The 115,343-nt window shown below is 54.9% G+C and carries 106 protein-coding genes and 1 riboswitch (2 of these 107 only partly in view); of the genes, 76 read left to right on the forward strand and 30 right to left on the reverse strand.

Translation table 11 applies throughout. The annotated features are described in order from the left end of the window. From ACAF76_RS04795 to ACAF76_RS04825, 7 genes are all read left to right on the forward strand, one after another. Positions 1-567, forward strand: the 3' portion of a protein-coding gene (locus ACAF76_RS04795; protein ID WP_400162764.1) for an alpha/beta fold hydrolase. It extends 330 nt beyond the left edge of the window; only the last 567 of its 897 coding nucleotides appear in the window; the start codon falls outside the window, past its left edge; it ends in the stop codon at positions 565-567. 36 nt (positions 568-603) lie between these two features. After that, the gene (locus tag ACAF76_RS04800) at positions 604-2,262 is read left to right on the forward strand and encodes a peptide ABC transporter substrate-binding protein (protein ID WP_400162765.1); all 1,659 of its coding nucleotides are present in this window, start codon (positions 604-606) and stop codon (positions 2,260-2,262) included. An 80-nt stretch (positions 2,263-2,342) separates the two neighbouring features. After that, a complete protein-coding gene (locus ACAF76_RS04805; protein ID WP_400162767.1) occupies positions 2,343-3,278 on the forward strand; it encodes an ABC transporter permease in 936 nt (311 codons plus the stop codon). Beyond that, positions 3,275-4,285, forward strand: a complete 1,011-nt coding sequence (opp3C, locus tag ACAF76_RS04810) for an oligopeptide ABC transporter permease (RefSeq protein ID WP_400162768.1) — start codon at positions 3,275-3,277, stop codon at positions 4,283-4,285. The genes ACAF76_RS04805 and opp3C overlap by 4 nt, the downstream gene beginning before the upstream one ends. A gap of 16 nt (positions 4,286-4,301) precedes the next feature. Continuing rightward, the gene (locus ACAF76_RS04815; RefSeq protein ID WP_400162769.1) at positions 4,302-5,339 is read left to right on the forward strand and encodes an ABC transporter ATP-binding protein; all 1,038 of its coding nucleotides are present in this window, start codon (positions 4,302-4,304) and stop codon (positions 5,337-5,339) included. Further along, positions 5,314-6,282, forward strand: coding sequence for an ABC transporter ATP-binding protein (locus ACAF76_RS04820; protein WP_400162770.1), 969 nt, complete (start codon positions 5,314-5,316; stop codon positions 6,280-6,282). Before ACAF76_RS04815 ends, ACAF76_RS04820 begins: the two co-directional genes overlap by 26 nt. Before the next feature lie 125 nt (positions 6,283-6,407). Continuing rightward, positions 6,408-7,901, forward strand: a complete 1,494-nt coding sequence (locus ACAF76_RS04825; protein ID WP_400162771.1) for a DHA2 family efflux MFS transporter permease subunit — start codon at positions 6,408-6,410, stop codon at positions 7,899-7,901. A gap of 51 nt (positions 7,902-7,952) precedes the next feature. On the opposite strand, the gene ACAF76_RS04830 is transcribed toward ACAF76_RS04825, so the two are convergent. The 3 genes from ACAF76_RS04830 to ACAF76_RS04840 all read right to left on the reverse strand — a co-directional run bounded on the left by ACAF76_RS04830 (position 7,953) and on the right by ACAF76_RS04840 (position 11,538). Beyond that, entirely contained in the window at positions 7,953-8,183 is a 231-nt protein-coding gene (locus ACAF76_RS04830) for a DUF1128 domain-containing protein (RefSeq protein ID WP_400162772.1), read from the reverse strand. Between the two features lie 27 nt (positions 8,184-8,210). Next, positions 8,211-10,703: a DUF3656 domain-containing U32 family peptidase gene (locus ACAF76_RS04835; protein WP_400162773.1), complete on the reverse strand. Its 2,493-nt coding sequence runs from the start codon at positions 10,701-10,703 to the stop codon at positions 8,211-8,213. A gap of 241 nt (positions 10,704-10,944) precedes the next feature. Next, on the reverse strand, positions 10,945-11,538 hold the full coding sequence (locus ACAF76_RS04840; RefSeq protein ID WP_400162774.1) for a TetR/AcrR family transcriptional regulator: 594 nt from the start codon (positions 11,536-11,538) through the stop codon (positions 10,945-10,947). Positions 11,539-11,737: 199 nt separating this feature from the next. Here ACAF76_RS04840 and ACAF76_RS04845 point away from each other — a divergent pair, with 199 nt between their 5' ends. The 6 genes from ACAF76_RS04845 to ACAF76_RS04870 all read left to right on the forward strand — a co-directional run bounded on the left by ACAF76_RS04845 (position 11,738) and on the right by ACAF76_RS04870 (position 18,901). Then, on the forward strand, positions 11,738-12,208 hold the full coding sequence (locus ACAF76_RS04845) for an N-acetyltransferase (protein ID WP_400162775.1): 471 nt from the start codon (positions 11,738-11,740) through the stop codon (positions 12,206-12,208). A gap of 121 nt (positions 12,209-12,329) precedes the next feature. After that, the gene (locus ACAF76_RS04850; RefSeq protein ID WP_400162776.1) at positions 12,330-14,408 is read left to right on the forward strand and encodes a methyl-accepting chemotaxis protein; all 2,079 of its coding nucleotides are present in this window, start codon (positions 12,330-12,332) and stop codon (positions 14,406-14,408) included. A 123-nt stretch (positions 14,409-14,531) separates the two neighbouring features. Next, positions 14,532-15,263, forward strand: a complete 732-nt coding sequence (locus ACAF76_RS04855; protein ID WP_400162777.1) for a GTP pyrophosphokinase family protein — start codon at positions 14,532-14,534, stop codon at positions 15,261-15,263. Then, complete coding sequence (pepV, locus tag ACAF76_RS04860; RefSeq protein WP_400162778.1) at positions 15,247-16,686, forward strand: dipeptidase PepV; 1,440 nt, start codon at positions 15,247-15,249, stop codon at positions 16,684-16,686. Before ACAF76_RS04855 ends, pepV begins: the two co-directional genes overlap by 17 nt. Positions 16,687-16,937: 251 nt before the next feature. Further along, positions 16,938-18,392: a DEAD/DEAH box helicase gene (locus ACAF76_RS04865; RefSeq protein ID WP_400162779.1), complete on the forward strand. Its 1,455-nt coding sequence runs from the start codon at positions 16,938-16,940 to the stop codon at positions 18,390-18,392. 263 nt (positions 18,393-18,655) lie between these two features. After that, positions 18,656-18,901 (forward strand): hypothetical protein, encoded by a 246-nt coding sequence (locus ACAF76_RS04870; RefSeq protein WP_400162780.1) that lies wholly within the window; start codon positions 18,656-18,658, stop codon positions 18,899-18,901. A gap of 90 nt (positions 18,902-18,991) precedes the next feature. On the opposite strand, the gene ACAF76_RS04875 is transcribed toward ACAF76_RS04870, so the two are convergent. Continuing rightward, positions 18,992-20,410, reverse strand: coding sequence for an RsmF rRNA methyltransferase first C-terminal domain-containing protein (locus ACAF76_RS04875; RefSeq protein ID WP_400162781.1), 1,419 nt, complete (start codon positions 20,408-20,410; stop codon positions 18,992-18,994). Between the two features lie 85 nt (positions 20,411-20,495). Between ACAF76_RS04875 and ACAF76_RS04880 the strand changes: the two genes are divergently transcribed. The 4 genes from ACAF76_RS04880 (at position 20,496) to hppD (ending at position 25,123) form a co-directional block, all read left to right on the forward strand. After that, entirely contained in the window at positions 20,496-21,257 is a 762-nt protein-coding gene (locus ACAF76_RS04880; protein ID WP_400162782.1) for a hypothetical protein, read from the forward strand. Positions 21,258-21,275: 18 nt separating this feature from the next. Further along, positions 21,276-22,226, forward strand: a complete 951-nt coding sequence (locus ACAF76_RS04885) for a methyl-accepting chemotaxis protein (protein WP_400162783.1) — start codon at positions 21,276-21,278, stop codon at positions 22,224-22,226. Positions 22,227-22,389: 163 nt separating this feature from the next. Next, positions 22,390-23,802, forward strand: a complete 1,413-nt coding sequence (locus ACAF76_RS04890; RefSeq protein ID WP_400162784.1) for a hypothetical protein — start codon at positions 22,390-22,392, stop codon at positions 23,800-23,802. A 229-nt stretch (positions 23,803-24,031) separates the two neighbouring features. Next, entirely contained in the window at positions 24,032-25,123 is a 1,092-nt protein-coding gene (gene hppD / locus ACAF76_RS04895) for a 4-hydroxyphenylpyruvate dioxygenase (protein WP_400162785.1), read from the forward strand. Between the two features lie 118 nt (positions 25,124-25,241). On the opposite strand, the gene ACAF76_RS04900 is transcribed toward hppD, so the two are convergent. After that, positions 25,242-26,675 (reverse strand): sigma-54 interaction domain-containing protein, encoded by a 1,434-nt coding sequence (locus ACAF76_RS04900; protein ID WP_400162786.1) that lies wholly within the window; start codon positions 26,673-26,675, stop codon positions 25,242-25,244. 254 nt (positions 26,676-26,929) lie between these two features. Here ACAF76_RS04900 and ACAF76_RS04905 point away from each other — a divergent pair, with 254 nt between their 5' ends. The 5 genes from ACAF76_RS04905 (at position 26,930) to ACAF76_RS04925 (ending at position 30,639) form a co-directional block, all read left to right on the forward strand. Further along, the gene (locus ACAF76_RS04905; RefSeq protein WP_400162787.1) at positions 26,930-27,598 is read left to right on the forward strand and encodes a CoA transferase subunit A; all 669 of its coding nucleotides are present in this window, start codon (positions 26,930-26,932) and stop codon (positions 27,596-27,598) included. Next, entirely contained in the window at positions 27,595-28,254 is a 660-nt protein-coding gene (locus ACAF76_RS04910; RefSeq protein WP_400162788.1) for a CoA-transferase, read from the forward strand. The genes ACAF76_RS04905 and ACAF76_RS04910 overlap by 4 nt, the downstream gene beginning before the upstream one ends. A 44-nt stretch (positions 28,255-28,298) precedes the next feature. Then, a complete protein-coding gene (locus tag ACAF76_RS04915) occupies positions 28,299-29,117 on the forward strand; it encodes an ABC transporter substrate-binding protein (RefSeq protein WP_400162789.1) in 819 nt (272 codons plus the stop codon). Positions 29,118-29,213: 96 nt separating this feature from the next. Next, complete coding sequence (locus tag ACAF76_RS04920; RefSeq protein ID WP_400162790.1) at positions 29,214-29,876, forward strand: amino acid ABC transporter permease; 663 nt, start codon at positions 29,214-29,216, stop codon at positions 29,874-29,876. A 37-nt stretch (positions 29,877-29,913) separates the two neighbouring features. Further along, positions 29,914-30,639, forward strand: coding sequence for an amino acid ABC transporter ATP-binding protein (locus tag ACAF76_RS04925; RefSeq protein ID WP_400162867.1), 726 nt, complete (start codon positions 29,914-29,916; stop codon positions 30,637-30,639). Here ACAF76_RS04925 and ACAF76_RS04930 read toward each other — a convergent pair. Then, complete coding sequence (locus ACAF76_RS04930) at positions 30,631-30,753, reverse strand: hypothetical protein (protein ID WP_400162791.1); 123 nt, start codon at positions 30,751-30,753, stop codon at positions 30,631-30,633. The two genes, ACAF76_RS04925 and ACAF76_RS04930, sit on opposite strands and share 9 nt — an antisense overlap. A 67-nt stretch (positions 30,754-30,820) precedes the next feature. On the opposite strand from ACAF76_RS04930, the gene ACAF76_RS04935 reads away from it, so the two are divergent. The 6 genes from ACAF76_RS04935 (at position 30,821) to ACAF76_RS04960 (ending at position 37,989) form a co-directional block, all read left to right on the forward strand. Then, positions 30,821-32,548, forward strand: coding sequence for a LytS/YhcK type 5TM receptor domain-containing protein (locus tag ACAF76_RS04935; protein ID WP_400162792.1), 1,728 nt, complete (start codon positions 30,821-30,823; stop codon positions 32,546-32,548). Continuing rightward, positions 32,517-33,350, forward strand: a complete 834-nt coding sequence (locus ACAF76_RS04940) for a LytR/AlgR family response regulator transcription factor (RefSeq protein WP_400162793.1) — start codon at positions 32,517-32,519, stop codon at positions 33,348-33,350. The genes ACAF76_RS04935 and ACAF76_RS04940 overlap by 32 nt, the downstream gene beginning before the upstream one ends. Positions 33,351-33,503: 153 nt before the next feature. After that, entirely contained in the window at positions 33,504-35,594 is a 2,091-nt protein-coding gene (locus ACAF76_RS04945) for a carbon starvation CstA family protein (RefSeq protein WP_400162794.1), read from the forward strand. After that, on the forward strand, positions 35,591-35,803 hold the full coding sequence (locus ACAF76_RS04950; protein WP_400162795.1) for a CstA-like transporter-associated (seleno)protein: 213 nt from the start codon (positions 35,591-35,593) through the stop codon (positions 35,801-35,803). The genes ACAF76_RS04945 and ACAF76_RS04950 overlap by 4 nt, the downstream gene beginning before the upstream one ends. 203 nt (positions 35,804-36,006) lie before the next feature. Further along, a complete protein-coding gene (locus ACAF76_RS04955) occupies positions 36,007-36,816 on the forward strand; it encodes an inositol monophosphatase family protein (RefSeq protein ID WP_400162796.1) in 810 nt (269 codons plus the stop codon). Positions 36,817-36,897: 81 nt separating this feature from the next. Beyond that, complete coding sequence (locus ACAF76_RS04960) at positions 36,898-37,989, forward strand: glycoside hydrolase family 15 protein (RefSeq protein WP_400162797.1); 1,092 nt, start codon at positions 36,898-36,900, stop codon at positions 37,987-37,989. A gap of 5 nt (positions 37,990-37,994) precedes the next feature. Here ACAF76_RS04960 and ACAF76_RS04965 read toward each other — a convergent pair whose 3' ends face one another. Continuing rightward, positions 37,995-39,893, reverse strand: coding sequence for an FUSC family protein (locus ACAF76_RS04965; protein ID WP_400162798.1), 1,899 nt, complete (start codon positions 39,891-39,893; stop codon positions 37,995-37,997). 233 nt (positions 39,894-40,126) lie between these two features. Between ACAF76_RS04965 and ACAF76_RS04970 the strand changes: the two genes are divergently transcribed. The 3 genes from ACAF76_RS04970 to ACAF76_RS04980 all read left to right on the forward strand — a co-directional run bounded on the left by ACAF76_RS04970 (position 40,127) and on the right by ACAF76_RS04980 (position 42,834). After that, entirely contained in the window at positions 40,127-41,485 is a 1,359-nt protein-coding gene (locus ACAF76_RS04970) for a peptide MFS transporter (protein ID WP_400162868.1), read from the forward strand. 136 nt (positions 41,486-41,621) lie between these two features. After that, the gene (locus tag ACAF76_RS04975; RefSeq protein ID WP_400162799.1) at positions 41,622-42,083 is read left to right on the forward strand and encodes an SRPBCC family protein; all 462 of its coding nucleotides are present in this window, start codon (positions 41,622-41,624) and stop codon (positions 42,081-42,083) included. Positions 42,084-42,291: 208 nt separating this feature from the next. Next, positions 42,292-42,834, forward strand: a complete 543-nt coding sequence (locus ACAF76_RS04980; protein WP_400162800.1) for a nitroreductase — start codon at positions 42,292-42,294, stop codon at positions 42,832-42,834. 492 nt (positions 42,835-43,326) lie between these two features. On the opposite strand, the gene ACAF76_RS04985 is transcribed toward ACAF76_RS04980, so the two are convergent. From ACAF76_RS04985 to ACAF76_RS04995, 3 genes are read right to left on the reverse strand one after another with little or no spacing between them, the layout of a single operon-like run. Next, on the reverse strand, positions 43,327-44,064 hold the full coding sequence (locus tag ACAF76_RS04985; RefSeq protein ID WP_400162801.1) for an amino acid ABC transporter ATP-binding protein: 738 nt from the start codon (positions 44,062-44,064) through the stop codon (positions 43,327-43,329). A gap of 24 nt (positions 44,065-44,088) precedes the next feature. Continuing rightward, positions 44,089-44,784 (reverse strand): ABC transporter permease subunit, encoded by a 696-nt coding sequence (locus ACAF76_RS04990; protein WP_400162802.1) that lies wholly within the window; start codon positions 44,782-44,784, stop codon positions 44,089-44,091. After that, a complete protein-coding gene (locus tag ACAF76_RS04995) occupies positions 44,771-45,601 on the reverse strand; it encodes an amino acid ABC transporter substrate-binding protein (protein WP_400162803.1) in 831 nt (276 codons plus the stop codon). The genes ACAF76_RS04990 and ACAF76_RS04995 overlap by 14 nt, the downstream gene beginning before the upstream one ends. Positions 45,602-45,843: 242 nt before the next feature. Here ACAF76_RS04995 and ACAF76_RS05000 point away from each other — a divergent pair, with 242 nt between their 5' ends. The 3 genes from ACAF76_RS05000 to abc-f all read left to right on the forward strand — a co-directional run bounded on the left by ACAF76_RS05000 (position 45,844) and on the right by abc-f (position 49,529). After that, positions 45,844-46,242, forward strand: a complete 399-nt coding sequence (locus tag ACAF76_RS05000) for a hypothetical protein (protein WP_400162804.1) — start codon at positions 45,844-45,846, stop codon at positions 46,240-46,242. Between the two features lie 143 nt (positions 46,243-46,385). Then, positions 46,386-47,174 carry a stalk domain-containing protein gene (locus ACAF76_RS05005; protein WP_400162805.1) on the forward strand — a complete coding sequence of 263 codons (789 nt, stop codon included), beginning with the start codon at positions 46,386-46,388 and terminating at the stop codon, positions 47,172-47,174. Between the two features lie 417 nt (positions 47,175-47,591). Further along, a complete protein-coding gene (gene abc-f / locus ACAF76_RS05010) occupies positions 47,592-49,529 on the forward strand; it encodes a ribosomal protection-like ABC-F family protein (protein WP_400162806.1) in 1,938 nt (645 codons plus the stop codon). 81 nt (positions 49,530-49,610) lie between these two features. On the opposite strand, the gene ACAF76_RS05015 is transcribed toward abc-f, so the two are convergent. From ACAF76_RS05015 to ACAF76_RS05040, 6 genes are all read right to left on the reverse strand, one after another. Then, positions 49,611-50,360: an amino acid ABC transporter ATP-binding protein gene (locus ACAF76_RS05015; protein ID WP_400162869.1), complete on the reverse strand. Its 750-nt coding sequence runs from the start codon at positions 50,358-50,360 to the stop codon at positions 49,611-49,613. A 4-nt stretch (positions 50,361-50,364) separates the two neighbouring features. Next, positions 50,365-51,063 carry an amino acid ABC transporter permease gene (locus ACAF76_RS05020; protein WP_400162807.1) on the reverse strand — a complete coding sequence of 233 codons (699 nt, stop codon included), beginning with the start codon at positions 51,061-51,063 and terminating at the stop codon, positions 50,365-50,367. 73 nt (positions 51,064-51,136) lie between these two features. Then, positions 51,137-51,991: a substrate-binding periplasmic protein gene (locus ACAF76_RS05025; protein WP_400162808.1), complete on the reverse strand. Its 855-nt coding sequence runs from the start codon at positions 51,989-51,991 to the stop codon at positions 51,137-51,139. Between the two features lie 30 nt (positions 51,992-52,021). After that, the gene (gene hisD, locus ACAF76_RS05030; protein ID WP_400162809.1) at positions 52,022-53,302 is read right to left on the reverse strand and encodes a histidinol dehydrogenase; all 1,281 of its coding nucleotides are present in this window, start codon (positions 53,300-53,302) and stop codon (positions 52,022-52,024) included. 171 nt (positions 53,303-53,473) lie between these two features. Beyond that, the gene (locus ACAF76_RS05035; protein WP_400162810.1) at positions 53,474-54,925 is read right to left on the reverse strand and encodes a sigma-54 interaction domain-containing protein; all 1,452 of its coding nucleotides are present in this window, start codon (positions 54,923-54,925) and stop codon (positions 53,474-53,476) included. A 173-nt stretch (positions 54,926-55,098) separates the two neighbouring features. Next, positions 55,099-56,289, reverse strand: coding sequence for an MFS transporter (locus tag ACAF76_RS05040; protein ID WP_400162870.1), 1,191 nt, complete (start codon positions 56,287-56,289; stop codon positions 55,099-55,101). 153 nt (positions 56,290-56,442) lie between these two features. Between ACAF76_RS05040 and ACAF76_RS05045 the strand changes: the two genes are divergently transcribed. Continuing rightward, positions 56,443-56,838 (forward strand): hypothetical protein, encoded by a 396-nt coding sequence (locus tag ACAF76_RS05045; protein WP_400162811.1) that lies wholly within the window; start codon positions 56,443-56,445, stop codon positions 56,836-56,838. Next, positions 56,839-57,039 (forward strand): YqgQ family protein, encoded by a 201-nt coding sequence (locus ACAF76_RS05050; protein WP_400162812.1) that lies wholly within the window; start codon positions 56,839-56,841, stop codon positions 57,037-57,039. It abuts the gene before it with no gap. Positions 57,040-57,159: 120 nt separating this feature from the next. On the opposite strand, the gene ACAF76_RS05055 is transcribed toward ACAF76_RS05050, so the two are convergent. Further along, a complete protein-coding gene (locus ACAF76_RS05055; RefSeq protein WP_400162813.1) occupies positions 57,160-57,315 on the reverse strand; it encodes a hypothetical protein in 156 nt (51 codons plus the stop codon). A gap of 115 nt (positions 57,316-57,430) precedes the next feature. Between ACAF76_RS05055 and tkt the strand changes: the two genes are divergently transcribed. From tkt to ACAF76_RS05085, 6 genes are all read left to right on the forward strand, one after another. After that, positions 57,431-59,437, forward strand: coding sequence for a transketolase (tkt, locus tag ACAF76_RS05060; RefSeq protein WP_400162814.1), 2,007 nt, complete (start codon positions 57,431-57,433; stop codon positions 59,435-59,437). 164 nt (positions 59,438-59,601) lie between these two features. Next, positions 59,602-62,157 carry a PBP1A family penicillin-binding protein gene (locus ACAF76_RS05065; RefSeq protein WP_400162815.1) on the forward strand — a complete coding sequence of 852 codons (2,556 nt, stop codon included), beginning with the start codon at positions 59,602-59,604 and terminating at the stop codon, positions 62,155-62,157. A gap of 112 nt (positions 62,158-62,269) precedes the next feature. Then, complete coding sequence (locus ACAF76_RS05070; protein WP_400162816.1) at positions 62,270-62,620, forward strand: hypothetical protein; 351 nt, start codon at positions 62,270-62,272, stop codon at positions 62,618-62,620. Between the two features lie 67 nt (positions 62,621-62,687). Next, a complete protein-coding gene (def, locus tag ACAF76_RS05075) occupies positions 62,688-63,266 on the forward strand; it encodes a peptide deformylase (RefSeq protein ID WP_400162817.1) in 579 nt (192 codons plus the stop codon). A gap of 149 nt (positions 63,267-63,415) precedes the next feature. Continuing rightward, a complete protein-coding gene (locus ACAF76_RS05080; RefSeq protein WP_400162818.1) occupies positions 63,416-64,249 on the forward strand; it encodes a GAF domain-containing protein in 834 nt (277 codons plus the stop codon). Beyond that, complete coding sequence (locus tag ACAF76_RS05085) at positions 64,221-64,403, forward strand: hypothetical protein (protein ID WP_400162819.1); 183 nt, start codon at positions 64,221-64,223, stop codon at positions 64,401-64,403. Before ACAF76_RS05080 ends, ACAF76_RS05085 begins: the two co-directional genes overlap by 29 nt. Positions 64,404-64,533: 130 nt before the next feature. On the opposite strand, the gene ACAF76_RS05090 is transcribed toward ACAF76_RS05085, so the two are convergent. After that, positions 64,534-66,009 carry a L,D-transpeptidase family protein gene (locus ACAF76_RS05090; RefSeq protein WP_400162820.1) on the reverse strand — a complete coding sequence of 492 codons (1,476 nt, stop codon included), beginning with the start codon at positions 66,007-66,009 and terminating at the stop codon, positions 64,534-64,536. A 150-nt stretch (positions 66,010-66,159) separates the two neighbouring features. Between ACAF76_RS05090 and ACAF76_RS05095 the strand changes: the two genes are divergently transcribed. The 4 genes from ACAF76_RS05095 to ACAF76_RS05110 all read left to right on the forward strand — a co-directional run bounded on the left by ACAF76_RS05095 (position 66,160) and on the right by ACAF76_RS05110 (position 69,750). Then, positions 66,160-66,708 (forward strand): RNA polymerase sigma factor SigX, encoded by a 549-nt coding sequence (locus ACAF76_RS05095; protein ID WP_400162821.1) that lies wholly within the window; start codon positions 66,160-66,162, stop codon positions 66,706-66,708. After that, entirely contained in the window at positions 66,705-67,877 is a 1,173-nt protein-coding gene (locus ACAF76_RS05100) for an anti-sigma factor family protein (protein ID WP_400162822.1), read from the forward strand. Before ACAF76_RS05095 ends, ACAF76_RS05100 begins: the two co-directional genes overlap by 4 nt. Positions 67,878-67,952: 75 nt before the next feature. Then, positions 67,953-68,882 carry an ABC transporter ATP-binding protein gene (locus ACAF76_RS05105; protein WP_400162823.1) on the forward strand — a complete coding sequence of 310 codons (930 nt, stop codon included), beginning with the start codon at positions 67,953-67,955 and terminating at the stop codon, positions 68,880-68,882. 1 nt (position 68,883) lies between these two features. Beyond that, the gene (locus ACAF76_RS05110; RefSeq protein ID WP_400162824.1) at positions 68,884-69,750 is read left to right on the forward strand and encodes an ABC transporter permease; all 867 of its coding nucleotides are present in this window, start codon (positions 68,884-68,886) and stop codon (positions 69,748-69,750) included. 97 nt (positions 69,751-69,847) lie between these two features. Here the strand turns inward: ACAF76_RS05110 and ACAF76_RS05115 are convergent, their stop codons facing one another. From ACAF76_RS05115 to trmB, 5 genes are all read right to left on the reverse strand, one after another. Beyond that, the gene (locus tag ACAF76_RS05115; protein WP_400162825.1) at positions 69,848-70,018 is read right to left on the reverse strand and encodes a hypothetical protein; all 171 of its coding nucleotides are present in this window, start codon (positions 70,016-70,018) and stop codon (positions 69,848-69,850) included. Between the two features lie 12 nt (positions 70,019-70,030). Further along, on the reverse strand, positions 70,031-71,815 hold the full coding sequence (gene thiC / locus ACAF76_RS05120) for a phosphomethylpyrimidine synthase ThiC (RefSeq protein WP_400162826.1): 1,785 nt from the start codon (positions 71,813-71,815) through the stop codon (positions 70,031-70,033). Between the two features lie 158 nt (positions 71,816-71,973). Then, positions 71,974-72,084, reverse strand: a riboswitch (TPP riboswitch). An 80-nt stretch (positions 72,085-72,164) separates the two neighbouring features. Next, positions 72,165-72,347, reverse strand: a complete 183-nt coding sequence (locus ACAF76_RS05125; protein ID WP_400162827.1) for a hypothetical protein — start codon at positions 72,345-72,347, stop codon at positions 72,165-72,167. 40 nt (positions 72,348-72,387) lie between these two features. After that, positions 72,388-73,845, reverse strand: coding sequence for a diguanylate cyclase domain-containing protein (locus ACAF76_RS05130; RefSeq protein WP_421617594.1), 1,458 nt, complete (start codon positions 73,843-73,845; stop codon positions 72,388-72,390). Positions 73,846-73,944: 99 nt separating this feature from the next. Continuing rightward, entirely contained in the window at positions 73,945-74,589 is a 645-nt protein-coding gene (trmB, locus tag ACAF76_RS05135) for a tRNA (guanosine(46)-N7)-methyltransferase TrmB (protein ID WP_400162829.1), read from the reverse strand. Positions 74,590-74,991: 402 nt separating this feature from the next. On the opposite strand from trmB, the gene ACAF76_RS05140 reads away from it, so the two are divergent. Further along, the gene (locus tag ACAF76_RS05140; protein ID WP_400162830.1) at positions 74,992-75,495 is read left to right on the forward strand and encodes a C40 family peptidase; all 504 of its coding nucleotides are present in this window, start codon (positions 74,992-74,994) and stop codon (positions 75,493-75,495) included. A gap of 173 nt (positions 75,496-75,668) precedes the next feature. Here ACAF76_RS05140 and ilvD read toward each other — a convergent pair whose 3' ends face one another. After that, positions 75,669-77,345: a dihydroxy-acid dehydratase gene (gene ilvD, locus ACAF76_RS05145; RefSeq protein WP_400162831.1), complete on the reverse strand. Its 1,677-nt coding sequence runs from the start codon at positions 77,343-77,345 to the stop codon at positions 75,669-75,671. A gap of 208 nt (positions 77,346-77,553) precedes the next feature. Between ilvD and ACAF76_RS05150 the strand changes: the two genes are divergently transcribed. After that, the gene (locus tag ACAF76_RS05150; RefSeq protein WP_400162832.1) at positions 77,554-78,030 is read left to right on the forward strand and encodes a PaaI family thioesterase; all 477 of its coding nucleotides are present in this window, start codon (positions 77,554-77,556) and stop codon (positions 78,028-78,030) included. A gap of 69 nt (positions 78,031-78,099) precedes the next feature. Here the strand turns inward: ACAF76_RS05150 and ACAF76_RS05155 are convergent, their stop codons facing one another. After that, entirely contained in the window at positions 78,100-78,477 is a 378-nt protein-coding gene (locus ACAF76_RS05155) for a hypothetical protein (protein ID WP_400162833.1), read from the reverse strand. A gap of 108 nt (positions 78,478-78,585) precedes the next feature. Between ACAF76_RS05155 and ACAF76_RS05160 the strand changes: the two genes are divergently transcribed. Further along, the gene (locus tag ACAF76_RS05160) at positions 78,586-79,362 is read left to right on the forward strand and encodes an inositol monophosphatase family protein (protein WP_400162871.1); all 777 of its coding nucleotides are present in this window, start codon (positions 78,586-78,588) and stop codon (positions 79,360-79,362) included. 76 nt (positions 79,363-79,438) lie between these two features. On the opposite strand, the gene ACAF76_RS05165 is transcribed toward ACAF76_RS05160, so the two are convergent. Continuing rightward, positions 79,439-80,743 (reverse strand): hypothetical protein, encoded by a 1,305-nt coding sequence (locus tag ACAF76_RS05165; RefSeq protein ID WP_400162834.1) that lies wholly within the window; start codon positions 80,741-80,743, stop codon positions 79,439-79,441. Between the two features lie 170 nt (positions 80,744-80,913). Here ACAF76_RS05165 and ACAF76_RS05170 point away from each other — a divergent pair, with 170 nt between their 5' ends. From ACAF76_RS05170 to ACAF76_RS05255, 18 genes are all read left to right on the forward strand, one after another. Beyond that, positions 80,914-83,733, forward strand: a complete 2,820-nt coding sequence (locus ACAF76_RS05170; RefSeq protein WP_400162835.1) for a DNA translocase FtsK — start codon at positions 80,914-80,916, stop codon at positions 83,731-83,733. Between the two features lie 25 nt (positions 83,734-83,758). After that, a complete protein-coding gene (locus ACAF76_RS05175; RefSeq protein WP_400162836.1) occupies positions 83,759-84,160 on the forward strand; it encodes a hypothetical protein in 402 nt (133 codons plus the stop codon). 155 nt (positions 84,161-84,315) lie between these two features. Continuing rightward, entirely contained in the window at positions 84,316-85,305 is a 990-nt protein-coding gene (locus ACAF76_RS05180) for an LCP family protein (RefSeq protein WP_400162837.1), read from the forward strand. A gap of 188 nt (positions 85,306-85,493) precedes the next feature. Beyond that, complete coding sequence (locus ACAF76_RS05185; RefSeq protein ID WP_400162838.1) at positions 85,494-86,192, forward strand: YveK family protein; 699 nt, start codon at positions 85,494-85,496, stop codon at positions 86,190-86,192. Beyond that, positions 86,176-87,078 (forward strand): UTP--glucose-1-phosphate uridylyltransferase GalU, encoded by a 903-nt coding sequence (galU, locus tag ACAF76_RS05190; protein WP_400162839.1) that lies wholly within the window; start codon positions 86,176-86,178, stop codon positions 87,076-87,078. The genes ACAF76_RS05185 and galU overlap by 17 nt, the downstream gene beginning before the upstream one ends. Then, positions 87,057-87,692 carry a sugar transferase gene (locus ACAF76_RS05195; protein WP_400162840.1) on the forward strand — a complete coding sequence of 212 codons (636 nt, stop codon included), beginning with the start codon at positions 87,057-87,059 and terminating at the stop codon, positions 87,690-87,692. Before galU ends, ACAF76_RS05195 begins: the two co-directional genes overlap by 22 nt. Then, positions 87,686-89,008 (forward strand): oligosaccharide flippase family protein, encoded by a 1,323-nt coding sequence (locus ACAF76_RS05200; RefSeq protein WP_400162841.1) that lies wholly within the window; start codon positions 87,686-87,688, stop codon positions 89,006-89,008. Before ACAF76_RS05195 ends, ACAF76_RS05200 begins: the two co-directional genes overlap by 7 nt. Before the next feature lie 2 nt (positions 89,009-89,010). Continuing rightward, complete coding sequence (locus tag ACAF76_RS05205) at positions 89,011-90,324, forward strand: O-antigen ligase family protein (RefSeq protein ID WP_400162842.1); 1,314 nt, start codon at positions 89,011-89,013, stop codon at positions 90,322-90,324. Positions 90,325-90,329: 5 nt separating this feature from the next. Continuing rightward, positions 90,330-91,256: a glycosyltransferase family 2 protein gene (locus ACAF76_RS05210; RefSeq protein ID WP_400162843.1), complete on the forward strand. Its 927-nt coding sequence runs from the start codon at positions 90,330-90,332 to the stop codon at positions 91,254-91,256. Between the two features lie 34 nt (positions 91,257-91,290). Then, positions 91,291-92,253 carry a GDP-mannose 4,6-dehydratase gene (locus ACAF76_RS05215; RefSeq protein WP_400162844.1) on the forward strand — a complete coding sequence of 321 codons (963 nt, stop codon included), beginning with the start codon at positions 91,291-91,293 and terminating at the stop codon, positions 92,251-92,253. Positions 92,254-92,268: 15 nt separating this feature from the next. Then, positions 92,269-93,789: a hypothetical protein gene (locus ACAF76_RS05220; RefSeq protein ID WP_400162845.1), complete on the forward strand. Its 1,521-nt coding sequence runs from the start codon at positions 92,269-92,271 to the stop codon at positions 93,787-93,789. Further along, positions 93,786-94,988 carry a glycosyltransferase family 4 protein gene (locus ACAF76_RS05225; RefSeq protein WP_400162846.1) on the forward strand — a complete coding sequence of 401 codons (1,203 nt, stop codon included), beginning with the start codon at positions 93,786-93,788 and terminating at the stop codon, positions 94,986-94,988. The genes ACAF76_RS05220 and ACAF76_RS05225 overlap by 4 nt, the downstream gene beginning before the upstream one ends. Then, positions 94,976-96,052 carry an NAD-dependent epimerase/dehydratase family protein gene (locus ACAF76_RS05230; protein WP_400162847.1) on the forward strand — a complete coding sequence of 359 codons (1,077 nt, stop codon included), beginning with the start codon at positions 94,976-94,978 and terminating at the stop codon, positions 96,050-96,052. Before ACAF76_RS05225 ends, ACAF76_RS05230 begins: the two co-directional genes overlap by 13 nt. Beyond that, positions 96,034-96,855: a WecB/TagA/CpsF family glycosyltransferase gene (locus tag ACAF76_RS05235; RefSeq protein ID WP_400162848.1), complete on the forward strand. Its 822-nt coding sequence runs from the start codon at positions 96,034-96,036 to the stop codon at positions 96,853-96,855. The genes ACAF76_RS05230 and ACAF76_RS05235 overlap by 19 nt, the downstream gene beginning before the upstream one ends. Before the next feature lie 36 nt (positions 96,856-96,891). Beyond that, positions 96,892-98,070: an acyltransferase family protein gene (locus tag ACAF76_RS05240; protein WP_400162849.1), complete on the forward strand. Its 1,179-nt coding sequence runs from the start codon at positions 96,892-96,894 to the stop codon at positions 98,068-98,070. Between the two features lie 72 nt (positions 98,071-98,142). Continuing rightward, positions 98,143-99,279 carry a cation:proton antiporter gene (locus ACAF76_RS05245; protein WP_400162850.1) on the forward strand — a complete coding sequence of 379 codons (1,137 nt, stop codon included), beginning with the start codon at positions 98,143-98,145 and terminating at the stop codon, positions 99,277-99,279. Positions 99,280-99,375: 96 nt separating this feature from the next. Then, positions 99,376-100,014, forward strand: coding sequence for a pyridoxamine 5'-phosphate oxidase family protein (locus tag ACAF76_RS05250; protein ID WP_400162851.1), 639 nt, complete (start codon positions 99,376-99,378; stop codon positions 100,012-100,014). A 93-nt stretch (positions 100,015-100,107) separates the two neighbouring features. Further along, the gene (locus ACAF76_RS05255) at positions 100,108-100,938 is read left to right on the forward strand and encodes an aldo/keto reductase (protein ID WP_400162852.1); all 831 of its coding nucleotides are present in this window, start codon (positions 100,108-100,110) and stop codon (positions 100,936-100,938) included. 95 nt (positions 100,939-101,033) lie between these two features. Here the strand turns inward: ACAF76_RS05255 and ACAF76_RS05260 are convergent, their stop codons facing one another. After that, on the reverse strand, positions 101,034-101,765 hold the full coding sequence (locus ACAF76_RS05260; protein WP_400162853.1) for a YheC/YheD family protein: 732 nt from the start codon (positions 101,763-101,765) through the stop codon (positions 101,034-101,036). A 223-nt stretch (positions 101,766-101,988) separates the two neighbouring features. Between ACAF76_RS05260 and ACAF76_RS05265 the strand changes: the two genes are divergently transcribed. From ACAF76_RS05265 to ACAF76_RS05280, 4 genes are all read left to right on the forward strand, one after another. Further along, positions 101,989-102,732, forward strand: a complete 744-nt coding sequence (locus ACAF76_RS05265; RefSeq protein ID WP_400162854.1) for an IclR family transcriptional regulator — start codon at positions 101,989-101,991, stop codon at positions 102,730-102,732. Between the two features lie 178 nt (positions 102,733-102,910). Beyond that, a complete protein-coding gene (locus ACAF76_RS05270) occupies positions 102,911-103,543 on the forward strand; it encodes a TetR/AcrR family transcriptional regulator (protein WP_400162855.1) in 633 nt (210 codons plus the stop codon). 10 nt (positions 103,544-103,553) lie between these two features. Further along, positions 103,554-104,054, forward strand: coding sequence for a DUF4188 domain-containing protein (locus ACAF76_RS05275; protein WP_400162856.1), 501 nt, complete (start codon positions 103,554-103,556; stop codon positions 104,052-104,054). A 194-nt stretch (positions 104,055-104,248) separates the two neighbouring features. Continuing rightward, positions 104,249-105,160, forward strand: a complete 912-nt coding sequence (locus ACAF76_RS05280) for a DMT family transporter (protein WP_400162857.1) — start codon at positions 104,249-104,251, stop codon at positions 105,158-105,160. 531 nt (positions 105,161-105,691) lie between these two features. Here ACAF76_RS05280 and acnA read toward each other — a convergent pair. Then, positions 105,692-108,421 carry an aconitate hydratase AcnA gene (acnA, locus tag ACAF76_RS05285; protein ID WP_400162858.1) on the reverse strand — a complete coding sequence of 910 codons (2,730 nt, stop codon included), beginning with the start codon at positions 108,419-108,421 and terminating at the stop codon, positions 105,692-105,694. Positions 108,422-108,774: 353 nt separating this feature from the next. Here acnA and ACAF76_RS05290 point away from each other — a divergent pair, with 353 nt between their 5' ends. From ACAF76_RS05290 to ACAF76_RS05310, 5 genes are all read left to right on the forward strand, one after another. Beyond that, entirely contained in the window at positions 108,775-110,535 is a 1,761-nt protein-coding gene (locus tag ACAF76_RS05290; RefSeq protein WP_400162859.1) for an ABC transporter ATP-binding protein, read from the forward strand. A 4-nt stretch (positions 110,536-110,539) separates the two neighbouring features. Beyond that, a complete protein-coding gene (locus ACAF76_RS05295) occupies positions 110,540-111,220 on the forward strand; it encodes a response regulator transcription factor (protein WP_400162860.1) in 681 nt (226 codons plus the stop codon). Next, the gene (locus tag ACAF76_RS05300) at positions 111,211-112,260 is read left to right on the forward strand and encodes a sensor histidine kinase (RefSeq protein ID WP_400162861.1); all 1,050 of its coding nucleotides are present in this window, start codon (positions 111,211-111,213) and stop codon (positions 112,258-112,260) included. Before ACAF76_RS05295 ends, ACAF76_RS05300 begins: the two co-directional genes overlap by 10 nt. A gap of 128 nt (positions 112,261-112,388) precedes the next feature. Then, the gene (locus ACAF76_RS05305; RefSeq protein WP_400162144.1) at positions 112,389-112,685 is read left to right on the forward strand and encodes a helix-turn-helix domain-containing protein; all 297 of its coding nucleotides are present in this window, start codon (positions 112,389-112,391) and stop codon (positions 112,683-112,685) included. A 44-nt stretch (positions 112,686-112,729) separates the two neighbouring features. Further along, positions 112,730-113,548, forward strand: coding sequence for an IS3 family transposase (locus ACAF76_RS05310; protein ID WP_400162159.1), 819 nt, complete (start codon positions 112,730-112,732; stop codon positions 113,546-113,548). A gap of 82 nt (positions 113,549-113,630) precedes the next feature. Here ACAF76_RS05310 and ACAF76_RS05315 read toward each other — a convergent pair whose 3' ends face one another. Continuing rightward, complete coding sequence (locus ACAF76_RS05315; protein WP_421617597.1) at positions 113,631-114,656, reverse strand: ThiF family adenylyltransferase; 1,026 nt, start codon at positions 114,654-114,656, stop codon at positions 113,631-113,633. A 3-nt stretch (positions 114,657-114,659) separates the two neighbouring features. Continuing rightward, positions 114,660-115,343, reverse strand: the 3' portion of a protein-coding gene (locus ACAF76_RS05320) for a molybdenum cofactor biosynthesis protein (protein ID WP_421617598.1). The gene runs 24 nt beyond the window's last position; 684 of the gene's 708 nt are visible here — the last part of the coding sequence; the start codon falls outside the window, past its right edge — the gene reads right to left on this strand; the stop codon is at positions 114,660-114,662.

Below are 115,343 nucleotides of genomic sequence, written 5' to 3' on the forward strand. Positions count from 1 at the left end.
GCGATGGAGTACGCGAGACGATACCAGCAAAACCTGCGCGGACTTATCCTCGTCGTCACTTCTCCAAGCTACGCGTACATCGAAAAGGCCAAGGAGATCGTCAAGCAAAAGGGGACGAAAGAGCAGCAGGAAATGGCGCAAATCTTGTGGGATGGCGCCTTCGTCTCTGACGAGCAGCAGCTTCAGTACTACGATGTGATGGAATCGCTGTACTCCTACACCTACAAGGATACGCCCGAGTCGCGGGAAGCCAGGGAGCATGCCAAGCAGCGCGCAAATCGCTGCCACGAGGCGCTCAACGAAGGGTTTGCCGGATTCATGCGCCAGTTTGATGTGACAAGCGCACTGTCCTCTTTTACGATTCCTACGCTGATCATCGGGGGACGGCATGACTGGATTACGCCGATCGAGGCATCCATCTACATGCACGAGCAGATTCCGAACAGCACGCTGGTCATATTTGAAAACAGCAGTCATAAGGTGTTGAAAGATGAATACGAAAAATTCCTGACAACCGTGCAGGATTTCGTCTCACAGCAGTTGTCCGTCCGAACAGGACAGCAATAAATACAGACAAGAAAACGAACACAAGGGGGAATCGTCTTGCAGGGAAAGAAAAAACTCATGCTGTTGACTGCCGCTTGCGCCCTGATGCTTTCTGCATGCAACTTTACGGGCTCCAGCAGCACACCGGCTCCATCCGCAGGGGAAGGCACCGACGCCAATCCGCAAGCGGCTGCACCGTCGCCGCAAGTGCTCAATCTAGTCGAGAGCTCTGACATCGCTTCACTCGATGTTATGACCGCCCACGACACGTATTCCAACAACATTTTGAGCAACTCGATGGAAGGATTGTACGGCCTGGACAAGCAAGGGCAGCCCGTTTTGACCGGGGCCAGCGACCACAAGGTGAGCGAAGACGGACTCACCCATACCTTTACGATCCGGGACAGCGTCTGGAGCAACGGCGATCCGGTGAAAGCGAGCGACTACGAGTTCGCCTGGAAGCGCACGTTCCGCGAGACCGGCTACTACGGCTACATGTTCAGCAATGCGAAAATCCTGAATGCCGATGAAATCTCCAAGGGAGAAGCGTCTCCGGACGATCTCGGCGTCAAGGCAGAGGACGACAAGACGCTCGTCGTCACGCTTTCTGCACCAAGCCCGCTTTTGCCATCGTACCTGATGTTCACCCCTTTCTATCCGGTCAATGAAAAGGTCGTGACCGAACTGGGCGACAAGTACGGACTGGAATCCAACCAGGTCGTGTACAACGGTCCGTTCGTAGTCGAAGATTGGAAGCATGAGCAAGGCTGGAAGCTGAAGAAAAACGATCAGTACTGGGACAAAGACAACATCCAGATGGAAGAGATCAATTTCTTTGTCGTAAAAGAGGAATCGACCGCGGTAAACCTGTTTGACACGAACAAGGTAGACCGGATCAAGATTTCCTCGGCCTACGTCGACCAGTACAAAGACGATCCAAACTACAGCATCGAAAACAGGGGCGGTCTGGGCTTCCTGCGCTTCAATCACGGGCATCCGGCGCTCTCGAATGCAAATATCCGCAAGGCCATCGACATGTCCATCGACAAGCAAGGACTGGCAGACATCGTCATTAACAACGGCTCCTCGCCTACGTATTTCCTCGTGCCGAAATCGGCAAACCCATCTCCGGGCGGGAAGAACTTCCGTGAGATCAACGGCGATTTCACCGGAACAGTGGAAGATGCGAAGGCAGCCTTCCAGCAAGGCTTGACGGAAATCGGAGCAAGCAACGTCAGCCTGAATATTTTGGCGGCTGACACGACAGAGTCCAAATCGATTGCCGAATACTTGAAAAACCAGTTGGAAACCAATCTCGACGGACTGGAGATCAAGATTTCCGTACAACCGCTGCAGCGACGTCTGGAATTGGAAAAGGCGATTGATTACGACATTTCCATCTCTACCTACGTCCCGTTGAATTCCGACCCGATCTCCTATCTGGAAATGTTCGAGACAGGCGGCAACTTCAACCGTATGGGCTACTCCAATCCGCGATACGACGAGCTGGTAATCCAGGCGAAGGCAGAGCTCGACATGGAGAAACGCTACGACCTGATGCTGGAGGCGGAGAAAGTTCTGTTTGCAGACTCGGCAATCGCTCCACTCTACCAAAGCGCCGACTCGATCGTGCAAAAACCATACGTGAAAGACTTTGTTTCCTACCCGGCGACACCGCAGTACGGGTACAAATGGGTGAGAATCGAAGGCAAGTAAGCTCGCAAATAGCTTCTCTGTATGAGGATGTATGAAAGACTATGCATCCTCATTTCAATTCATCTGTCAGGAGTGGGGATATGGGACGATATATCATTACCCGATGCATCTATATGCTCGCCGCGCTGTTTGTCATTATCTCCTTGACGTTTTTGCTCATGCAGTTGCTGCCGGGGACGCCTTTTAGCGGTGTCGAGGAATTGACGGAACACCAGATCGAGCAGTTGAACGCAAAGTACGGATTGGACCAGCCTGTACCGATCCAGTACCTGAAGTATTTCGCCAACCTGCTGCAGGGAGATCTGGGAGAGTCTTTCAAGTATCAAGGCAGGGACGTCACGACGATCATCGCGGAGCGGATTGGACCTTCGGCACTGATCGGGGCACAAGGTCTGATTTTTGGCACGGTCGTCGGCCTGTTTCTCGGCATTGTCTCCGCTGTCAGGCACAACTCGATCTTTGATTACGGCGCTGTCTTTTTGGCGGTCCTGGGGATGTCGGTTCCCTCGTTTGTCTTTGCGGCCTTGCTGCAATACTACGTCGGCGTAAAGCTGGGCTGGCTGCCGCCTGCGCTGTGGGAGGGCTATGCGAACACGATTTTGCCGAGCATTTCCCTTTCTGTACTGGTCATGGCGACAGTTGCCCGCTACATCCGCACAGAGATGCTGGAAGTGCTGGGACAGGACTACGTGATGACGGCGGAGGCGAAGGGGCTGAAAGGAAGTACGGTCCTGTTCCGTCACGTCGTGCGCAACGCCTTGATCCCTGTCCTGACGATGCTCGCTCCGTTGGCTGTAGGAATTATTACGGGAACGCTGGTCATCGAGAAAATTTTTGCGGTACCTGGCATTGGCGAGCAGTTTACCAGCTCGATTTTGATCAATGACTACAGCGTGATCATGGGCATTACCATTTTTTACAGCGCGATTTTTATCGTGACGATCTTTATCGTCGACCTGTTGTACGGCATCGTGGACCCGCGCATCCGGTTGAGCAAAGGGGGAAATCGTGAATGAGCGTTTACAAACAGAAATTTCCCGATGAATGGTTTGAGCCTGCCCCGATCGTCAACCAGCCGAAGGACGAGCAGACAGAGACGAATCATCTCAGCTTCTGGAAGGACGCCTGGATCCGCCTGCGCAAAAACAAGGGAGCGCTCATCGGGCTTGCACTGATCGTCCTGATCATGGTCATGGCGCTTATCGGTCCGTACTTCAACGAGTACAAATACGACCAGCAAAACATTCAGTATTCCAACCTGCCCCCGAAGATCGCAGGACTGGAATGGCTCGGATTTAACGGAAAGGACTTTAACGGAGTGGATCAGTACGCGGCACGCGGTGTCGAGGAGCAATTCTGGTTCGGAACCGACCAGTTCGGACGGGACATCTGGACGAGAGTCTGGATCGGGACGCGAATCTCGCTCTACATCGCCCTGCTGGCTGCTACGCTCGACCTCGTGTTCGGCGTCATCTACGGCGGGATTTCCGGGTTTTACGGAGGAAGAGTGGACAACATCATGCAGCGCATCATCGAGGTGCTCGTCGGTATCCCCAACCTGATTCTGGTGATATTGTTTATTCTCGTGCTCGAACCGGGGATCATGTCGATTACGCTGGCGATGGTGATTACCGGATGGGTCGGGATGGCCCGGGTCGTCCGCGGACAAATTTTGCAGTTGAAAGGGCAGGAATTCATCCTCGCTTCCCGTACCCTTGGCGCCTCCAACCGCAAACTGTTTCTCGACCACTTGCTTCCCAACACGCTTGGAGCGATCGTGATTACGCTCATGTTTACGATTCCGACGGCGATTTTTTCCGAGGCGTTTTTGAGCTTTATCGGACTCGGTTTGCAACCGCCGCTGGCATCGCTTGGAATCCTGATCGACGACGGCTACAAATCGATGAAGCTGTTTGTGTACAAAATGATTTTCCCTGCTATCGTAATCAGTACGATCATGGTCAGCTTCAACCTGTTTGCCGATGGGCTGCGGGATGCCCTGGACCCGAAAATGCGGAAGTAAGAAAGGAGAGATATGCGTGGAAAAAGTGTTGTCAGTCAACGGGTTATCTGTATCTTTCCGGACTTATGCCGGAGAATTCAACGCCTTGCGCGGTGTCTCGTTTGACGTAGCCAAAGGCGAGACGCTGGCGATCGTAGGCGAGTCGGGATCAGGCAAATCCGTCACGGCAAAGGCGATTATGAAGCTGCTGCCCAAGCAGAACAGCAAAATCAACGCCGGTGAAATTATGTACAAAGGAAGAAATCTCGTGTCGCTGGGCACAAGAGAGATGCGGAAGCTGCGCGGTTCGGAGATTTCCATGGTCTTTCAGGACCCGATGACTTCGCTCAATCCGACGATGACGATTGAAAAGCAAATCAGCGAAGGCTTGCGCGAGCAACAGGGGATTTCCAAAAAAGAAGCGAGGGCTGTAGCACTGGAGATGCTCAAGCTGGTCGGAATCCCCAACCCCGAGGACAGGCTGAAGCATTACCCGCACCAGTTTTCGGGGGGGATGCGGCAGCGCGTCGTCATCGCCATGGCCTTGGCCAGCAAGCCCAATATCATCATTGCCGATGAGCCGACGACTGCACTCGATGTGACGATCCAGGCGCAGATTCTCGAATTGATGAAAGACTTGCAGCAGAAAATGAAGACTTCGATCATCCTGATTACGCATGACCTGGGCGTTGTGGCGAATATGGCTGACAGGGTCGCCGTGATGTACGCCGGCGAAATCATCGAGGTCGGAACGGTCGACGAAATTTTTTATCAGCCCAAGCATCCGTACACATGGGGCTTGCTTTCCTCCATGCCGAAGCTGCATGTGGACCGCAATGAAAAGCTGCACCCGATCGCCGGATCGCCGCCCGATGTGAGCCAACTGCAGGCAGGATGCGCATTTGCCGCCCGCTGTCCGTACGCCATGAAAATTTGCCATACCCATAATCCGGAAATGGCTCCGCTGTCGCAGACGCACGCGGCTTCCTGCTGGCTGTTGCATCAGCAGGCGCCAAAAGTTGTCCCGCCCGTGGGAGAGGGGGAAGCATATGTTGCAGAAACAACCACTCATTGAGATCACAGAGCTGACCAAACATTTTCCGGCCGGCAAGGGAAAATCGCTGAAAGCAGTAGACGGCGTCTCCCTGACGATCTACAAAGGCGAGACGTTGGGGGTCGTGGGGGAGTCGGGCTGCGGCAAATCGACTTTGGGGAGGACGCTGATCCGGCTGTACGAGCCTACTTCCGGGCGTATTGTGTACGACGGCAAAGACGTCCAGGAGATGAAAAGCAGCGAAGAGAAAAGGGCGTTCCAAAAGAGCATGCAAATGATTTTTCAGGACCCGTATTCTTCGCTCAATCCGCGTAAAACCGTGCTGGAGATTGTCTCCGAAGGGATACGGATTCACGAGCCCGCACAAACCGCCGAGCAGATCAGGCAAAACGTCTACCGCCTCCTGGAAATGGTTGGTCTGAGTCACAGGCATGCCACCCGTTATCCGCATGAATTCAGCGGCGGTCAGCGGCAGCGCATCGGCATCGCCCGCGCTTTGGCAGTCAATCCCGAGTTCATCATCGCGGATGAGCCGATCGCCGCTCTCGACGTGTCCATACAGGCGCAGATCGTCAATCTCCTGAAGGAATTGCAGGAGGACCGGGACTTGACGTATCTGTTTATCGCCCATGACCTGGCGATGGTCCGCTACATCAGCGACCGGATCGCGGTTATGTACCTCGGAAAAGTGGTCGAGCTTGCTTCCAGCGACCAGCTTTACGAAAGACCGCTCCATCCATATACGGAAGCGCTGCTGTCGGCAATCCCCGTGCCAGATCCGCGCATTGAGCGGACGCGGGAGCGCATTTTGCTGGAGGGAAGCATCCCCAGCCCGATGGACCCGCCGAGCGGATGCCGCTTTCGTACGCGCTGCCGGCACGCTACGGACATCTGCAGCCAGGTCGTTCCGGAGTGGAAAGAGATCGAAGCGGATCATTTTGTCGCCTGCCACCTGCACAACTGACTGGGTCGATCAGGAGAAGATGTAACAAGCAGGATGACAGCCAAAGCTCCTACGCATACTAGTACGAGATTGGATGATGGTACGACCATTCATTCTCGACGAAGATGTGAAGGAGGGGCAGCGGGGTGCAGAAGGAAGCTGCTACACAGGACAGGAAAAGAGGAGTTATTCTCGCCGTTCTTATTTCCGGGGCAATCGTAGCACTTTTTAATCAGACACTGTTAAACACGGCTTTGCCGAGATTAATGGAAGATTTTCATATCAGTACATCAACAGCGCAATGGGTGATCACCATCTACATGCTGGTAAACGGCGTGCTGATCCCGACGACAGCTTTCTTGCTGCAAAAATTTACGACGAGGCAGTTGTTTCTTGCGGCGATGAGTCTGTTTACATTGGGTACGCTTATCTGCGCCATCGCGCCTGTGTTTGGGCTGATGCTGGTGGGCAGGGCGGTACAGGCGTCGGGGGCAGGAATCCTCATGCCTTTGATGACAAATGTAATCTTTTTTCTGTATCCGAAAGAGGAGCGCGGCCAGGCGATGGGGTTGGTGGGGATCGCCATGGTGTTTGCCCCGGCGATCGGTCCGACGCTGTCTGGCTGGATCGTCGAACACTATTCCTGGCACGTGCTGTTTTACATGATCCTCCCGATCGCGCTAGTCGTATTGACCGTTTCGTTTTTCGTCTTGCAAAACGTGACCGAGACCCGCAATCCGAAGCTGGATGTCTGGGGCGTGATTTTTTCCACCATCGGTTTTGGCGGTCTGCTGTACGGTTTCAGCTCGGCCGGGGAGTACGGCTGGGGAAGCCGCATGGTACTCGTTCCGATCGTCGTCGGTCTGATCAGTCTGGCAGTCTTTGTCACCCGCCAGTTGCGAATTGACAATGCGCTGCTGGAGTTTCGCATCTTTACTACGCCTACGTACTCGCTTGCCGTGCTGATCAGCCTGATGGTCTTTATGTCGCTGTTTTCCGGGATGATCCTGTTGCCCGTCTACGTGCAAAACATCCTCGGCTTGAGTCCGATGCAGTCCGGTCTGCTGCTGTTGCCGGGAAGTATCGCCATGGGGATCATGTCGCCGATCACCGGCAGGCTGTTTGACAAATACGGCGCCCGCTGGCTGGCGATCATTGGCCTGGCGATCACGATTGTCACCACGTACTTTTTGACGAGGCTGACGTTGCATACGACGTTCTTGTACCTGGTGACGATCTATACGATTCGCAGCTTCGGGCTTTCCATGCTGATGATGCCGGTGATGACTGCCGGGCTGAACTCGTTGCCGCTGCACTTGAACTCGCACGGAACGGCGATGTCCAATACGATCAATGCCGTGGGAGGAGCGATCGGGACGGCGCTGTTCGTCTCCATCATGTCTTCGCGCAGTGCCGTCCATACGGAGCGGTTTATCCGCGAGCATCAGCTCAACCCTGCCGATCCGGCCCACCTGCAGCGGGCGACCATGGAAGGCATGACGATGGGGACCAACGATGCCTTTCTGGTAGCAGTCGTCTTCGCTGCCTGTGCGCTCATTCTCGCGTTCTTCCTCAAGGAAAGGGACGGTGAGAAGCTGGACCGGGTAAGCTATCAGCAAAAAGAGCCGCAACCAACCTGACAAAAAAAGAGTATGGGCGCCGATGTCATTGGCGTCCATACTCTTTTTTGATTACCCTTGCTTTCGCATTTGTCCCAGTTCTTCTACGATCGCTGTCATTTCGTTGATGCCAAACGACGTTTTCTTTTGCACCATATTGTACAGATAGAGCAGGTCCTCGTAGTGCTCCAGGTCAAAGTCTTCCGGGCGCATGACTGCCGTGTTTGCCATGTTCAGCTTCGCCTTGATTCCCTCGATGATGATGGCGAGGTTCTCCAAAGTAGGCTGGTTCAAATCCGCCATTTCGCTCTCTCCTCTCGCGCTCCCGCTTTATTTGGTCAACTGTCCGCGTGTCACACCCAATTGATTGGTCGCTTTCAGGGTGCGCCAGACATGAGTGCCGCTTACTTCCCCGCGCAGCGCTTGGCGGTACAAACGTACGACCTCCTGCACGCGCGCTGGTTCTTCTTCGAGAAATTCGATCCGGTAGCTGCCGACTTGCAGCCTGCGGAACTCTTCCAGATATTCTGCCCCGGATTGATCGATCGCATTGTACACAGTGTTGCGGCATCCGGTATCGACGCGTACGGGATGCGAAAAACCGACGCGGTCCTGCAGCGAGACACGGGAAGTCTCGCAAGGCGTCCCGCAGTTGGTGTGATCGGTTCCTTCACTGAGGAATGTACAGTACACACAGTGCTCGGTATGGAACATCGGCATGTGCTGATGGATCACCAGCTCCATTTTCGCTGCATCCGAGCGGCCCAACAGGTCGACCATTTGCTGGATGTTCAGGTCGTATGAAGGGGTGACGCGTTCCATTCCGCAATCGAGGAACAGACGGACAGCCTTGTGATTGGCGATATTCAGGGAGAAGTCGCCGATCAGGGGGATGTCGATCTCATCGCGGCGGGACATGTAGTAGTACAAAGCCCCGGTGTTGCGGACGAGGATCGCATCTGGCCTGGCTTTTGCGATCAACGCCAGTACGCCGTTTTCATCCGGCATGTGGATGCGCATGGTGGCAATTCCGATTTTTTTGCCGTACTGATGGGCCAGCTTGACCGCAGCCGGATACTGCTTGACGAACTCGAAGTCGGCGTACAGGAAGTCGATGTCGGTCTGTGCTGCCGCCTCCACTTGTTCGAGGGAACGGCAGAGGGCCGTGAGCAGCGGTTTTTCGACCGCCTGCTTGGCAGGGACATCGGCGTACACATCCACCCGTCGCTTTTGATAGACAGGGGGCTCGGCGCGCATGTGCAGCAGCTTCTCCGCCGCTTCCCGCCTCATCCGGTTCAGTTCGCTGACGGGCAGGATCAGATCGCCATCCAGCTCGAGCGTCAGATCATCGGCGCTCAAGGAAAAGATGGTGCCTCCGAGCCTGCCGAGCTGATCGTGCAGCAGACTGTGTGTCAGCGGCCGCTTCAAGGCTTTCTCCAACACGATGTCGGACTGGATGGTAACAGCGTGCTGTTCCAGCTTGTCCACCCAGGTCACTTTCAGCTTTTCTCCTGCTTTGCCGCTAGCGTGTACGGCCAGCGGGAAGGTGCGGTACGGCTTTTCCGTCTCGAATGTCTTGCGCAGCCGCTTGTCGAGCTCGGGGTCGCTCGTCTTCCAGACCCGGTCGCCGACATGGATACGCTTCAGGTTGACGTCGTTTCGGCCCATGACGATCTCGTACAAGCCGTTCGATACTTCGCCCTCCACCTTTTTATTGCGCGCCAGGATGTCGTAGATGCGTCCGCCTTCTTCTTTTTGCGTCGGATCGCCAGCGTCAAACACGATTCCGTCCCCGCGCTTGACCGGCGACTGAATTTCTACGAGCAGCCCGTTGGAAAGCTTTTTCTTGACCGTGCCGAGGTAGACGCCGCGGCTTTTCGGAAAACTGCCGTCGACCAGCTGCTTGTTGTTGGTCCCTTCCAGAAAGCCGTGCGTGAATCCGCGGGAGAAGCTCTGCTGCAGCTCGCGGATTTCCTCTTCTGTAGGCGCTGTATCGTGGCCCGCGAAGTAGCGGTCGATCGCAGCCCGGTATTTGCTCACCACGTTGGCGACGTATTCCGGCGATTTCAGCCGTCCTTCTATTTTAAAGGAAGTGACGCCCGCCTCGATCAGTTCAGGGACGAGGTCGATTGCAGCGAGATCCTTGGGCGAGAGCAGGTAGGCGATGTTGCCCATCTCTTTTTGCACGCCGTCAACGATCAAATCATACGGCAGGCGGCAGGCTTGCGCACATTCACCCCGGTTGGCAGAGCGTCCGCCCCACATTTCCGAAGTCAGGCATTGACCGGAATAGGAGACGCACAAGGCGCCGTGGACGAATACTTCCATCGGCAGCTTCGCTTTTTCTCCGATCTTCCGGATTTCCTTGAGCGAGTTTTCCCGTCCCAGCACGACCCGCTCGATGTCGAACGGCTTGGTAAATTCCACCGCTTCCGGCGAGGTGATCGTCATCTGGGTCGAGCCGTGGATCGGGAAGTCCGGCGATATTTCCCGAATCAGCTTGACCAGTCCCAGATCCTGGACGATCACGGCATCCACGCCGGCGTCAATACAGGCCTCGATCAGTTCCTGGGCGTCTCTCAGTTCGTCTTCAAATACGAGAATGTTAAAGGTCAAAAACCCTTTTACCCCATAGGTGTGCAAGTACGCCATAATCTCCGGCAATTCGGCCATCTGAAAATTCTCCGCGCGGGCACGGGCGTTAAACTTTTCCACGCCAAAAAAAATGGCGTTGGCACCGTTGGCGACAGCCGCTTTCAAACAGTCCCAATTGCCGGCCGGAGCCAACAACTCAATATCTTCACGCTTGATCCCATTTCGCATGTGTATGTCAAAACCTCCAGGCATGATAAACAAGCTACTCTCATCATAGGGAAATGTACTGGTGAGGGCAAGCGAAAGATCATGGGTGGGGCAAAGAGGTGCAGTGGGGAAATTCATACAGGAGTTCATTGCAGACAGTAGGGAAGGGGAGGGGGAATCGACGAAGGCATGCGAGCGGGTGGGCATGGAGCATTTTTGAACAGGAGCAGTCTCTCACCGCAACAGGGCTGGGCGCAGAGGATTAGTCCGCTTTCAGCCCGTCAAATACGATGGAGACCTTCTCCTCCATGATTTCTTCCAATGCCCATGCGCCTTCGCTGCGCACCCAGTCATACAGTGCGTTGTAGTAGATGTTTTCCAGCATGTTGGCTGCAACGAGCGGGTTGAACTTGCTTTTAAGCTGCTTTTTCTCCTGCGCGTCTTCAATCAGATCTGCAAACAACTGGCGCAGTTCGAAGTACATATTCTTCTCCGTCTCGAACACTTTGCGATGCTTCATCGAAGATTCCACCACGACCTTGATGAAATCGTAGTTGGTAATATTTACCTCGTTCATAATTTTGTAGATGCGCAGCACCTTGGCTTTGCAATCGTCATCGTAATCCCACTCGTCGCGGCGCTCTTCTACCTCCTGCAGGCGTTCGTAGCTCCAGTTGGCCAGAATCGCTTCCTTGGAGGTGAAGTGGAGAAAGATCGTGCCTCTGGCTACGTCTGCCTCCTCGGAGATCATATCGATAGTAGTACCTTCAAAGCCATGCTCTTTAAACAATTTGATCGCGGAATTAAAGATTTTTTCCCGCGTCTCCCGCTTTTTTCGCTCTCGTCGGGTCGTCAAAGATATTCCCTCCCACGTGATATGGATACGAACCATTATAGCATATCTGCTCTGCTTGCCAGCATGTGAACATGGGTGACGGACAAGGAGCGAAAAAAAGGATAGACTTATTCGGGAGTCGAATGTATATTTATATACTATAATGAATAAATATTATCTCGTTACCAGGCTTCCAAAGCATGGAGTGGAGGAATGAATGATGAGTGTCACCAAGGCGCTGACCGTACGTCAGGCGAAGATGCAGGACGTAGATGCAATGCTGGAAATTATTAATGAATATGCACAAAAAGGGTTAATGCTTCCGCGGACCAAACTGTCCGTCTGCGAAAATTTGCAATCGTTTGTCGTCGCCCATGACGGCGAATCAGTTGTCGGTGTGGCGGGACTCCACATCTTGTGGGAAGATTTGGCGGAAATCCGTTCCCTGGCGATTTCGGAACGGGCCCAGGGGATGGGAGTAGGCAAAAAGCTCGTCTTGCACCTTGTCGAGCAGTGCGGGAATCTCGGGATCAAGCGCGTACTGGCCTTGACCTATCAGAAAGCGTTTTTTGAAAAGTGCGGTTTCTGGATCGTAGCGAAGGAGACACTTCCGCAAAAAGTGTGGAAGGATTGCATAAATTGCTCCAAATTGCCCATGTGCGACGAGATCGCCATGATTTTCGAAACATAAATCTGCGAAAATTGGTATAGCCTTCCTTTTTTCTTTTCTGTTACTATATTCATATCGAGTATAGGGATATTGTTACTATTTTCGTACATACAGAAAAGAAAACAGTGTAGGGGGCTTGCGCATGAAACTGGGGGTACGTGTACTGATCGTTTTGCTGCTGGCCGGGATCGGTCCTTTGGCCGCCGCAGGGATTTTTTCCTACTACGAGTCGAAGCAGGAGCTGCTGGAAAGCAGTGCCGCCACTTTGGAAGCCTTGCGCAACAGCAACAAGGAGCAGGTGGAAAACTACTTCCGGGAACGGATGCGAAACGCGGAGACGCTGGCCGCATCCGATTCGGTTCTGGAGGCTTTGCAGAACTTCGATCAGGTGTGGATGCAGGGACAGGACTCGAGCGCGTACCAGGATGCAGCTTCAGCCTATGCGACAGAACTGAAGATGGAAGTTTCCCGTTACGGTTTTTCCAACGCTTCGCTGATCAACGAGCAGGGAAATATCGTGTACCAGACCACCCCCTTGAAGGATTTTGGCACGAACCTTTTGTCCGGACCGGGCAGCGGTACGATTCTCGGACAGGTCGTGCAGCGGGTAGCCAAGGCACAAAGCACGGAAATGTCCGATCTGGGCCGTTACGCGCCGTCCGGAGACAACCCGAGCGTCTTTATATCCGTCCCGATCTTTCAGAGCGGGCACGTCACAGGTCAACTGGCGCTGGAGGTTTCGCTCGACTACATTTCCCGCCAGTTGAACCGGCGTGAAGGATTGGGCGAGACGGGCAAAATTTATCTGGTCGGCGAAGACAAGCTGATGCGCTCCGAGCTGGGGGAAGGAACGCTGCTGGTGCAAAGCGTCGATACGCCGGTCGTTCGTGATGCGCTGTTTACCCCGGATGCACAGGGAACGGTACAAAGCCTCGATTATCGGGGCATGGAAGTGCTCGTCTCCTACGCCAAGGTCAATGTCGGCAAGCATAATTGGGTGATTCTCGCCGAGATGGATATGACCGAGATACTGGCAGGGCCAAACCGCATCAAAAACGCGATGATTGTTGTCAACGGCATCGCCCTGATCCTCATCGTCGCCCTGTCCGCGTACACGGCCAACTGGCTGAACAGATCATTTCGGCAACTGCTGGCTATCGCCGCGAAAATCGGAAGCGGTGATTTTGCAAGCTCGTTTTCCCCGGAGCTGCTGAAGCGAAAAGATGAACTGGGAGAGCTGGCACGCTCTCTCTACACGATGCGCGAACAGCTCCAGTCGATCCTGCTGCAGGTACGCGAAGCTGCGCTCTCGGTGTCCGAGGCAGTGCAACATATCCACGGCAATACGAGTGAAATCGCTTCGTCCAGCGAGCAGATCGTACAGGTCGTCGATACGGTGGCTGTCTCGGCCGATCAGCAGCGGGAAAAAATGGACGATACCCTCCATCTGACCATGGACCTCACCAACGAAGTGGCCAGCGTGACAGCAAACGTCCAGCAGGTGGCGCTCTCTTCGCAGGAGATGAGGCTGCACTCCGAGCAGGGCAGAGAGGCAGTGACAGCAGTAGTCGTCAGCATGGAAGAGATTCAGCGGTCGGTAGATGCCACGACGCAGGTCATCCTGGCGCTGCAGCAGCGCTCACAGGACATTTCCCGGATCATTTCCGTCATTACCGAGATCGCCCGGCAGACCAATCTGCTCGCCTTGAACGCCGCGATTGAAGCTGCGCGCGCGGGAGAACAGGGCAAAGGCTTTGCAGTCGTCGCAGGCGAAGTGCGGAAGCTGTCGGAGGGAACCGATGAAGCGGCGAAGCAAATCGTCAGAATGATCAGTGATATTCAGGCGGATACCCAGCTTGTCGCGCAGCGGATGGCCGAGGGAGCGCAGACGACCGTGCAGGGGATGCTGACTGCTCGCCAGTCGGGCGAGATGTTCCAGCGGATCGAGGACAACATCAGGCGGGTGTCGCAGGAGATGGAGAGCGTCAGCCAGGCCTTTGCCCGGATGGCCCCGAAAGCACAGCAGATGGCGGCAGTAGCCAAACAGGTGTCAGCGGCGTCGGTGGAAGCGGCGGCAGGCGTGCAGACGATCTCCGCTGCCGTCGAGGAACAAAGCTCGTCCATGGAGCTGATCGTCTATTCGGCCAATCAGTTGGCTGCTCTGGCAGACGATTTGCGTGCATCCCTTTCTTCTTTTACCTTGAGCGAAAATGGCAAATAATCGCATTGCCTCATAGGATTGAAAAGAGACCGAAACCCGGTCTCTTTTTCCATGAAGGGAGGATATTACAGGCAAAATGTTGAATCATAAGGAAGATGCAGTATTGGCCGGAGGGACGTAATCGTGCACAAACTGGACTGGGAACTATATCTGCTGCCATTCGAGCAAGCTGTAGAAGAAATCAAGGTAAAGCTGAAAAATATCCGCAATGAACTGCGGAAGCGCAAGGAACATTCCCCGATCGAATTCGCTATGGGGAGAGTCAAATCGATCCCCAGCATTTACAATAAAGCAAATCGCCTGCAGTTTCCGATCGATGAAAATATATGCTGGGAGATTCGCGACATCGCCGGTGTGCGCGTCATTTGCCAGTTCATTGAAGATATTCCCGCAGTGGTAGAGATGATTCGCAAGCGCGGTGACATGCGCGTCTACCTGGAAAAGGACTACATTTCCAAACCGAAGGAGAGCGGCTATCGGGGCTATCACATGACCGTAGAGTATCCGTTGATGATGGCGCACGGTCAGGTGACGATTCCCGTAGAAATTCAGATTCGTACGCTGGGAATGAATTTTTGGGCGACGATTGAGCACTCTCTCAATTACAAGTACGAAGGAGTTCTCCCATCCAATGTCCGTCAGCGTCTGTTCGAGGCTGCGAAGGCATCCTACAAGCTGGACAGCGAGATGAACAACATTCGCGACGAGATCAAGGAAGCGCAGGTGGCATTCAAGAAAAAGGAAGTGCCGATGGAATCGCTGCTCTCCCTGGTCGAAATCGATCTGGACAGCGATGTCGAAATGGACATGATGGGCGAGCAGGAAGGGACCGAAAAAGATGACCAAGAACATTGATTGGCTCAAGGAAGCAAATGCGCGCAAAGCGGAGCTGATAGCTGCCACGCAAGGCTTTTTGCGGATCAAAAGCGTGCTGGACCCCGAGACTGCGCGGGAAGGCGCCCCGTTTGGCGAGGGTATTCGCCAGGCGCTCGATTACGCTCTCGAGGTGTGCCGGCAAGCGGGAATGCAGGTCAAGGACGTGGACGGGTATGCGGGACATGCGGAGTTTGGCTCGGGGGACGAGTTGATCGGCATTTTGAGCCACGTCGATGTCGTGCCGGAAGGGGAGGGCTGGAGCTCGCCTCCATACGCGGCGGAAATCGTCGATGGCAAGCTGGTGGCTCGCGGCGCGATCGACGACAAGGGACCGACAATGGCGGCGATCTTTGCGGCCAGGCTCGTCCTCGAACTGGGGCTGCCGCTCTCCAAGCGCGTCCGGCTGATCTTTGGCACAGATGAGGAATCGTCCTGGCAATGCGTGGAACGCTACTTCGCAAGCGAGGAAATGCCTGCGATGGGCTTTACGCCCGATGCGGATTTCCCGCTGATTTACGCAGAGAAAGGACTGACCGACCTGGCGCTGCGGCAAAGCTGGGATCAATACGCGGCACAGCATCTGGTTGATTCTGCGCCGATCGACGGGAAGCTCGTCGCCTTCTCGGCAGGCCGTCGCATGAATATGGTGCCGGACAAAGCAGAGGCGATCCTTCAGCCGTCTGTCCTGACCGCAGCGCAAATCGCCGAGCGCTACCGTCGCTATTTGCAGCAAACCGGACTTTCCGGCGAGGTGCAAAGCGGCGAGGAGCAGGTCGTTTTGCATATGGAAGGACGCTCTGTCCACGGAATGGACCCGGGTAAAGGGGTAAACGCCGGTACGGAGCTGCTGCACTTTTTGGCGACACTCAAGCTCGATGCGCGGGCGGAGCAGTACATCGGGTTTGCCGACCGCTACCTGTACCGGCAGCACGGCGGAGAGGCGCTGGATATCGCCCATCACGACGAGGAGATGGGAGCGCTGACACTCAACACGGGCGTATTGCAGTACGAGGCAGAGGGCGATGCTTCCTTTCGCTTGAACATTCGCTACCCGCACTCGCAGTCGTTTGAACAGTGGTCCGCTGTGCTGGAGAAGCACGGCGAGGAAGCCGGTTTCTCTCTGGAGGTAGCGGAGCATCTGCCGCCGCATCGCGTCGATCCCCAGCACCCGCTGGTAACGACGCTGCAGCGCGTCTACACCGAGCAGACGGGCGAAGAGGCGAAGATCATCGCGATTGGCGGCGCCACCTACGGACGTTCGCTGGACGTCGGGGTTGCCTTCGGGCCGCTGTTTCCGGGACGGCCGGACTCCGCCCACCAACGGGATGAGCATATTCTCGTAGACGATCTCGTGCGCGTGACGGCGATATACGCCCAGGCGATCTACGAGCTGGCGAAATAGACAATAACGAGCAAGAATGTGAAAACGAACAGGCAATGATGGGATAGGGTGTCCTCGAAGTTGAGAAAATGACGGAGAGGACATCTTTTTCTTTTTTCGTCTGGGGGTGCTTTTTCCATTCCTTGTGTTTTTGCAACCACTCATATAGTATAGGTAGGATGACGGTTGATGACCGAAAACGTCCAAAGCGTGTCTTCCATGCAGGCACGGCTTGGGCAATGTGATTCGCTTTTTTGAAAGGAAGTGGAAGTATGGCAAAATCGTTTGCTACATTTGGTTTTCGTCCAGAGCTGATGCAAGGGATTCAAGACCTGTACTATAAAGAACCGACGCCGATCCAGGAGGAGGCTATTCCTCTGATTATGGAAGGCAAGGACGTGATCGGACAAGCGCAGACAGGGACGGGAAAGACTGCTGCGTTTATGCTGCCGATCCTGAACGGACTGCAGGAGGGCAAACGCGACATCCAGGCGCTGATCCTCACGCCGACACGGGAGCTGTCCGTGCAAATCGCGCGAGAAGTCGAGAAGCTGGGCAAGCACATGGGCGTGAACGTACTCTCCCTGCACGGCGGTACGGACATTGAGCGGCAGTTGAGCAAGCTCAAGGATACCGTCCAGATCGTCGTGGGAACACCCGGTCGCGTACTCGACCATATGAAGCGCGGCTCCCTCCATTTCGGTCGCATCTCCACGCTCGTCCTGGATGAAGCGGACAAAATGATGGAGATGGGCTTCCTCGAAGACGTGGAGCAAGTGATCGTGCATACCCCGAACCAGCGGCAGGTGCTGCTTTTCTCCGCAACGATGCCCGATAGCGTAAAACGGCTGGCTCATCGCTTTATGAAGCAGCCGCCGCACATCAAGATCGAGGGCAAGCAAAAGACTGTTGAACGGATCGAGCAATTTTATTACGTCGTCAACCAAAGCGACAAGACAGATGCGCTGGTCGATGTGCTGGAGCAGGAGCAGCCGTATTTGACGATCATTTTCGCCAATACGCAGGTGCGCGTGCAGCAGCTCACCGCCCGTCTGCAGGAAAACGGGCTCCAGGCGCAAGCCTTGTACGGCGACCTGTCGCAGCGAAAGCGCGAGCAGTTGATGAAACAGTTCCGCGAGATTCGCTTCCAGTACCTGATCGCCACCGATATTGCCGCGCGCGGGCTGGACGTGGAAGGAGTCACGCACGTCATTAACTACGACCTGCCAAACGACGTGGAAAGCTACATTCACCGCGTCGGCCGTACCGGACGTGCAGGGGAAAGGGGCAAGGCGATCTCGCTGATTTCGCCGCGTCAAAAAAACCTGATGGCCCGCTTTGCCAAGGCGACGAAGGCAACGATCGAAGAACGGATTCTGGAGCCGGGACGCCATCTCGATGCGGGACGGCGCCAGCGGGCAGAGGAGCGGGAAGCCCACTACGCTGCGCTTCGCCAGCAGCAGGCCAAGGAAGAGCAGCAGCAAAAGGAGAAGGAGTTCGCTCCTGTCCGCGAAGCGTTGAAAAAGAAAGTGAAGGTCAAGCCCGGATACAAGAAAAAGCTGGCCCGCGAGCTGGCCGAGCTGCAGACCCAATACGAGAAAAACCGCAAGCGCGCCGAGGCAATCGCTGCGCGAAAAGCTGGCAAGTCAGCCAAATCCGGCGGTCCGTCAAAAGCGGGAAAAGGCAAGCCAGGCAGCAGAGGCAATGGCAACCGAGGCAGCAGATAATCACATTTGCTGCAGCCATCAAACGCGATACAAAACTGTCCGTCCCGTCATGTACAGGGGATGGGCAGTTTTTTGTTTGCGTTATAGGTGCAGGCGTCCTCCTGTGCTTTCGGGATCATGTTCATCGGATTTTCCATTTTTTTGTTACAAAACGGAGTCAATCAGGGGATTGAGGTTTCACCCTCTGCCCAAACGGGGTAGTATAGTAACTACACAGGAATGTAATTCCTGTGAAAAGAGAATAAAGCTGAGGAGAAACGGCTATGAACGATAGAACGGATACTTGTCTGGCATGCGGAAGTCCAATGCATCCAAGAGAGCTGGTTTGTACCGTCTGCGGGGCCAATGAGCTTGAGGAGTATACGATTATTCGCAATTATGTACGCAGTTATCCGAACTCAAACGCGATGCAAATCGCCAACGCGACGGGCATCTCCATCAACAAAATCCTGCGTTTCATCAAAGACGGATCGCTTACAGTGGTCCGAGACCCGCATAAACATCGCTGATGAAGGTGAGGAGAGCCCACCTTCCCTGATGCCAGAAGCATCGGGGAATGCGGGCTTGTTTTTGTGCAGCGAAGAAGTGATGGTGATTGCTTACAGCCAGCGAAGCCCTTTGGGATAGTGATTTTTCAATTGGCCGTCCGCCTGCTTGGCCCAGCCGAGCGAGTATCCGTCTACCGCAAGCAACGTCCAGCCGTGCGCACCGTCATGCGGCAGCGCTTCTCCCCGCAGATAGCGGACGACTGCCGGATCGTCCGCATTGTAGTTGGCGCAACGCAGCACGTCTTCCGGCCCGAGCACCAGGGCCAGAGCATGCGCGGGTTCCACCCTGTTTTTCTTGACCGTACCGAGATGCAGTCCGACCCGGAGCACCTTGATCCCGTCCCAGTTTTGTTCCGGGGCAGGCGAGTAGTAAAGCTGGTCGCCAAAGAGCAAGAAAGACGAGTCGTTGGAAAAGCGCTCGGACAAGGCTGGCACGTTTTCCTTGGCAAAGCTGCGCCAGGCCGCGATCGCCTCTTTTCGTGCAGCGGGCTCGTGCTTACCGCCGCGCTTCTCTTTGCGCCGTTTCTCGCTGTGTCGTTCATCCGGGGCATCCGTGCTTTTTTGCAGCTTCGCCAGAAAATGTCCTTCACCTGCCAGCAGATGCGGCCACAATCTGGCGGCGTGCTCGAGCTTGTCGTCGGCAGGCTGCGCCCATGCCGGACGGCCGGGAGAGAACCACTCCGGGTGCGGCAGCGGAATTAGCGAAAATTCGGGATGGCGCTCGAGAAATGCGACGATGGACTGCTCGTTTTCCAGCGGCGCAAACGTACAGGTCGAGTAGACCAGGGTACCGCCCGGCTTGAGCATCCGCGCCGCTGCATCGAGAATCTCGACTTGCATCAGATGGCATTGCTCGACCTTGTCAGGCGACCAGTCCAGGACCGCTTCCGGCAGCTTGCGGAACATGCCCTCACCCGAGCAGGGGGCATCGACGAGGATACGGTCAAAAAAGGCGGGGAAGCGCTCCATCAGCCGCTCGGGAGTCTCATTGGTGACGATTGCGTTTTGCACGCCGCAGCGCTCCAGGTTTTCCGCGAGAATACGCGCACGCTGCGGATGGATCTCATTGGCGACCAACAGACCACATCCTGCCAGAGCCGAAGCAAGCTGTGTCGATTTTCCGCCTGGAGCCGCACAAAGGTCGAGAATTTTCTCGCCAGGCTGTACGTCCAGCGCCTCTGCGGGAGACATCGCGCTAGGCTCCTGCAAGTAGTAAAGCCCGCACGCGTGGTAAGGATGCTTGCCGGGACGCTCTCCGTGCGCGTAGCGAAATCCGTCTGGACACCAGGGGACCGGCTCCAGGGTGAACGGTGAGAGCCTCACAAACGCTTCACGGTCGATTTTCAACGTGTTGACGCGCAGGCCTTGTGCAGCAGGCTGGCTGTACGAGTCGGCAAACGCCTCGTATTCGTCTGGCATGAGCGTACGCATACGGTCTGTGAAAGCAGTGGGTAATTGTACAGGATTCATGGTAGCCTCCGTTGTCAGAATTTGTCCTATCGTGAAGGGAAATTGGGAAACGATGGCGAATCAAATGGAGGTGAGGTGAGAATGTATGAAAGGATCCCGTGCGGAACGTCATCGCGTCCGGCGGAAAAACGACTCGGATGTCAGCCGCTTTTGGTTCATGGGGTTGCTTTTCTCACTGTTGGTGCTATCCTTCGAATTCTTTATCGAGATTCCCGCAGACGCAGACTGGCTGCAAGAGATGGAAATGGCTCTGTTCTCAGCCAGCTTTACTTTACTCGCATTTTATCTGCTCGGCTTGACGTTTGTCTTTTCCCGTCAGCAAGGAGCGGGTGCCGTAAACCATCAGGTCATCATTTACGCCTGGCTGGGTGCAATCCTGTTTCATCTCTTTCTGTTGATCAGCAATCTATCGAATCAGCATGTCTACAAAGCTGGCATCATCTTGTTTTTGGGCCCGTTGTTTCTCACCGTCTACCATTTTATCACGTACTTGTCCGCTTTGCGCGCGCAGCGTGAGGAAGAAGAGGCAGCGACATACGCCTCTCTGGAGCGGATGGCATACCAGATGATTTTGGAAGGCAGCAAGGTGTACGCCGAGCTTACCCGCTTGAAGACGACGTATCCGGAAGTCGAACAGATGATCAAGGCCAATGACTTCCACGAGAAGATGGAGCGCTACGCCTTTGAAATGCAGCAGTACCTCCAGGTAAAGCAGTTCGAGCGCAAGGATGTCGAATTGCTGGAGGGCCATTATTACTTTTTGGAAAACTTGCTTTATTTGGCGAAACAACACCCTGGCATCATGGAATCACGAGTATTCGCCCACCGCGTTGACAATTCGTTGTAGCAAAGAGGGGGAAGGAAGATGTTTTGGAAGAAGAACAAGGAAGCGGCAGTTGCCGAGGTAGCTGCTACTTCGGTCCAAACCATGGTTGCACCAGTAAGCGAGCAGGAGAATGCGGTCCGGGAAGAGCTGGAGGCAATTTACGAGCAGTTGGGAACGATCCTGACACAAAAGAAAGCTGCGACATCGCAGTATGAGCAAATCGCCGAGCTGGGTGCCCAGTTGCAAAAGATCGTCGGCACGATTCAGCAAATCAATGAGAGCGACGATGAGTCTGCGGATCAACTGAGCCAGCGCGGAGAGCGTCTGACCCTGATTTGCCAGCAGTCGTTCGAGCGTGCCGAGGGTGGAAAGAAGGCGCTCAATGACGTCGTCGAGGTTATGACCATGCTGGAAAAAGAATCGACGAACACGTCGCTTTCGATGAGCCGGCTGGAGGATCGTTCATCCGAGATTACCAGCATCGTGCAAGTGATCAGCGACATCGCCAACCAGACCAACTTGCTCGCCTTGAACGCAGCGATTGAGGCTGCACGTGCAGGGGAACAGGGACGCGGGTTTGCCGTCGTCGCGGACGAGGTGCGCAAGCTGGCAGAGATGACCGCGAATTCGACCAAAGACATCGCCGAGTTGATCGGAAAGATTCAGGAAGAAACCAAGGAAGCATTGGCCAACAGTGAAAAGAGCGGCAGCGCGATCAAAAGCGGCCTGACGATCAGCAAGGAAGCGGCTGAGAAGATGGAAGGCATCGTACAAGGCTTCCAGGAAGCACAGCAAGAAGTAGAAGGCGTCATGCAGATTATCGACCATCAGAAGCAGTTTGCCGACGAGGTCGCCCAGCAAGTGAGCGGAGCGAAGCAGTTGCTCGAAGAACTCCACGCCCAGATGGACCAGATGACCCAGGAAGGCAGCGAGCTGGAAAAACAACTGGAAGCAAGTGTCGATCAAATCAAACAAGTTTTGCCATCGTAATCGTATCTATTCATTTTTCGTATATAAAAAAATGGGCATCCCGCGAAATTTTTTTCCCGGGATGTCGTTTTTTTTGCGATTTGTTACGTCATATATAGATGAGGCAGAAATCTGCCTGCGAGAAATAGAGAGATACCACGTTGTTTTGCTAGAGGAGGATGACATGTCGAGAAGCAAACTGATCGTATTCACCCTGCTTGTAGCCGTTTTGGGATGGAGTTTTCTTCCTACTGACTTGACCAAGGCCAGCCAATGGAAGGAGCCCGTTCAAAGAGATTCGCAGCAGAAGGTAGGCGAATCCGTCATCAAGAAGCGGGAATTTCAATTTGCCGATAACGACAAGTACTGGATGCGCCAAATCACAGCCGAAGAGAATGGACAACCGCATAGGTTTACCATACCGATCAACCAAAACTACGCCACATTCCGCTACCGCGACCTTACCGAGGACAACCAGCCGTACTGGAAGGTCATCAATTTGCGCGATGTGAGCGAATTGCCGGTTACACCCGGATTTATCGAGTCCCCGGGGACGTATTTGTGGATCGGCGAGCCTGTCGTGTACAAGGAGTTGGGCAGAGGGACCATTGAGACTTTGCCGGAGGAAGTGCTGCCGATCGAAGTCAGCCAAACGCCAAACGGTCTGCAATTGGAGGTCCGTTTGCCGCAGGTCGAAAACAGCGTGAGCGAAATATGGGCATTGGAGTCCCGCGAGCCGATCGTGCACTGGGCTGACCAGAGCACCGAGCTGGCTTGGCTGCGGCTGGATTTGACGAGAAATGCGAAGTGGCTGTACAACGGATATTACTACAAGAGCCCGACAACGTACGATCCGACCGCTGAAAACGGCTTTTGGCGCATCCCGGAAAACTACGTTGCGGCGTCGCTTTTGCAAATGGACGGAAGCGAAGCGGCAGACAAAATGGCGTATGTGATGCTCAGAACCAGCCTGGAACAGCAGGAGCAGGAAGGGTACTGGAAGACGCTCCCTCGCTCCGAGTGGCTCTGGGAGGATTACGGCATCGAGGAAGGCTTTTACGATACCCGCTTCAACACGGGTGCTGCCTTGCAGATGCTAAGAGGTTGCATCCAGTACGACGATGAAAGGTTTTGCGAATCCGCCCGCCGGTATGCAGATTTCTTCCATGATTACGCCAGGGACAACCACTATGTGGTCGAAGGCGAACGACCGGGCTGGCTGGTCGCGGACTATACAGGTCCGAACGAGCACGCCGACACCCATGTCTCACTGAACCACCAATTGGCCGAGCTGAACTTCCTGTACCGCTTCTATTCCAGGTTTGGGCGTGAGATAGACAGGGAACTGGCCGACTTGATGCTGACAGGAGTGGTCAACCTCGGGGAGAAGTGGGTCCGCGAAAACGGCGACCTGCATTACGCCTACTTTCCGGACGGCAGCTTCGACCGCCCCGACTATCCGTACCTGACTTACAACGACCTGCTGGAGACACAGGAGTTGTACCAGGAGCTGTACGGAGCAGAAGAGGCGACGATCGCCCGCCTGCTGGAAAGCAAGCGCAACTGGATGATCCGAAACAACGTCAGCAATCGATAAGATATGCAAGTAGCCGCATTTGACTTGCAGGAGCTGTCCCGCGTCTTTTGACGAAGGGCAGCTTTTTTTTTGCCCAATCGAGTAGATGCAGCCCGGGGACTTTATTGAAAAAAAGCGTTGTAGCGTTTGTGCGTCATTCCGTGTTCTTGCGCGAGAAAACGCTTCCATATACGCTTTACATAGAAAGACAAAAAATTCCAAAAATGAGAAGGACAAGGGAGGTATTCCAATGGGCAATCAGGATGTGTTTCCGATTGAGGATTGGGATTACGTGGAACTGTACGTCGGCAACGCCAAGCAAGCGATGCATTATTTCACAAAAGCATTTGGCTTTCGGCCCGTAGCCTATGCAGGATTGGAAACAGGCTCGCGCGAGAAGGTGTCCTACGTGCTCAAGCAAGGCCATATTACGCTAGTGTTGAGCGGGGCGCTGGCACCGGAAAGCCCGATTGCCGACTTTGTGCACAAGCACGGAGACGGGGTGAAGGATGTGGCGCTGCGCGTTGCGGACTGTGAGCAAGCATACCGCGAAGCCGTCTCGCGGGGCGCGATCCCGGTGATGGAGCCGACCGTATACACAGACGCGTACGGTACGGTAAAAAAGGCAATCATCGGCACGTACGGCGAGAACGTCCACTCCATCATCGAGCGAACAGCGTACAGCGGGCCGTTTTTCCCGGGCTATGCGCCGTACGATTCGCCGGTACACTGTGAAGAAACCGGATTGATCGGTATCGACCACATCGTCGGAAACGTCGAAGCGATGGACGAGTGGGTCTCCTACTACGAGCAAGTTCTCGGCTTTACGTCCGCGCAAAACTTCAGTGACGACGATATTTCGACCGAGTATTCGGCACTGATGTCCAAGGTGATGCAGAGCGGCACTGGCAGGATCAAGTTTCCGATCAACGAGCCGGCCGAGGGACGCCGCAAGTCGCAAATCCAGGAGTTCCTCGAGTTTTACCGGGGACCGGGCGTACAGCATATCGCCATCCTCACGACGAACATCATCAAGACCGTCTCCAGATTACAAGAGAACGGCGTCGATTTCCTCTCCGTGCCGGATGCGTATTACGAAGAGCTGCAGGACCGGGTCGGCACCATCGACGAGGACATCGGCATGCTGAAAAAGCTCGGCGTGCTCGTCGACCGCGACGACGAAGGGTATCTGCTGCAGCTTTTCAGCAAGCCCATCGTGGACCGGCCGACGCTGTTTATCGAAATCATCCAGCGAAAAGGGGCAAGAGGCTTTGGCAACGGCAATTTCAAAGCGCTGTTTGAAGCGCTGGAACGGGAGCAGGAGCGGCGCGGGAACTTGTGATTTCCCATACGGCTCGCCGTGACATCTCGGTCTGGGAGCAAGCGACAAGGGAAACAGACGAGGTCCGAATAGTCGGTATGACGGCTATTTCCGGGCCTTTTATTTCGTAGGCTGCACTTCACTCATCCTGTAACGCATCGAGTTGAATCTCGTACTTTTTCATTCGGCGCATCAGCAACGACTGCGTGACACCGAGCGCGGAAGCTGCCTTGCGCGTCGTTTTATGCAGCTTGAGTGCAGAGACGATCATCTCCACCTCGACTTTTTCCAGCCGCTCATGCAGGGTTAGCCGGCTCTGGTCGTCCAGGAACTCCAGCTTCCGCTCCCCAGTGAAGCTCTCGCGCAGTTCTTCGGGCAGATCGGTAATCCGGATCTCGTTTTGCCTGGCAGTTATGACGATTCGCTCTACCAGATTTTCCACCTCACGCACGTTACCCGGCCAGGTGTACTGGTGCAACAGATCGAGGACATCGGGAGAAAAACGGCGGTCATGCCCATGCTTGGCGTTATACTTCTGCAGATTGTGATGCAGCAAGGGAAAAATATCTTCTCGTCGTTCACGCAACGCAGGGACATGAATCGGCAGGATGTTCAGCCGATAATAGAGGTCCTGGCGGAATTTTCCCTGACGCACCAGTTCGAGCAGATTGGCATTGGTCGCGGCGATGATGCGGATATCAGCGGTATGCGTTTTGGTACTGCCAAGCGGCATGAAGGTTTTGTTTTGCAAAAGCAGCAACAGCTTGGACTGCAAATGATAGGGAAGATCGCTGATCTCGTCCAGAAAAAGCGTCCCTTTGTCTGCCATTTTGACAAGCCCCGTCTTTCCGGATGTATGTGCCCCCGTAAATGCTCCCCTCTGGTAGCCAAATAATTCCGATTCGACCAGGGACTCGGGGATGGCGCTGCAATTCACGGGTACGAACGGTGAGTCGCAGCGATTGCTCAGATCGTGTATATGCTCGGCCAGGCGGCTTTTCCCGACGCCTGTCTCCCCCGTCAAAAGAATCGTGGTATCGGCGACAGCCGCCTTTTTCACCAAGTCTTGCAGGTCGTGATAGGCACGGCTTTGGCCGATCAGCAGGTGGGGGCGGCTATGGCTCATCTCGCGTTTCATTAGCTGGATTTCTTCACTGTACCGCTTTAGCAGCGCGATCGTCTCCTCCAATTGGGAACTGGCGCGAGCAGCTTCGGTAATATCGCGGGAGTGAGCCACGATCCATTGGATTTTCCCTTGCCTGTCTGTGATGAGGTGACCCGTCACGAGGAATTTCCCTTTGTTTTTGGTGTATTGAACCGTTGTGGTCGTCTGTCCCGTCTCCAGGACCAGCCTTGTGACAGAGGGGGTAAATACCCCCATCTTTTCTAATTCCACGACATTTTTCCCTATAAGCATTTCCCTGGGATAGCCGCATAAATTCTCGCTCGCCTTGTTCAGCCAGACTGTAGTGCCTTGAGCGTCCGAAATGTAGATCCCGTCCGCCAGTGCATTGAAAATGTCGATGAAACTTTCCGGCTGGATCAAGGAGAGAACATTCTCGATCTTATCCATCAGACATCCCCCCCAGCATATACCAGAATTGTAAATTGAGTCGATTGTGAAGACAAGTGAATCGAAAACAATTCATCGAAAATAAAATATTTTCCGAATATTATTCCGGCAGTCGTTCCAACTGAGTCGACAACGATTCAAAACGAAGCGAAACCGATGAGATATTGCTTCAATCTATCGCATTTGGTTCATTGGCATACAAATTGCTATTACATTGCGACAGAAAGTGAAAGCGTGATAAGGAATGGGTTGCGATGCTCTCCAAAATTGTAACCAAGGAAGAGGCACTACAACATGTCATTGGCGGAATACGCCTGATGTGCGGCGGTTTTGACGGAATGGGCTGCCCCACCGAATTGATCGAAGCGATTTTGCAAAAAGGCGTACGCAACCTGACACTGATCAGCATGGATGCAGGCAGTCCGGAAAGGGGGATCGGCAGTCTGATCGCGCACGAAAGAGTGAAGCGGCTCCTGACATCTCAAATCGATTCCAATCCAGAGGCCGGCAGACAGATGATGGCGGGGAAGCTGGAGGTCATTTTTTATTCACAGGGCATTTTGGCTGAAAAAATCAGGATGGGCGGGGCAGGGCTACCCGGTTTTCTCGTAAGGCAGGAACTGTGGAGCGGCACGGGTCAAGAGCAGCAGACCATCGAGTACGACGGGGAGAGCTATGTAATCGAGCCCTGTTTGACAGCAGATGTCGGGATCGTTGCTGCGAAATGGGCAGATCCGTACGGAAATCTGGTCTATGAGAAATCGACGAGGAATCTGAATCCTCTAGTCGCGATGGCGTCTGATCTGACGATTGCGCTCGTGGACCAGATCGTTCCCTTGGGGGAGCTCGACCCGGAGACGATCGTGACACCTGGGGTTTTTGTCAATTACATCGTAAAAGCCGACGGAGGGTATGGCGCATGAGCCTGGACATCCATGAACGAAACATGATTGCGCGTCGGGCAGCCAAGGAAATCGCTCCGGGAAGCATGGTGTATTTGGGGGCAGGAATCCCGGAAATGGTGGCTGACTTTGTTCCCGACGGAGCGCAAGTACACTATTTCTTTCCGCATGGATTTGTAAGTATTGGCTCCTTCCCCAAACGAAGAGAGCAACCGCCGTTACGACGGGAAGAGACAGTACCTTTGCCTGTTGGACCGGGAAGTCCGCTTTTTGACAGCAGCGTCGCATTCGGGATCATCCGCCGCGGGATGCTGGATATTGCTTTTTGCGGCGGATTGCAGGTCAGCGCTCAGGGTGATTTGGCAAACTGGATATTGCCCGGTAAAAAGGTGTACGGCATCGGTGGGGGAAGCGAGCTGGCACAAAGCGCAAAAAAAGTCATCGTTCTGATGAGCCATCTGAACCGAGAAGGAGACTCGAAGCTGGTAAGTGCCTGTACGTTTCCCGTTACTGCGAGCCGCTGTGTCGATGTAATTATTACCGAGCGAGCCGTGATCGAGGTCACCGCTCAAGGACTATTGCTGCGCGAGGTGCTGTACCCGTATCAATTGGCGGATGTTATCCAAGGGACAGCGGCGCCTTTGCGAATTTCCGAGCAGGTGCTTATTTCCGACTAGGAATCATCAAGTCCAAACGAAGAGAATTCAGGGGGGATTTCCACATGACGAAAAAAAGAAATGGTCTGGCTGTTTTGCTTCTCTCACTCGCTTTGCTGGCTGCTGGTTGCGGACAGTCTGCTGCGCCCAGCTCGGGCTCGGACGGTGGACAAACAACGGCGCCAGGAACCAGCAACTCACCGATGACCAAAGAAGAAGGAGTATTTACATTTGCCACTTCGGGCGAGTACCATCCATTCAGTTATTTCAAGGATGGGCAGCTTACCGGATTTGACGTGGAGATCGGACTGGAGATCGCCAAGCGCCTCGGACTGGAAGCCAATCCGGTCACGTCTCCGTTTTCCGGCATCGTCACAGGGGTAAAAGAGGGACGCTACGACGCCGCAGTAGCGAGCCATACCATTACGAAAGAGCGGTTGCAGCAGGTAGATTTCTCGGATTCGTATTACCTCTCGGGCGGCCACCTGTTTACGCGCCCTGACAGCGACATTCAGTCGTTGGAGGATTTGAAAGGAAAAGAGGTCGCCGTAGCATTGGGCACGGTATACGAACAATTCGCCCGCGAGCATACAGACAAAATTATGACGTACGACAGTGATGTAACGGCCCTGCGCGCTTTGGAGCAAGGCAAGCACGATGCTGTGATTACCGATATTATCGTGGGTGATATTGCCATGCAGGAGCAAGGGTTCAACATCAAAGCGAGCGGTATTGCCTTTTCCCAGGATGAACAGGGGATCGCCGTTCGCAAAGGAAACGAGGAATTGCTGAACAAAATCAATGAGGCATTGAAACAGATGCATGAAGACGGCACGTACCAGCAACTGAGTGAAAAATACTTCAACCGCGACATCAGCAAATAACGAAAACAAATTCGGAATTTTCGCGTGCTTGCCAGCCCCTCCCGCAAGGAACGGGTTGGCAGGCTCATTTCATCGCGTTACGAGGGGGGAAAATGGGTGCCGAGCATATCACATCTGATCGAAGAATTCTTGCGTACTTTTCCGTTTTTTATGAAACCGCTGCTGGTGACGTTTCAGTTGACGTTTGCTTCTATCGTCGTCGGTACGATAATAGGACTGTTTGTCGCTTTGTTGAAGGTATCCAAGTTTCGTCTGGGTTCCATACTGGCCGACGTGTACATCACGCTCATTCGCGGGACACCGTTAATCGTCCAGATTTTTGTTCTCTATTTCGGGTTTTACAAAGTAGTGGATCTCGGTCAGTTCTGGTCGGCAGCGCTTGCCCTTGCCATCCATAGCGGTGCTTATATCGCCGAAATTTTCCGGGGAGCCATCCAGTCTATCGACAAAGGACAAATGGAAGCGGGATTGTCGCTCGGCATGTCCCCAGTCCAGACGATGAGGCGGATCGTGTTGCCCCAGGCACTGAAACGATCGATTCCTCCTCTCGGCAATCAGTTCATCCTCTCGCTGAAAGATTCGTCCCTGGCTGCCTTTATCGCCATGGATGATCTGTTTTCGATGGCACGCCGTCTGTCTGCGGAAACCTTTGACGAGATGACGTTCTTTTTGATCGTAGCCTTTTACTATTTGGTGATTGTGATGCTCTTTACGTATTTGGTGAAACGGATTGAGCTGCGACTGGCAAAAGGGGATTGACCGGGGAGGGATAGCGATGAGTAGCAAGCAGGCAGAAATGGTTCGCGTGCAAAACTTGAAAAAGCGCTTTGGCGATCTCGAAGTGCTGAAGGATATTTCGTTTGAAGTGAAAAAAGGGGAGGTCGTGGTGCTGATCGGCGCCAGCGGCTCGGGGAAAAGTACATTGATTCGCTGCATCAATTTTTTGGAGCTCAAGGACGGCGGGGAGATTTTCATCGAGGGGAAGAGTATTGACCCGAAAAAGGAGAATTTGTCCAAGGTGCGGCAAAAGGTCGGCATGGTATTTCAACACTTCAACCTGTTTCCGCACAAGACGGTGCTGGAAAACATCATCGAGGCTCCGCTGATCGTCCGCAAGACCAACAAGGAGGAAGCCAAAGCGGAGGCGATTCGCCTGCTGCGAAAAGTGGGTTTGGAGGAGAAAGCAGACGCATACCCCTCCAGCTTGTCAGGGGGACAGAAGCAGCGCGTGGCGATTGCCCGCTCACTGGCGATGAAACCCGATGTCATGCTGTTTGACGAGCCGACCTCGGCGCTTGACCCGGAGCTGGTGGGAGAGGTGCTGGAGACGATGAAGCAGCTCGCTGGGGAAGGAATGACGATGATCATCGTGACTCACGAGATGGGGTTTGCCAGGGAAGTGGCGGATTGGGTCGCCTTTATGGACAGTGGAAAGATTCTGGAGTGGGCATCTCCCGCGGAGATGTTCAACAATCCGAAAGAGGAGCGCACGCGGGAATTTTTGAATCGTGTGCTAACCTGACTGGATGAAACGCGGGAACGGGTTTTCTGTTCCCGTCTTGGACAGGCAGCAGGAAAAAGGAGTCGCAGCGCCAGCTTGCTGGCGTTTTTTTGCGCGAATAGGTCGAATATTCATGCTTGACCATTTCCTTCCTTCCTTTTCATAATGGAAGAAAACGTAAAATCGTACGGGGAGGATCCGGATGAATCTGGAACTTATGGTTCCGCTGGCGGAGCGGACCGCCGTCCTGATTGTCGCTGCGCTGCTGTTCACCAGGGTTCGCGCGTTTCGCAGCATTTTGAACCAGCGCGCCACGCGCAAGGAAAATGCGATCATGGTGCTGATTTTTTCCGCGATCTCGATCTTCGGCACGTACAACGGCATCTGGTACCAGGACGCGATCGCCAATTCGCGGGTGATCGGCACGGTCGTGGCCGGGCTGTTGGCCGGGCCGTGGGTAGGACTTTTGACCGGACTTGTCGCGGGTATTCACCGTTATTTTTTGGGCGGATTTACGGATGTGGCATGCGCCATTTCGACGGTCTGCGAAGGGGTGCTGGCCGGTCTCGTCTATCAATATTGCCGCAGCCGCAATCGCGAAATCAATTGGATGATTGCGCTCTTCGTCGGGTTTATCGCCGAGTGGATGCAGATGGGGATTATTTTGCTCGTAGCCACGCCGTACGAACAGGCACTGGAGCTGGTGAAGATGATCAGCGTGCCGATGTCGGTGGTCAACGCCGTAGGGATCGCCGTCCTCGTCATCATCATCGATCTGGCGAAAAAGGAGGAGGATCGTATCGGAGCCTTGCAGGCACAGGTTACGATGCAGGTGGCCGACAAGACGCTTTCGTACTTGCGCCAGGGATTGAATCACGAATCGGCGAAAAAGGTCGCGGAGGAAATCTTGCGCACGACGCGGGTCGCGGCTGTCGCCATCACGGATACGAAAACGGTGCTGGCCCATGTCGGCTCCGGCTCCTCCCACCACGTCGCCGGCCAGGAGATCACGACCAAGGCGACGCGGGAGGTGCTGGACACCAAGCAACTGCTGATCGCCCACAACAAGGAAGAGATCGGCTGCAAGCAGCCTGCTTGTACGCTGCGCTCCGCCATTCTCGTGCCGCTGCTGCGGCAGCGGGAAACGGTCGGCGTGCTCAAGCTGTACCAGGACCGCTCGCGCAAGCTGTCCGCGGTAGACCTGGAGCTGGTGCGCGGCTTGGGCAACCTGATCTCCACGCAACTGGAGCTCGCCGAGCTGGAGAAGCAGTCGCGCCTGCTGGCAGATGCAGAAATCAAGGCTTTGCACGCCCAGATCAACCCGCACTTTTTGTTCAATGCGCTCAATACGATTGTCTCCTTTATCCGCTTTCGTCCGGAAAAGGCGCGGGAGCTGCTGATTCACCTAAGCGACTACTTCCGGCGCAACCTGCATGATTCCGGCGGCTTTGTCACGCTGGCCGAGGAGCTGGAGCACATCGAAGCCTACCTGGCGATCGAACGGGCGCGTTTTGGGGAAAAGCTGAAGGTGGTGTACGACATAGAGGAAGGGGTAGACAGGTCTGTCGTTCCCGGGCTGATTCTCCAGCCGCTGGTGGAGAATGCCGTCAAACACGGCCTGCTGCCCAAGAAAGAAGGAGGCACGGTCACGATTGCCGCCCGCCGCCTGTCCAAGCAGGTGCTGGAGTTGACCGTCCGGGATGACGGCGTCGGCATGGATGTGAACCTGCCTGCGGCGGAGCAGCAGCAAAAGGACAGAAAGCGGCGTCTCTCCGGCATTGGGCTGAGCAATGTGAAAAGCAGACTCCAATCGATCTACGGTCCGCCGTACGGAATCGTCATTTCCAGTGCGATACAGCAGGGAACGACGTGTACAATCCAACTGCCAATGGGAGTGAATGTCAGTGCCAAAAGTATTTATCGTAGATGACGAAGAGCCTGCCCGCGCGGAACTTCGCTACTTGTTGGGACAATTTCCCGACGTTTGCGTCATCGGCGAGGCAGGAAGCGGTGAAGAGGCGTTGGAACAAATCGTCCATATGGAGCCTGACGTCGTATTTCTCGACATCCACCTGCACGACAGGGATGGCGTCGACCTCGGGCAGGAGCTGATCGAAACCGTTGCCAAGCCGCCCGTAATCATCTTTGCCAGCGCCTACGAGATGCACGCCGTGCGCGCCTTCGAGCTGGACGCGGTCGATTACATCGTCAAGCCATGCAGCGAAGCCAGACTGGAAAAGACGATCAATCGCGTGCGAAAAATGCTGAAATCAAGGGAAGAAGCGGCGGTCTCTGCCGACGGGCAGGCAGAGCCGCTTCCGGCAGAAGAGACGCTGGCAGCGGTGCCGCTGGAAGAGCAATTGCAAAGTTTGTTGCAGCACGTCCAGACGAATCTGCACCCATGCCGGGTTCCCGTGGAAAAGAACGGGAAAATTTTGCTGATCAATCCCAATGAGATCGTCTACGCGACGCTGGAGGGGCGCTACGCCAGCGTGTATACGGACTGCGAGCAATTCGCCACCTCCTTTACCTTGCAGGAGCTGGAGAGCCGATTGTCGCCGCAGCAGTTTTTCCGCACCCATCGTGCCTATATCGTCAATCTCGCCAAGACATCCGAACTCGTGCCCTGGTTCAAGGGAACGATCCATCTCGTCATGCAGGACAAGGCGAGAACGGAAGTGCCGGTAAGCCGTACGGTGGTCAAGGAACTGAAGAGGCGGCTAGGTTTTTGAAGCGTCTGTATCCGCTTTCATCCATACTCGCATGATGCTGTTCGTGCTTCATTTTGTACCGTCCAGCCAAATTCCATATGGTCAGGCTACACCCTGTGGTACTTTCAATTCAGGCGAATTGCCTGAATTTTTATTTTTCGGGAGGAGAAACAGATGAAGAAATGGCTGCTCTCTGTCTTGATCTGGGGGGGAATCGCCGCGCTCGGGGCAGTTGGCTTTGGCGTACTTGCCCTGTCTCGCGGTGAATCGGTCAACTCTTTTTGGCTGCTGACTGCCGCTGTTTGTACTTATGCTGTAGCCTACCGTTTTTACAGTCGGTTTATCGCCAAGAAGATCATGGGGCTCGACGACAATCGGGCTACCCCTGCCGAGGTCAACAACGACGGAAAAGACTATGTGCCGACGAACAAATGGGTCTTGTTCGGCCATCATTTTGCTGCCATTGCCGGAGCGGGCCCGCTCGTCGGTCCAACTCTGGCGGCGCAGATGGGCTATTTGCCGGGGACGCTCTGGATTATCGTCGGGGTCGTACTGGGCGGAGCCGTGCAAGATTTCATAATTCTCTTCGGATCGATGCGCCGCAACGGCAAGACGCTGGGGCAGATCGCCAAGGAAGAGATCGGCCCGTTCGGCGGAGCGCTTGCCCTGATCGGAATTATCGCCATTATGATTATTCTGATCGCCGTTTTGGCCATGGTCGTCGTAAACGCACTGGCGGAGTCGCCGTGGGCTACCTTTACCATCTTTATGACGCTGCCCATCGCCGTGCTGATGGGGCTGTACATGCGCTACATCCGGCCCGGGCGCGTCATGGAAGGGTCGATTCTCGGTCTGGCCCTGCTGTTCCTCTCGCTCTGGTGGGGCGAAGCTGTCGCCAACTCGCCTATCTGGGGACCCGCCTTTACATTCAGCAAGGTGCAACTGGCCTGGATGATCATCATCTACGGCTTTGTCGCATCGGTGTTGCCGGTCTGGCTGCTGCTGGCGCCGCGCGATTACTTGAGCTCGTTTCTGAAGGTAGGGACGATCGCCATTCTCGCTGTTGGAATCGTTTTCACCCTGCCGCCGCTGCAAATGCCTGCACTGACACGCTTTATTGACGGTACCGGCCCCGTTTTTGCCGGAAACCTGTTCCCGTTCCTGTTTATTACGATCGCTTGCGGGGCCGTCTCCGGCTTCCATGCGCTTGTCTCATCGGGAACGACACCCAAAATGATCGCCAAGGAATCGCATGCGCCCCTGATCGGGTACGGTGGGATGCTGATGGAGTCCGGCGTAGCGATCATGGCGATGATCGCGGCCTGCGTACTTACGCCTGGCGTCTACTTTGCGATCAACTCGCCGGCAGCAGTGATCGGGTCCGATCCCGTGACCGCCGCACAAACGATCTCGTCCTGGGGCTTCGTCGTAACCCCGGACATGCTGACGACGCTCGCCCATGACATCCAGGAAAACACGATTCTCTCCCGCACAGGAGGAGCACCGTCGCTGGCAATCGGGATGGCGACGATTTTTTCCAGCATCCTTGGCGGTCAGGCGCTGATGGCGTTCTGGTATCATTTTGCGATCCTGTTTGAAGCCGTCTTCATCCTGACGACAATTGATGCGGGTACGCGCGTCGGGCGTTTTATGATCCAAGACATGATGGGCAACGTAATCCCCAAATTCAAGGACGTCACCTGGCTGCCGGGCAACATCGTCGGTTCTGCGGTCATTTCGGCAGGCTGGGGGTACTTCCTGCTGCAAGGCGTAATGGACCCGCTGGGCGGAATATACACGCTCTGGCCGCTGTTCGGTATTGCCAACCAGATGCTGGCGGCAATCGCCTTCACGGTCGGCACGACGATTATTTTCAAGATGGGCAAGGCTGCCTATTCCTGGGTGACGCTCTTGCCGATGGCATGGCTGTCGATCGCGACGCTGACAGCGGGCTGGCAAAAGCTGTTTCATCCTGATCCGAAGATCGGTTTCCTCTCGCATGCGGACGCCTTCCAAAAAGCATTGGATGCGGGAACGCTGCCAGCAGGGGTAGCAACCATCGAAGCCGCGCAAAAAATGATCGTAAATGACAAGATCGACGCTGTCGTCTGCGCCATCTTCATGGTCATCACTATCGGGATTATCCTGGACGGCTTGCGTCTGTGGATCAATATTTTGCGCGGGAAAAAATACGAGCTCCACGAGTCCCCCTACGTCAAATCCAAGGGAGACATCCTGGACGGAACGGGTCATCACCTGGCATGAGAAGGAAGTGGAGAGCGATCCGCAAGTCTCTGCGGCGCATCGGTTCAGCGATCAAAACCATCTTCGGAATGCCGGACTACGATCGTTATCTGCAACACTGGTACGAAACCCATGCCAAACCCGGTCTGTTTCCGATGACCGAACGCGAATACTACATGTATGCGCTGCGTGAACGGTATGAAAAAGGCGGAGTCACGCGCTGCTGCTAACAGTCGTGAAAAACGGGCGTATTTCGAATCAGAGAAAACGCGAAAAAGGTATCCGGCCAACGAAGTCAGCCGATGCCTTTTTTGCCGTTTCCAAAGGCGAGTCACTGGCTTCGTTTCATGCACATGGAAGGAGGACATGATGGTGTAACCGCAGGTAAAGTATGGTACACTAGAAGCAAAGTCAAGTTTGGGTGGCGATACGTGTGCAAACATCATCACTGACGGCGTTGAAAGAGCTGGCTCTGCAATGTGCCCGATCTGCGGGAAAGCTGAGCCTGGCCCGGATGAAAGAGCCGTTTACCGTAGAATACAAGACATCTGCCTCCGACCTGGTTACGGCCGTAGATAAAGAAGTGGAAAAGCATGTGGTCGACATGATCTTGCAGCGGTACCCCGACCACGGGATTTTGGGGGAAGAAAGCACGTTTACCGGTGATCCCGGCAAGTACGAGACGCTGTGGGTGATCGATCCGATCGACGGCACGACCAATTTTGTCCATCAGCAGATCAACTTTTCCGTCTCGATTGCGGTCTACCACAAGGGAGAAGGATTGATCGGAGTCGTCTACGACCCGTCGCGCGACGAGATTTTTCACGCTGTCAAAGGCGAGGGTGCGTACCTCAATGACCAGCCTCTGCGGCTGGAGCGGCAAGTTCACCTGGAAGAAGCGCTGCTCTGTACGAGCGTCTTCTGGAACAAGCGGGCCGAACAAATCGGCATCGACCAGATCGTGAAAAAACTGGCGGGCAAGGTGCGCGGCATGCGGCTGCTCGGCAGTGCCGCACTGGAGCTGGCCTACGTCGCGGCTGGGCGCCTGGACGGGTACGTCAGTCTTTCGCTCAATGCGTGGGATTTTGGTGCGGGAAAGATCATCGTCGAAGAAGCGGGCGGGCGTGTAACGACCATGCGCGGAACCCCCTTGCCCTTCGACCAGAAAAGCAGTGTGATGGCCTGCAATCCGGCCTTTTACGAGGAATTGCAGCATTACCTGAGCATGAACGAAAACATGTAAAGCGCAACAGACAAGAACTCCGCCGGTTGGAAAGCCGACGGAGTTTTTTGCATAGGGTGGAGAAAGAGAGGAGGGAAGTGCGTGAGAGAAGCGTTGTTCGAAGGGAGCATCCGCCTCATCCTGCACAACCAGGCTGATTCCGGGGCCTACCTGGCTTCCCCCGGCTTTGCCCCGTACCGATACGCCTGGCTGCGTGACGGTACCTTTACCGCCTATGCGATGAATCGCGCTGGCAGGCATGAGAGTGCCAGCCGTTTTTACCGCTGGTGCGACAGGACGATCCGCCGTCATGCCGACAAGGCGCGACAGGCAATTGCCCAGGCGCGGGAGCAGAAGATGGACAGGCAAGGCTTGCGCAGTCTACTGCTGCACGCCCGCTACACAGTCGGGGGCGAGGAAGTAGGCGGAGAATGGGGCAGCAGCCAACTGGACGGCTTCGGCACGTGGCTGTGGGGGTTGACGGAGCACATCCGGCTGAGCGGGGAAAACGGTCTGCTGGAGCAGTGCTCCACCTCCATCGCGCTGACATTGGACTATCTGGAGGCGTGTTGGCAGCTTCCCACTTTCGACTGCTGGGAAGAGGCGGGGGATCAGGTCCATCCCTCCACCCTCTCGGCGATATACGGCGGAGTCAAAGCGATGGAGCCGCTGCTGCCGGAACGCGCCGAGGCTTTGGGCAGGCTGGCAGAACAAATCAGGAAATATATCTGGCAGCATGGAGTGGAGCAGGGGCGCTTTGCCAAATCGATCGGCAATCCTGCCGTCGATGCCAGCCTGCTCTGGCTCGCGCTGCCTTTTGGTGTAGTCGAGCCGGGGGATCAGGTCATGGTGCGGACCGTCCAGCAGATCGAGCAGGAGCTGGTCACGGGTCACGGTGTTCACCGCTATGCCGCGGATACGTATTACGGCGGCGGGGAGTGGCCGCTTTTGTCTGCCTGGCTGGGCTGGTACTACGCGCGGACAGGATCGGCAGACAAAGCAAGGGAAATTATGCAATGGATCGAGTCGCAGGCACTGCCGGAAGGATTGCCGGAACAAGTGGCGGATCACTTGTTGGCCCCGGACTGCTATGCGCAGTGGCTGGAGCGGGAAGGCCCTTCGGCTGTGCCGCTGCTCTGGTCGCACGCGATGTATCTGGTGCTGGCTGCGGAGCTGGAGAAAGCGGGTGGATAGGCCGGTCAGCTCCTATTGCCTTTGGCGCTGACCAGCAGGGCGTCTTGCAGGTCGCGAATTTCTTTTTCGATATTGGGGTAACCGGGGATATGCGGGATTTCTTTTGGCGGCAGCGGCAGCGTATCTTCTGCTGCTTTTGCCATCGTCTCGAAGACGAGCAACAGCCGGGACAGTGTCGTGTCCGGCAAGGTCCGCTGCTCCTCGTACTTCATGCATGCTTCGAGCAGGTAGCCGAGCTGGACGATAGAGTAAAACGCCGGCCAGAGAAAGGCAGTCCGCTTTTTATTTCCGGGAATTTCCCCGAGTGCTGTGGCGTAGACCACTTGCAGGTTGGTCAGATTGGTGTGCATCTTTCGGCGCTCTACCGAATCAAGCAGGCTGGTTCGATTCGTATGGCCCGAAAACAGCGCCAGCAAAAACTGCTGCTGGCTGCGGATCGTCTTGGCCATTAGATGGGGCAGCAGGCTGGAGGCGTGCCTTCTGCTAATCACAAGTGTGCCGACCAGACCGATCGCACAGCCGATCAGAACGTCCACGAAGCGCACGGAAGCCAAATAGGAAATGTTGTGGGTATGGATGGTGCTTTCGACCAGCAGCAGCGCGTTTGGCGTCAGAAAAAAAGTGGCGATGGCGTAATTCACCACGATCGCCAGCTCCGTCAAGACCGTCAACAGCGAGATGATGGCGATCAGCACGTAGCCTTCGGGCTCGGCTTGCAGCAAAATGGCCGCGATCAAAATGCCGACGATCGTACCGACGGAGCGCTGGATCGCACGGTGGAAGGTGGCGATGATGGTCGCCCCTGACATCACCGATGCACACGACAACGTCACCCAATAGGCGCGGTTAAAACCGAGCGAATAGGCAACCAGCGCGGCGACGATCAGGACCACTCCGTAGCGTACGGCAGTCAGAAAGACGATCGAGTGCTTGTCGAACGCCCCGCCAAAAACGATCCCCACCCCCGGCTTGGAGAACGTGGTCTTCCAGTTGCGGGTGGCGGGTGCCTCCACGAGCATGGCTCCTGCTTGCTGAATCAACTGAAACAGACGGCGAATGTTCTCATCCGCGTCCTCTGCGATCTGTGGTGCTGCCTCTGCGGATTGGTGCGGATGCCTGATTCCTTTTGCGATGTGACGGACGGCTGCTGCTAATTCGGGCGGCAGCCTTCTGCCTTTCTCGACGGAGTAATCGAGCGCCTCCAAAAAGATCGTGTTTGCTTGCTTGTGCAAGGAAAGCAGGGTGTGGAAAAACGCCGCCTTTTTCCACGGGGTAAAAGCGGCTACCAGCGTGTCTTCCGCTATTTTCAACGAAACGAGCAGTTCCTGGCGAGACTGGTGGAACGTCCCGGTACCGACAGCATCGAGAAACGCAGCCAGCTTTTTGTACAAGTCCTGTACGGCATCCGTCTCGGGTCCGTGCGGGCGGTACAGCCAGCCAATCATCCCGATGACCCACGATATTGCGCCGCCGAGCAGCACTGCTCCCGCCCGGTAGAGGGCATTCTCCGGTTCGAGCGGCATGCCAGTCGCCAGTGAGAAGCCAAAGACAAAAAAGATAGCCGCCGGACCTTTGATGTTCAATGAGCCAAACACAAACGTGACAATAGCCCCGATCGCGCCTACGGCCAGTGCAGATGCCACAGGATGGGCTGCGAGCAGGGTGCCGAGCCATACAGAAAAGGTCATTCCCGCCATGACAAAGAACAGCTTTTTGGCCCGCAGCGCATACGGAATGTTGGCGACGTACAAATAGGTAAAGCTGCCAATTACTGCGAGCAACCCGAAGTTCAAGTCTCCACTCAGCACTCCCGCCAGGATGGACAGACCGGAACAGACGCCAGCCAACAGAGCTTTGTTCCAGGGCAGGGGGACTTTGTTGAGGGTAAACGCTTGTCCGATCATCTCGTTGCTTCCTCTCACAACCTTGCTCTGCCTAGCCTTGCTCAACCAGGCCTCCGCTATTCATGCCAAGCGCCGTTGCACGCTGTCACACGTGAACAGCAAAAAAGCAACTGCGAACGCAAAACGAAGCATAAAAGCTGCATTTTTACAGATAGTAAGCGAACGAAGCAAGAAGTGCAGCAGCCGGCCTGGTGAGCAAAGGAGGGTGAGGAAGTGTGACGGACTCTTCTGTGATGGGTCAGGGGGGAAAACAAAAACATCCGCCTGGCCTGTACTTGTTATTTTTGACCGAGATGTGGGAGCGGTTCAGCTATTACGGCATGAGGGCGCTCCTGACGCTGTACCTGACGACTGCGCTGATCAGCGGCGGACTTGGCTTTGACAATGCATCAGCGCTGAGCTTGTACGGCTTTTTTACAGGTGCAGTCTATTTTACGCCGCTGGTGGGCGGCTATTTGTCAGACCGATACATGGGCAGAAGACTGGCGATTACCATTGGCGGGGTCGCGATGGCACTGGGGAATTTCGTCCTGTTCGCCATGCACAGTGTGACAGGCTTGTATATGGGGCTCGCCCTTTTGATTATCGGCAATGGCTTTTTCAAGCCGAATATTTCCACGCTGGTGGGAGAGTTGTACTCCGACCAGGACAAGCGAAAAGATGCAGCCTTTACGATCTTTTACATGGGGATCAACCTCGGAGCCTTTTTCGCACCGCTCATCTGCGGGTATTTGGCGGAGGATTTGTTCCGGACGACGGTCGACGGCGTGGTGCAATACGGCTTCCGTTACGGTTTTCTCGCCGCTGCCATCGGCATGGTGATCGGACAAGTGTTCTTCAACACGCTGGGCGATCGCTATCTCGGCGACATCGGCAAAAAGCCGGCAGGGCGGTCGCCTGACCCGCAAGAAGCCGCAGCGGCCAATGCCCCGCTTACTGACAAGGAAAAGCAGCGCACCGCGGTCATTATTATCATCACGTGCTTTGTAGTCTTTTTCTGGGCGGGTTTCGAACAGGCGGGCAGCTCCCTTACACTGTATACGGATACGTTTGTGGACAAGCATCTGTTCGGCTGGGAAGTGCCGACGTCCTGGTTCCAGTCGCTCAACCCGCTGTTCATCGTCATTCTCGCTCCGGTCTTGTCGGCATTGTGGGTAAAGCTGGCATCGACCAAGCGAGGCGATCTGAGCATCCCTACGAAAATGGCGTACGGCATGATTTTGCTCGGTCTTGGCTTTCTGGTCGTCATGCTGGCCGTGCTGCAAACCGGAAGCGATGAGGCGAATATCACCACGAAAGTAAACCTGATGTACATCGTATTTACGTACTTGCTGCACACCTTGGGCGAATTGTTTCTCTCGCCCGTCGGTCTCTCGATGGTGAGCAAGCTGGCACCGATCAAGCTGGCGTCGCTGCTGATGGGAGTCTGGCTGGCAAGCTCCGGCGTGGCCAATATTATCGCGGGCAAGCTCGCTGCCTATACGCAAACATTGGGGTATCTGGAAGTGTTCTCGCTGATCGGTTCGCTTTCAATCCTCATGGGGCTGGTCCTGCTTTCGATCTCACGCGTGCTGGTGCGGATGATGGACTAGCTCGCGTACAAGCCTGGGATGGATGTCCCGGGTTTTTTCGTGCGCAGCAAAAGACAAGCTGGCAATCGAAAAGAAATCATCAGATCTGCGTTATGGTACGATCAAGATACCAAGTAGAGTAAGGGGAGGATTCAGGATGTTTCTCAATCAGATACCGGTCGTAAAAGCGGAGATGCTGATTCGCATGCCTGTAGCAGAGGTCTTCGAGGCATTTGTCGACCCACAGATCACGACGAAGTTCTGGTTTACGAAAAGCAGCGGCAGGTTGGAAGCAGGCAAGAACGTCCGGTGGGAATGGGAGATGTACGGGGTCGCAGATGAGCTGTACGTCAAGGAAATTGAGCCTGACAAGCGCATTTCCGTGCAATCGTCGGATGGCAGTACGATTGACTGGGTCTTTACGGCAAGAGCAGACAACGAGACTTTCGTCACGATTACAAGCGCAGGCTTTGTCGGCAATGGAGACGAAATCGTCAGCCAGGCGATTGATTCGATGGGAGGATACACGATCGTCCTCTGCGGGCTGAAAATGTACCTCGAGCACGGGGTCACGCCACAATTCGTGGCGGACAAGTCTCCTGACGCCCATGTACGCTAAGGAATGAAACAAGCATTTTCAAACAGGTAAAGATCAAATGTTGGCAGCGGCGGTCGAACCCTTCAGGTTTGGCGGCCGCTTCGTTTTGGAAGAGGCGCTTTTTTTACTTGCATTTTCCATTGGAAAACGGTAGCATATGATAATGATAACCATTATCACGATAATTCCGATCCTATTTTCATAAATCCAATCCAAGAAGGTGAACCAGATGTCGATTGCAAAAACGATCCGCGAGCGGCGCTCGATCAAAAAAGGATACAAGCCGGACCCGGTGCCGGAAGAATTGGTACTGGAGCTGTTAAATGACGCGGTGTACGCGCCCAATCATGGACTGCGCGAACCGTGGCGTTTTCTCTTTGTCTCTACCGAGAGCAAGCAGAGCTTTATCGAGGCGATGCTTCGCGTGTACCCTGCCGATCAGCATGAAAAACGGCGCGCCCTGTTCAGCGAGCCGTCCGCTTTCCTGATTGTCATTATGAAGGAAGATCCGCGCCAAAAGCAGTGGGAAGAAGACTTTGCCGCTACCAGCACACTGATCCAGAATTTTCAGTTGCTCGCCTGGGAACGCGATCTGGGCGTGGTCTGGAAAACAAATCCGCACATCTGGGACCCTGCTACGCACAAGATTTTAGGGGTGCAGCCGGGTGAAAAAATCGTCGGTTTTCTTCACCTTGGATTTTTTGATAAGGCGGAAGCACCGAAAGCAGCTCCGCGAACACCTGCCGAACAAAAGTTCAGCCGCTTTCAGTAAACAAAAAAATCCGCCCGTTTGTAGGGCGCATACGGGCGGATGACGGAAGGACATATGTCCATCGTAGGGTCTGACATCTACTAGCATAGACGTACGATGTGAAGATCGTGTGAAGCCATTGTTAATTTTTCCAAAAAATTTCCGCGCCGATTGCTTACAAACGGGAGCGTTGCCTTCCATTTTCAGAACGAATGGGCAGGGAGAAAAACGATTCCATGTACTAGGTGCACGCTTTTTTTGAGCTCGTACCTAGACAGGCATCCATGCAGAAGTGGAAAAACTCTCATATCCTGATAACTGAAAAACTGATGCTGCTGTAAAGCGGCCAGTTTTGATGCATCCAGAGAGGAGATGGGAGTTCATGGAAACCAGAGGCTTTTTTGGCGGTGGCAGCTTCTTGTGGATCATCTTGATCATCGTGCTGATCTTTGCTGTATTTGACGACTATTAATGAAAAGCGCTGACCTCTTTACGGGGTCAGCGCCTTTTTTGTTACGTCTGCAACCGCTGCAAAAACTGGCGGGTGCGCTCTTCGCGCGGAGCGGCAAACAGCTCCTGCGGCGGACCGCTCTCCACGATGACACCTTGATCCATAAAGATCACTTCGTCGGCAACATCGCGGGCAAAGCCCATTTCATGCGTCACGATCATCATCGTCATGCCTTCCTGGGCGAGTTCCTTCATTACTTTCAACACTTCGCCGACCAGTTCCGGGTCGAGCGCAGAGGTAGGCTCGTCAAACAGCATGACTTGCGGTTCCATAGCCAGCGCACGGGCGATGCCGACACGCTGCTGCTGCCCGCCGGAGAGCTGCGAGGGGTAGTGGTCGAGCTTGTCGGCCAGACCTACCTTGGCCAGCAGGGAAGCCGCCTTTTCGCGCGCGGCCTGGCGATCTTCCTTCTTCACCGTGACCGGTCCTTCCATCACATTTTCCAGTGCGGTCATGTGCGGGAAGAGGTGGTAATTCTGAAACACCATTCCGGTCTGTTTGCGCAGCTGCGCGATCTGCGAGCGGTCTGCTTTTTTCGTGAAGTCGACGCTTACCTGACCGATCTGGACACTTCCGCTCGTCGGAGTCTCCAGTGCGTTGAGACAGCGCAACAGCGTCGTTTTCCCGGAGCCGGACGGACCGATGATGACGACTACCTTGCCTTTTTCAACGGTCAGCGAGATCCCTTTTAACACCTGCAAGGAATCAAATTGTTTGTGTACATCTCTGACGGTTATCATCTTTTCCCTTCCCCCTGACGGTGATTACACATACCTCTCCAGCCTTGCTTCCAGCCGATCCTGGATGGCCGACAGCAGGAGGCAGATTACCCAGTAGATCAAGGCTGCTTCAATGTAAAGGAGCAGCGGTTCGTAAGTCGAGGCGACGATTTCCTGTGCTTTGCGAAACATCTCCGGCACGAGAATGACGGCAGCCAGCGACGTATCCTTGACCAGGCTGATAAACGAGTTGGACAAGGGGGGAATGCTGACTCTCGCGGCTTGCGGCAAAATGACGCGGCGCAGCGCTTGCCAATAGGTCATGCCCAGCGAGTAGGCTGCTTCCCACTGGCCTTTTTGGATAGACAGGATCGCGCTGCGGATGACCTCGGAGGAGTAAGCGCCGACATTCAGGGAAAAGCCGATGATCGCCGAAGGAATCGGATCGATTGTCAGCCCGATGCTGGGCAGGCCGTAAAAGATGATGTAGAGCTGTACGAGCAAAGGCGTACCGCGGATAATCGAAACGTACACGCGGGCGATGGCGACCAGCGGCTTGATGCCGGAAATGCGTGCCAACGCCGTAAAAAAGGCAAGAATCAGACCGAAGAAAAACGCGACGATGGCAATTGTCAGCGAATAGTACAAGGCTCCCTTCACCAAAGGGAGAAAGGAGCTTTGTGCAATGTTGATCATTCGCTCGAGGCGCTCGGGATTGGCAAACAAGTTATTTGGAGACATCTTCGTTAAACCACTTCTCGGAAATTTGTTTCAGCGTGCCGTCGTTTTCCATCTCCTCCAGCGCTTTGTTGAAGGCTTCGACCAGGTCGTCGCTGCCTTTGCGGAAGAGGAAGCCGTTTTTCGCGACGTTCGGATCTTTGGCTACGATTTTGATCGGCGTGTCCGGCTTTTGCTTCAGGAAGTCGAGCAGGGAAAGCCCGTCGTTGATCGTCACGTCGACGCGTTTGGAGACGAGCAGGTCGATCGCCTGGTTGAATCCTTCCACACCGACGATTTCAGCGCCGTTGTTGCGGGCGATGTCGGTCAGGTTGCTGGTCAGGGTTTGCGCGGCTTTCAGTCCGTTAATATCTTCGAAGCCCTTCACCGTCTCATTGTCCTTGTGCGTGACGAGAACTGCTGTCGATACCGTGTACGGAGTGGAGAAATCGTATTTTTCCTGACGGTCAGGGCGGATTCCTACCTGGTTGGCGACCACGTCAAAACGGCCCGAGTCGAGTCCGGCGAACATCGCGTCCCACTGTGTCTCCATAAACACAGGCTCGACGCCGATCCGCTTCGCTACTTCTGTGACGACCTCAACATCGTATCCGGTCAATGCGCCAGACTGGTCATGGAACGTAAATGGAGCGTACGTGCCTTCTGTACCGATCAACAGCTTGCCCTCAGCCTGTACCTTTTCCAGCAGGCTTTGTTCGGCTGCAGGAGCAGGTGATGCAGAGTTGTTATCAGCAGAAGGGGCGCCGGAACCGGATGTTCCGCACCCTGCAATTCCTACGAAAATGCTGGACAATAAGAGCGAAAGAAATATCTTTTTCATCGTGAAAACTCCTTTTGCTTGATCTGGCTTTCTTGCTATATGGTATGGGCTGGGACGGTCTTTGTCAATCGAAAAAGTTTTTAATTCCGATCTGTATGCTTTGAGATGTGTTTTTTGCCCTTTTGCTTATCGTTGCCAATAGTGAATAACAGTATGTCGTGACAGCAGTTGAGCTTGTATGGAAAGAATCGTACAATGAAAAAAGCTGTGATGGCATGACAGAAGGAAAAGGAGCGACGCCGATGTTGAATGATTGGCGCGTCTATACAGATGCAACGGGAACAGAGGAGAAACATGTAGCCTGGCACGAGGCGTTGAAGGCCATTGCCCAGTTGAATGGCAAGGATCACACACTGGTCCACGCTGCGTACGGGGACCACGTCGACCTGGTCGTAGCGGGAGGAAACAACGGCAAGGTGTTGGTTCAATGGAAGGAACACGACCCGCAGCGGCATTTTGTCCTGGCGACAGATGAGATGACGGCAGTGATGGCATCGCTGACGATCGAGCAGGAGGACGTTCCGTTTCCAGCGTCCTGGTGTGTGCCGCTGGAGCAAGTGATTGCCGTCTGCGGAGATGTGCTTCGCACCTGTGACAAGGGAGAGCCTGCCGGTTTGAAGTGGCTGCCGATCGAAGCGTAGCCAGGATCGCTGTGTTGCAGTACCGCGCCCGTTTTGTCCTGCCCGCCTCCTGAAGCTGGACTCGCATGAAACGAATCTGTCCGATCAAGAGTCATACAGGTAGAACGGTACATCCTAGACTGTATGGAATGGAGGACGAAAGGATGAAAAAACAGACAGCATGGGTTGTGGCTGCAGCGTTGGGAATCCAGTTGGCGCTGACTGCGTTTCCGGCAGCAATGACAGGAAATGCTGCGGAAGCTTCAAATTTGCAGGTGAACGGCCAGGCCGCTGCCTTGGAAAAAGGCATTGTGCTTCGCGACGGACGGACGTTTGTCGGTGCCCAGGATGCCGCCAGATTGCTGCACGCAGAATGGACGCAAACGGGCAATACGGGTACGTTGAAACTTCGCGAAGATCGAATCCTGACGTTTCAGCTGGATACAGGGGCCGTACAGGTAAATGGCGAGGCGGTCGAGAATGGGGAAGCCGCGTTGCTCACCAATCAGGAAGTGTATCTGCCGTTGCGGTGGATTACCGAAGAAGCCGGGCATGAGATTGTCTGGAACGCTGAGGAAAAGAGTGTGGAAATCGTCGTGACGCAAAAAGAAGGCGGTCTTACCGTACTGACTCCCGATCAACTGACAGCGGAAGAGCAGGCTTTTGTCCAGTCTGTCTATCAAAAGAGGGGCGTTCACCAGCAGGGAGACTTGTTCGTCATCGCGCGCGGTGAATCGGCGAACCCCGGCTATGGTGTAAAGGTGACAGGTACCGAATGGTCATGGGAGCAACTGATCGTTGACGTCAAATGGACAGAGCCGGACCCGGACATGATGTACGCGCAAGTCATTACCTATCCGTACGTGGTCGTGCGAGCGGAATTGCCGCCGTACACGACAGTCCTCTTCCGCGATGCGGATACCAAGAAGCCGCTGTTCGAGACAGGGGAGTAGCTGACAGTCGCTTGCAAGGCGGAGAATGGTTGTGCGTTTCCCCGTGATACAGTATAGTTGAGAGTAGGAAAATGAATTCCTGTGATGGGAGGTGAAGGTACGTGCTAGTAGCCGTTCAGGCATGGTTTGTGGTAGAAATTACCAGTATGACACATGATGCAGGCAACGACGGGACCCGTCTGCCCATTTTTGGTCATACAACTGAACGGAACAATACCAGGCGTACCATACATCCAACGGGAACAGCTCATTCGCATTAGGCGAAACATACGACAGCAGGTCTGTGCATTCTTCGTGCCGGCCTGACTCGCATGATTTTCGTTTCGGATCAAGCTGCAGGTGCATGCCTGCGGCTTTTTTGCGTTCTTCGTTTCCGCTGGACATTCACATTTCATCCATGACAGGGAGGATCTACCCATGATTATCGTAGCGACAAAACAACTGCAAAAATCGTACGGAGCAGACCCGGTTCTGCAAGATGTGACGTTGGAAATAAAGGCCGGAGAGCGGGTCGGTATCGTCGGTCCGAATGGAGCGGGGAAAACGACCTTGTGCAAAATTTTGGCCGGCGTGGAGAGCCCGGATGCAGGTGAGCTGTATCGGGCAAAAGGAAGCGTCTGGGCGTATTTGCCGCAAACGCCGCAGTACGATCCTGCCTGGACGGCAGCGGAAGTGATTGCCGAGGCGTTTTCCGAGGCGAGAGAGGTACAGCGTGCGATGCGGAAGCTGGAGGAGGAGATGGGCAGCGCGGCGGAGTCGACGGTCCAACTGGAGCGATTGATGAAACAGTATCAGGCACTGCAGGAGAGACTGGAACGACTGGACGGCTACAACTGGGAGACGCGGATGGCTCAGGTGACAGAAGGCTTGGGCTTGTCGGAAGCATTTTTGCAAACGCCGTTTTCCCGGCTGAGCGGCGGAGAGAAGACGAAGGTCGGCCTGGCCAGGCTGCTCTGCCAGTCATGCGATGTGCTGCTGCTGGACGAACCGACCAACCATCTCGATGTGCAGGCGATGGAGTGGCTGGAGAGCTATTTGCAAGGTTTTCCGGGAACGGTGCTGATCATTTCCCATGACCGCTATTTTCTCGACGCGGTCGTCACCTCGGTGTACCATCTGGACGGCGGTGAGGCGGAGCAGTACATCGGCAACTACAGCCAGTTCGTCAAGGAGCGCGAGGAGCGGCTCCTGCGCCAATTTGCCGCCTATCAGGAACAGCAGAAGAAGATCAAGAAAATGAAGGAGACGATCAAGCGCCTAAAGGAGTGGGGCAACCGTTCCAATCCGCCCAACGAGGCGTTTCACCGCCGGGCGAAAAGCATGGAAAAGGCGCTGGCGCGCATTGAGCGGATCGAGCGGCCGCGTCTGGAGGCGGACCGGATCGGATTGCATTTTCAACAGGCGGAGCGCAGCGGACAGGATGTGCTGGCAGCCTCATCCGTGCAAAAGGCATACGGCGACAAGGTGCTGTTTGCCGATGCCAGCTTTCTGCTTCGCTACGGGGAGCGCAAGGCATTGCTCGGTCCGAATGGTTGCGGGAAATCGACGCTGGTCAAAATGCTGCTGGGGGAAGCAGAGCCGGATGCGGGGACGGTCGTGATCGGTCCGAGTGTCAAGGTAGGCTACCTCTCCCAGCAAGCGCTGGAGGGAGATCAAAACCGGCGCGTGATCGACGTGTTCCGCGAAGTAGCGCTGGTGCCAGAGGCAGAGGCGCGGCATCTGTTGGCTCGCTTCCTCTTTTATGGCGAGCATGTATTCAAGCGGCTCGGTCAGCTTAGCGGCGGAGAGCGGATGCGGCTTCGCCTGGCGCAGATGATGCATCAGGAAATCAATCTGTTGATCCTCGATGAACCGACCAACCACCTCGACATCGAGTCGCGGGAGACGCTGGAGGAAGCACTGGCCGATTTTCGCGGTACGCTGTTCATCATCTCGCATGACCGCTATTTCCTGCAAAAGATGGTAGACGGGGTACTGTGGGTCGAGGACGGTCGCCTGGTGCATGATCCCGGAAGCTACGAGGAAGCGCGGGAAAAGCAGAAGCAGCGGCTGCTGAAGCGAGGCGCGGGCAAACCGAGCCATGCGCAGGAGGAATTGCCAAAGCGCGAATATCCGCACAAAAAGACAACCGAAAAGCAGACGGAGACGGCGAAGCGACCCAATCCGCTGAAGCTGGCACAACTGGAAGCACAAATCGCCGAACTGGAAGCGAAGCGGGATCAGCAGGTGGCACTTCTCACTGGCAGCGAGGCGGACTACGTGCAATTGCTCGCCTGGCAAGAGGAGCTGGACAGACTGCAGCAGATGATCGATGAAAAATACGCGACCTGGCTGCAGATGCTCGGTGACGACTAAGTGGGAGGCTGGGGGTTAACGCAGGGGAAAAAGCCCCACTTCATATGAAAACGGGGCCGGTATGAGAAGACAAGCGCAGTCCTAGGGGGCGGCATGCTCCACTTTGTTCAAAAAGGCTCTCGTCCGCTGCTGCTTCGTCTGATGGAAGACTTCGTGCGGAGTACCTTCCTCTACGATGACACCGCCATCCATAAAGACGACCCGGTCTGCGACTTCTTCTGCAAATTTCATTTCGTGCGTGACCAGGATCATCGTCATTCCTTCATGGGCCAACTCGCGGATGACGCTTAGCACTTCGCCGACCAATTCCGGGTCGAGAGCGGAGGTCGCTTCGTCGAACAGCATGATTTTCGGTTCCATCGCGAGCGCACGGGCGATGGCCACCCGTTGCTGCTGGCCGCCGGAGAGCTGGCTGGGGTAGTGGTTCATGCGATCTTCCAGTCCGACCTTGCGCAAAAAAGTTTCCGCGATCTGCCTGGCTTTCTCCTTGGGCATTTTGCGAATCGTCACCGGGGCAGCCATCACGTTTTCGATCGCGGTCATGTTCGGAAAGAGATTAAAGCGCTGGAATACCATCCCGATTTGCTGGCGCAGGGAGGCTACGTAGGCCTGGTTCATTTTTCCGTTCGGTTCGGTAAACGCCTTGTTCTCGATGCGAACGACGCCGGAAGTGGGAATCTCCAGGTAGTTGATGCAGCGCAGCAGCGTCGATTTTCCGGAGCCGGAAGGACCGATGATGGCGACTTTTTCTCCTTTTTGGACGGTTAGGTCGATTCCTTTCAATATCTCGTTGTTCCCGAATGACTTGCGCAAGTCTTGAATTTCAATCATGGTCTCAGACATGGCGGCGAGCTCTCCTTTCAAGGATTCTCACAATTTGGCTCAAAGGGAGGCTGATGATGAGGTAAATCAGCGCTGCGATTGTGTACGACTCGATTGTCAGGAAGGTCTGCGAGGCGTAGCTTTGTGTCGTGAGAATGATTTCTCCCAGCGTGACGAAAGCGCACAGGGAAGTATCCTTGACCATCGCGGTAAAGTAATTGCCGATGGGCGGAAGCGAAATCTGAAAGGACTGGGGAATGATGATATGGCGCATCGCCTGGCGGTTGGTGTACCCCAGCGCCTGTGCAGCTTCCATCTGCCCTTTGTCAATGGATTGGATCGAAGAGCGGAACACCTCGGACAAGTAGCAGCCGTAGTTGATGCCAAGCCCCAGTATACTCGCCGTGTACGCGCTGAAATTCATATGAAAACCGGGCATCCACAGCGATCCGATCATGCTGATGATTTCCGGCAGCACGTAATAGACGTAGAGCAGTTGCACGAGCAGGGGTGTGCCGCGCACAATCTCCAAAAAGACGACGAGGATGCTGTTCAGCCATTTTTTCGAAGACAGCCTGCCCAGGGCAATCAGCATGCCTACGGCCAATGCCAGCGCAAATGAAAAAATTACGAGTGTGACAACAATCCATAATGCATCCACCAGCAGGGGAGTCAGTTGTTGAAAAGCAGTTTGAAAGTCTAATCGTATCACCCGTTTCCCTCCTTGACAGTTGATGAGGGAAGTCTCTTGTGAGGAGAGACTTCCCTATCCAGGCTGTAGGCGATTACTCAGCCATGTTGTCTTCTCCCAAGCCGTACTTCTTCAGTACCTCGAGGACGAAGCCTTCTTCTTTGAGTTTGGCCAGCTCTGCATTGACTGCTTCCAGCAGGTCGGTGTCTTCCTTGCGAACGGCGGCTGCAGTCGGTCCATCAAAATGCGCGGTGTACGGGCTGACCATTTTGACGTTCAGGCTCGGGTCGTTCTTGATCGTAAAGGCAGTGACAGCCATGTCGGTGAGTGCAGCGTCAATTTTCTTCGTGTTGATAGCGAGCACAAGCTCTGCCTGCGAGCCAAACACGACCACGTCTTTTACTTTTCCTTCACTCTTCATCTCGTTCAACAGTTCGAGGAAGGTAGTCCCTTTTTGTCCGCCGACTACTTTGTCTGCCAGATCGTCCAGGCCTTTGATGGAGTCGTCGTCTTTTTGCACGATCAACCCGTCAGCCTGTCTGTACCAGAGATCGGTAAAGTTGACGATTTTCTCGCGCTCCGGCTTTACCCACATCGCATCTGCGACAATGTCTCCGTTTTTGTTGTTCAACTCCAGCAGCATGTTCTCGAACTTGACGATTTTCACGTCGACCTTTTCGATTCCCAGGCGCTTGGCGATTTCGGTAATGATCTCGGCGTCAATACCCGTGTATTCCTGTGTTTGCGTGTCGATGTAGGAAAAAGGAGCATCGTTGGAGGTAATTACCGTCAAAACGCCCTTTTCCTTGATTTGGGCCAAGGTTCCTGCCGCTTCCTGGCTGCCCGAAGCGCTTCCGCCCTGTGCCGGAGTAGAGGCTTGTCCGCCGCAGGCAGCGAGCATAAGCGACGACAAAACAGCAATCAGACCGATTTTTAACCCTTTTTTCATGTGAATCGTCCCCCTGTTCTTTTTTTGTATCTATCGTGATCCATTCAGCGTGCCGGTGAGGCGGATTTGTGCTGAACGCTGATGGCCGATCAACCCTTCACGTTCTGTCTGGCGGACGCAATGCTCGGCCAAAACGCGGACGCCTTCCTGCTCGATCCACTGGTGGGTGACCACTTTCAGGAAAGTGCCGACCCAGACTCCGCCGGTGTACTTGGCCGCGCCAAGCGTAGGCAAAATGTGGTTGGTGCCGCACACCTTGTCGGCATAGACGACGGATGCGTTTTCGCCGAGGAACAAGGAGCCGTAGTTGATGAATGCGTGTGCGTGGTCACGGGCGTCCTTGATCTGGACATGCAGGTGCTCGGGAGCGAGATCGTTGGTAACGTCGATGGCTTCTTCCAGCGTATCGGTGACGATCAGTTGGCCTCTGCGTTCCCAGGCAGCGCGTGCCACGCTGGCAGTCGGCAACGTCTGCAACTGTTCTTCCAGTTCGACCAGGACTTGATCCGCCAGCTCCCGGCTGGTCGTCACCAGAATGACCCGCGTGTCGACATCATGTTCAGCCTGTGCCAGCAGGTCGGAGGCGACAAAGGATGCCTTCGCGGTCTCGTCAGCGACGACGAGCACTTCGCTCGGGCCAGCCAGCAAATCGATGCCCACTGTACCTGATACCTGGCGTTTGGCTTCGGTGACAAAACGGTTGCCCGGACCGGTAATTTTGTTCACCGGTGCGATCGACTCCGTGCCGTAGGTCAGGGCGGCAATCGCTTGTGCGCCGCCTACGCGGAAAATTTCGTCGGCTCCTGACAGATGGGCGGCGTACAGCACAGCCGGATGAATCTCGCCGTCTTTGGTCGGCGGCGTACATACGCGGATCGTTTTGACACCCGCTACCTTTGCCGGGATGATCGCCATTTGCGCGGAAGACAGAAGCGGGTACCGTCCGCCCGGCACATAAGCGCCGACCGCTTCGATCGGAATCACTCGCTGCCCGAGAAAGACGCCAGGGATCATTTCTTGTTCAAATTCTGTCAAGGTGCCGCGTTGCGCGACGGCGAATGCCCGGATTCGCTCGATGGAAAACGCCATGTCGTCGAGCAAGGTTTGGGGAAGCAGGCTTTTTGCCTTGCGAATCGCGTCATCGCTCACTTTGAGATCGTCAATTTCGACACCGTCAAATTGCTTCAAGTATTCTTTGAGGGCTTCGTCGCCCTTATCACGAACACGCTTTACAATGGTCGCGACTGTGTTTTCAAGATCGGTTCGCTCCTGAACGGGCAGCTCCGCTTCTTTCTTGATGTACTGGATCATCTGTTATCACCTCATAGGAATGGTAGTCACGCTTCTACAAAGCAAGGAGCATGCCAACATCCAGAAGTAAGGCAAATACGATTATTTCAACAAGTCAGAAAATAAAAAACAGACGGCGATGCAAATATGCACGATTTTTGCTGAAGTTCGATGCAAAAACGGGTCGGTGATTCATTTTTGGGTCACTTGCAGCTTGCGGCTGATCGTGCTCTGGCTGACTCCCAATCTCTTGGCGACCTTTCGCGTGGAGCGAAGCTCTTTCATGTACAGCGAGAGGATGTCTTGCTCGAACATGGAGAGCATGTCTTTGAGCGTACGATGCGGATCAGAGAGCATGCTTTTGAGGTAGTCTGTCTTCGGATCGTCACCGTCTGAGCGGCGCTGTCCCGTATTCAGAATCTCATAGAGCTGTTCGGCGTAAATTACGCTCCCTTCCGAAGTTACAGCCAGCCGCTCCAGCACATTTTCCAGTTCACGCACATTGCCCGGCCAGGAATAGGCGAGCAGGCTCTCAATGGTGGAATGGGAGAGCGTCTTGTTGAAGCCGTATTTGGCATTGAGCCGCTGCATAAACAAAAAAATCATTTCCAGCACGTCTTCCGGACGTTCGGCGAGCGAGGGAATGCTGACCGGCACGACGTTCAAGCGGTAGTAGAGGTCTTTGCGAAAGGTTCCTTCCTCGACCATCTGCTCCAGGTTGCGATTCGTAGCGGTGACAAAACGGACGTCGACGGGAATCGGCTTCCTGCCACCGATGCGCATGACATGCTTGTTTTGGATGACCTGGAGCAGTTTCGTCTGATGCTCCAGCGGCAGCTCTGCGATTTCATCCAAAAACAGGGTGCCTGTATCCGCGGCTTCGAGAAGTCCGATCTTGCCTGTGCTCGACGCTCCCGAAAAGGAACCCGGCTCGTATCCGAACAGCTCGGATTCGAACAGGCTTGCCGGGATCGCCCCGCAGTTGACTTCCACAAACGGACCTTGCTGGCGGCTGCTGATCGTATGCAGCCAGTGTGCCAGCTTGGATTTGCCTACGCCGGATTCCCCCAGGAGCAAGACGCTCGTATCCACTTGCGAGACGCGTTCCAACAACTCCATGGCTTTGACCATCCGCTTGTTTTTGGCGACGAGCGGACTGTTCTTTCCGGCGTCTTTTCGCAATAGCTCGAGTTGGCCGTTGTACTCCTCGATCACCTTTTCCATCTGTTCGATTTGCTGTTTTAACGTGAGAATTTCCGTAATGTCGAGCGAGTTGGAGACGACGCGGATCAGTTTTCCCGATTCATCGAAGACAGGATTGGCTGTCACATGCAAATGCCTGCCGGTGGAGGTAGACTGAATGAGCGTGACAGGACGCTCTTCTCGCAAAACCATGACGGTCGCGGACGGGTAGAAGATTTTCTCTGCTTCCATTTCGTAGACGTTTCGGCCGAGCAGCTTGATTCCTTCCAACCCGTAGTGCCTCTCGCAAGACGGATTGACGCGGATGCAGATGCCTTGGGCGTCTGTGACAAAAATTTCGTCATGGGACGACTGGAAGACCATTTCCAGTTCTCTGATCGTTTCTTGCAGTTCGGATGATTTGTCTGGCGCATGAGGTTCCGTAAACGAGCGATGTTCCATAGTTAGACCACATCCTTTCGTCAAGAAAGCAAAAACGCGTGCGTTTTTCTATTACAAAAATAAGGAATTTTTCGAATTTTTGGAAGTGAATTTTTGTTGTCATCTCATTCGGAAAAGGAAAGGGTCATATCCGACCAGCTGTTGTGACCCTTTCTTTTTTCCGGGGAGGGAGATTACGCTTGCTTTTGTTGCTCAGGCAGACGGTGGTAACGCGTGCGGAACCAGAGCAGGACGATGATCATCAGCACGCCTCCGAGCAGGAACGGTCCGCTGTAGGAAAAGGCGTAGATCGCACCGCCAACCAATGGACCGAGAATACGCCCCAGACTGTCCATCGAGCTGATCGCACCCGTCGTCACGCCCTGGCCAATCGTCGTGCGCTGCGTGATCATGGCCGTGGCCGTGGCGCGGATCATCCCTTGTCCGGCTCCGAACAGGGAGAGGACGAGCGACAGCGCCCAGAAGTTGCCACTGATCGGGATGGTAAAAAAGCCGATTCCGTACAGGCACAAGCCCAGCGTGAGCACACGCGGCTCTCCCAGCCGTTTGACCAGTCTCCCGATCATCCCGCCCTGAACCAATGCCGAGATGATTCCCATGATCAGGAACATGTAGCCGAGGTCCTTGGAGGTGAATCCGTACAAGTCGTTGATGTACAGGGCGAACGTCGTCTCCAGACCGGAGAAGGCAAAGGAGACGATGAACAAGATCCCGTACAACAGGGAGAGCGAGCCGAACAGGGCGGAAAACGGATTGGCTTTCTCCTTTTGCCGCGACGATGTCCGCTTTTCCTTCGGCAGGCTTTCCGGAAGCGCAAACAGGATGACGATAAAGGTGAGGAAAGCGACTCCGCCGGAAGCGAAAAACGGTGCGGCAAAGCCGTAGCCGCTCAGCAATCCGCCAATCACCGGACCGAAGACAAAGCTCAGTCCGATACCGGCACCGACGACGCCCATCCCTTTGGCCCGTTCCTCGGGAGGGAAAAGATCAGCGACCATCGCGTTCACCGTAGGCAGTGCTGCGGCAGAGACGATTCCGCCGAGAATACGGTATACGAGCATTTCAACATAACTGTCCGCCAAACCGAACAGGATAAAGGTAATGGAAAAACCAAACAAGCCAAAGGCGATCAGCGGCTTGCGCCCGATGCGATCCGAGAGTGCTCCCCATAATGGGGCAAAGATCAGCTGCATGACGTTGTAGCTGGCAAACAAGACACCGATTTGAAAAGACGATGCGCCCAGCTCGTCCGCGAACAGGGAAAGGATCGGGATGATAATGCCAAAGCCCAACATGGTGAGAAACGCGACCAGGAACAGGAGGGCAAGGTGCTTCTTATTCACGGAAAATACCTCTTTCCACAGGAGATCGACTGCTTGCTTTTTCCACCTTACGTGAACAAAAGTGTGAAGTCAAGGCACTGCACCGCGCACCAAGGGCTGCCACGTGGTATACTTAGCAAGGAAGAAGAATCGTTCGAAAAGTTGTCAATTCTAGTTCATGGGGTGTTCGTATTGATGTCTACTGCGATGATGTACTACCTGGCCTGGCATGAGGATGACTGGCTGGATGAAATTCTCGACCGGTTTCCCGAGGTGAACGCGGTCGTGCCGACAGCCAAGACGTTTTCCATGCTGGCCGAACAGAGGCGAGCGGGGGAAGTGACGCGCGCTGTGCTCGTGCTCAATGCGGCACAGGAGCAAGAGCGATGCCATGCCTTTTTGCAGCTCTGCATGGCCGATGAACACTTGTCGCGCGATCCGCTGTACATCGTCGGCTTGTCGCCGGAAGAGGAAAAAAGATGGCAAGACGCGTATCCGCATGCGAAAATAATCGTAATTACCGGTTTTGCCGTCGAATTTGACTACGATGCCGTCCTCGACAGGATGGAAATCGATTTGGGGGGAGCGTAATTGAGAAAAGGCCCGCACGAATTCGATTTGAACGCATTTTTGCAACGCTACGGCTTGTTTATTTACACAGGGGACCCCGAGGGGGACATTTTGCTGCTGGAGGATGAAATCCGCGAGCTGTACGAGCTGAATGTGATTGACAAGGACGAGTTCCTGGAGGCGTTGGCAGCAGTCAAAAGCAGGCGCCCCAAAGAGCAGTAGGAGAAAGGCGGGGCGGTCACAGCAAAAAACCGCAGGAGAGCATCCTACGGTCCGCTTTGTCGTGCCTGTCTGCTTTGACGGCAGAAGACGAGCCGCGACAGGCTTCGTTCACACGACGTCCTACCATTTTTCGGACTGCTGCTTTTCTGCCATCTGTTTGCGCAGCTTGTCCCGATTTTTTTTGCGAATCGGCGAGCTTACGACCAGGTAGATCAGCATGCCGAACCCGGCCAGACCGAGAATCACGCCCAATGTCATCGAAATCGTGGGGGACATGACAAGTACCTCCTTTATCATAATTGCACCATGCTTTGCCAACAGGAACTATGCTATAATTGGACAGTCATGTTTTACGAAAAGATTTAGTACATATCAGGGAGGATATTGCGAGATGACGCAGCAAGCATCAGTTGATCAGCTTTCCGTTAACACGATTCGCACATTGGCAATCGACGCCATCGAAAAGGCAAACTCCGGTCACCCGGGCATGCCGATGGGAGCTGCACCGATGGCTCATGTCTTGTGGAGCCGATTTTTGAAAGTAAACCCTGCCAACCCGAGTTGGATTGACCGCGACCGGTTTGTGCTTTCTGCCGGACATGGCTCAATGCTATTATACTCGATGCTGCATCTGATGAAATACGATGTTTCACTGGAAGACCTGCACAACTTCCGTCAATGGGGCAGCAAGACTCCGGGACATCCGGAATTTGGACATACGCCGGGCGTGGATGCGACGACCGGGCCGCTGGGCCAGGGGATTGCCATGGCGGTCGGGATGGCGATGGCGGAAAAGCATCTGGCTGCTACGTACAATCGCGACCAGTTCAATCTGATCGACCATTACACGTACGTCATCTGCGGGGATGGCGACCTGATGGAGGGCGTCTCCAGCGAGGCTTCTTCACTGGCTGCCCACCTGAAACTCGGGAAAATGATCGTCCTGTACGATTCCAACGACATCTCGCTCGACGGCGAGCTGTCCCGCTCTTTCTCGGAAAATGTCGCACAGCGCTACCAGGCTTACGGCTGGCAGTACCTGCGTGTCGAGGACGGCAATGATCTGGCCGCGATCGAAAAGGCAATCGCGGAAGCCAAGCAGGATCTGGAACGTCCGACGCTGATCGAGGTCAAGACGGTCATCGGCTACGGCAGCCCGAACAAAGGCGGCTCCAACGCTTCCCACGGTGCACCGCTGGGCAAAGAGGAAGTCAAGCTGACCAAGCAGAGCTACCAGTGGGATCAGGAAGCCGAGTTCCACGTGCCTGCCGAGGTGACAGAGCTGTACAACGGGCTGGCGCAAGCAGGACAAAAAGCGGAGGCTGCCTGGAGCGAGACGTTTGCGGCGTACGCCAAAGCGTATCCTGAGCTGGCCGAACAGTTCAAAGCCGCTGTCGAAGGCAAGCTGCCTGCCGGATGGGAACAACAGCTTCCGACTTACGAAGCAGGTGCCAAGCTGGCTACGCGTGTCGCTTCCGGCAACGCGATCAACGCACTGGCCAAGTCCATTCCGTTCTTCCTCGGAGGATCGGCTGACCTGGCACATTCCAACAACACCGTAATCAAGGAAGGCGGAGATTTCCTGCCAGGCAACTACGCAGGCCGCAACATCTGGTTTGGTGTGCGGGAGTTTGCGATGGGCGCTGCCTTGAACGGGATGCTTCTGCACGGTGGAGTGAAGGCGTACGGCGGAACTTTCTTAGTCTTCTCCGATTACTTGCGTCCTGCCATCCGTCTGTCTGCCTTGATGAAGCAGCCGGTTGTCTACGTCTTTACCCATGATTCGATCGCAGTCGGCGAAGACGGCCCGACACATGAGCCGATCGAGCAGCTCGCTTCCCTGCGGGCGATGCCAGGGCTGACAATCTTGCGCCCGGCTGATGCCGTAGAGACGAACGAAGCATGGAAATACGCAGTCTCCCGTACAGACGAGCCGGTCGTGCTGGTGCTGACCCGTCAAAACCTGCCTGTGCTTTCCGAAACGCTGGAAAAAGCAGCCGACGGCGTAGCCAAAGGCGGGTACGTCCTGGCTGATGCACCGAGCGGCAAGCCGCAACTGATCCTGATTGCCACCGGTTCGGAAGTATCTTTGGTGATGCAGGCACGGGAAGCGCTGCTCGCTCGCGGTATCGAGACGCGCGTCGTATCGATGCCGAGCTGGAATCTGTTTGAGCGTCAGCCGCAATCGTACCGCGATGGTGTCCTGCCTGCGGACGTAAAAGCGCGCCTGGCTGTAGAGATGGGCTCTCCGCTTGGCTGGGAGCGCTACACAGGCGATGGCGGCAAAGTGCTGGGAATCAACCAGTTCGGCGCCTCTGCACCAGGAGATCGGATCATCAAGGAATACGGCTTTACGGTCGAGAATGTGGTCGCAGAAGCAGAAAAGCTGTTGAAATAAGAAGGAATGAAACGTCAAAAAGCCTATCCTCTGACAAGGGGATAGGCTTTTTCCAGTGACAAACACTTGTTTGTATGGAATGATAGACAATGGCCGGGGAAGAAACTTTTTTCCGATTATACCGTCTATAAGATGTGGGGGAGAGAAAAACCAGGAGGTTAGTTATGGCAACGAAAGCGAAGAAAAAAGTCAGGAAGAAAAACAGCTTGCTGATGATTGCCGTATCATTCATCGTATTTCTGTTCCTGAGCGTGATCGGGGGGTACTTCTCCCTGTTGTACGCAGGGGAGCGGATGATTGAAGAGAACGAAGACAAATTGTTGGACTTGAAAACAGAACCAACTGTTATTTATGACAAGAACGGTAAAGAGATCGCCAAACTGATTCGTGAAAAAAACCGTGAATATAAACCGATTAGCGAGATGCCCCAGTCTTTGATCAATGCCTTTATCGCCGTGGAAGACAAACGATTCTACGAGCACAGGGGAATCGATATGATCCGGATCGGCGGTGCGATTGTCAACGACATTCGCAAGCGCTCGCTGGCGGAGGGCGGAAGTACGATTACGCAGCAGTTGGCGCGCAACGTGTTCCTGACGCTCGACCAGACATTCTGGCGCAAGACGAAAGAGGTCAGCATCGCGATTAGTCTGGAGCGCAAGTACTCGAAGGACCAGATTCTCGAGATGTACCTGAACCGGGTGTATTTGGGAGAAGGCCAGTTTGGCGTAGAAGACGCCGCCCGATACTACACCGGCAAATCGGTGAGTGACCCCAAATTTACCGTAGCGGAAGCGGCGATGCTGGCAGCAATCCCGAAATCGCCCACCAATTACTCTCCTTTCAACGACCCAGAAGGGGCAAAGCTGCGTCGGGACACGATCATCCGTTTGATGGCCGAGCAAGGCTTTATCACCGAAGAGGAAAAAGTAGCTGCCCAGGCCGAACCATTGCCGGTGGAAACCGAGCAGCACGCCAACCGCTCCACGACATCGCTGAAGCCGGGGTATCGCGCGTTTTTTGACTACATGCTCTACGAAGCGCAATCCCGCTACGAGGTGACAGAGGAAGAACTGTACCGCGGCGGTTGGGTCGTGCACACCACCTTGGACATCAAAATGCAGGATGCAATGGTGAAAAACTACGCCGACCCGGCCAACTTCCCGAAGGATGGGGCGGAGCGGAAGGTAGAGTCCTCGATGATTGTCGTCGATGCCAAGAACGGCGGGATCGCCGCCATGAACGGTGGCCGCAATTACGTCGCCAAAGGCTTTAACTACGCGACGCAAATGCAGCGACAGCCCGGTTCGACGTTCAAGCCGCTGGCAGTGTACGCGCCTGCCATGGACCTGGACAGCAAATGGAGAAGCAATTCGCGACTGAGCAACGAGCGGCAGAGCTTTAACGGTTACGAGCCGCGAAATTACGACAACAAGTACAGCAAAACGGTCACCTTGAGCCGTGCCCTGATCGACTCGATGAACGTGCCGGCAGTGTGGCTGCTCAATGAGATTGGCGTCAACAAGAGTCTCGAGTACCTGGAGAAATTCGGGATCGACCTGACTCCTGAGGACCGCAACCTGGCTATTGCTCTGGGCGGATTGAACAAAGGGACCTCGCCGTTGAAAATGGCCCAGGCGTATACGGCATTTGCGAATGGCGGCGTCGTTTCGGAAGCGCACGCGATCAGCAAAATGGTAAATACAAATACAGGTGTCGAGCATGTCTACCAGTTGAAGCAAACGGAAGTGCTCAAGCCTGAGACTGCTTGGGAAGTGCATACGATCCTGGAGAGAGCGGTCAGGGAAGGGACAGGAAGCTCTGCCCGTCTCGCGGGTCGTGCCGTCGCCGGGAAAACGGGGACGACACAGTCGATCGCCGGCGGCAACGACGTGAACAAGGACGCCTGGTTTGTCGGCTATACGCCAGAGTATGTCGGAGCGGTCTGGATGGGCTTTGATCCGGAAGACAAAAACCATCTGATGAGACAGGGCAGCAGCATGACAGCCAAACTGTTCGCCCAAGTGCTCGGCGATGGCCTGGAAGGAGTAAAACCGACGAGCTTCGTTCCGCCATCTGGTGTCAGAACGAATACCCCGGCAGAGGAAGAGGAACCAGAGGAGTCCACTCCTATCAAGCTGGCTGCGGACCTGACGATGGACGACAACAAGTTGAAGGTCGTACTGAGCTGGATTGGCGGCGCGGATGATTACACCTACAATCTGTACCGCATCTCTCCGGATGGCGATCAGCGCTTGATCGCAGGCAGCCTGGAAGACAGAGTGTACGTGGACATATTGGACAGTCCGATCATGTACAAATACGTGGTCGTGCCGCGCACGCGCGATGGCAAGGAAGGGACGCCGTCCAACGTCACCGACATCGATACGAGCACCTTGGAAAACTTGTTGAATGAAGCGGATCAGCATCACGAGGACGGATATGACGCAGATTCGCCTGGGTATGACGGCGGCGGCTTCGGAGACCTGCCTGTAGACGGAGAAGGCAATGGCGGACAGAATTCCAATCCTGGCCAGTCATCGCCAAATGACCCGGCAGGCGGGGCTGGAGAAGCACCGGGAAGAGACTCCTCTGGCAACCCGGAGGAGGAATTCATCCTCCCGCCTGACATTCTCAGCCCGGGCAACGGCACGAATTCCTCCCCTGGAATCGAGCTGCCTCCGCCTCCCGTTCCTTTCCAAAATGGAACAAATGGCTAAGTAACTGTATATGGTAAAGGAAAACAGAGCTATCACACAGTTTCGGCTATTTGCACATCTTTCTCGACGTGGTACAATAACCTATAAATCGGGAGACGGGAGGGATTCGACAATGTCTGACTTCGCAAACAAGGATTTACCCACTTTTTTTAGCGAGCAAATACGACGTGCCAAGGTGAATTTTGAGCGAGCTCTCGACTGTAAGCATACCGATTTTGATGATCTTTACCCATATATGAACGAACAGCCCCAGTTTTTCTGGTATAAGCGCTATGTAGCCTGGTCTGAATTGCTGACCGTAGTTCGCTTGGCCGGTGAGTTGGGGATCGACTGGAAGAACGAGTTCAGCGAGCAGCAGATCGCCTTCATCGAAGGCAAAGTGCTGCAGGGTAAAGTGCTGGATTATTGGAACCCGGAAGTTGAGCAAGAAACGACATATAGCCAAGTGGAAGAGGAAAAATAAAGAAGAGGCGCGTCTCCAACACGGGGATGCGCTTTTTCGTAAGACTGGGATGAGGTGTTTGGAGTCGATGAGCAAATATACCCGTGAGTACACGATCCGGATGAAGGACATCGTGCGGGAGGGAGCGAAAATCCTGCGGAAGGTCACAGACCCGGTACCGCTGCCCCCGCGCGAAGAAGACGTCGAAGAACTCGCCTGCATGCTGCAATATCTCAAGAACAGCCAGGACGAGGAAGTCGCAAGGCGCTACAAATTGCGGCCGGGAGTCGGGTTGTCCGCCAATCAGATCGGTCTCGACAAGTCGATGTTTGCAGCCTATTACACCGATGAAGAAGGGGAGCAGCATGAATATATGCTGATCAACCCGAAAATCGTCAGCCATTCCGTCGCGATGACTTATCTCGAGTCGGGAGAAGGCTGCCTGTCTGTGGACCGTCCCGTCCAGGGCTTTGTCCCGCGCTACCAGAAGATCAAGGTCAAAGCCTACGATCCGCAGGGCAACGAGGTCCTGCTCTCGCTGAAAGGCTACGGGGCTATCGTCTTTCAACATGAGATCGACCACCTGAACGGCATTATGTTTTACGATCACATCAACAAGCAAAACCCGTACGCCCTGCCGCCCAACGTGCCGATCTCGGCGCTTTAGGGAGCGGTTTTTCCAGGGGAAGAGGGAATCAGCACGGTCAAGCGATCGTGCTTTTTCTTTTGGCAGTAGATAGAAATTTCTCTATCGATTGACAATATATGGGTGATAGATTGATAATGGAGACAACCTCTAACAGTCGGTGAGCGAGAATGGATCGAATAGCGGAAGAAATCGGCAAGAGCTTGCGTGATGCCATCGAGCAGGTCCCGTGGGCGATGCCTGTTATCGCGGCAATCGTGATCCTGGGAATCTCTTTGTTTATCCTGATGACGATGGGAAGAATCCAAAAAGGGTCGGAGGTTTCGATTGCGGGAATCGTCACGATCAAGCCAAACGAGACGGTCGAACAGTTGAAGCGGGATTTCGAGAGTCTCAATCAGGATGACAAGCAAAAAACGCAAATACTCAAGCTGCTGAACCAGTTGACAGTCGAGATCGCCAATGTCATTTGCAATGCGACGAATGAAGAATTTTTGGAAATCCGCAAATCGATCTATGAATACCTGCTGCCCGGGATCGGAATCGTGCTCACCAAGCAAAAAGGGAACAACCACAGAGTCGCGATTTTTGTGCAGGACGGGGATACGCTGCGCATTCACCAGGGAATCGGCTACAGCTCGGAGGGAAAAAGGCATTTGCGGCTGGCGATGGACTCGTCGGCAGGGTACACGTTTACTACCGGCGAAATCTATTTTTCCGGCGATGTCTTGACTGCGGGCAACAGGTTCAGGGCGCATCCGAAAGCGACGAAACAGTACCGCTCGCTGATCTGCGTCCCGATCAAATGCGGGGACCATATCCTCGGGGTGCTCAGTGTAGACGGAGAGGAACCCCATTCCTTCACGAAGGACGATGTAGACTACCTGACCTATTTTGCCAACTCACTCTACATACTCTTGCATTTCGAAATGTTTATGGATGTCGTGGTCGAATCGAAGAAAGGCGGTGAAATCGATGGCACGCACGGAAGCGGAAGCTACTAAAAAGAAGAGCGCGTACGAACGCTATCACGAAGGCTCCCTGACCGTCGAACAATTTCTCGATCGATTGCTGAACGGAAAAGAAGGGGACCGCACCAGAAGGCGGATCGAAGAAAGGCATCAAAAGCTGTTTGCGCCACAAGCATCGCGCAAATAGACAAGCTGTTATATTCCAATATCGAAAAATAGTTACGCCCCAATCCGCAAGCGAACGGATTGGGGCGTATGTTTTTACCGGACTGTAACCACAGTGGTCGCAGATCGTCTTTTCTAGCAGATACAGATGACTAGTGCAGCCACCTGTAGACGATCTGGGGCGTCTCTTCTTCCGCTCCCGCTTCCATAATAAACGGGACGGGATTGCTCCAGACAGGACCGGGTGCTGGCAGGGCGGAGATGATTACTTCCGTGCCGAGCGAGACGAGACTGTACAGCTCCTCGACGGCGATATTGAGCAGGCGTACGCAGCCCAGCGAGGCGTAGGTCCCGATGCTGTCAGGGTTGTTCGTGCCGTGGATGGCGTAGCCGTCATCGCGGAAGACCATGCCTCGCGTGCCGAAAATGTTGTCGTGTCCGCGGGGCTTGTTAATTTTTTGCAGGATGGTGTAGTACCCATCTGGAGTTGCATTGTTTTTGCCCAGACCGACCGGATAGCTGCGAATCAGGTGCGGGCCGCTCCGCAGCTCCATCGTGCGGCTCTCCTGGTACAGGTACAACTGCAGCGGCTCCAGAGGCTGTACCGGCTCGGGATAGCCAGGCAGCGGCAATACCTCGCGCATGCTGTCCCAGGCGCGTGTGGACTGGAATCGTTCCGGGTAGTAGACGTAGCGATCCAGCCCCAGCCAGGCGGGCGGAAACGGGATTTGCGGCAGGCTGTTGGCAGGGTAAGCCCCTGCCAGAGCGTCGAGCGTAGCAGGCAGCCCGCCTGTTGCCTGATAGTGGCGGTAGAGCGCATTGCGCAGAGCTACGACATGCTGCATCACGACCTGTTCTCTCGCCAGATTGCCCTGCGCTGTCTGCACGGCAGCATCCTGGCTGTCGCTCTCGGCATGATCGAACCATTGCTCCTGGATCAGCGTACGGGTAGCCGGATTGTAGTGGAACAGCGCGCGCACTTTTTGCGGCCGGTAAAACGGCAAATGGGTAAACAAGGGCGTACCCGGCACTTCCGGTACGATCAGCAGCGTATACGGCTGGTTCAGTCCGGGTCGCCTCGTCTCCAGGTAGCGTTTCACCTGGTCGCGCAATTCTGCTGTACCCAGCGATGATGGAACGGCGATCACCTCTACGTGCGGCTGCTGCTCGACAGCTTGTACGCCGGTCGACGCGGCTGCTGGCGGATCGGGATCGCGTATTCCGGTCGCAGGTGCTTCGGTTGCTCCGGTCGCAGGTTCAGCAGCCGGGAGCGGAGAGTTGAGCAAGCCAGGCAAAAGGGCAAACTGAAGATAGAGAAACAATGCGGATGCCACGAGCAGCCGCGCCCGTTTTTGCCACCCATCCCGGCGGCGCTCCCGAAGCAGATCCTGATAGGCATCGCGCGCACTCTCGGCGTACGGGTCCGAGCGGAGAACCATTGCCCGACGATGTGCCGCAAGCGCCTGTTCGACGTCACCGCGCGCTTGCCATTCCCGCCCGAGATGGTACCAGCCAATCGATTCATCGGGGTATTGCTGGGTGTACCATTTATAAAAAGCGAGATCGCTATGCTCAGGGTGTTTCATATGGAACGAGCTTTTTTCCTGAAGAAAGGAAAGCTTTGACACCAAAAATCCCTCCTCTATGGGTGTATCGACAAGAATGGAAAATGAATGTAGGTGCCAACGAATATTTTTTCAAATATTTTTTTCCCAACCTGTCACAAAACGAAAGGCGGCGGTTTCTATATGGTGAACGAAGCGAAAGGAGGGAAACAGGTGGAGGCACAGGCAAATTTGGCGATTCGCTCCTACAGGACAGAAAAAGAGCTGGAAAGCTTCCATGAGTTGTTTACAGCCTACTATCCGTTTGTCGTCCGTCAAATCACGCGGATCGTCAAGGACCAGCAAATCGCTGAGGACCTTGCCCAAGACGTCTTTCTCTCGTTTTATCACACGGATCGTACCGTGATTGACCATATTCCCGCCTGGCTGTCCAAGGCATCTCTGTATGCGGCGTACAATTACGTGCGGTCGGAAAAACGGAGAAACAGGCGGGAGGAACGAGTCGCTTCCGAGCAAACGCTGGCTATCCCTTCTTCCGAGCAGACCTGGCTTGCGCAAAGCGAAATCGACCAGGTGCGTGATGTCCTGGCCGAGCTGGACGAACGGGAGCGTACGCTCTTGTTGATGAAATTCTCCGGGTATGCCTACACCGAGCTGGCCAAAGCCACCGGGGTAGAGACGGGTTCGGTAGGGACGATACTGGCTCGGGCGAAGAAAAAATTTCGCAGCATCTACATGCGGATGAGGGGGGAAGCGGAATGATGTGCAGAGAGGAAGGATTTATCCAGGCGTATCTGGACGGTGAGTGTGGGGCAGAAGAGGGTGAGCGTTTCACTGAGCATCTTCACTCCTGCGAATCGTGCCAACAAAAGCTGGATGAGTTGGCACGACTGGAGGCGTGGAGCAAAGAAAAGCTGGATGAGATGCTGTCCACACCAACTGCTCCGCTGCGAGTCGATGCGGACGCTGCCTGGCAGCGCTTTTCCGAGAAGATTGGCTCCAGCAAGAAGACGGTAACGATGCAAGCATTTAACAAAAATCAAGCAACGGAAAAAAGGGGTTGGAAAGCTATGAAAAAACAGACGAGACGATGGGTAATGGGCATGTCGGCAGCGGCAGTAGTGGCTGTATCGCTTTCGTTTCCGCAAGTGCAGGCAGCAGCGAGCGATCTTTTGTCCATCTTCCGCGTAAATAAAGTGGAATTTGTCAAATTGAGCGAAGAGGATTTGCGGCAAGCGGAATACTGGATTTCCCGCGCTGAAGGCGGCGAATTCGATCTGAACGGAATCGGCAAGGTGTGGATCGACGAGAACGACCAGGCCGAGCAGAGAAGCGTATGGTACGACAGTGTGGAAGAAGCGGAGCAGGCTGGCGTGAAGCTGCCGGTATTGCCGGATGGAGTCAAGGTAACAGGTGTGGATGTCGTCGACGCCTTTACGATTTACATGGAACTGGATGTAGAGAAGGCCAACCAGCTTTTCGCACAGTTGCAAATGAAGGAACGATTTGACGAGGGATTGAACGGGGAGCGCTTCTCGATGCACGTGCCTGAGAGTATGAGCCTGTCGATTACGGAAGGCGACAACCACTTCAACTACCAGATCGTAGGTGCGCTGCAGCTCGAAGCACCGGAGGGTGTAGACCTGGACAATCTGCGAGAGACTGTACTCGCGCTGCCATTTATCCCCGACAACGTGAAAAAGCAAATGCTCGCGATCGACAACTGGCAGCAAACTCTTCCTATTCCGTACGTGGAGTCGGATGACAACCGCGTGAAGGAAGTCAAGGTCGGCGGCAACAAAGGACTGCTGTTCAGCAGCGATCATCGGACCAACCTGGTGTGGCAGGAAAATGGCACGCTGCATTACGTAGACGGTTATGAAGTGAAGGAAGAGCAGATTCTGAATCTGGTCGAAAAGCTGAAACAATAAGGAAGAAGCCTTGCAGAGCAGCCCGTCCGTGGCTAGCTCTGCTTTCTCCCGTTTCGGAAATGGAGGAAGACAATCATGGCAGAACACGTAATGGAAACCTGGAATCTGTCCAAACAATACAACGGGAAGGGCGGATGCAAGGAGATTACCTTGCAGGTCCCGCGCGGCTCCGTATTCGGCTTTTTGGGCCAGAATGGAGCAGGCAAAAGCACCTTCGTCCGGACGATGCTGGGTTTGATTCATCCCACAGGAGGGAGTGCGACGATGCTGGGCCACCCGATCGGCTCGGTGGAATCCCGCAAAAAGGTAGGGTATTTGCCCGAGCTGTTTCGCTACCCGGACTGGCTGACGGGCCTTCAACTGCTGGAGCATCACGCCGAAATATGCGGATTGGCCCGCACTGAGCGAAAACAGGTCATCCGCAATGTACTGGAACGTGTCGGACTGGCGGGGCGGGAGCGGGAACGCATCCGCGGCTATTCCAAAGGGATGCAGCAGCGGATTGGCCTGGCTTGTGCGCTGCTCTCCGACCCGGAGCTGATCTTTTTGGATGAGCCGACCTCGGCACTCGACCCGATCGGGCGAAAAGAAGTGCGCGAGCTGATTGCCGCGCTGCGCGACCAGGGCAAAACGATTTTTCTCAACAGCCATTTGCTCAGCGAAATGGAGACGGTCTGCGACTATGTGGGGATCATTCACCGCTCAGAGCTGGTTGTACAGGGGGAGTGGCGCAAGCTGAGCACGGTCAAGCCGCAAGTGGAGCTGACGCTGCAATCGTCGGCAGGGCTTGTTCCGGAATGGCCGGAATTCGTCACCGAGGTGCAACTGTTGCGCGAGCAGGACGGACAAGGGGTATGGCTGGTCACGCTTGACCGCGACGGACGTGTGCCCGCTTTGCTGGAGGCGCTCATTGCCAGAGGTGTCGCTGTACATGAGGCAGTGCGCAAGCAGCCGTCGCTGGAAGAAGTCTTTTTGCACTGGATCAAGCAGAAGGAGGGGGAATGACATGTGGCCAATTATGAAAATCACCTTTCGCGAGATGGTATCGAAGCGGATTTTTACGATTACCATCCTGATGTCGCTCGCCTTCCTGCTGTTTTTTGGACTGGCGACCTGGTTTATGGCACGGGAAGTGGCGGCTAACTCGACTGGCAATATCGTCGACTTTCAGTTGACGAAGGCGTTGTTCTCGACCCAACTGCTCGGCATGGGCTTGTACTTCGGGTCCTTTATTACCGCACTGTTGGCTATTTTGAGCAGCGTCGGCAGCATTTCCTCGGAAGTGGACAGTCACCAGATCGACACCTGGCTGGCCCGGGCGATGCCGCGCCGGACGTACTTGCTGGGCAAATTTTTCGGTCTCGCCGGCTTGCTTGCCATCTATGCCATCCTGATGTTTACAGGCTTGATCGCGATCAACCAGTGGATGAGCGGAGGGGTGATGGCTGTCCAACTGACGACGGGGCAAGTGCTGAGCGGAATGGGCTATTTCGCTTTGCTGCCGATCATTCTCGTATGTGTGTCGCTGCTTATGAGCAGTTTCACATCGACGGTAACAGGTGGGATCGTCCTGATCATTTTGTATGGAATCGGATTTATCGGCGGCTTTGTAGAGCAGTTGGGTACGCTGATCGAACAGCAGGCGATGATCAATATCGGCATTATATCCAGCCTGATCTTCCCTACAGACTCGCTGTTTCGCCAGGTGACCGTCTCGCTGTTTGAATCCGTAGACAACCCGCTGTCCTTTGCCACCCAAGGGATATTCGGCACCACGTCGCCACCGAGCCAGGCGATGATCTACTACACGATCTTGTACGGAGCGGCAGCACTGCTTCTGGCGATGCGGATTTTTCAAAAACGCGATGTATAAACGATAAACAAACAGAGAACGGCGATCATTCCTGCCGCTCTCTGTTTTTTGTTTTGCATCTGTGCCGATCAGCCAATACGTATGGCGCCGTCTTCATTCAGTAGTACAGACTTTCGCTCAACAAGCATTTTACGCATGTGCGGGACAAGGGCGATTCATCGAATTGGTGGTCGCATGCTTGCTGCAGCGCAGCCAGACGTCTTTTGTATTCGTCCATCGCCGCTTGCAGACGCTCGATTTCTTTTTGGATGAACATCGCTTCTTCCACGAACGATCCTCCTTATGGCTGTGGCAGCTTCGCGCTTTGCTGGCGGTATTCCCGCGCCTTTTCCTGCATGCCGATTTGCAGAGCGGACTCGGGAGATACTTGTTTTTCCTGGGCGTACTGGCGAATGTCCTGGGTAATACGCATGCTGCAGAACTTGGGACCGCACATCGAGCAGAACGGGGCGGACTTGGCTCCTTCGGCAGGCAAGGTTTCGTCGTGATACTCGCGTGCCCGCTCGGGATCGAGTGACAGGTTGAACTGATCCGTCCAGCGAAATTCAAAGCGTGCCTTGGACAAGGCGTCATCGCGTTCCTTGGCGCGCGGGTGCCCTTTGGCCAGATCGGCAGCATGCGCAGCGATCTTGTAGGCAATCAAGCCGTTGCGCACATCTTCTTTGTCGGGTAGTCCGAGATGTTCTTTTGGCGTGACGTAGCAGAGCATCGCGCTTCCCATCCAGCCGATCATCGCCGCCCCGATGGCCGAGGTGATGTGGTCGTAGCCTGGAGCAATGTCCGTGGTCAAAGGGCCGAGCGTATAGAAAGGCGCTTCGTGGCAAATCGTGAGCTGCTTTTCCATGTTCTCCTGAATCAGGTGCATCGGGACGTGGCCCGGTCCTTCGATCATTACTTGTACGTCGTGTTTCCAGGCGATTTTGGTCAGTTCGCCCAATGTCTCGAGCTCGGCAAACTGCGCTTCGTCGTTGGCGTCGGCAATCGAGCCCGGACGCAGACCATCGCCTAAGGAGACGGAAATATCGTATGCCTTCAAAATTTCGCAAATCTCTTCGAAGTGCGTGTACAGGAAGTTTTCTTCGTGATGCGCCAGGCACCAGGCTGCCATGATCGAGCCTCCGCGGGAGACGATGCCGGTCACTCGCTCCGCAGTGAGCGGAATGTACCGCAAGAGCACGCCAGCGTGAATCGTAAAGTAGTCGACGCCTTGTTCCGCCTGTTCGATCAGCGTATCGCGATAGATTTCCCAGGTGAGTTCGGCGGCGTTTCCTTTTACCTTTTCCAACGCCTGATAAATCGGAACAGTTCCGATCGGTACGGGACTGTTGCGGATGATCCATTCCCGTGTCGTATGGATGTGCTTGCCTGTGGACAGATCCATGATCGTGTCGGCGCCCCAACGTGCGGCCCACATCATTTTTTCCACTTCCTCGCCGATGGAGGAGGTGACAGCGGAGGTGCCGATATTGGCGTTGATCTTGACGTGGAATTTTCTGCCGATGATCATCGGTTCGCTTTCCGGATGGTTGATATTGGCCGGGATGATGGCGCGGCCTTTGGCGATTTCGTCGCGGACGAGCTCAGGGGACACGCCTTCGCGGACCGCGACGAATTCCATTTCCGGGGTAATGATTCCGTTTCTCGCGTAGTGAAGCTGGGTTACGGCTTTCCCCGTTTTTGCCCGTAGCGGCTTGTGCCCGGGGCGGGAGAAGACAGGCACTTCCTTTTGTGCCTCGCCGTCCTTCAACCCGTCATCGGCGGGCTGGATTTGCCGTCCTTCGTATGCTTCGGTATCGTTGCGCTCCGCGATCCATTTCGCCCGCAGCGGCGGCAAGCCCTTGCGAATGTCAGCGCTGTAGCCAGGGTCCGTGTATGCGCCGCTTGTGTCGTAGACGCGCAGCGGCGGATTGGCGTGGGTGCCGTTTGTGCCGGTGGAAGGCGACAGGGAGATTTCCCGCATCGGTACGCGCAGATCGGCTCGGCTTCCGCTCACGTACACCTTTTGGCTGCCGGGAAAAGGCTCGACGCCTGGCAGGTGGAAGGGGGATTGGGTGGATTGTGGCATGAAAAAAACCTCCTTTTTGGGTCGCACGGAAAGCAAACCTTTTCGGGGAGGCGAAAGAATCTTTCGCGGCACGAAAAAACGTCGCACAAGGGCATGCGACGCCAGACGCGAGAGAAGAAAAGATACGGGTACCCGAAAAACAGATACAGGTATCCTTTCATGTCATCTATGGCGATTCCTCCGCTGGCATTACCCAGTTCAGGTTCAACGGTCGACGGCAGAATAGCCGTCCTCTCAGCCTGGTTCCCCAAGCTCCCGCGCGTATATCGGTGTTGGTGTTGCTAGATACAGCTTATCTGTTCTGTTTACAGATTGCAAGGGAAAAATAAGAATGTTGCGACGAGACTGCCTATTCTTGCTTTCGCTCCCTTTCCCTCAAAAGCTCAATGAGCTGGTCGAGCTTCTCGTTTCGCTGCCGATCGTGAAGTGTCTTTTCTTTCATAAAACGAAGGACCATGATGATCAGATACAGTACAAAAGCGTAGAAGGCCAGAGCAATCAAGATCGGGATAAACGTAGCGATAGAACTCATGTCCGCCAATACCTGCCTTTCCTTTACGAAATAAAGATACCTATATCATCAGTTTACCGAAAGCCGCTTTCATTTTCATTTTTTCCCGGTACATTTCCTGATCCGCCCCTCTGATCACTTCGTCGCTAGACATCCCGGATTCGCAGGGGAAAAGTCCGTAGCTGGCCGAGAGTGCATACGGTCTTGCACCTGTCTGGTTCATTTCGGCAAAAGACTGGCGAATACGCTCCCAGATCAATTCCACTTCAGAGCGCGGTTTTTCGAAAAACAGGATGATAAATTCGTCTCCGCCGTAGCGGAACAGCAGATCGTCGGGGGACAGGTGTCGGGCAATCACCTGGCAAACAGTCGTAATCAGCTCGTCACCAGCCAGATGGCCGTGCGTGTCGTTTACTTCTTTCAGGTTGTTGATGTCGATGAAACAGACGATACATGCCATCCCGTCCGCATAGGTCTGTGCCAGCACTTTATCCAATACGGCCAAACCGCTGCGCCGATTCATCAGTCCGGTCAGCGCGTCAATGGAAGCGTGCTGGACGAGCTCTTCCTCGAATGTTTTCAAATGTGTGATGTCGGTAATACCCGACAAGATACATGTCTCGTTGTGGAATTCGATCAGCTCGTAGTTGACCATCATCCAGCGCCTGCTGCCCGAGGGCCCTTCCTGCTTGATGATGAAATTTTTGATGCTGCCGGATTGTTGCAGTTGTGTGACCAGCTTGGCCCGCTCCTCCCAATCGTGAAAAACGAAACGCACATCCGTGGCGATTGCTTGCTCGCGGATCGCGGGGTACTGCTGGAGCGCGGTGTTGTTCACCAGAATGATCTTGCCGTCTTGCAGGCGGGACAGAAGGAGGGGAAACGGATTGATTTCAAACAGCTTGCGAACGCTCTCCTCCGATTCCTTTTGCTGCTGGTGGTGCTGATAGCTTTTGCGCTGCCCATTGTACAGGATGACCATGATGAGAAAGGAAAGAAACACAGCCAGGGTGGTGTGAATCTGCTTGGAGACGAGCAAGCCCGGATCGTCGATGAACATTCCAAGACCAAGTAGAAAGAGGGAATGAACCAGCAACAGGATGATGAAAAAGTGCCTGGGACGAATCGGCAAAATCATGGGGACGGCAAACAGGACGATCAAATACGCTTCAATCGTACCGACCAGGCGATGGCTGTTGAGCGAGGCAAGCGCACTGGAGGCGACGTAGAGCGTCACATACGTGTTGGCCAGGCAAGTCGGCCAGTAGGAGGCGTAGAAGCGTTCGTTGTGCCTCATCCCGTAATACACGCACAGGTACAGAACAGAGGCGACGAAGCCCGTCAGATGGATCAGCAAAAGCGTCGTATGAAACGAGGTAGCGAACAAGTCCCAATACAGAAAAAAGTCGACATAGAGGTAGAAGAGATACAGTACCAGCATCCCAAAAGATGCAATTTTCAAACGACTTAGCAAAAGCTGATGATGAGAGCGAAGGAATTCCTCACTGTATATACTCATTCGTGTACGGTTCAACTCCCGGTATGATTCCGAAGTAGACCCTCGAGGCGTGCCAGGCTTAGCTTACGCCTCGAAGGGAAAAAAGTGAACATATCGACTCTACTTGATGATGCAGCTGGCCTCCACCCGGTAAATCCGCTGTCCGCGCGCCGAAAAACGCTCTTCGTACTCGGTCATTACGTTGCCGGCAGCCAGCTTGGAGTTGTGCAGATCAAAAGTGATGTTGCGCATCTGAAACCGTTCGGCGGAAAACTGGTTGAGCGAGTACTCAAACAGCTTTTCGTTGTCTGTCTTCATATGAATCTCTCCGTCAGGCTTGAGCACGTGCCGATACGTGGCAAGAAAGCTGGGAGAGGTGAGACGGCGCTTGGCGTGGCGTGTCTTTGGCCACGGATCGCTGAAGTTGAGATAGATCAGGGAGATTTCATCGTCGGCAAACAGCTCCCTCAGCTCGGCAGCATTGAACTGGACAAAGGCCAGGTTGGGGATCTCCCGGTACTCGGTGCGCTGCAGGGCCCGCAAGATTACCTCTGCTTTCAATTCGACGGCGATGAAGTTGAGATCCGGATTGCGTTGCGCGAGAGTGGTGATAAATTGCCCCTTGCCGCAGCCGATCTCCACGTGAATAGGCCGATCGTTGCCGAAGCGTTCATGCCACCGTCCCTTGTACTGTCCAGGGTTGTCCACAAACGTGGGGTATTCGCGCACGGCCTTCTCTGCCCCGGGAATATTACGTAGTCGCATAAGTGCCTCCTTAAAAAATAACTCCTATTTACTTTACGATGAGACTGTCCCGGTTGCAAGTAAAGTCAACGGATACATGCGGGCATCCCTGTGGCCGACATTCAGGCGAAGCCTGGCATTTCCTGCATGGGAAACTAGGAAAAAAGTCATGTGTGACAAGCGATAGAGAAAATAGAGTGCGGAAGAAATTGGACAGATTTCGAGGTAGATTCTGGCACGCGAATAAACTGAAAATTTGGTTGTATGCCCATGAGAACGGGAATCAGAGCGTCAACCGGAAATGATGTCCAAAAGTGGGTGCGCCAATCTGGAAACTTTTTGGAATGTAACCGAAAAAATCAGAGTGGTAAAGTAGGGTGAAAGAGAGAGAACAACCAAACTTTTCAAGGGGAGGACAACCAAATGAAACTGCGCAAAACATTACTGGGATTGATGATGGGGATTTCGCTCGGGGTGACGGCTGTAGTCGCACCACTGCCAGGAGCACCTGTAGAGGTAGCTCATGCCGCATGGAGCCAGTCCAAGGCAGATAAAGTAATCTCTACCGGGAAAAAGTACATGGGTCGACCATATAAATTCGGTGCTAGCAAAAATACGACAGCCGTTTTTGACTGCTCTTCTTTTGTACAGCGTGTCTATAAAGAGGCGCTTGGCAAGTCGCTGCCACGCGATTCCCGTTCGCAATCGAAGGTCGGGACGAAGGTTTCGAAAAGCAACCTGAAAAAAGGAGATTTGGTTTTCTTTAAAGCGAGCAAGAATACCAAGTCTACGCGAATTACACACGTTGCGATCTACGCCGGCAACAACCAGCTTCTGCATACATATGGAAGCCCTGGTGTCACATTTACCAAGTTTAAAGGAACGAACTGGGAAAAACGCTTCGTAACCGCAAAACGCGTCATGTAATCGAAGGAAAATCACTTGTTTTTGCTTGTCACTATATATGACGATGTATCGATCAAATAGTTTCGCTCTCAGGAAAAAACAAGTCCTGTCAAAAAGAAGCAAAACAAGAAAGGCTATCCCGTCTGCTGTTGCAGGGGATAGCCATTTTTTTGTCCCGTCTGGGTAGCGGGCGATTAGATTTTGAGCACGCCGCCCATGCTGGCATTGGTTACGAGCTTGGAGTAGCGGGCGAGGTAGCCTGTTTTTACTTTTGGCTCAAAGCCTTTCCAGCCTTCTTTGCGGCGAGCCAGCTCTTCCGGATCGACGTGAAGCTGGATGGTGCGCTCCACAAGATCGATGGAGATGATGTCGCCATCCTGGACGAACGCGATCGTGCCGCCTTCCGCAGCTTCTGGAGAGACGTGTCCGATGCTGATCCCGCGGGATGCGCCGGAGAAACGTCCGTCCGTAACGAGGGCTACTTCCTTGCCCAGTCCCATACCGACGATTTGCGACGTAGGCGCGAGCATTTCCGGCATGCCCGGACCGCCTTTTGGCCCTTCGTAGCGGATTACGACGACGTGGCCTGACTTGATCTTTCCTGCCGCGATGCCCGCCAGTGCCTCCTCTTGGGAGTCAAAGCAGATCGCAGGTCCTTCATGGCGTTTGATCGACGGATCGACGCCGCCCGTTTTGATGATCGAGCCTTGCTCGGCCAGGTTTCCGAAGAGAACCGACAAGCCGCCGGATTCGCTGTACGGGTTTTCCAGACGGCGAATGACTTGCTCATTGGTGATTTCTGCGTTGGCGATGTTTTCACCCAATGTTTTGCCAGTGACCGTGATGCGGTCGGGGTGAATCGCGCCTTCTTTTCTGGAAATCTCCCGCAGGATGGCAGAGACGCCGCCTGCTGCGTGGCAGTCTTCGATATGGTAGTCGGAAGCGGGAGCCAGCTTGCAAATGTGTGGAACGCGCTTCGCTACTTCGTTGATGCGTTCGATCGGATACTCGACGCCTGCTTCCTGGGCGATCGCCAGCGTGTGCAGTACCGTGTTGGTGGAGCCGCCCATCGCCATGTCGAGGGCAAAAGCGTCATCGATCGCTTCCTTCGTCACGATATCGCGCGGTTTGATGTCTTGTGCGATCAGGTGTTTCAACTTCTCGGCTGTCGCTTTGACCAGCTCTTTGCGCTCCGGCGAGACGGCGAGTACGGTACCGTTGCCTGGCAGGGCCAATCCGAGCGCTTCCAAGAGACAGTTCATCGAGTTGGCGGTAAACATGCCGGAACAGGAGCCGCATGTCGGACAGCCGTAACGCTCCAGCTCGTCCAGTTGATTGTCGTCGATCAAGCCGGCCTGATGCGCGCCGACGCCTTCGAATACGGAAGAGAGCGAGATCGAGCGTCCATCGCTGGTTTTCCCGGCTTTCATCGGTCCACCTGTAACAAACACGGTTGGAATGTTGACGCGCAGCGCACCCATGATCATTCCGGGCGTGATCTTGTCACAGTTGGGGATACAGATCATCCCGTCGAACCAGTGAGCGGCGACCACGGTTTCCAGGCTGTCAGCGATGACTTCACGGCTTGGCAGGGAGTAGCGCATGCCGATATGTCCCATGGCAATTCCGTCGTCCACACCGATTGTATTGAATTCAAACGGAACCATGCCGGCTGCACGTACCGCTTCTTTCACGATTTTCCCGAACTCCTGCAAATGCACGTGACCGGGGATAATGTCGATATACGAGTTGCAGATCGCAATAAATGGTTTGTCGAAATCTTCATCCTTGACCCCTGCCGCACGCAGCAAGCTGCGATGGGGAGCGCGGTCAAAGCCTTTTGTGATCATGTCACTACGGAGTTTAGCCACTTGAAAAATCTCCCTTCCTACTTCATAATAGCAGTCTTCTATTTTGCATTATCTTATCACTATTCGTACAGTAGAAACAACCGTAAAAGTCTGAACATTCGTTCGGTATCCTGCTTGTTCCAGCACTTCACAGCAGATTGCAGCGTGGAAATCGAGGGTGAATTCCTCTACAATGAATAAAAATGGCATGAGTTGGAGTGGAGTGAACATGGTAGAAGAGATTCAAGAATTATGGGAAGGCGGAAGCGAGGAGGAGCGCGAGATTTTGCAGCTTGCCGTCCAGGCGATCCGCCAGAAGCGTGAGCGGAACAGCGCCTTTATCTCAGGCTTCCTCGGCTTGCAAGGCGAATTTCTCGACGAGAGTACATACTGCTTTGAGATTCCGCTTACGCCCTTTATGCTCAATGCCAGAGGCGTGGTTCACGGAGGCATCGTGGCTACGTTGATCGACTCCACGATGGGCTCGTTGATCAACCGTTCTTTGTCCTCCAATCAGTACGCTGTGACGACCGAGCTCAAGGTCAACTACCTGCGGCCGGGAAAAGGCGAGCGTATTCGCGCCGAGGCGCGGTTCCTCCATCGCGGTCAGACGCTGGCAGTGCTCGAATGTAGCGTCTACAACGAGCGAAACAAGCGCTTGGCGCACGGAACCGGCTCATTCATGGTGCTGACGAGACAGCCATAAAAAAACCTCTATCCGCAAGCAGGCTTGCGTTGGATAGAGGTTTTCCATCTTCCCGGTCGGGAGGATGGGCTAGCGGATGACCATCAGTCCGCTGTATTGGGAAATATACGACAGCATCTTGTCAGACAGAGGGACGATGAACTCCATGTTCTCCCTCTCTACGATACCGGAGCGGGAGACGATGCGTACCCATTTTGCGACCAGCTTGTACGAGTCGGCGGAAAAGAAGGGACGTGCCTCCTGTCCGCGATGGAGATAGGCGACGGGGAAAGACTCCCGCGTGGCCGGGACGACGCTGATTATATCGTGCAAAAACAGATGGTAGGTCATATGCGGTTTAAAAAACACCAGCTCCTTGCTGGTGACGGAGCAGCCCAGGTCCTTGTTCATCTGTGTCAGCTTGAGTTCACCTTCAAGCTGCTTGAGACGGATGAAATCATTGTTCAAACATTTCCCCTCCAATCAGCGGTAGTAGGGTGTCTCTCTATCATAGTTACGTTTCCCACATACGCGCAAGCCAAATCGACACAGGAGAGTGTAATCGATATGGAAAAAATGCTGGAAATCGCAAAAGAAGCGGCGTTGCAGGCAGGCGACTACTTGCAGAGCCGATTTCTCGAAACGCACGTCCCGGATGAAGAACTGCACAATGACGTGAAATTGCCGGAGGACAAAGAAAGCGAGCGGCGGATAATCGAGGTGCTTCAGCGCCAATTCCCCACGCATACGATTTTTTCGGAAGAGGTCGGGATGGTCCCGCGTGAAGACGAGTATTTATGGGTGGTCGATCCGCTCGACGGTACCAACAACTACTTTATCGGATTTCCGTATTTCTCTGTCTCCATCGCCTTGCAGCATGCCGGTGATCTGGTACTGGGAGTCATCTACAATCCGGTAGCGAACCAACTGTTCTGGGCGCAAAAAGGCAAGGGCGCCTATCTGAACGGAAAGCCGCTGTCGGTAAACCGGCGCACCGATCTTCGCAAGGCTGTAGGCACGTACATTCGCGGTCGGGACACGGTGACAAAAGAAGAGGAGTTTCGCTTTACCCAGCCGTTTGTCACCGAGACCAAGCGGCTGATGCGCAACATCGCACCGGCATTGGACTGGTGCCTGCTCGCCAACGGATGGCTGGACTACATCGTCATGCAGCGCTCCGGCATCATGGACGTGGCGGCTGGCATCGTCATCGCCCGGGAAGCGGGAGCGACGATTACCGATTGGCAGGGCAATCCGTATCGCCATCAGCCGTTTCGCGACGAGGACGATACGTCACTGGTCGCGAGCAACGGCCCGCTGCACGAAAAGATCAGCAGCCTGATCGTGGAATAGGACGGCAGGAGAGAAACGATGAAAAAAGCACGAGGCCATTGTACATGGCTTCGTGCTTTTTGCTGTTGCGGATGCCTTATTGCGTAACTTCAACTGTTTCTGCAACCTCTTCAGCCTCTGCGGCTTCCAGTGCTTCCAGTTCTTTCTCCCATTCCAGTTCCCACTCTTTTTGCATCTTGTAATCGTCTACCATCGATTGAACGAAGGTGCGGAAGAAACCTTTGTCGCTGAAACCGTTGATTGCTGCTTCATCTTCGTACAATTGCTCCAAGGTTACACCGGCATCTGCTGTCGGGATTTCGTACTTGGTTGCATTGTCAAAGTTGTACGCGAATTGGTCAGCGTACAGACCCAGCGTGATCGGAGCTTCCATCGCTTCGTTTTGGAAGGTGACGCTCAGCTCGCTCACTTGTTTTACTGGCAGCTTGTCTTCTGTTACGTAGAACTCTACGTTCCAGTCGATGGCATGCAGTCCGGCTGCTTTCATTTCTTCTACGATCTTGTCAGGGGTGTATACAGGGCCGACTTCTGCCAACCATGCTTTTGCCGATTCCAGACCAAGCGCTACTGTTTCTTCAGCCAGTGCGCGTTTTTCAGCGTCTGTCGTGCGACCTTCTTCCGGGAACAGCTCTTCCTGCAGGGAAGCGCTCAGTACCATCAGGTCGATCGCAAATGCTTTCACTTCTTCATTGGCAACCGCGTCGTTCGCTGTGTAGAAGAACATGTTCACCAGTTCTTTTGCGTCCAGCTTGATCGCGATATGAGTGGTTTCTGCTGTCTCGCCGTTTGGCAGTTCTACCGTTGCGGCGCCCAGGTTTTCCACGTTGTTCAGTTTGTAGCCGTACTTCGAGACGTAATTTTTCACGAACTCGATGGTCAGCTCGTTGATTTTGTCCTGGTACTCTTTCAGCTTCGCAGCGTCGACTTGCTCGGAGCCGCCAAGTGCTGCCAAATCAGTAGGGCTGGCAGAAATCATCAGGTACTTGCTGTCGAGTGGCGATTTTGCAAACATGTTGTCGCCGTTCAGGATCAACTCGACCGCAGCCTTGTCGTCTCCTGTCCACAGGTTGTTGTCGCGCAGCAGTTTGTCATCGTTTACTTCGAAGATCGCCTGGACGTTTTCGAGGTCAAGCTGCGAGCCTTTGACTGTTACGCCAGCTTTGAGTGCTTCCAGCAGAGCCAATCCTTGGGCGTCCGTTGGTTCGCCCATCAATTCAGGCAATTTGTCGAGATCACCGGTCAGTTTGACTGTGCCCTCGTAATCATAGTTTGGTTTTTCAATCGTAGTGACAATGGCATCGCGTACCAGCGAAGCCTCGCCGGCACATCCCGTCAATACGAGCGTACCTGCCAACAGCAGGGCGCTCCCCTTTTTCCACATATAGTTTACCTCCCCAAGTGTATGGTTGTATTACCCACATAGTTTTACGTGTTAACTAGGCAAAAGGTTTCGAAATTCAGTAAAAAAATCAGAATCTACCTAAATGAATACAGTTTCATGGTAAGATGAAAGGGAAACAAAGGGAATGTTTTGAGAAAGGACGTTGCAACATGTGGGCGTGGCTGCAAAAGCTGATGAGTTATATACGCGGTGAAGAAGAACAGCGGGAGAGCGAGGATGTTCGGCCACTGCCGGCTTCTCATCGTCAGCTCCAGGCAAAAACGAAAAGCATTTTTCCGAAGGAGCGGGAAGCTGCTCGGACGACATACGAATCTCGGGAGGAAAGAGCGCGGCAATTCCGCTTTCCGGTCGTACCCGACGACTATCAGGTGAAGAAGCGCGCGCAAACAGCGAACCGGACAGATGCGCCAGCAAGAGAGCGTGAGGCGGAGCGCCCGATGCGCGAGCGCAAGATTCCCGAATACGAGCCGATGGCAAAGCCTGCTGCGGCGAAGGAAGAAGCCGCGCGAGTCCAGGATGCGGTTGCACAGCCGGTGCGCCCTCCGCGCAATCCCTCGCGTTTTGAGGAGCAGCACCAGCAGGGGACACAGTCCAGGCGCATCCCGCCCGTTCCCGCGTCCGGAGAAAAGCGCGCATACACGCCGTCGGAGATCGTCTCGCCGGTGTACGGGAAAATTACGCCTTCTACCAAAGAAACGGAACATCGCATACATACGACCGCGGGAGTCGTCTATCCCCGATTGGAACAAGAAGAGATGCTGAGCCAGATCAGGCAGTGGGAGCAGTCGAAGCAGTCCGGGCGGCTTTCGGACGAGCTGGTGAAGGAAGAGATTCGGGAGGACAAGCCGCCTGCGGAAGCGTTGCGGGAAGACGTGCTTCCAGGCGAGGATGCAGCAGAGGCTGCATACGGGCAGCAAGACGAAGAGCCGGATGCTGCACCTCAGGCAGAAAACGAGCTGTACGTGCAGACAGACCCCGATGCAGAAAGAGCGGAAACATCAGCGCACGACGAGGAAGAAGCTGCGTTCCCGTTTTCCAGTCAGGATGTACAAGCACCAGCGGGTGTCGTGATGCAGGCCGAGGAAGTGCCAGAAGCTGGCGCGCAGTTGGAAGAGGAAGAACTGTCTGAAGCGAATCAGAATGAGCCACATGACGAAGACGAGCCCGATGCGCAGGACGATGGTTGGACGGAGCAAGCAGGGCTACCGGAGCCGTACGAGGCGGAAACGCCGACATCTTCTGCGATCCAGCAGGAGCAGCACGGCTGGGAGGAAGAAGCCGTACAATGGGAGATGGAGCAGGCAGCAGAAGAAGAGGCTGACTTTGAACGCGACGAACGTGAAATGATGACTCCCCCGGAAGCAGGCCAGGAAGCAGCAACGATGGACGAGCAGAATACAGATGAGCAGAATACAGAAGCAACGAAGGTTGCGGAGGCAGTACCGGACACTGAGGCAGTACAGGAAGCTCAGGCACAAGAGGAAGTGCGTGAGGCAGTGACAAAAGCGCGAGAGGAAGTGGCGGCGACGTCTGTGGCTCCTGCTACTGCGGAATCGCCAGCGTATGCACTGCCGCCGTTGGACTTGCTCAACCCGAGCCCGCCGCCGCAGGCAGATGACGACGAGCATACGCAGTTGCAGCAAATTTTGCTGGAGGAGACGCTGGCTAACTTCAACGTGAGCGCACAGGTCGTCGGCATCGTCAAAGGCCCGTCCGTGACCCGCTTCGAACTGCAGCCGGCGCCCGGGGTGAAGGTGAACAAGATCACCAGCCTGGTGGATGACATCAAGCTCAACCTGGCGGCCAAGGACATCCGCATCGAAGCGCCGATCCCCGGACGCAATGCGATCGGGATCGAGGTACCCAACTTGTCCAGTCAGCCGGTGCTGATCGAGAAGATTATCGGTTCGGAGACATTCCAAAAGCATCCGTCGCCGCTCGCAGTCGCGCTGGGCATGGACATCGGCGGTGAGCCGATCATCGCCGACATCAAAAAAATGCCGCACGGTCTGATCGCCGGTGCGACCGGATCAGGAAAAAGCGTCTGCATCAATTCGATCATTGTCAGCCTGCTGTTCAAGGCGACACCCGAGCAGGTGCGACTGCTCCTGATCGACCCGAAAATGGTCGAGCTGGCACCGTACAACCATTTGCCTCACCTGGTCACGCCTGTCGTGACGGAAGCGAAACAGGCCACAGCCGCGCTGAAATGGGCAGTAGAGGAAATGGAAAAGCGCTATGCGCTGTTCGTGGACGCCGGAGTGCGTGACATCGATCGCTACAACCAGACTACCGATGACCAACTGCCGTATATCGTCATTGTCATCGACGAGCTCGCCGACCTGATGATGGTGTCCCCGCAGGACGTCGAGGATTGCATCATCCGCATTGCGCAAAAGGCGCGTGCTTGCGGCATCCACCTGCTGCTCGCCACGCAAAGGCCATCCGTCGACGTGATTACCGGAAACATCAAGGCGAATGTGCCGACGCGGCTCGCGTTTGCTGTATTCTCCCAGGTCGATTCCCGGACGATTCTCGACCAGTCAGGGGCGGAGCGCCTATTGGGACGGGGCGACATGCTGTTTTTGGAAAGCGGAACGACGCCTGTTCGCCTGCAAGGGAACTTCGTCTCCGATGACGAGATTGAACGGATCACGCATATGATCAAAAAGCAGCGCAAACCTTCCTACTACTTCAGCAAGGAAGATTTGGAGCAGCAGGTGCAGTCATATGATGCCGGCGACGATCCGCTCTACCTGGAAGCGCTCGTGTTCGTGGCGGAGCAGGGCCAGGCGTCTGCCTCGGCTTTGCAGCGCAGGTTCCGGGTCGGATACAACCGCGCGGCACGGCTGATCGAAATGATGGAAGCGGACGGCTACGTGTCCGGGCAAAACGGCGGCAAGGCGCGAGCTGTGCTGATCACGCCCGAAGACGCCCAGGCCGTCGTGGAAGGTTCGACATTGCTCTGATCAAATCGAAATGGAGGATGACCCCATGCAAGGTAACCCATTGTTCAAAACGTATCAGCAGATCACGGACCAGCTCGTCTTGTTCAACGAAGAGCATTATCTTGGTGTAGCAAAAGTAAACATCTCGTCGATGGCCAGCGAAGTCCGGGAAGCGTTGTTCAACCTGTTGTACGAATTCGATTCCCCGGAGATGGAGATCGAAATCGATGTGTCGGAAGAAGAAAAAGGAACGTGGTACGTGCAGCTTCTCGTTCCCCACGTCCTGACCCTGCCGGAAGCGGCGATCAGACGGATCGACAAAGGCATGGAGCAGCTTGCGGAGCACGTGCGAAAGAGCAAGGCGGAACTGGAGCAGATGCTTTTGCGCGGCGAGGACATCTACGAATACGTGAAACGGTACAATCCCGATTTGAAACGGGTTGTCTGAACGGGCAAACTCCATACAGGACACAAACGGACGATCTCTCAGTCGAAAAGACGAGGGGATCGTCTTTTTTCATTCGTAAATGTGGACCGGGCGCAATACCTTAGTAGTGAGTGGAATGACTCACGTCGATTACAAGCAGGGGGAGATGCTTTCCCATGAACAAGTTCGTAAAAGGCATGCTCGTCGTCCTGGCAGGCGGTGCGATCATCGGGGGAATCAGCTTGTACCAGACAGTAGGACAAGTAAAAGAGACGGCAGCCAAGATTTATGAGCCGCTGCCCCCATTGCCGCAAACCGACCGTACCGCGCCCGTTCCTCCCGAAGCGCCCGAACGCCAGAAGAGCAAAAAAACAACAGAGCAGAAGCCGATCACCATTCTCCTGTTCGGTGTAGATGAGCGGGAGGGCGACAAAGGCAGGACGGACACGTTGATGTTTCTTTCGTTTCATCCGCAAAAAAAACAGTCCTTGATGATCAGCATCCCGCGGGACACACGTACTACAATCGCTGGCAGGGGCTTTGAGGACAAGATCAATCACGCCTATAGCTGGGGCGGCGTCGCTTCGACGGTCGGGACCGTGCAGGACTTTTTCGACACGCCAATCGACTATTACGTTCACGTCAACATGGAGGGCTTTTCCGAAATTGTGGACACGCTTGGCGGCGTCACGGTGGATAACCCGTTTGCCTTTTCGTATGAGGGCTACGACTTCCCCCAAGGAATGATTCAATTGGACGGGAATACGGCACTCGCGTACGTGCGCATGCGCTATGAAGATCCACAAGGAGACCTCGGCCGGAACAAACGGCAGCAGCAGATCATTCGCCAGCTGATGGACAAGGCTAAACAAACCGGCACATTCACAAAGCTGGATCAAGTGCTTGCGACCGTCGCCAACAACCTGAAGACAAATCTGACCTATGACGATATGAAAGCGATGCTGTTTGCCTACCGCGATTCGCTGGAAACGATCGAAGTGGTCGACATCACGGGCAGTAGCGCCCTGATTGGCGGGGTCTACTACTACATCGTACCGGACAGCGAACGCCAGCGGATACAACAGCGAATCGACCAGTTTCTGCTGCCCCAACAACGGTCCGCGGATGAGGCGGGCACCGGTCCGACAAGAGCAATAGACTCATAAAAAAGTTTTATTTTTGCCGGTACCAACTGACGTATAACCCGAAGTTTTGTACATATAAATGGAGCATAGCATAGGGAAATTGGACTAATCCATACAGATCCGAAGAGGGTGAAAAACGGTGCAAACGCAGATGGAAAGCAAGGAGTGAATGCTGCTATGGTCAGCCTCAAAAAGGGGGAACTGTACGGATGAGTCTGGAGTTTGTGCTCCTGATCTTGCAAGCGTTGCGCAAGCGCTGGATTCTAATGACGACGATCCCTCTCGTTTGTGTTGCGGTTTCAGGGTTCATCAGCTATGTTGTCATGGTTCCCACATATGAAGCGTCGACTACGCTTCTAGTACGACCTCAGGCATTGGAGAAGCAAGACCTTTATACAAGCATTCTGAGCAATCAGCAACTGATCAAGACTTACAGCGGACTGATTCAGACGCGAAAAATTGCCCAGGACGTCATCAGCAAGCTGGATTTACCCCTCACACCAGAAGCCCTCCTGGAGAAGCTCGATGTCAACACCTCCAACATCTCCTTCATTATTACACTTACGTATTCTGACCCGGACCCCGAGATGGCTGTACGGATTGTAAACGAATTTTCCCGTTCCTTTTCTGAAAACGTCAACTTGTTTATGAACATGGACAACGTCGTCATCATCGATGAGGCAAAGTTTTACGAGGAGGTGCAGCCCGCGTCACCCAAGCCGATGCTCAACATGGCTGCCGCTTTTTTCGTCGGCCTGTTTTTCATGGCTTTTACGCTGATCGTCGTGGAGGCAAGGGAGGCGATGCAAAAAAAGCAGGCTCGAAAACACGGGCAGTTGGCAAAACAAGATACCAATACAGAGCGAGTTCATTCCGAAAGGAGCAATGATTGTGAAGAAGCAGATTAAGAAAGCGGTCATTCCCGCGGCAGGACTTGGGACACGCTTTTTGCCCGCTACCAAGGCGATGCCCAAGGAGATGCTGCCGATCGTGGATAAGCCGACGATCCAGTATATCGTGGAGGAGGCTGTGAACTCGGGCATTGAAGACATCATCATCGTGACGGGGAGAAGCAAACGTGCGATCGAAGACCATTTCGACAAAAACTACGAGCTGGAAACGAAGCTGATGGAGCGCTCGCAAAAGGAACTGCATGAGATCGTGGATGGACTTACCAATATGGTCGAGATTCACTTTATCCGGCAGAAGGAAGCGCGAGGATTGGGACATGCGGTATGGTGCGCACGCAAATTCATTGGCAACGAGCCGTTTGCCGTGCTTCTCGGCGACATGCTGATCGATAGCCAGGTACCCTGCCTGCAGCAGATGATCGAGGTGTATGAAGAAGAGCAGACCAGTGTGATCGCGGTGGAAGCGGTCAGCCCGGAAGAAGTGCAGAATTACGGCGTCATCCAGGGAGTCACGCTCAGCGATCGCCTCGACCTGGTGCTTCAACTGGTGGAAAAGCCGAAGCAGAACCCGCCATCTAATCTGGCAATTACAGGGCGCTATTTGCTGGACCCGCGGATTTTCGAGATTCTTTCCCACAGCAACCCGGACGCCAGCGGCGAGATCCAGTTGACAGACGCGCTGCAGGTGCTGGCGCAGGAGCAAAAAGTGCTGGCGTACCGCTACGATGGCGTGATGTATGACGTAGGCAGCAAGTTCGGCTTTCTCAAAGCGACAGTAGAGTACGCGATGAAAAACGTCGAGTTGAGCCGGGAGTTTGGGCGCTATCTGGCCCTTGTCAAGGAAAGGGAAGTGAGCAAGCTTTGGAAACAACCGGTAGGGTAGAGGGGAAAATCGAAGACAGACGGCAGGCAATGCCGATCGAAACCTTTTACACGAGCTACGGGAAGGCCGGATTTGATTACACGCTTGCGTTTCTGCTGGTGGTGCTGCTGTTCCCGTTATTTTTGGCGCTGGCACTACTGGTGTACATCGACTCGCCTGGGAAGGTGCTGTTCCGGCAAGTACGCGTTGGCAAGCACGGCAAGGAGTTTTGGATATACAAGTTTCGCACGATGCACGAACATGTGCCCAAGCAAGGCGTCTCCCCGATTTCTTCGCGAGACGCGAGAGTGACCCGCCTCGGACGCATTCTGCGCGCGAGCAGCCTGGACGAACTGCCGCAGCTGTTCAATATTTTGCGCGGCGAGATGAGCTTTGTCGGTCCCCGTCCGGAACAAAAAAGCATCGTCGACCAGGAGTACACCTGGCTGGAGAGGCAGCGCTTGCTGGTGAAGCCGGGCTTGACCGGGCTGTGGCAAATCAGCGAGGACCGGCGTAAACCGATCCATGCCAACCTGCATCACGATCTGGCCTATATGCAGCAGATTTCCTTTCGTACCGACCTGAAAATCATATGCAGGACAGCGGGCGTAATGTTCAGGAGCAACACGTGCTAGCAAGTGCGTTGGCGTGGATCAAGCGCATGCAGGCCTGGAGAACGATGGATAGGATCCTGGTAGCAAACACGCTGTGGATGCTGCTGGGTGAAGGCACGAAGCTGATGATGCAGATGGCCTACTTTGTCATCATCGCCCGGATGCTCGGAGCTGACGGGTACGGACTTTTTATCGGGGTAGTTGCTCTGATCGCGGTGCTGACTCCTTTTTCCAGCCTGGGAAGAGGGGAGCTTTTGGTCATGCACGTCTCGCGCGACAGGCAATGCTTTCCCGAATATTTCGGCAACTCACTGGTGATGACGGCACTGTCGGGCACGATATTGACGGGAATCGCGCTTGGGATGGGCGTGATGCTCTTTTCCGGAACGATCAGTCCGCTCTTGATTGTCTGCATTGCCCTGTCTGACTTGATCGGATACCGTCTGCTGGAGATCAGCGGAAAAGCGTATCAGGCATTCGAACAGCTTCAGCGTACGGCACAGCTCAATGTTCTCATCGGGGCGACCCGACTGCTGGCAGCCGTGCTGCTCGTGTTTGTCGTGACGGATCAGGGCGTGGAGAGCTGGGCGTTGCTCTACCTTTTGTCGACGGTGGTCGCAGCAAGCATCTCCCTTGGGCTCGTGACCAAGGAGTTGGGACGGCCGGCGATCAAGCTGCGCAAGCTGGTCACAGAGCTGCGTGCAGGGAGCGCCTTTTCCATCAGCCAATCGTCGCTGGCGCTGTACTCCGACGTCGGAAAAACGGTGCTGCTGCGCTACTCTACAGCCGAGCACGCGGGCATCTATGCGGCGGCAAGCCGGATCGTCGACGTGGCGCTGACGCCGGTCTATGCGCTGATGGACGCTGCTTTTCCCCGCTTCTTTCAAGAGGGGGTTCACGGACTTGGAAAAAGCGTCAGCTACGCAAGCAGGTTGCTGCTCCTCTCGCTCGTCTACTGCGGGCTGGCATGGCTTGGCTTGTGGCTGGCTGCGCCGTTGATACCCTGGGTATTGGGTGACGAGTACCGGTCTGCCGTGGAAGCGATTCAGTGGATGGCGATCATTCCGCTGCTCAAGGGGATGCACGTGTTTGCCGCAGACGCATTGACCGGAGCGGGATTTCAGGGCTGGCGCACAGGTGTCCAGGTGCTGGTCGCGGTAGTTGTGACAGGGTTGCACATTCTCATTGTCCCTTTGTACGCCTGGGGCGGGGCGATTGCCGTCAGCATTGTCGGAGATGTCATGCTGTGCGGCTTGTACTGGGCGATGATCGGCTATTTGCTGAAAAGAGAGAGAAGCGGGCAGCAAAAGGGGCATTTGACCAATGAGGGAGGCTGATCGTGCAAGCTGAAGTGACGCTGGAGAGTAGCGCAGTGAGAAAGGGAGAGCCGGAGCAGAAAAAGGATCGGCTGAAACAGGCGGAACAGCTATTTGTCATCGTTGTATTTCTGTTTTTTGCACAGGCGTTTTTTCCTTTTTTCCAGGCGGGACAAATGGAGAGCGTGGCGGAAGGAAACAGTCTTTTGCAGATGATCTGGATAGTGATCTACGGAATTGCCGCCGTGCTGCTGATGGTTCACGCCAAAAGCGCGCGGGCCATTCTCGATCGAGACAAGCTTTCCCTCGCCTTGTTGCTCATGGTGTTGCTGTCGGTGCTCTGGTCGGCTGCGCCGGACATCACGCTGCGGCGGGCGGTCGCTTTTCTCGGTACGAATCTGGTGGCGATTTACATCGCGGCGCGCTTTACGATGCGGGAATTGTTTCACCTCGTGGTCAATGCGCTGCTGATCGGGGCCTTGTGCAGCCTGTTCGTCGCCGTTCTGCTGCCTGATAAAGGGGTAATGCTGCACGAAGGAAGCAACGCCTGGCGCGGCATCTTTTCCCATAAAAATCAGTTGGGCAGGCTGATGTGCCTGGGAGCGATCCTCTCGTTGATCGCAGCCTTGACGCAGCAGTGGCCGCGTTGGATCGCACTCGGCGGTTTTGCGCTGTGCACGACGCTTTTGTTCATGTCCGGATCGCGCACTGCGTTTGTCGTGTTTGCGTTTTTGCTGCTGGCGATTCCGGTGCTCTGTACGTTTCGCTGGAGTCCGTATTTGCAGCTTTTGATCTGGATGTCGGTCTGCTTTGCGCTGACGGCTTTCGTGCTGCTCGTCATTCCCCATGCGGAAGGCTTGCTGGCATCCCTGGGCCGGGACCTGACGCTGACGGGCAGGACCGAGCTGTGGTCTATCGTCGCTGAGTTGCTGCGCGAGCGACTTTGGCTCGGCTATGGGTACAGCGGCTTTTGGCTGGGCTGGGAGGGCGATTCTTCTTACGTCTGGATGGTATCGATGTGGGAGCCTCCCAACGCGCACAACGGCTTTCTCGACGCAGCAGTCGAGCTTGGGCTGATCGGCTTGGCGATTGTTCTGCTGAGCTTTGTGCAGCGAATCGTCAAGGCGCAATACTGGCTGAAAAGGAACCGTTGGGAAGGGCTGTGGCCGCAGTTGTTTCTGATCTACCTGGTGCTGTGCAATTTGACCGAAACCACGCTGATCGACCACAACAGCTTTTTCTGGACGCTATTTCTCGTCCTCGGCTTTTTGCTGCCTGGTAAGTATCAGACGGAACAAAAGAGACGAACGAAAGCGTCGGCAGGACTGGAGGGATAGAGACGGTGAAGGTGGCAGTCTGCATACTCAGCTACAAGCGGCTGGACGGTTTGCGCCGCCTGTTGAACGGGCTGGAGCAGCTTGTATTCGCCAAAATGCCCGTCCCCACCGTGCGCGTACTGGTCATCGACAACGATCCGGAGGCTGGGGCCCGCGCATGCTGTGAACTTTTGCAGGCGACGTACCGCTGGCCGCTGGAATGGCATCACGAGCCGCGTCGCGGGATTTCTCACGGACGCAATCGGGCGATCGAGCTCGCGCGGGAAAGAGACGATTTTCTGGCATTTCTGGACGATGATGAAGTGCCCGAGCCAGGCTGGCTGGATCACTTGCTCGATGTGCAGAGTCGCTACGGCGCTTCTGTAGTCACAGGACCGGTGTTGCCGGTGCTTGGCAGCGAGGCGCCTGACTGGAGCATACAGGGCGGTTTTTACGAGCGGCCCCGTTACCCAACGGGATTTTCCATGGACCTGGCGAGGACAGGGAACGTCCTGCTGACCACCGCATTGTTTGCCTCTCCTGCTAACCGCTTTGATGAGCGGTACGGTCTTTCCGGCGGAGAAGACACCCATTTCTTTTTGCGCATCCGGCAGCAGGGGCATCGGATCGTCTGGGCCGACGAAGCGATCGTCCATGAATGGGTGCCTGCCAGCCGGACGACGATGAGCTGGCTGTTGCAGCGCTCCTACCGCTACGGGAATACGTACTCGCTGTGCGAGCGGGATTTGCAGCAGGGCGTGCTGACTGCGCTGCTTCGGGCGGCGAAAGGGATCGCGCATATCGGGGCGGGGATCGTGCTGCTCGTACCCGGCGTGTTCGGCAGACGCGTCTGGCTGATCAAATCCCTGCGCAGCATCTGTCTGGGAGCAGGGATGGTCAATGGGGTCATGGGCCGTCGTTATGAGGAATACAGACAGACCCACGGAAGCTGAAACCGGGGTCAAATCGCTGACAGGAGGGGCGTGGATGAAAACGCTGATTACAGGTGTGGCCGGCTTTCTCGGCTCGCATCTGCTGAAGGAACTGTTGTCCCGGGGGAAACGGGTGGTTGGCATCGACAACCTGTCTTCGGGGCGCCTGGAAAACATCCGGTTTGCCAGCAGCCATCCATCATTTCAGTTTCACCAATGCGATGTCTCCGATCCGGCTGTACTGCGGATGGAGGTACTTCACGATGTGCGGGAAATTTACCACCTCGCTTCCCCTGCATCTCCGGTGTTTTACCAAAACGCCCCCTTCGCCACGATCCACGCCAACACGCGGGGAACCGAGCAGATGCTGGAACTGGCCCGGCGCTATGAGGCTGTCATGCTGTTTGCCAGTACGAGCGAAGCGTACGGCGATCCGCTGATCCACCCCCAACCGGAAGTCTACTGCGGCAACGTCAATACGTGGGGACCAAGGGCTTGCTACGACGAAGCGAAGCGGCTGGGCGAGGTATTGTGCTACGAGTATTTCCATCGATTGGGGGTGCGCGTCAAGGTAGCGCGGATTTTCAATACATACGCGGCCGGATTGCGCAACGACGACGGGCGGGTCATCTCCAATTTCGTCACCCAGGCATTGACGGGAGCGCCGATCACCGTATATGGCGACGGCAGCCAGACGAGGTCCTTTTGCTACGTGGATGATTGTGTACGCGCCCTGCAGTTGATGATGGAGAAGGACGAGGCGACCGGGCAGGTGATCAACATCGGCAATCCCGATGAACACGCGATCCTCGACCTCGCCCGGACGATCAAGAAAATGAGTCGCTCCGACAGCGAAATTACGTTTCATCCCTTGCCTGCTGACGATCCCAAGGTGCGCCGTCCGGTCATCGAAAAGGCAAAAAGGCTGCTCGGCTGGTCGCCGGTCGTCTCGCTTGAGGAAGGGCTGGAGCGTACAATCAAGGCGTACAGGGAGCAGATGATGGTGAGAGTGAAGTAGGAGGGAGAGGTTCAGATGATGGAAGAACGAGAACGGCTTCGCTACCGGCGGCAGTTTGTCATCGGCTCCCGGTACGTGGATGAAGCTGGTTGGCAGCGTATCTCGCTTGCCCCGAAGCTGTACCTCACCGCCCATCCCGATCTGGAGGTCGTACAGGTACAGACGCCGCTAAGGGAGCTTACGCTGCTCGGATACATGATCGACCCGCGTAATCCGCAGTGGGGAGACCGGGATATACTGCAGCACGTAGCGGACCAGAGCAGTTCGTGGGAGGAGCTGATCCGCCAGCTCGAACCAATCGGCGGTCGTTGGATTGTGCTCTCTCGCGATCAGACCGGGTTCAGACTGCTGCATGACGCCTGCGGGATGAGGCAGGTTTTCTACGCCGTCTGCCCGGACGGAGTCTGGTGCGCTTCGCAGGCGGGGACATTGGCCGCCCAGATCGGCGCGAAGCGGGACGACAGCGCGGAGCTGGCAGCCTTTCTCGCTTCGCCAGAGTATCGCAAGGCAGAAGGAATATGGCCAGGAGATGAATCGCCTTACATCGGCATCCGTCATTTGCAGCCGAATCACGCACTCGATCTGGGCAGCGGACAGGTCACGCGCTACTGGCCGGCAGAACGGCTCGAGCCGCTGGAGCCAGGCGAAACCGTGCGCCGCGCCATCGCGATCCTGCAAGGCTCGATGAGGGCGATTGCCGATCGCGCTGATCTGATGCTTCCGGTGACGGCGGGCTGGGACAGCCGGGTGCTTTTGGCGGCAAGCAGGGAGATCAGCGATCGTGTGCACTACTACATCAGCGTTCATCCCGGATTGCCGCGCAGTTCCCCAGACGTGGAGATCCCTTCCCGACTGTTGCCGCGTGTCGGGCTGACCCTGCACATTCACGATGCCACCGGGGACATGGACGAATCGTTTGTAGAGATAAACCGGTACAATGCGCAAATGCGCGATCTTCCCAAGTCACATATTTTGTACCATCATTTTTTGCACGCCCAGGGAAAGGTCAATGTCAGCGGCAACAACAGCGAGATTGCCAGGGAAACGTACTGCGACTACCACCCGAACCGGAAGCTGGATGGCAGGTTTTTGGCCAGACACATCCAGTTGGGCGCGCAGCCGTACGCGATTCGCCACTACGAGCAGTGGCTGAGGGAGATCAGTCCTGCAGCGGACAAGGGCATCAGGCTGCTAACGCTCTTTGAGTGGGAACAAATCTCCGGAAACTGGGGGGCGATGCACGTCTCCGAGCAGGATATTGCCGTTGAGGAGTTTGCCCCGTTCAACAACCGTCAGTTGCTGAGCACGCTGCTCGCCGTACAGCATCCGTACGGGGCGCGCAACCGCCTGTACCGGGAGATGATCAGGCAGATGTGGCCAGAGCTTTTGGAGGAGCAGGTCAACCCGCTGTCGGGTTGGAAACGGTGGAAGTATATAGCGAAAAAAATGGTGCAAGGCGGGTCGTATTACGGCTATGAGGCGTGGCGGCAAATCACGGGCTTGCTGGGGAGCCCGCGCAAGGAGGAGACGACTTGAATCAACGAACAAAGCGTCCGCGAGTGGCGATCGTCTACAAGTCGCTGCCGCAGTACAGGCGTCGCTTCTACGAACTGCTGAAAGAACGGCTGGAAGAGCAAGAAATCGAGTTTTTGCTGATCTACGGACAGCCTGGCCAGACGGAAGCGAGCAAGCGCGACTCGATCGAACTGCCGTGGGCGCACAAAATCCAAAACAGGCTGTTTCGGCTGGGAAGGCGAGAGCTGTACTGGCAGCCCTGCACAAAGCTGCTCAAGGATACAGATCTCGTGATCGTGGAGCAGGCGAGCAAACTTTTGCTCAATTACTGGCTGATGCTGCAGCAATCGGTCGGCATCCGCAAGCTCGCATTTTGGGGACATGGCATCAACTTTCAGACGCACCGGGCGAGCTGGATCGGAGAGAGGCTGAAGTCCTGGATGTCGCGGCATGTGCACTGGTGGTTTGCCTACAATCAGCGAAGCGCGCAAGTAGTCAAGGAACTGGGATTTCCCGAAGAGCGCATCTGCGACGTGCAAAATGCGATCGATACGCGCCAGTTGGTTGAGGAGAGGGCGAAGTGGGACGAGGAGCGGTTGCGCCAGTTTGCCCAATCGCTCGGGATCAAGAGCCAGCATGCATGCCTGTTTACAGGAGCGATGTACCCGGAGAAGCGCATTCCGTTTTTGCTTGAGGCCTGCCAGCGCATCCGGGAAAGCGTCCCCGACTTTCAGATGATTTTTATCGGAGCGGGCGAGGATGAGGGTCTGGTGAAAGAAGCGGCGGCCCGCCATGACTGGATTCACTACGCAGGACCGAAATTCGACACGGAAAAAGTCCCGTACTATCTCATTTCCAAGCTGTTTCTCATGCCGGGACTGGTCGGTCTGGCCGTGCTGGATACGTTTGCGCTGGGAGTGCCGCTGGTCACGACACGCCTTCCCTACCACAGCCCGGAAATCGCCTATTTGCGCAATCAGGAAAACGGCGTAATGCTGGAAGACGCAGAAGACAGCGCCGCGTACGCCGAGCAGGTAGTGCGGCTTTTGACCGATGCGGAGGCGCTGGACAGCCTGCAGGCAGGCTGCCGCCGGGCGAGCCTCACATATACGGTAGAAGAGATGGCGGACAGGTTCGCGCATGGAATCTGCCGTGCGCTGCGTGCGGCAGAATGGGACATGGCGCCAACAGAAGGAGGAAAGGGAGTATGGCAGTCGTAGTGATCACGGGATCGGCCGGCCTGATCGGGTCGGAGACGGCGCAGTTTTATGCGGAAAAAGGGTACCAGGTCGTCGGGATCGACAACAACATGCGGCAGACTTTTTTTGGCGAGGAGGGATCGACGCTGTGGAATCGCTCCCGCCTGCTCGCTGCGCATCGGCACCATTACGCGCATTACGATACGGACATCCGCGATCGCACGGAGCTGGAGCGCATTTTTTCCCGCTACGGCAGCGACATTTCCCTGATCGTACACACCGCTGCCCAGCCCTCGCACGATTGGGCGGCCAAAGATCCGACCACTGATTTCTCGGTCAACGCGACAGGCACGCTGCATCTTTTGGAAGCGATGCGGACGTACGCACCGGAAGCGGTGTTTCTCTTCACTTCGACGAACAAAGTGTACGGCGACAGGCCCAATCTTCTGCCCCTGCGCGAAGGAGCCACGAGATGGGAGATCGAGCCGGGCCACCCGTATCAGGCGGGAATTGCGGAGGACATGGAAGTCGATCAGAGCCTGCATTCGCTGTTTGGCGTGTCCAAGCTGGCTGCCGACCTGCTGGTGCAGGAGTACGGCCGCTACTTTGGGCTGCGCACGGTCTGCTTTCGCGGAGGCGTCCTGAGCGGTTCCAGACAGGCTGGAGTTCCGCTGCACGGGTTCGTCAACTACCTGGTAAAATGCGCGATGACCGGGACGCCGTACACGGTGATCGGCTACAAAGGAAAACAGGTCCGCGATGTCATCCACGCCCGGGATGTCGTCAGCGCCATCCACGCAGTGCATGCGAATCCGCCAAAACCAGGAGAGGTCTACAATATGGGCGGCGGGATTTACTCCAACATATCCGTGCTGGAAGCGATCGAGCTTACGGAGAAGATCACAGGACGGGAGATGGCCGTTCAGTACAGCGATCAGCACCGGACCGGGGATCACATCTGGTACGTCAGCAGCCTGGAAAAATTCATGCGCCAGTATCCGGACTGGCAGGTGCGCTATCCGATCAGGACGATCATCGAGGAGATGGTCGAGGAAAACAAGGAAAGATGGTGTTATTCGCGATGATCAATTACGGCATCTACCCGCTTTTGGGGATTCGGATTGCCGCCGTCGACTACGAATACGCCGTGCAGCAGATCATGGCCCACGCCCGGGAGGAGAAGCCGCTCGCTGTCTCGGCGCTGGCGGTCCACGGGGTGATGTGCGGCTTTCTCGACGAGATGCAGCAGCGCAGACTAAACGGTCTGGACCTGATCGTACCCGACGGACAGCCGGTTCGCTGGGGATTGCGGCTGCTGCACGATGTACGTCTGCCTGAACGGGTATACGGGCCGGAGCTGACGCTGCGCGTAGTGGAAGCGGCTGCCCGCGAAGGGATGCCCATCTATCTGTACGGCAGCACGAGCGAGATGCTGGAAGCCCTCGTCAACAATTTGTCCGCCAAGTATCCCGGGCTGGTGATCGCTGGTGCGAGTCAATCCCGTTTTCGCCGACTGTCGCCTGAGGAAAAGCGGGAGGTGGTCGCGACAATCCGGGAGAGCGGCGCGAAAATCGTGCTGGTCGGGCTGGGCTGCCCGCGACAGGAGGCATGGGTGTACGAATACCGGGAGGAGCTGTCGATGCCGTTGTTGGCTGTTGGAGCCGCCTTTGCATTTCATGCCGGGCACCTGCCGCAAGCGCCGCACTGGATGCAGCGCAGTGGACTGGAGTGGCTGTTTCGCTTGATTTGCGAACCGAGGCGGCTCTGGCGCCGCTACGTCGTGCTAAATCCGCTGTTTCTGTGGGCATTGGCCCAAGAAGCGCTCGGCTGGAAGCGAAAACAGGTCGTCCTGCCTGACAGACATGAGCGGGAGGAGTCGTTTGGCTGATGGAGAGGAAGCGGGACTAAGGGAGCTGGGTACGGGATGATCCGAGAAGTGTTTTGGCTGCGTTCGCTGGCCTGCCTTTGCGTTGTGCTGATACACGCAATCAGCATGACGATCTACAGTACATTTGGGGAGACGGATGTTTCCCTGGAAAAAAAGGTCTGGGATTCGGCGCTGCTCTTGTTGATGTTTGCTACGCCGCTGTTTGTGTTTCTATCTGAATTTCTGGCGTCCGCCTCACAGACGCGCAAGTCGGTCGGTCAATTTCTTGGCAGCCGGATCAAGTACATTTTGGTTCCGTTTCTGGCGATGTCCGTATGCTACGCCCTGCTCACCTCCATTGCCGGCGAGCGGACACTTTCGCAATTTGCAGACCAGCTTGTCGCCAACTTGTTTCTCGGGAAATTCCACGGCTATTTTCTCCTGATCCTGTTCCAGTTTTTCCTGCTGCACGTCTGCTTCGACCGCTACCAGCACAGATTGTCGTGGAGATGGGTACTGCCAGCCGCTTTTTTGGTCAACGCAGTGTATCTTGGCTTTTTCAGCTTTGTACGCAGCTTCGATGATCCGCTGTCCGAGTATCAGACGTGGTGGCTGCCCTTTCCCGGATGGCTGTTTTACTTTTGCCTGGGCTATTACGGCGGGCGTCATTACGCTGACGTACAGAAGCTGTTGGATCGCTACAAGCACCGAATCTGGCTTGCCACGCTCGTTCTTGGCTGCGGCATGCTGATGTTGTACCACAGCGGGATCATCACGCTGCAAAGTTCAAAGCGAATCGATGTGCTGCTCTTTGCCAGTGGCATGATCGCGTCCTTGTTCGCCTTCGTCCAGCGCTTCCGACAAGTCCCACGCCTGCTCGGAACCATCAGTGAATATTCGTTCTCCATTTATTTGCTTCATATTTTCTTTCTCATGTGCATCCAGAAGATGCTGACGATGTGGCAGCCAGTTGCCCTGCCGCCGCTGCTCACACTCATCGTGCTGTTCGTCGGCAGCGTGCTGTTGTCCATCGCTGCCGCGCGCCTGCTGCACAAATTTTCGCTTGCAGCCTACGTCATCGGCAAGCCGGGAGTACCCCTGCCAAAAGAGCCGAGCAACGACAGCTTCGGCAGGAGAGAGCAGACGAGTGAAGGGCTGGAGGAGTGGGGCGGCGCACAGGAGCGAGGGGGAGAGATCGCGGCGGCCGGCAAACGACCGAACGGACAGGCAGGATGAAAGGACAATCGTATACTTTTCTTCGTTTCCCTCCACACTACTAACGAGCCAGACATAAGAGGGTGTTGATGTGTGGAGTATATATTGCAGCTAGGGATCATTGTCCTCAGTACGAAACTCGCAGGGGACCTCAGCGTGCGGCTCGGTCAGCCCGCAGTTCTGGGCAAGCTGCTCATCGGCATCTTGCTCGGCCCTGCTGTATTGGGCTGGATTTATCCGTCTGCGTTCGTTGAGATTTTCAGCCAGATTGGCGTCCTGCTCCTGATGTTTATGGCCGGGCTGGAGACGGATGTGGAGGAGCTGAACCGCAACCGAAACGCTTCCCTTGCCGTCGCGTTCGGCGGGATTATCCTGCCCTTTCTCGGGGGATATTTGATGGGGATTGCGATCGGGCTGGATCAGCCACAAGCCATTTTTCTGGGGCTTTTGCTGTGTGCCACCTCCGTCAGCATCACCGTTCAGTCCTTGAAGGAGCTCGGCAAATCGAACACGAGGGAAAGCACGACGATACTCGGTGCAGCTGTCGTCGACGACGTGCTGGTAGTCGTCCTGCTCGCTTTTGTGATGAGCCTGTTCGTCGGCGGGGATGCCAGCATCGGCATGGTGATTCTGAAAAAAGTCATTTTCTTCGTCACGATCTTTATCATTGGCTGGAAGCTGATTCCGCCGCTGATGCGCTGGCTGGCGCCGTTGAACGTATCGGAGGCGGTGATCAGTGCTGGCTTGATCGTCTGTTTGGCCTTTGCGTATTACGGAGAAATACTTGGCATCGCCGGGATCATCGGGGCGTTCGCTGCGGGAATCGCGATCTCGCAGACAGAGTACAAGGAAGAGGTAGAGCATAAGCTGGAGCCGATCGCCTACGCTGTATTTGTGCCCGTCTTCTTTGTCAGCGTCGGTCTGCATGTATCCTTCGACGGGATCGGCAGCCAGATTGTCCTGATTGTCATTCTTTCCTTGATCGCGATCGCAACCAAGCTGTTCGGGTCTGGTCTGGGGGCGAAGCTGACTGGATTCGACACGCGCTCATCGCTGATTATCGGCTCGGGGATGGTCTCCCGTGGCGAGGTGGCGCTGATTATCGCGGCGATTGGACTGGAATCGGGGCTGTTGCTGCAGGACTACTTCACGTCCATCGTCATCGTGGTCATCATCACTACGCTCGTCACTCCACCGATGCTGAAAGTGCTGTACAGCCGGGCTCCATAGCGGGGACCGGCTTTCTTGCGCGTACGGATTTTTCCAAAATTACGGCGAGTCTTGTGTTATGATGGAGAGAAAAAGACGAAAAAGAAGGTGTTTGCCGTGTCTGATTTCGGAATTTTTCGGGATGTCATAACTGCGCCAGAGGAATTGAAGGAAATGTTTGGCGAGCCTAGCGAGGTCGTGCAAAAAAAGGCAATCGATCATTTGGACGAGCATTGCCGCCGTTATCTTTCGCAAGCCCCGTTTTTGATTTTGGCGACTTCGGATGCCAATGGCAGGTGTGACGCCTCGCCGCGTGGGGATGCCCCCGGCTTTGTCCATGTCATTGATGACCGCCATCTGGTCATACCGGAGAGACCCGGCAACCGGCGCATGGACTCGATCCGCAATATTTTGAGCAACCCGCATGTCGGCCTGATCTTTCTCATTCCTTCACTGCAGGAGACGCTGCGCATCAATGGTCGTGCCTGCATCATTCGCGATGCGCATCTGCTTGAGAAGATGGAGGTAAACGGCAAAGTGCCGACGATCGGCATCGGCGTCCAGGTAGAGGAGTGTTTTGTGCATTGCGCCAAGGCCTTTATTCGTTCCGGGCTGTGGCAGCCGGACAAATGGATGACCAAGGAAGAGCTGCCGGACATGCCGAAGATGCTGGCTGAGCATATCAAAATGCCAGGCGTGGGCGCGAAGGAAATCGCCGAGGGATTGCAGGAAAGCTACAAAAAGAACCTGTACTAGGGAAGTGCAGTTCTTCTCTTTTCACTTTATTTTGCTTTGTGCTACACTGTCATTTGGAAGGACATGACAATTTGGTGGATGGAGGAGATCGATTTGGCTGCAAAGATTACGGATTGCACCGTTTTAAACAATGGAGTCAAGATGCCATGGCTGGGTTTTGGCGTCTGGAGAGTCAAAGAAGGCGACGAAGTCAAAAATGCAGTCCGTACTGCGATTGAAACCGGATACCGGAGCATTGATACGGCTGCCATTTACGGCAACGAGGCGGGTGTCGGGGAAGCGATCCGCGAATCGGGTATTGACCGCGACCAGCTTTTCCTGACGACCAAGGTGTGGAATGTTCACCAGGACTATGAAGCGACCTTGAAGGCGTTTGACGAAAGCACGAAAAAACTCGGTGTGGATACGCTTGATCTGTACCTCATCCACTGGCCGGGACAAGGCAAGTTTACCGATGTGTGGAAGGCGATGGAAAAGCTGTACCGCGATGGATATGTACGGGCAGTCGGGGTGTGCAACTTCAAGACGCATCATCTGGAGGAGTTGCGTGCCACCAGCGAGCTCACACCTGCTGTCAACCAGGTGGAATTCCATCCGCTTCTGACGCAGCGGGAATTGCTGTCCTACTGCCGCGAGCACGGCATCCAGCTGGAAGCGTGGAGCCCGTTGATGCAGGGCAACAATCTGGATCAACCGCTGCTGGTGGAGCTGGCCGAAAAATACGGCAAGACGCCAGCGCAAATCGTCCTTCGCTGGGACCTGGATCAAAAAGTGGTGACGATTCCGAAGTCGATCACGCCGGCGAGAATCCAGCAAAACAGCGAGCTGTTCGACTTCACCCTGGAGGAGCAGGACATCGAGCGCATCAGCGCATTGAATGAAAACAAGCGATTTGGGCCAGACCCGGATACGTTCAACTTCTAATGTACGTATGTTCAGCCATGAAAAAGCAGCTCTCCTTCGCAATCGTTGGAAAGCTGCTTTTTTCGTTTCGTTTTGGGGAATTCTACCTTGTAACATCAGCTTCGATAGGAAAGGATCGTCTGGTACATGCTTTTGTCCGGCAGTTTGAGGAACAGGCTGATGTCGGGACGCAGATTGGCTTCGATGATCCACACTCTGCCATTCCGGTCGATCCCCATGTCAAAGCCGTAGACGCGCTGCGAGCGGTAGTACGTCGACAAGCGTTCTGCCGCCAGGAGAGCGACCGTGCTCAAGCGGGAGATGATGGCGGACGGAGCAAGCGGCCGAATATTGGAGCGCATGATGGCCGTCGAGAGCGGGAGCACATACCCGCCGCTTCGCCTGATATTGGTGATGATGTAGCCTCTGCCTGCCACCTTTGCCAGCATGCCTGTGACGATCCAACTGGAGCCGGTTTTTCGCTGCACCATGACGCGCACGTCAAACGGGCGGTTGCCGACTCGCGCCAACGGAATGCCTTGCTGCAGCAAATAGTGGGTGGAGAGTTTCCTTTTCACATAGCGGTACGTATTGTCGCTGCCGCGGATCGTCCTGCGTACTGCTCCGCTGTGTACGTGGAAGCGGTTAGCTCCAGCTCTGGAAATCATAATGATCCCCGCACCGCCGCTCCCGGATATCGGTTTGGCAAATACTCTCGGATAGCTCCGCACCATTGCCGAGAACGAGCGTCTGGAAAAGGAACGGGTCAATGGCAGGCCTTTGGCAATAGAGGCGCTGGACCGCATAATGCGGTACTTGGTCAGTTTCGTTTCACTTTTTCTAGCCAACTGTGTTCAATCCCCCTGTCAGGCTGTACTTGTACTCCTTTTTACTCTATGTTTGCTGCGTGTTCTTGCCTGTAGGGGTGTCCTGCTTGAGAAAAATGGGTTGTTCGCTGCCGGGCAAATATTCTTTTCTTTACTCCCGCGCAATTTTTTGTATACTGTAAAGTAGAAAATCGTTTCATCAGATGAAACTACTTCTGGAACATGTAGGAAGCAGGTGTGACAGATGGAAGAACAGAAAGCAAACGTACGTGCTGTCGAACGTGCATTGGAAATCCTGCTCTGCTTTACCGATTCGACCGATTTGGGGCTGAGCGAGATTGCGACCAGGCTCTCCTTGCACAAAAGCACGGTGCATCGTTTGCTGGCTACACTGGAAAACAAGGGCTTTTTGATCCGCGATGTGCAGACGGAAAAATACCGTCTGGGCTTTCGGGTTTGGGAACTTTCCGCGAATTTGACCCATAATGACGATCCGGCGACGGTGCTGCTGCCGGAAATGGAACGCCTGCGCGACCTGGTCGAAGAAACGATCAGCCTCTACATCCGCGACGGAATGGAACGGATCCGCATTCAGGCAGTCCAAAGCAGGCAGCCGATTCGTCGGGTGGCACCAGTGGGCGCACGCATGCCGCTTACTGTAGGAGCATCGAGTAAAGTGCTGGTGGCGTATGCGGGGGAACATGTGTTGCATGAGCTGTTACATGAGCAAGAGTGGCCGGATTACGTGGATCGGGAGTCCTACCTGGAGCAGTTGGAGCAAATCCGGGAATTGGGGTTTGCCACCAGTGTGGAGGAGCGGGAATTGGGGACAGCGGCTGTCGCGGCTCCCATTTTCAATCGCAACGGGCAATTGGTAGCGGCCATCGCAGCGTCGGGACCGTCCAACCGGTTGACACTAGAAAAGATGGGAGAGTACGCTCCGTATATTTTGGAGGCTGCCTATCGAATGGGAAAAATGATGAAATAGCGTTTGGCGAGAGCCAGGTTGTTCCGAGAGGGGAGCAGTCTGGTTTTTTTTTTTGTTTTTCTCAGGGAGCAGAAGGATATGATTGCCTGATTTTCATTTACTTAAATAAATAACTTTACTTCGGTTTGCTTTTTTACTATTATAAACTTAAAATCCAGCGTTGATGAGGAGGATGATGATGGCGGAAACGATTCCGTTGCGCGAGAAGAAGAAGGCGAAGACGAAGCTGGCTCTCTTACAGGCCGGGATCGAGCTGATCGGAGAAGGCTCTTTTCGGCAAGTGTCGGTGGAGGAGATTTGCCAGCAGGCAGAGGTCTCCAAGGTGACGTTCTTTAAATTTTTTCCGCAAAAAGAAGAATTGCTTGTCTACTTTATGAGCATTTGGCAGGCGGAGTGTTACGTAGAGCTGGAGGAATCGCAAAAGCGGGGCTGGGAAGCGGTGCGCCACATTTTGCGCAAACTGACGGAGAATGCCAAGCGGCAGCCAGGACTGATGCTCAGCCTGATCAGTTTTTTGGCGGAACAAAGCATGCACCCTTGTGTCCCGATCTTGTCCCAGGCCGAACTGCGTCTGTTGTTTCCGGAAAAAGAAGATGTGACAGGGATTGCGGAAAGCAACCTGGGACATTTGTTCCGCAAATGTGTACGGGAGGCAAAAGAGGCTGGGGAGCTGGTTGACGGCATTACTGAGGATGAGGCGGTCATGCTGTTGTTCACGATTTTTTACGGCGGGTATTTGTCGGCCCATCTCTGGCGCTCGCCGGATGCGATGGCGACGTATGAAGTGCATTTAAAACCACTGATGAGGTAGGTGTTGTTTTGTGGCAAACGTATTCCCCGGGCGCTTTACGGCGCAAATCGACGGACCTTTTGTCGTCTTTGTCATTGGCATGCGCATCAATCGATACTGGGCAGTGCACAAATGGGTTCCGGTGGCGAAGGCAATGGGCGGGATGGTCAAGGAACTGTACCAGCATCCGGAGCTGGGCTTCCTCGGCACGAGCTTTCACATGAATTCGCGGGAGCTGACGCAGATTCAATACTGGCGTTCCTACGAACATCTGGAGAACTATGCGCGCCACGGTCATCAGCATCTGACGGCGTGGCGAAATTTCAACAAGCGCATCGGCACGGACGGCAGTGTCGGGGTCTTCCATGAAACGTACCTCGTGGAAGCAGGAAAATACGAGTGTCTGTACGCCAACATGCCGGTCTGGGGACTGGCGCAGGCGGGAGAGCATGTGCCTGCGGTCGGCAAAAAGGAGACGGCGAGAAGAAGACTGGGGGGAGACAACGAGCCTGCCGTTCCCAGCCCGCAGTAAGTAAAATAGTAAAAGTCGTCGCGTGGTCTTTTCGCAATACAATCAGCTGGGCATCTCCAATTTGTAGTAACCGCTCATACAACTATGGGGTTTTGTGAACGCCTGACGCCTTTACAGCAAACGAGCCGATCAAGTAAAGTGGGAATATTGGCAAACCTTTTGACTCGGGTTACATGCTGCGGAGGAGTGGGAACGTGAAACAAAATCGCGTCTGGCTGTTGCTTTTCTTTTGCAACCTGTTTTGGGCGGGCAATTACGTCTTCGGCAAGTACGTCATTACGATGCTCAGTCCCTTGTGGCTGACTTTTGCGCGCTGGGCGCTGGCGCTGATCGTCCTGATTCCGCTGGCGCATCTGATGGAGAAGCCGGACTGGAGGCAGGTGGGGAAGCAGTGGCTGCCGCTTGCGGTGCTGGGGCTGACCGGTGTGATCGGCTACAATATGTTCCTGTACTCGGCGCTGGTCTATACATCGGCGACCAACGCGGCTCTGGTCACAGCACTCAATCCGGGGGTCATCGTACTGTTTTCGTTTTTTCTGCTGCGTGAAAAAATTACCCGCGTGCAGGCGGCCGGTTTTGTGCTTTCGCTGGTCGGCGTCATGGTCGTTTTGACGCGAGGCGAGTTGATGCAGATTTTTGCCGCGGAGTACAATCGCGGCGATCTGCTGACGTTGGGCGCTGTGCTGGTCTGGACGTTGTATTCGATCATCGGCAGACGGATCAAAGGCGTCAAGCCGATTACGGCTACTGCCGCCTCGACGGTGCTCGCCGTGCTGATCATGCTGCCCTTTGCCATCGCCCAAGGGGTTGATTTTACGGCAATGGATGCGCTCGGGATCACCGGCTTTTTCTACATCGTCGTGTTTCCTTCGATTTTCTCCTTTGTTTTCTGGAATAAGGCGGTACGTGAATTGGGAGCGAACAAGGCGGGGATCACCCTCAATCTGATCCCGGTGATTACGGCGGTGATCAGCGTGATTCTGGGAGAGGGCATCACGGCTGCGCAGATTTGGGGCGGTCTGCTGGTCATCACAGGAGTCGTGCTGGCTTCGGGAGTTACCGGGATGATGCGGGAGAGGAGAAGGGAGGCTTCTTCGAGGCTATAGGGAGAGAAACCGCTTTTCCAGCCTCCGCTCGGGTCTGCGTCCTGCATGGAAGCATGGACTGCCCGCTCCGCTGTCCCTGACGGGGAAGCGCAAAAGCAGATACCGCTCCGCAGCCTGATCAGGGTTGCGCTTCTGTTTCCCGTCATGCACAGCTCCGCTCGTTTGGGCTCCGAAATAAGCTCGCCTGAAATTCGGTTTCACAGCGAGCTTTTTCCCTTGATAGCCACTAGGAGAAGAATATTTCCATGCGCCGCCCATCGCGGAGTTCGCGCCCAGCGGAGCGCCGACTGGCGGGAGAAAGAATCGCAACCTTGGCTATTCGTCGAAGCGACGGCTGCTTTTGCGATTCCCCGCCAGTCGGGGCGTAGCGGACAGTCTATTCCCCCTGGGGACGTAGCCTGGGCAAAGCAGGGGAATCTTCTTCTCCCCACTCTCAAAACGAAAAAAGGCTTCCGTCAGCAAATCGACGGAAGCCTTTGTAATTGGGTGGGTGCTGTAACGAACGTATTTGGTAAATCGGGTAGCTGTGAATTACGCGTTAACAGGAGCAGCTTCGTCCAGCAATTGACGAAGTACCGTTTGCAGAATACCACCGTTGCGGTAGTAGTCTACATCTACCATCGAGTCGAGACGTACAATCACATCGAACGTGAACGTGCTGCCGTCTGTGCGGGTAGCTGTTACTTTTACGCGTTGACCTGGTTGTACATCGTCGGACAGTCCTTCGATGCTGAAGGTTTCAGTTCCGTCGATACCCAGAGACTTCCAGCCTTGGCCATCAGCAAATTGCAGCGGCAGTACGCCCATACCTACCAGGTTGGAGCGGTGAATACGCTCGAAGCTTTCTGCGATAACAGCTTTGATGCCCAACAGGAAGGTACCTTTTGCTGCCCAGTCACGGGAAGAACCAGTACCGTACTCTTTACCAGCCAGTACGACAAGCGGAGTGCCGTCAGCCTGATACTTCATGGAAGCATCGTAGATGGACATAACTTCGTCGGTTGGCAGGTATTTGGTTACGCCGCCCTCTGTGCCAGGAGCCACTTGGTTGCGGATACGGATGTTGGCAAACGTACCGCGCATCATGACATCGTGGCTTCCGCGACGAGCGCCGTAGGAGTTGAAGTCTTTGCGCTCCACGCCTTTCGATTGCAGATAGATACCTGCCGGGCTGGTTGGCGCGATGTTTCCTGCAGGGGAGATGTGGTCGGTCGTCACAGAGTCGCCAAACAGTGCGATCGTTTTGGCTCCTTTGATGTCTTCGATATGACCTACGTCACCTTGCAGGTTCTTGAAGAATGGCGCTTCCTGAATGTAGGTGGAGTTTGGATCCCACTCGTACAGATCGCCAGTTGGTACATCGATTTTGTTCCACGCTTCGTTTTGCGTGAACACTTGGCCGTATTGAGCGCGGAAGAGTTCCGGATTCATCGCTTTGCCCATGGCAGCGGAAATCTCTTCTGGCGTTGGCCAAATATCTTTCAGGTAAACTGGCTGTCCATCCTTGCCGGTACCGATTGGCTCGTTTGCCAGGTCGATGTCGACAGTACCTGCCAGCGCATAGGCGATGACCAGTGGAGGAGAAGCCAGGTAGTTTGCTTTTACTTGTGCGTGGATGCGGCCTTCGAAGTTGCGGTTACCGGAGAGGACAGCCGCTACAGTCAGGTCTTCATCCGCGATTGCCTTGCTGGTTTCTTCCGGCAGTGGACCGGAGTTCCCGATACAAGTGGTGCAACCGTAGCCGACTACGTTGAAGCCGATAGCATCCAGGGAGTCAAGCAGGCCAGCGTCTTGCAGGTATTGCGTAACGACGCGGGAACCTGGAGCCAGCGAGCTCTTCACGAACGGAGGCTTTTTCAGGCCTTTTTCCACCGCTTTTTTCGCCAGGATACCAGCACCCAGCATAACGCTTGGGTTGGATGTGTTCGTACAAGACGTGATCGCTGCGATGACGACAGAACCTGTTTTCAGCGTAGCAGTCTCGCCGTTTGGATAGGTAACTGGCGCTTGTGCCGCGATTTTTTCTTCGGACAGACCGAAGCCGCCTTTTTCGATTGGCGCACGCAGGCTTTCGTTGAAGGCTTTCTTCATGTCGGTCAGCTCTACGCGGTCTTGCGGACGTTTTGGACCAGCCAGGCTCGGTACGACAGTGGACAGATCCAGTTCCAGTGTCTCCGAGAAGACTGGGTCTGGCGTGTCATCTGTACGGAACAGGCCTTGTTCCTTGGTGTATGCTTCGACCAGGGAAATGAGTTTTTCGTCGCGACCAGTTTGGCGCAGGTAGTTGAGCGTTTCAGCGTCAACCGGGAAGAAGCCCATCGTCGCGCCGTACTCAGGAGCCATGTTGGCGACAGTAGCGCGGTCAGCCAGAGAAATGCTGGACAGGCCAGTACCGTAGAATTCTACGAATTTCCCTACCACGCCTTTTTTGCGCAGCATTTGGGTAACAGTCAGAGCCAGGTCAGTTGCAGTCGCTCCCGGGCTCAGTGTTCCGGTCAGTTTGAAGCCGACAACTTCAGGTGTTACGAAGTACATTGGTTGACCCAGCATGCCTGCTTCTGCCTCGATACCGCCGACGCCCCAACCAACGACGCCAAGACCGTTGATCATGGTCGTGTGGGAGTCTGTACCGACGAGAGAGTCCGGGAATGCAACCAGTTCGCCGTCTACTTCACGAGTAGCCACGACGGATGCGAGGTACTCCAGGTTTACCTGGTGAACGATACCGGTAGCCGGAGGAACAGCGCGGAAGTTGTCAAACGCTGTTTGCGCCCAGCGCAGGAAGCGGTAGCGCTCTTGGTTGCGTTCGAATTCCAGCTTCATGTTGTTTTCCAGAGCATTCGGGTTGCCGAAGTCGTCAACCATGACAGAGTGGTCGATAACCAGGTCTACAGGAACCAACGGGTTGATTCGTTTTGGATCTCCACCTGCACGCTTCATGGCGATACGCATCGCAGCCAGGTCTACAACCGCAGGTACGCCGGTAAAGTCCTGAAGAACGATACGTGCTGGCATCAACGGAACTTCCTTGTTGCTGTCGCGACCTTTGGTCCAGTTCGCCAGTTGTTGTACGTGTTCTTTTGTGATGGCACGGCCGTCAAATTGACGTACAGCCGCTTCCAGCAGCACTTTAATGGAGAACGGAAGCTTGGATACATCACCAATGCCTTGTTCTTCCAACCCTTGCAGACGATAGTACACGTACGACTTGTCGCCTACTTGAAGGGAAGATTTCACTTTGTAAGCATCTTTGATAGACAATGAAAACAACCTCCCTTTCCTGACTTGAAGTTTCATCAGACGAAACTCAGTTTCGTGAATTGATTACGAATTTATTATACTCGATTTGTTTGTGCTCATCTACCCTAAATTCATCATTTATATACAAAATCATTCGAAAGCAAACAGGAAAATTTTTTTTCGCGAGAGCAGTAATAACAAGACTTCCTGTATTATCCCGTTTATACTCTGTTTACATTCATGCGATATGGTTTCTCTGGAGAAAACAAAGGCCGCGTCGCCCGAATTTCGTACCGCGGGCTGCACGTTGGGAAGGAGAGAAACCCCGTGATTTTGTTACAATTAACAAAAGATGCAAACAAGGAGAAATCGATATGAGAGAACAGGCCAAACAACCATCCACGTTGGGCAACTGGCGTCCGTTTGTCCGGTTGATTCGTGATACAAAACCATCCAAGCTGAAAATCGGCATCGCGCTGTTTATGAGCGTGGCGACTACGATCGTCAGTCTGATCATCCCGCTGTTTACGGCAAATCTCGTGGACAGCTTCACGATGGCTTCCATTACCGGCGGACAACTGGTCCTGCTGGCTGTCGCATTCCTCGCACAGGCGGTGGCGAGCGGTTTGTCCATCTACCTGCTGAACCACGTCGGCCAGGGCATTGTCGCCGCACTCCGCGATCGGCTGTGGAAAAAGCTGCTCGTCCTGCCTGTCACCTACTACGACAACCATCGGACGGGTGAGACGATCAGCCGGATGACCAATGACACCTCGGTCGTCAAAGGGCTGATCAGCGACCATCTGGCGACCTTTTTTACCGGGATCATCTCGATCGTAGGCTCGATCGCGACGCTGCTGTACCTCGATTGGCAGATGACCTTGACGATGCTGATCGCTGTGCCGCTGTCGGCAGCGATTCTCGTTCCGCTGGGCAGGCAAATGTACAGAATCTCCAAAGGCTTGCAGGCGGAGACGGCGAGCTTCACGACGGTTATGAACCAGGTGCTGTCTGAAGTGCGGCTCGTGAAGGCGTCCAACGCGGAGACACGCGAGTACGAAAACGGGAAAAACGGCATCAACAACCTGTTCCGTTACGGGCTGAAGGAAGGTCGCGTGCAGGCGATGATCGGGCCGCTCGTCTCGTTCGTTATCATGCTGCTGCTGGTTGTGATCATGGGGTATGGCGGCATGCGCGTCTCCACGGGTGCGCTGACGGCCGGCGAGCTTGTCGCCTTCATCTTGTATCTCGTGCAAATCGTCATGCCGCTCGGCCAGTTCACGCAGTTTTTCACCCAACTGCAAAAGGCGATGGGTGCAACCGAGCGGATCATCGAGACGCTGGAGGCCGAGGAGGAGGATCATCAGTCGGGACGTACACTGGAAAAGGCAGACCTGCCGATTCATGTAGAGCACGTGGTGTTTGCCTACGAAAATGGCGAAACGATTTTGGACGACGTCAGCTTTACGATCGAACCAGGCAAAGTGACTGCCATCGTCGGCCCGAGCGGCAGCGGGAAGACGACGCTGTTCTCGCTGATCGAGCGTTATTACCAACCCGTTAGCGGTACGATCCGGCTGGGAGAAGATCCGATTTCCGCGTTTACGTTGCCGTCTTGGCGCGGTCAAATCGGGTACGTCTCCCAGGAAAGTCCGCTGATTGCCGGCACGATCCGCGAAAACATCTGCTACGGTCTCGACCGATCCGTCAGCGAAGAGGAACTGCGGCATGCAGCCCGGATGGCATACGCCGACGCGTTCATCGACGAGCTTCCGCACGGGTATGAAACCCAGGTCGGGGAGCGAGGCGTCAAGCTCTCGGGTGGTCAGCGCCAACGCATCGGGATCGCCCGCGCGCTGTTGCGCGATCCGCGCTTGCTGATGCTGGATGAGGCGACCTCCAGTCTGGACAGCAAATCGGAAATCATCGTGCAGGAGGCGCTGAACAATCTGATGAAAGGGCGGACGACGCTCGTCATTGCCCACCGTCTGTCTACGGTCGTCGATGCCGATCAGATCATTTTCATGGATAAAGGAAAAATCACGGGCAAAGGAACGCACGAGGAGCTGTTCGAAAGCCATGCCATGTACCGCGAGTTTGCTACGCAGCAACTGCGGATTCGGGAGAGGGTGTGAGCCGATGGCAAAACTGTTGGTCGTAGACGACGATCCGCACATTCGCGAGCTGGTCAGCTTGTTTTTGCGCAAGGAAGGTTTCGAGATCATCGAGGCGGAGGACGGTGAACAGGCTTTGGCCGTGTTGGAGCATGGGCCGGTCGATCTCGTCATCCTCGATATTATGATGCCTCGCATGGATGGCTGGGAGCTGTGCCGCGAACTGCGGCGCCATTATGACATCCCGCTGCTGATGCTGACGGCAAAAGGGGAGACCTCGCAAAAAGTGAAAGGGTTCGAGCTGGGCACGGATGACTACCTGGTTAAGCCATTCGAGCCAGCCGAGCTGGTCGTGCGCGTGAAGGCGCTGTTGAAGCGGTACCGGATCGCAGCGTCGCAAACCGTGCAAGTCGGCTCTCTGCACCTGAGCCGTGACACGTATGAAGTCAGGCAGGGCAGCGAGTTGCTGGCGATTCCGCCCAAGGAGTTTGAGCTGCTGTTTCTTTTGGCTAGCCATGCAGGCAGGACCTTGCCCCGCGAGCAGTTGATCGAACAAATATGGGGCTACGATTTTGAAGGAAATGAACGCACTCTCGATGTGCACATCAATCGCCTGCGGGAGCGATTCCGGGAAGACGAAAGCGGCGTTTCCATCCGGACGGTGCGCGGTCTCGGGTACCGGCTGGAGGTGAGCCCGTGGGAGTAAGTCCGCAAAACAAAAAGTGGCTCCGGCTGGTCGGCTTGATTGCCTTCCTTGCCTATCTGACGCTTTGCTGGGCCGCCGCTTTCGAGATCGCCAATTGGCTTCATCTCAAGACAGGGCTGCTCTCGTCGGAATTCGCCCGCGGTCTGGTCAGTCTGCTGACAGGTTTCTTCCTATTTATACTGACTGGCTTGATCACCTCTTTGTTCATCCCGAAGCGCCATGTGGAGCTGTTTCAAACATTGATCGATGCCTTCCGGCGGATCGCCAACGGAGATTTCAGCGTCAGACTTGAGATGAAGGGTGACCACCGGTTCACGCAATTGGTGGAAGGAATCAACCACATGGCGGAGCAGTTGAACGAAATGGAGCGGATGCGCCAGGAGTTCATTTCCGATGTGTCGCACGAAATCCAGTCACCGCTGACGTCGATCAGCGGCTTTGCCCGCGCTTTGCGCGACGATACGCTCAGCGCGGCGGAGCGTGAGCGCTATCTCGACATCATCGAAACCGAGAGCAGCCGCCTGTCCAAGCTGAGTGAAAATCTGCTCAGGCTCACTTCGCTGGAAGCCCGTCAGGACCCGTTGGTAAAAAGCCGCTACAGGCTCGACCTGCAACTGCGCAATGCGATGCTCGTCTGTGAACCGCAGTGGCTGGACAAGAGAATCGAAATGGAGGGCGAGCTGGAACAGACGGAGATCGCTGCCGACAAAGACATGATGAGCCAGGTGTGGACGAATCTGCTCCACAATAGCATCAAGTTCACTCCGGAGGGCGGTAAAATCTGCGTTCGCCTGCTGCAGCGCGAGCAGGAAGTGGAAGTGACGATTGCGGATACCGGCATCGGGATCGCCAAAGAAGACGTCGAGCGAATCTTTGAGCGCTTTTACAAGGCAGACAAGTCGCGCAACCGTACCGGTGGCGGCAGTGGGCTGGGACTGTCGATCGTCAAGAAAATCGTCGAGATGCATCACGGCCATATCCATGTACAAAGCGAAGCAGGGGAAGGGACGACGATCACGCTGCGGCTTCCCCGGCAATGAATCAGCTTCCTGTAGATGAAAAAAATCCCCGTTTTCCGTCCCGGCGAGAGGATGAAGTGCACCCCTTAAAGTAGACATTGGAAAAACCCCTAGGGAAATCCGATGTATCTTTAGGGGGTGCATTTTTCATGGCAATCAAAGGACAAAAGTTTAAGTCGTATTCGGAAGAAATGAAGATAGAGGCGATTCGTTTACATGTACAAGAAAAATGGACATATCGCCAAATTACTGAACACTTCCAAATTCAAGATAAAGATCGAGTAAAAAGCTGGATGCGAAAATATCGACAGCTTGGGGAGTTTGGACTCCTCGATCAACGTGGGAGGCGCAAAGAGTATATCGACCAGAGTCGGTACGTTCAAAAACTGGAACGGGAGAATGAAATGCTAAAAAAGTGTTTGGAAATCTGGAAACCGGAGGTGTAAGTAGGAAGTATCGCATTATTGAAAGAGTTGCATCGCTGTACACTGTGACAGAGCTTTGCAAGGTTCTGGGGGTCTCGAGAAGCGGATATTATCGTTATTTGGGACGGAAACATATGAACCGGGATCGTGAGATCAAACTGCAGATTCAAGCCATATATACGCAGCGAAAAGGAATTTACGGTTATCGGAGGATAAAAGAAGAGCTGCTACGGCAATACAACAAACGAGTGAATCACAAAAAGGTATTGAAAATCATGCAGGGGCTTGGGATCAAGGCCATCATTCGGCGTAAGCGCACCTATCGTAGTACGTATCAGGTCGCTGAAGCGACTGGTCGTGTTGCCAATAATCTGTTACAACGTGACTTTACCGCAGATAAACCAAATCAGAAGTGGGTCACCGATATCACTCAATTTCGTATTGGAGATGAGCGATTGTTCCTCTCCGCAATAAAAGATTTATACAACAATGAGATTGTGGCTTACCATATGAGTTTACGAAATGACAATGCATTAGTCCTCGAGACGTTTAAGAAAGCTTTTGAAATGCAAAAGGACGTGACCGGACTGATCGTTCACAGCGATCAGGGATTCCAGTACACGTCCCATGCGTACCATGACATGCTGCCTACGGTTGGCGCCCAAATCAGCATGTCCCGTAGAGGCAATTGTTTAGACAATGCCTCTATGGAGAGCTTCTTTTCCCATCTCAAGGTGGAAGCACTCTATCCTTATGATATACGAAGCTTAGAAGAGGCACAAAGGCGAATTGAAGAATATATCCGTTTCTACAATGAGGAACGGATTCAAATCAACCTAAAAAAGCTAACGCCTGTAGAATACAGGCGTCAACTTGCGGCCTAGCGGCCGGGTTTTTCTTACTGTCTACAAATTGGGGTCTTGACCAAGGAGGAAACGAGGATTTTTTTCATTCGGAGCGACTGTATCATGCGCCTATATAGCGGGCGTGCAACGAGCGGGCGAGACTGATATCGTCCGTCCCCTGAACGAGCACGCGACCGTCCGGAAAGACGACGAGTGTATGCGGTTCCGTGTGAAAGCGCAGCAGGAAACGGTTGCGTTCCACCGTGCCGAGCGGGGACAGCCTTTCCGCCAGCGCCTCCAGATCGAGGGAGAGGTTTGCGGTCGGAGAGATTTGTACTGTGTCCCGTCCGCATAGAGATACCGCTTGTCCCTCATCGCTTGGCGGCTGCAAAAAGGAAAACTGCTGTTGGCCGCAGGCTGGGCAGTCAGGTCGTCTCGCATTGGCCACCTTGATCTGTTGATGCTGGTTGTTCCAGATGTCGAAGTGCTCCAGGTTGGGATTGCGCGCATCGTCTGCACCGACCAGCATTTTCAGCGCTTCGGTTGCCTGGTAGGAAGCGACGATGTGAATGATCGGGCCGATGACGCCTGCCGTGTCACAGGTAGCCATCTCGCCCGGATTGGGCGCTTCCGGAAAGAGACAGCGCAGGCAAGGCGTCTGGCCCGGGCGGATCGCGGTAAACGTCCCGGTAGCGCTGACGGCCCCGCCGTACACCCAGGGGATGCCGTGCTTGACACAGACGTCATTGACCAAGTAACGGACCTGAAAGTTGTCGGTGGCGTCCAGCACCAGGTCGACATCGCAAAGCAACTGTTCGGCGTTGTAAGCGGTCAAGTCGGTCACGACCGGTTCGATGCCGACTTCGGAGTTGATCTGTGACAGCTTGGCGTGTGCCGCGATCGCCTTGGGCAGATGCTGTGCCGCATCGGATTCGTCATACAGCATTTGCCGCTGCAAGTTGCTCGGCTCGACAAAATCGCGGTCAATCAGCCGGACAAAGCCGATCCCCGCTCTCACCATGTGATTGGCCAGCACCGTCCCCAGGGCGCCCATGCCGACGATGGCGACCCGGCTTTGCAAGAGCTTCTCCTGACCGGAACGGCCGATCGGGGCGAACAGGATTTGCCGTGAGTAACGTGTGTTCACCGCTTATTTCACTCCTTTGTCGTCGTAGGTGGCAAGCGGGTTCCACGGTCCTTGCTGGTGGCCCTTCCACTCGCTGCCGTCCTCCCACATCTCTTTTTTCCAGATCGGGACGATTTGCTTCAGCCGCTCGATGGCGTACCGTCCGGCTTCGAACGATTCGTTGCGGTGCGGCGTAGCCACCGCGACGATGACGGCGATTTCCTCGATGTGCAGGTCGCCGATCCGATGGTGCATCGCGACCTGGGTGCCAGGCCAGCGCTCCTCGATTTCTGCGGCGATTTGCTTCATTTTTTCTACAGCCATCGGGGCGTAGGCTTCATACGAAAGGTAGACGGTTTTCTGCCCGTGGGTAAACTCGCGAACCGTTCCGACAAAAGTCAGGACCGCTCCGGCGTGCGGATTGCTGACCAGCCGCACCAGCTTGTCGGCGCTCAACGGCTCGCTCGTAATGGCAAAACGCGGCTCCTCTCCGCCGCTGACCGGAGGCAGCAGGGCAATCTCGTCTGTGGCGGCAATGAGCTGGTCGTGGGCAGCGTATTCGTGATTAACGGAAACAAAACAGCTTCCCAGAAGTGGCGAAAGCACTGGATACTGTTCGGCGACAGCGTGCAGCAGGTCAGCGACTGTCGCCTTTTCTGGCAGGGTCAACTGAATCTCACGCTGGTTGGCTTTTTCGGCAAGTCCGGC

Source organism: Brevibacillus sp. TJ4 (assembly GCF_044627595.2).
GTDB lineage: Bacteria > Bacillota > Bacilli > Brevibacillales > Brevibacillaceae > Brevibacillus.

Coding starts and splice junctions, on each gene's coding strand:
- ACAF76_RS04805 (WP_400162767.1), top strand. CDS start 2,343: ATGGGACGATATATCATTACCCGATGCATCTATATGCTCGCCGCGCTG.
- opp3C (WP_400162768.1), top strand. CDS start 3,275: ATGAGCGTTTACAAACAGAAATTTCCCGATGAATGGTTTGAGCCTGCC.
- ACAF76_RS04820 (WP_400162770.1), top strand. CDS start 5,314: ATGTTGCAGAAACAACCACTCATTGAGATCACAGAGCTGACCAAACAT.
- ACAF76_RS04830 (WP_400162772.1), bottom strand. CDS start 8,183: ATGGCGGATTTGAACCAGCCTACTTTGGAGAACCTCGCCATCATCATC.
- ACAF76_RS04835 (WP_400162773.1), bottom strand. CDS start 10,703: ATGCGAAATGGGATCAAGCGTGAAGATATTGAGTTGTTGGCTCCGGCC.
- ACAF76_RS04845 (WP_400162775.1), top strand. CDS start 11,738: ATGAGTGTCACCAAGGCGCTGACCGTACGTCAGGCGAAGATGCAGGAC.
- ACAF76_RS04850 (WP_400162776.1), top strand. CDS start 12,330: ATGAAACTGGGGGTACGTGTACTGATCGTTTTGCTGCTGGCCGGGATC.
- pepV (WP_400162778.1), top strand. CDS start 15,247: ATGACCAAGAACATTGATTGGCTCAAGGAAGCAAATGCGCGCAAAGCG.
- ACAF76_RS04865 (WP_400162779.1), top strand. CDS start 16,938: ATGGCAAAATCGTTTGCTACATTTGGTTTTCGTCCAGAGCTGATGCAA.
- ACAF76_RS04870 (WP_400162780.1), top strand. CDS start 18,656: ATGAACGATAGAACGGATACTTGTCTGGCATGCGGAAGTCCAATGCAT.
- ACAF76_RS04875 (WP_400162781.1), bottom strand. CDS start 20,410: ATGAATCCTGTACAATTACCCACTGCTTTCACAGACCGTATGCGTACG.
- ACAF76_RS04880 (WP_400162782.1), top strand. CDS start 20,496: ATGAAAGGATCCCGTGCGGAACGTCATCGCGTCCGGCGGAAAAACGAC.
- ACAF76_RS04885 (WP_400162783.1), top strand. CDS start 21,276: ATGTTTTGGAAGAAGAACAAGGAAGCGGCAGTTGCCGAGGTAGCTGCT.
- ACAF76_RS04890 (WP_400162784.1), top strand. CDS start 22,390: ATGTCGAGAAGCAAACTGATCGTATTCACCCTGCTTGTAGCCGTTTTG.
- hppD (WP_400162785.1), top strand. CDS start 24,032: ATGGGCAATCAGGATGTGTTTCCGATTGAGGATTGGGATTACGTGGAA.
- ACAF76_RS04900 (WP_400162786.1), bottom strand. CDS start 26,675: ATGGATAAGATCGAGAATGTTCTCTCCTTGATCCAGCCGGAAAGTTTC.
- ACAF76_RS04905 (WP_400162787.1), top strand. CDS start 26,930: ATGCTCTCCAAAATTGTAACCAAGGAAGAGGCACTACAACATGTCATT.
- ACAF76_RS04910 (WP_400162788.1), top strand. CDS start 27,595: ATGAGCCTGGACATCCATGAACGAAACATGATTGCGCGTCGGGCAGCC.
- ACAF76_RS04915 (WP_400162789.1), top strand. CDS start 28,299: ATGACGAAAAAAAGAAATGGTCTGGCTGTTTTGCTTCTCTCACTCGCT.
- ACAF76_RS04925 (WP_400162867.1), top strand. CDS start 29,914: ATGGTTCGCGTGCAAAACTTGAAAAAGCGCTTTGGCGATCTCGAAGTG.
- ACAF76_RS04930 (WP_400162791.1), bottom strand. CDS start 30,753: ATGAATATTCGACCTATTCGCGCAAAAAAACGCCAGCAAGCTGGCGCT.
- ACAF76_RS04935 (WP_400162792.1), top strand. CDS start 30,821: ATGAATCTGGAACTTATGGTTCCGCTGGCGGAGCGGACCGCCGTCCTG.
- ACAF76_RS04940 (WP_400162793.1), top strand. CDS start 32,517: ATGTCAGTGCCAAAAGTATTTATCGTAGATGACGAAGAGCCTGCCCGC.
- ACAF76_RS04945 (WP_400162794.1), top strand. CDS start 33,504: ATGAAGAAATGGCTGCTCTCTGTCTTGATCTGGGGGGGAATCGCCGCG.
- ACAF76_RS04950 (WP_400162795.1), top strand. CDS start 35,591: ATGAGAAGGAAGTGGAGAGCGATCCGCAAGTCTCTGCGGCGCATCGGT.
- ACAF76_RS04965 (WP_400162798.1), bottom strand. CDS start 39,893: ATGATCGGACAAGCGTTTACCCTCAACAAAGTCCCCCTGCCCTGGAAC.
- ACAF76_RS04970 (WP_400162868.1), top strand. CDS start 40,127: ATGGGTCAGGGGGGAAAACAAAAACATCCGCCTGGCCTGTACTTGTTA.
- ACAF76_RS04975 (WP_400162799.1), top strand. CDS start 41,622: ATGTTTCTCAATCAGATACCGGTCGTAAAAGCGGAGATGCTGATTCGC.
- ACAF76_RS04980 (WP_400162800.1), top strand. CDS start 42,292: ATGTCGATTGCAAAAACGATCCGCGAGCGGCGCTCGATCAAAAAAGGA.
- ACAF76_RS04985 (WP_400162801.1), bottom strand. CDS start 44,064: ATGATAACCGTCAGAGATGTACACAAACAATTTGATTCCTTGCAGGTG.
- ACAF76_RS04990 (WP_400162802.1), bottom strand. CDS start 44,784: ATGTCTCCAAATAACTTGTTTGCCAATCCCGAGCGCCTCGAGCGAATG.
- ACAF76_RS04995 (WP_400162803.1), bottom strand. CDS start 45,601: ATGAAAAAGATATTTCTTTCGCTCTTATTGTCCAGCATTTTCGTAGGA.
- ACAF76_RS05000 (WP_400162804.1), top strand. CDS start 45,844: ATGTTGAATGATTGGCGCGTCTATACAGATGCAACGGGAACAGAGGAG.
- ACAF76_RS05005 (WP_400162805.1), top strand. CDS start 46,386: ATGAAAAAACAGACAGCATGGGTTGTGGCTGCAGCGTTGGGAATCCAG.
- abc-f (WP_400162806.1), top strand. CDS start 47,592: ATGATTATCGTAGCGACAAAACAACTGCAAAAATCGTACGGAGCAGAC.
- ACAF76_RS05015 (WP_400162869.1), bottom strand. CDS start 50,360: ATGATTGAAATTCAAGACTTGCGCAAGTCATTCGGGAACAACGAGATA.
- ACAF76_RS05025 (WP_400162808.1), bottom strand. CDS start 51,991: ATGAAAAAAGGGTTAAAAATCGGTCTGATTGCTGTTTTGTCGTCGCTT.
- hisD (WP_400162809.1), bottom strand. CDS start 53,302: ATGATCCAGTACATCAAGAAAGAAGCGGAGCTGCCCGTTCAGGAGCGA.
- ACAF76_RS05035 (WP_400162810.1), bottom strand. CDS start 54,925: ATGGAACATCGCTCGTTTACGGAACCTCATGCGCCAGACAAATCATCC.
- ACAF76_RS05045 (WP_400162811.1), top strand. CDS start 56,443: ATGTCTACTGCGATGATGTACTACCTGGCCTGGCATGAGGATGACTGG.
- ACAF76_RS05055 (WP_400162813.1), bottom strand. CDS start 57,315: ATGTCCCCCACGATTTCGATGACATTGGGCGTGATTCTCGGTCTGGCC.
- tkt (WP_400162814.1), top strand. CDS start 57,431: ATGACGCAGCAAGCATCAGTTGATCAGCTTTCCGTTAACACGATTCGC.
- ACAF76_RS05065 (WP_400162815.1), top strand. CDS start 59,602: ATGGCAACGAAAGCGAAGAAAAAAGTCAGGAAGAAAAACAGCTTGCTG.
- ACAF76_RS05070 (WP_400162816.1), top strand. CDS start 62,270: ATGTCTGACTTCGCAAACAAGGATTTACCCACTTTTTTTAGCGAGCAA.
- def (WP_400162817.1), top strand. CDS start 62,688: ATGAGCAAATATACCCGTGAGTACACGATCCGGATGAAGGACATCGTG.
- ACAF76_RS05080 (WP_400162818.1), top strand. CDS start 63,416: ATGGATCGAATAGCGGAAGAAATCGGCAAGAGCTTGCGTGATGCCATC.
- ACAF76_RS05085 (WP_400162819.1), top strand. CDS start 64,221: ATGGCACGCACGGAAGCGGAAGCTACTAAAAAGAAGAGCGCGTACGAA.
- ACAF76_RS05100 (WP_400162822.1), top strand. CDS start 66,705: ATGATGTGCAGAGAGGAAGGATTTATCCAGGCGTATCTGGACGGTGAG.
- ACAF76_RS05105 (WP_400162823.1), top strand. CDS start 67,953: ATGGCAGAACACGTAATGGAAACCTGGAATCTGTCCAAACAATACAAC.
- ACAF76_RS05110 (WP_400162824.1), top strand. CDS start 68,884: ATGTGGCCAATTATGAAAATCACCTTTCGCGAGATGGTATCGAAGCGG.
- thiC (WP_400162826.1), bottom strand. CDS start 71,815: ATGCCACAATCCACCCAATCCCCCTTCCACCTGCCAGGCGTCGAGCCT.
- ACAF76_RS05125 (WP_400162827.1), bottom strand. CDS start 72,347: ATGAGTTCTATCGCTACGTTTATCCCGATCTTGATTGCTCTGGCCTTC.
- ACAF76_RS05130 (WP_421617594.1), bottom strand. CDS start 73,845: ATGAGTATATACAGTGAGGAATTCCTTCGCTCTCATCATCAGCTTTTG.
- trmB (WP_400162829.1), bottom strand. CDS start 74,589: ATGCGACTACGTAATATTCCCGGGGCAGAGAAGGCCGTGCGCGAATAC.
- ACAF76_RS05140 (WP_400162830.1), top strand. CDS start 74,992: ATGAAACTGCGCAAAACATTACTGGGATTGATGATGGGGATTTCGCTC.
- ACAF76_RS05150 (WP_400162832.1), top strand. CDS start 77,554: ATGGTAGAAGAGATTCAAGAATTATGGGAAGGCGGAAGCGAGGAGGAG.
- ACAF76_RS05160 (WP_400162871.1), top strand. CDS start 78,586: ATGCTGGAAATCGCAAAAGAAGCGGCGTTGCAGGCAGGCGACTACTTG.
- ACAF76_RS05165 (WP_400162834.1), bottom strand. CDS start 80,743: ATGTGGAAAAAGGGGAGCGCCCTGCTGTTGGCAGGTACGCTCGTATTG.
- ACAF76_RS05170 (WP_400162835.1), top strand. CDS start 80,914: ATGTGGGCGTGGCTGCAAAAGCTGATGAGTTATATACGCGGTGAAGAA.
- ACAF76_RS05175 (WP_400162836.1), top strand. CDS start 83,759: ATGCAAGGTAACCCATTGTTCAAAACGTATCAGCAGATCACGGACCAG.
- ACAF76_RS05180 (WP_400162837.1), top strand. CDS start 84,316: ATGAACAAGTTCGTAAAAGGCATGCTCGTCGTCCTGGCAGGCGGTGCG.
- ACAF76_RS05185 (WP_400162838.1), top strand. CDS start 85,494: ATGAGTCTGGAGTTTGTGCTCCTGATCTTGCAAGCGTTGCGCAAGCGC.
- ACAF76_RS05215 (WP_400162844.1), top strand. CDS start 91,291: ATGAAAACGCTGATTACAGGTGTGGCCGGCTTTCTCGGCTCGCATCTG.
- ACAF76_RS05220 (WP_400162845.1), top strand. CDS start 92,269: ATGATGGAAGAACGAGAACGGCTTCGCTACCGGCGGCAGTTTGTCATC.
- ACAF76_RS05230 (WP_400162847.1), top strand. CDS start 94,976: ATGGCAGTCGTAGTGATCACGGGATCGGCCGGCCTGATCGGGTCGGAG.
- ACAF76_RS05235 (WP_400162848.1), top strand. CDS start 96,034: ATGGTGTTATTCGCGATGATCAATTACGGCATCTACCCGCTTTTGGGG.
- ACAF76_RS05240 (WP_400162849.1), top strand. CDS start 96,892: ATGATCCGAGAAGTGTTTTGGCTGCGTTCGCTGGCCTGCCTTTGCGTT.
- ACAF76_RS05265 (WP_400162854.1), top strand. CDS start 101,989: ATGGAAGAACAGAAAGCAAACGTACGTGCTGTCGAACGTGCATTGGAA.
- ACAF76_RS05270 (WP_400162855.1), top strand. CDS start 102,911: ATGGCGGAAACGATTCCGTTGCGCGAGAAGAAGAAGGCGAAGACGAAG.
- ACAF76_RS05290 (WP_400162859.1), top strand. CDS start 108,775: ATGAGAGAACAGGCCAAACAACCATCCACGTTGGGCAACTGGCGTCCG.
- ACAF76_RS05295 (WP_400162860.1), top strand. CDS start 110,540: ATGGCAAAACTGTTGGTCGTAGACGACGATCCGCACATTCGCGAGCTG.
- ACAF76_RS05305 (WP_400162144.1), top strand. CDS start 112,389: ATGGCAATCAAAGGACAAAAGTTTAAGTCGTATTCGGAAGAAATGAAG.